This window comes from Leptotrichia sp. HSP-342 (assembly GCF_041199995.1).
Lineage (GTDB): Bacteria > Fusobacteriota > Fusobacteriia > Fusobacteriales > Leptotrichiaceae > Leptotrichia > Leptotrichia mesophila.
Window position 1 is genome coordinate 1,960,833 of the sequence record NZ_CP165646.1, and the last position, 115,343, is coordinate 2,076,175.

Here is a 115,343-nt window from a genome sequence, read left to right on the forward strand (position 1 = left end):
TTCGTAGCCCATCCAAACTCCCTATAATTCACAATATCCAGAAATATCCTTGTAAAATTAAACAAAAACAGCGTATACAAAAAAATCATATACGAATTTAGCCATTCCAAATAAATTTTCGCTGTAAAAAACGTATAAATATAAACACCCATAAGCAGACATTCCAAAAATTTCATCTCCAGCGCCTCATTCTGAAAAGTAACTACATTTTTCAAAAACAGCACAAACGCAATAAAAAATATATGAAATATCAAAAACCCAATTTTATCTTTTTTCATCAATTTACCTCTATTTTTCAAAATTTTTTCTTATATTATTTTCTTCTAAAATTTTATCATATCGGTATTAAAACTTCAATCAGAAATGTTATATCTTTATTTAATTTTTTCACTTTGAAATAGTTTGATGAATAATAGTTCGTATTTAATAAATAAAAAAAATCAAATTTTTCATAAATTAATTGAAAAACTTGACTTTTTTCTTACACTATTTTATTGTGACTTTAAATATTTTTTTAAAGTTTTATAAAAATTTTCTCTTGTTCCTGCTAATAGTATAATAACTATTTTTTTATCTTCTATCTTAATTGTATACGCTAGTTCATAGTTAATTTTATTGTAAAAAATATCATAACCATATATGCCTGCTAAATCGGATTTTTTCATTTCTCCTATTTCAGGATTTTCCTTAATTTTTTTAATTGCTTCAGCAAATTTTTCTTTTAATTTTTTGTCTTTTAATTTCTTAAAATATTTTGCCGCACCAGTGGATATAATTACTTCCGTTTCCATTATTAATCCTCCCCAAATACATCCTCATAGCTTACTCCATTTTTTTCTGTGTCTGATATTAATTTCTGAATTGCAGGCTTGACATTATTTTTTCTCACTTTAAATTCTTTTAGAAGTTCTTCTCCTGAATATCCTTCCTTTATCAAGTCCTCCAAAATCAAATCTGAAAATTCCATATCTTCATTTTCTTTCACAGGCGTTACAATCAAAGAGCCTTTGCTAACCTTTATTTTTGCCTCTTTTGTAAAACCTAGATATTCCATAACTTTTTTAGGAATTGTAATCTGATTTTTAGAAGAAATCGAGATTGTCTTATTCATTTCCAAAATATTACTTTCCATAAAAAATCTCCTTTTTTTGGTTTCTTTGTTTCTTGGTAAAATTATAAACCTAATTTCAAGTTTTGTCAATTACATTTTAGAGCAAAAAATGGAGTGCAACATTACAGTTCTACTCCATTTTATTTTTTAAAAATTAATAAGATTTAGCTAATTCATAAAGTTTTTCATATTCTCTTGCTGATCTATCCCAAGAAAAATCAAGATCCATATTTCTTTTTACCAATTTTTCCCAAATGTCAGGTCTGTCATAATAAATTCCTTCTGCCACTTTTATTGTAAAAAGCATATCATCTGCATTAAAGTTTGTAAATGAAAATCCGTTTCCTTCATCTGTAAAAACGTTGTAAGGCTGTACAGTATCTTTTAGTCCTCCAGTTTCCCTTACAATCGGTATAGTTCCAAATCTCATTGCTATCATTTGGCTAAGTCCACAAGGCTCATATCTTGATGGCATGAGGAACATATCACTTCCAGCGTAGATTTCATTTGCAAGCTGTCCGTTGTACCCAAGATAAACTTTGAATTTGTCAGGATATTTCCATGCTAAGTGGTTGTAGTAGTCTTCATAGAATTTATCCCCACTTCCTAAAATTACTATTTGAACAGCGTCATACTGTAATAAGTTTTCAAGCGCCGCTGATACCAAGTCTAGCCCTTTTCCTTCTACAAGTCTTGAAATTATCGAAATTAAAGCAACATCTGATTTTGGCAACCCTAATTTTTCTTGTAGTAAATATTTATTTTCTTTCTTTTTATCTAAAGAATCTTTATTAAAAGGAATTATTCCTTTTGTTGTTTCAGGATTGAATTCTTCAACGTCTATTCCGTTTAAAATACCGTGAATATATTTTCTATTTGTAATCCATTCCAGCCCTTCACCAAAGTAAGCGTATTTTATTTCTTCCGCATAAGTTGGACTCACTGTATTTACAACATCTCCATATCCAATTCCAATTTCCATAAAGTTCAAGTCATGTCTGTCATCCATATAATATCCCATTCTTTCAAATGAATATTTAGAGAATTTACCTTGATACATTAAGTTGTGAATTGAGTAAACTGTTCTCATATCCCAGTAAAATGGATCATAATTATATCTAACATTCAAAAAATATGGAACTGGACCAGTTTGCCAATCGTTACAATGCAAGATATCCGCCTGCAAATTAATTTCCTTTAAAAATCTAAGTGCTAATTCTGAAAACATCGCATATTGAACATCTTCATCAGAATCTCCATACACACGTCCTCGTTCATATAATGCTTTATTTTCAATAAAGTAATAATTTATTTTATCATCAGGATATCTTACTAAATTAAACACATCTCCGTGACTTTCAAGCCTTGCTACCCATTCCAGTTTTTCAAGATACTTTAACGGTATTATATCGTATTTAGGCATTATTATAGAAACTTCATGTCCTAATTCCTGCATTTTTTTAGGCAATGCCCCCAAAACGTCAGCTAGTCCACCAGATTTATAAAACGGAGCCACTTCAGATGCCAAATATACTATTTTCAAATTAATCACTCCTATTCTTAAAATATTTTTAGTACAATCATTTTAAAACCGAACTGCAAAATTATGATTATTCTATTATTCTGCTATTTTGCCGAAACCTTTTCTATTCTATCAGTTTGATTTTAGAAGATTTTAGGCATATTCTAAAATATTCAAGCTACCAAGAACCACCATTTAAAATAGTGTAAAAATCTTAATAACTTGAATTTTTTTAAATATTAATTTTAGATAGTTCAAACTACCATTTTACAGTTTCCCCTGTTTCAATTAATCTGTTATGCTCATCAATTTTTACTCCAGAAAAAATTCTTACATTTTTACCAATAATTGAACCATCAGGAATAACTACACCTTTACCAATTACTGTTATTCCTGAAGATAATAAATCTGGACGTTCCTTGTTAGGAATATTTGCATTTCCATTCCCTATAAATGAATTTTTACCAATGTATGTTTTTTTATCAGCAATAATTGTATCTAAGTGAGAATTTGCATCTACATATGTTCCAGAGAAAATAATACAGTTTCTAATAGTTGCACCTTTTCTAACAGTAACTCCAGGTCCTAATACTGAATTTTCCACACTTCCTTCAATTTTACATCCATTACAGATTAATGAATTTTGAACACTTCCTGTAACTCCGATTCTTACAGGTGCTAAGTCTTCACTTCTTGTGTAAATTTTCCATCCTTGGTCATACAAGTTAATTCCAACTTCTTCAGATTTTTTGATTAAATCCAGATTTGCTTCCAAGTATGAATCATAAGTTCCTACATCTTTCCAGTAGCTATCATAAGTGTGAACATAAACTTTTCTGTCTTCCTGTATCATTGCAGGAATAACGTGATTTCCAAAATCTAAATCGTGATTTTCCAATTTTTCAAGGTATTCTAATAATGAATCTGTGTTAAAAATATAAATTCCCATTGAAGCTAGGTTACTTTTTGGTTCAGCAGGCTTTTCTTCAAAGCTTAAGATTTTTTTATTTTGATCAACTTCAAAAATACCGAATCTGCTTGCCTCTTCAATAGGTACTGGCTGTACAGCAATTGTTAATTCAGCGTCATTTTCTTCGTGTTCTTTTAACATCCATCTGTAATCCATTTTGTAAATATGATCTCCAGATAAAATCAATACATATTTAGGGTTCTTACTTTTAATAAAATCAATATTTTGTCTAATTGCATCGGCAGTTCCTTGATACCAAGAATTTCCGCCAAGTTTTTCATGTGGCTGCAACATTGTGATTGCAGTGTCTCTTCTGTCAAAATCCCATGGTTTTCCAGATCCGATATGTTCATTTAGTGATAATGGCAAATATTGTGTAAGTAATGCAACATCATAAATACCAGAATTTGAACAGTTACTTAGCGCAAAATCAATAATTCTGAATTTTCCAGCAAAAGGAACACTTGGTTTAACTCTTTTTTCTGATAGAATGTCAAGTCTTGAACCTCTTCCACCAGCTAAAATCATAGCTAAAACTTTCATATAAATACCTCCATTTTTGTTCTTTACACTAAAAGTATACCCCTATTTTTCAAAAAATCAAATTATTTTTATAAAAATTTTGCTGCATAATAAAATCCCTTTAAAATCAGGCTAATAAGTTCTTACTATTTTATTTAGCCTTCAGTGTTATTTAATTTGCCAAATTTTTGTTAACTAAAAAACCACCTTTTATTATATTTAAGATGGCTTTTTTAGTAAAACAGTATTGATTTTATTCTTTTGCATGAGTAATAACTTTATAAATTGAGCTTTTTTATTATTTTCTTTTTCCTTGAAGAACTGCATGATGTCTGTTAGGCGATTTTACATTTCTGCTCTTTTTCTTAGCAACCTTTTTATTTGACTGAATAATTTCAGCTCCAGGCTTCCTTGAAGGCAACTCTTTAGGCGGTATCGCGAAAGATACAATTGATATTCCTGCTATTCCTAGAATTGCAACTATTTTCTTAAAAGTATTTTTCATATTCATATTAATCATCTCCATTTCAATTTTTATTTTTATGCTCCTATCTTTTGAACAAATACATAATACCATTTAATTTTGACAAAAATATGTAAATTTTATGTCTTTTTTGTGAAATTTAAAATTAAAAATATTAATTATAAATTAAAAATATATTGACAAAAATATAATAATATAGTATTATTTAATTAAAATTAAAGAAAAATTAATAAAGAAGGAAGAGGAATGGATTATTATAAAATACTGGAAGTACCTGAGAATGCAGATATTTCTGAAATAAAAAAGAAATATAGAAAAATGGCAATGAAATATCATCCTGACAGAAACGCAGGAGATGAAAAAGCTGTAAAAAAATTTCGAGAAATAACAGAGGCGTATGAAGTTCTTTCAAATGATAAAAGACGGAAAGAGTATGATTACAAAAGAAAAAATGCGAGCAATCATCTAAAAAATAAAAATAATAAGGAAAATTTTAAAGATAGATCTTTTCAAAATAATTTTACTTTTGGAAAAGAGTTTTTTAAAAGTGCAACCGAAATGAAAGGAATGTTTGAAAACAGTTTTGGGCTAGATAAAATGAGGAAGAATAAAGCAAAAGCTGAAAAAGAAAGTGTGAAAAGCAGGTTTGAGAATTTTTTTGATATGAAAGAGAAAAAGTAAGAAGGGGAAATTAGAAATGTTGTGGGGAATCAGAAGAAGTTTTACAAATTGGGGAAATATTTTTAGGCGTCCATTTGGGCGTGGGAGTATTTACAGGCTGGAAAGACTTAGAAGTGTGGCACGGCTTGGAAAAAATAGAGAAAATGGAAAAATTAACGATGAAATGAGTAAAATTAGTGTAGAAAAGGGAATTAAAAAATATGAAAAACGGAAATTGAATGCAAAAAATCAAAAAAGTTATAAATTTTTAAATATAAAAAATATTTTAATAATGACAGTTTTAATATTTACATTCATTTTTGTACATCTTTCAGGATATTCTACAAAAAGTCTTTATTTTTCAATTTTTATTTATATTGGAGTTACACTTTACCTGCTTATTGTAGAAAGATTTTTTGAAAAGGTGGAAGTTGAGGAGGAAATCAAAAATATAAAGCATGAGAGAGAAAGAGAGCATAATGTATTTTTAGAAAGAGTGAAGGAAATAGAGGATTTGGAGAAAAAGCAGATTGAGCATATATTTTTGAAGGATTCAGAAGATTATGATATGAAAATTTGGAAAATTGGGAGGGCAACATCGCTTCTTATTGGGAAACAATCGTCAAGAAACAGGGTGGATATAGATGTAAGTGAAGGAATTTACTCAAATTTAGTCAGCAGGGCTCATGGAATCTTAAATCGTGTCAATGGAATCTGGTATTATGAGGATTTAGGCTCACAAAATGGAAGCGGAATTGAAAGAAGTTTAGATAAAAGGAAAATAAAACTGAAAAAAAATATACCAGTAAAAGTGGAATCAGGAGACATAATTTATTTAGCAACTACAAAAATATTATTAAAATAAACCTATAAATTCATAACATGAAAAAAGAAAGGAAAATTTTAAAATGAAATTGGATAGATGTAAAAATGGGCATATATATGATGTTTCAAGATACAGCTTATGTCCTTACTGCAAATCAGAAGGGCTGGAAACAGAAAATCTGGATGATAAAATTAATCTAGTTGAAGAAATGAAAGATGAAGACAGAACAACAGCCTACTGGTCTAAAGACAGCACAGTAGATCCAGTCGTGGGTTGGCTTACGTGTATTGAAGGGCATGATAAGGGAAAAGACTACAGAATTGTGAGTGAACGCAACTTTGTTGGGCGTGGAGAAAATATGGATATACAAATTTTAGGAGATACTATGATTTCTAGAAAAAACCATTGTTCAATAAGCTATAATCCCAAACAGCGAAAATTTATGCTAACTCCTGGAGATTCCAACGGACTTATTTATCTAAATGGAGAAGCAGTCTACAACACAGTAGAACTAAGAGCTTATTCAGTAGTGGAAATGGGGGAAAGTAAGTTTGTATTTGTGAATTTGTGCGGAGATTATTTTGACTGGGAAAAGGAAAAATCAAGAGAGGAAAGCGTGAAAAGAAAATATGAAAATTTAAACGATGAAAAAATTGTGAAAAATACGAATTTTCAGGATAAAAATAATGATTTAGAAGTAAAAATCGAAGATTACGAACAGATTTAATAAATTTATACTAAACCCAATATTTTCAAATGATTTAAGATATAATTTTTATTTTTTAAATAGGATTGAGTATAAATTAATCCGTCGGAGCATTTTTATGTGCTGGCAAAACTGTCTGAGCATAGTGAGTTTTTTGTCAGTGCAGAAAAATGTCGTAGACTAGCTATAGGTTATTGCGTAGCAATCTTGCCAAACATTTTGATTATTAGGATAAACCTTTACTGCAAGATAAGGATTTGCGGCGATGAGCAATCCTACGAAAATAAAAGAAAAAATATAATATAAAATAGGAAAAACTGTTATTAAACAAAATAATCTAATACTAAATCTTATTAGAAAATAGAATACAATTCAAAATTTATTAGATATTAACCTTTTTAATGGGGAATAGTATAAAAATATATTTTATAAAGTTGAATTAATAAAAAATAGAGGGAGAAATTGAGAAATGAGGAAAGATGAGGCAAAATTTATTACGGAATTTTTGAGTGAGGCTGGGACGAAGGTTGAAAATAACGATTATTTTGGGTATGTTTTGCTGGATAATTATGCGATTTGGGCTGTGGCAGATGGATTTGATGAGGAAGAAGGGGCAAAAGTTGCGGCAAGGATTGCTGTGGAATCTGCTATTGAATATTTTATGCTACGTCCACGATTTAACTATGATGTAATAAAGGAAATGATGGATTATGCCAATCTGAAAGTTAAGGAAAAACAGGAAGAAACTCAGAAATATTCTCTTATGCACACTTCTCTTTTAATCATTATAAGTAATTATAATTCAATTTTATATGGAAATATCGGAAATACAAGGTTTTATCATATTAGAGGCGGATATATCATTTCTCAAAGCAGAGATGACACGATAGCACAGCTTTTGGTGGACGAAGAGGCATTGAATATATCGGATATGAGATTTCACAGGCAAAGAAATGATTTGCTGCAGGCAATTGGGGATTTTGGGAAAATTAAGCCAAATATTATAAAAAAACCTGTAGAACTTATGGAAAAGGATGTTTTTTGCTTGACGACTGTAGGATTTTGGGAAAATATTGATGAGCATGATATGGAAAATGATTTATCCAGATTTGAGGATAAGAAGCAATGGTTAAATTCATTGGAAAAACGGATACTTGCTTCGCTTAGGGATAATATCGAAAATTATACGATTGCACAGGTAGAAGTAGGTGCTGTAGCAAGTCCAGAGCCGATGGAAAAGAATAAAAGGAAACTTATTAAAAAAATAATACTTGTAATGCTAATTATTGTTGTAATTATTTTGTTTGTTATAATTTGGAATGTAAAAAGGCGAAATGGTATTCTGCAGGCGGCAACACAGTATGAAAAATTGGCGGATGAGGAGATCTTAAAGAAAAATTTTAATAATTCAATTGATAATTTGAAACTTGAAATTGGAGAATACGAAAAATTAAAGCCAAAAAGCAGGGGAATAATAGGATTTCTTACAAATGCTGAGAAAAAAAGAGCTGATGCAAGTAAGAAAATTGATGAGATAAATAAGAAAATTGGAGAAACTGAGAAGATTAAAAAGGCATTTTCGGATATTAGTGAGGGAAATGAGATGTTTAACAGCGGGAATTATGACGAGGCGAACGTAAAATATCAGCAGGCTAAGTATAACCTGAATGACAATAGCTATAAACGGGATGAGCTGAACACGGAAGAGATTTTAACTACATTGGATTCACGGATAAATTCAACTGTGAAATTAAAGGAAGCTAAGGCTTTAGAGGTCGCTGGAGATACGGCGGTTAATGAAGGAAGCTACAATTTAGCAAAGGTTAGCTATAAAAATGCGGCTGATATGTATTTGGCAAATGGAAGGGCAGATTATGTTTCGCAAGTTGAGAAAAAGCTGGAGGAAATAACAGATAAGGAAAAAACAGCGTATAATGGGGCAATGCTTGCTGAAAATAAAGGGGATTCGCTGGCACAAAGCAATATTAATTCTTCAAAAGAGGCGTATTATCAGGCACGACAGATGTACCAGGCGCTTGGAGATACTGTGAAAGTGGGAGAAATTGACAATAAGATACAGGAACTCAATTCCCAGCAAAATGCTGATTTACAGACTGCCAACAATCTCGTTCAGGAAGGACTTTCGCAAATAACTGCTAATAATCCAGCACAAGCAATAAATATTCTAACGCAGGCTAAAAATATTTACCAGAAGATGAAAGATACAAATAATGCAAATACCGTGGACAAATACATAAGCCAGGCACAGGAATTTATTAAATTTGAGAGCCAGAATGCTGAAAAGTTGAAAACACAGGAAATGGAATATTCGGAAAGGTTAAGGCAGCAGGAAATTCAAATGCAGCAGCAACTGCAGATAAAAGAAGCTGAAATCAAGGCACAGCATGAAGAAATGGAGCGGGAGCGTCAAAAACGTCAAGAAATAACAAGAAAAATGGAAAATGCGTCAAATCTGGAAACGCAGGCTGATCAGCTGGCTATAAATGAAAGATTTGAAGAAAGTATTTCAAAATATGAGGAAACAAAGAAACTTCTGGAAGAGGTGAATGCAGATGGAAATTTTGGAAATCAGATGTCTAAAATTGAGGATTTGAATAAAAAAATTGAAAAAAATGAGGGATATTTATTAAAGAGAAAAGCAGAAGAGGATTTTAAGAATAAAAAATGGAAGGAAGCTGTGGAAAAATTTACGCAGGCAAAGGAAAAGCTGGAAAAAAGCGGTACAAAACAAAATGAAATAGCTGAAATTGAGAAAAAGCTGAAAAAGGCTGAGAAAAAGGCAAATAAAAAATGGTGGCAGTTTTGGAAGATTTTTTAAAAGAAAGGAGGGAAAATGATAAAAAATATAAAATTAAATACTTTCTTTTTTAAGGAATATGCACAAATTGCTGAAAAAAACACTTATTCGGCATATATTCCAAATGGAAGCAAGGGAATATGGTGTATTGCTGATCTTGATGAAAAGACAAATGAAAAATGGCAGGAAAAGCCAGAAATATCTCAAAAAATTGGAAATAGTAATATTGAAAATAAGAAAATTGATAAGATAAATTTAGCAAAAATTGGAGTTCATAAAATTATTGAAAAATATTTGGAAAATAATGAATTTTCTCTAGAAAATATAAAACAGATTATACAATCTTCCGTTGATAAAGTGATTTTTGAGAAAACAAAATTATATAAATTTCATAAAGCTGAAAAAGATTTTGATTTAAAAAATTTTTATTCACAAATTGTTATTATTATTGAAAAAAATAATATGATTGTTGGAAATATGGGAAAAACTGAACTTGTTTTGTATAGGGAAAATAGAATTGTGGAAAAGATAGGTGGTGAGCAAGTCAAAAAAATAAGACTGAAAAAACATGATTATTTGCTGGCTGGAAGTCCTGAATTTTGGAAAGTTGTTAATGAGAGTGAAATTGAGGAGATTTATGTTGATAGGAAAAGTAAATTAAATGTCGAGCAGAATTTAAGTGAACAGATAAAGGCTAGTGAGAAAAAATTGGGAAAAGTGATACCATTTTTGTCGATTTTTGTTGAAGATATTGAAATGGAAAAAAATTATGAATCGTTAGAAAAAGAAATTAATGAAAAAAATCAAAAACAAGAAATGGCTGTAAAATACATGTTTTTAGTTGCAATGTTTATATTTTTATTTGTTTCTGTGGGGAAAAATATTCAAAAGGGTAACTTGAAAGGCGAAAGAAAAGAAAAAGTAAAAAATATAATGGCTGAGAAAATTATAGAGAAAGCGAATTTGATGAGAAATAATTTAAACAAACAATCAGAGATAGAAAGAAATAAAGTTAGACAGAAAAATATTGAAGATGAAGTTGAAAAAACTTTGAAGAGTAGTGATCTGATTGAAAATAAGGAAGTAAGAAATAAAAAAATAGAAAATGAAGAAATAGAAAAAAACTATGCAAAAAATTTGGAAATTACTCAAAATATTACAGAAAGCAAGGAGAAAAGTACTAAAAAGTTAAATAATTCAAGAATAAAAAAGAAAGTTTCTAAAAATAAAAAATATAATAGAAAAAATTTGAATGCAGATAATAGAAATTTTAAGAAAAATTATAAGGTAAAAAGTAATGGAATCTCACAACTTGAAAAGGAAATTGAGAAAAACTGGGAAGTTCTTGGGCGTGATAGGAATGGGAATAATTTTGTGAAAAATAGAGAATTTAAAAGGGAAAAGAAGAATGGATTTTTTATTAAAGGGAACAATATTGAATGGGAAGTATAAAATTTTAAATTATGTAGCTAAAAGTGATTTTTCCAATATTTATATGTGCGAAGATAGACAAGGGGAAAAAGTAATTATTAAAGAATGTTATCCTTCGGAAATTGTTATGAGAAATGGCAAAGAGGTTTTTACGGAAAAGTATAAGAAAGATTTTGAAAATCTGAAAGGATGTTTTTGGAAAGAAAAATGTATTTTGGAGAAATTTTTGAAAAAATCTAAAAGGAGGAAACAGAGATTTGTGAATGATGTTGTTAAACTTGTGGATTTTTTTAGTGAAAATGGGACAAATTATATTGTTACTGAATATTTTCGTGAAGTTACCTTGAAAAAATATATTTTGGAAAATCGGATAAAAAATGGAAAAGTGAGGATAAATCATATTTTGGAAATATTTTTTAAAATTGCCGAAGTAGTTTGTAAAATTCATAAAAAGGGAATTATTCATTGTGATTTGAAGCCTTCTAATATTTTGATTGATATTAGGGGAAATATCAGGATTATCGATTTTGGAGCGAGCTTGAAAAAGAAGGAAAAGGTTGAGTTTGTTAAGGTTTCAGATGGGTATTCGCCGATTGAAATTTATTCAGAGAAAGTTGAGATTGATGAAAGAACTGATGTTTATTCGCTTGGGGCACTTTTATATTTTATGCTTTGTGGAGTGAAAGTGGATGGGGCGATTAAGAGGTTTTATAAGGCTGAACTGGAGTTTGGAAGGGAAGTTATTTTAGGATTTGAGAAGGTTGGGAAATTTAAGGAAGTGGAAGAAGTTATAAAAAAGGGGTTGGAATTTGACAGACAGAAAAGGTTTGGAAATGTTAGGGAAATGATTGAAAAATTGAGAAAAATTTTTGCTTAAAATAAAAACTTTTTAATAGATTTAATTTTATAATGATGAACTGAAATAGTTTCAATAAAATCTATGTTTATAGCTTTTTATTTGGATTTTAAATTAATAAAACTAAACCAAAACTTGAATTTAAATAAAGTATTTATTATTGATAACTAAAGGGGAAAAGGTAAAAATGAGATTATTTTATGAAGAGGAATTGCGAAGAAAATCTTATTATGAGATGTATCAGATTGCAATCGAGGAACATTTGGTAAATGTGCATGTGGAAACGCCTACTAGAGAAGAGCTTATCTCACTTTTGATGAAATATAGAGGGGTCAAGGGAAATTACTGTATTGACAAGTTTAATAAAAACGGGCTTGTGAATGTTCAGGAACTTTTTGATAATAAACTTGGTGAGAGGATTCATCATGAGAATAAAATACGGGTGCCACACAAGATTATTTTATACAAGGAGCTTGATTTGATGAGGGAAGACAATTATAAAATTGAGATTCCTGAAAATGTGAGTAGTGCAAATGTTTTTCTTATAAATGCAAATAATTACTTGTGTGGGGTTTTTCAGCTGGAAAAGGATTTGAATAGCAGAAATAAGTATTTTCTGATTAGTAAAAAGGAATTTTTTAGAGTTGAAACGCTGAGAAATAATAAATTTTCATTTTTGTTCTTTAAAGAAAATGACTTGAAATTTATTCATAAATTTTATAATTTGAAGGAAGATGAAATGATGCCGCTTTATCCATATCAGATGGACTATTATAAAGTTGAAATTGAAAATTTTGTTGTGAAAAATCTGGAAACTACGAATACGCCACTTTGTATTGATTTTGGAACAGTAAATACGGCTCTTGGGGCATATCTGGATAAAAATTATGTGAAGGATTTGCCCACTAATGATATTTTGAATGGAAATGTTGTAATAGATGCGATAAATTATGTGAAATTTGATGACGGAGAGAGACATTACCGTGAGATTTTTCCAACGTTAGTTTATATTGATAATTGCAGTGATGCTAATAATATTAAGTATTCATTTGGGTATGATGTGATAAGAAAGCTAGAGAGAAATGACTATATTGTCAATGGCTCGATTTTTTACAGCTTGAAAAGGTGGGTGCATGAACATAATAAACTTGAGAAAATTAATGATGAGTTTGGAAATATTCTGTATGTAAAAAGAAAGGATATAATAAAGGCGTACTTAAAATATGTTGTGAATCGTGCAGAATATATGTTTAAATGCAAATTTAAAAAAATTCACGCTTCAAGCCCTGTAAAATTAAAGGAGCAGTTTTTGACGATGTTTCAAGAAATTTTTATGGTGGAAAATAAATTTAATAAAAATCAGAATTCTGAAATTTCTGAAAAAAATATAATTTCAAGCGAGAAAAATTATGAATATGAGATTATTCGTGAAAATGCGATGGATGAAGCGATTGCGGTGCTGTATAACACAATTGAGATACAGATAAGGAAGAGGAAATATAAGGAGAATGAAGAATATAGTGCATTAATTATTGACTGTGGTGGTGGGACGACGGATTTGGCGGCTTGTAAATATGTGATTAGTAAGGACAAAATTTCATATTATCTGGATATAAGAACAAGCTTTGAAAATGGGGACGAGAATTTTGGTGGAAATGACTTGACTTACAGAATTATGCAGTTTCTGAAAATTGTACTTGGGGCAAAATATTCTGAAAATAGGGTTGTTTCTATTAATGATTTGATAAAATATGACAATGATATGATTTACAAGGTAATTGATGACAGCGGTGTTGAGAAAATCTTTGAAAATCTGAATTTGGAATATGAAAAGTATGAAAATGTGATTCCTACAAAATATTCGCAGTTTGAGAATAAAATGAGTGAAGAATATCAGAAAATACGGAACAACTTTTATATGCTATGGGAAGCGGCTGAAAATCTTAAAAAGGAATTTTTTACATCCGATGGAAGACTGCGGACACGTTTTGATGTGCCTAGAAATTATGAAAAACGGAATGATATTCATATAACGCAGTTGAAAAGCTGGAAAATTCATACTTATGAAAATGGAATATTTACCACAATAACAGATTACCCAAGACATATTTTTACGATAAAGGAAATTGAAAAAATCGTAAAAGCTGATATTTACGGAATGCTCAGAAAATTTTTGAATACATATTACAAGGAAGGGCTACTTTTTGAATATTCATTAATAAAATTAAGCGGACAGTCAACGAAAATCAGTACATTTCAGGAAGTCCTAAAGGAATTTGTTCCAGGAAAGATGATTGAATACAAGGAACTGAGCCATCGTGATGATTACGAGCTAAAATTGAACTGTCTGGATGGAGCTATAAAATATCTGGATTATAAGCGTTTTGGACATATAGATGTGGAAATTGTGAATGAAGTTCCGCTTGTGCCGTATTCTGTGTGGGTGGAAAAATACGATGGGGAAAAAGTGGAAATGATACAGACTTCACGAAAGGCTGATATTCTGATTGGACAAATTGACAAAAAGATTTCTGCTGAAGAACTAAAAATTTATGTTTATACTGCAGAAGGTGAATTGAAGAAAGAAATGATTTATAAAAATGAGGATAACTACGAAGAAATGGACGCACAGGAAATTTTGCCTGAATTTATAAATATAATTTCTCAAAATGATACCGATACAATTCAAAATAACACAGTAAGATTTTTTATTTATACTGATTTGAACAACTGGGGATTTTTTGTAGTTCCAATCCAAAGGAAATCAGACCAGCTTTATCTTGGACGAAAGGAATATTTCCCTTATGAAGATAATTTAAGTGAAAATTCCTATTTTGACGGAAATCACTAAAAAGGAAGAAAATATTGAGAAAAAAAGATGAAATAATTTGGATAATGCCCACAATTTTTATTTTTATTATTCTTTTTATGATAAAATTCTGTACTCCAAAAGTTAATCAGAAATATGTTATTGAAAAAATAACACGTGAAAATCTTGAACTTTTTGTGGATATGAAAGGAACTGTTGTTGCACATAATATTACTAAAATTGGACTGGATGTGAATTTATCCGTTGATGATGTTTATTACAAGGCTGGAGATTTTGTAAAAAAGGGCGATGTAATAGTGAAGTTTAGTGATTATCAGAAAAATGGATTGAATGAAAAACGTATGTTATTAGTGATTAAAAATCGGGAATTACGAAATTTGGAAAAACAAAAGGAATTGGGAGCTGATGTTAGTCAGAAAATTCAGGAATTACGCGGAGAAATATCAGGATTGGAAATTGAAATTAAAGATGAAATGAGAAATACAAGATTGGTTCAGAGAAGTGTAAGAAGTCCATTTGATGCTTACATTGTGAAAATTAATGCAGTGAAAGGTGGAATTACAAACAAAAATGAGCCTATTTTGATTCTTGCCAAAAGGGAAAATTTAAAAATAGTTAGTGAAAATGTGAAAAGTGGTAAAGTTAAAAATCTGAATATTGGAAATGTTGCCAAAATTAGTATTTTTAGGAGAGAAAATAAAAAGATTGGGGGAGAAAAAACACTTGAAGAATTAATTGAAATGAAAAATGATAAGAATAAGGAAATTTTGCAAGATAAGAATAAAATAAAAGAGAATTCAGATTTATTTTCTGAAAAAAAGGTTATTGAAGCAGAATTATTTAAGACTAATAAAATTGGGGATATGAATGTGTTTGAATTTTTGCCAACATTATTTAAGGATTTGTTTTTAAATGAGCAAGTAAATATTCGTGTGATTTATAAGAAAAAAGAGAATATTCTGGCTGTTCCAAAAAAGGCTGTTATTTTTAAAAATCAAAAAAGTTATATTTATTTGATTGATAAGAATAATTTGGTTAAAGAAAAAGAAGTGTTTATTGGGATGGATAACGGAGAGAAGATTGAAATTTTTGGAATGGATATTGGAGAGGGAATCGAAATCATTGGGAATCCTGATGATAAAATTGGGAATAATGTGATTGTGGAGCGACGAAATGTTAAGGATGAGGAAATTGAAAAGAGGAAAAAATTGGAAAGGTTAGAGAGGGAAAATGAAAAGCTGGGGAATAGAATAGATGAGAATGAGAGGGAGATTATCAGACTGAAGAGAAAATAAAATCAGGATGTTTTTATCCTGATTTCCAGCTATATTTTTTAAATTTGTGAAAAATAAAAGAAAAAGTTTTTAATTTATACTCAAACCTATTTTAAATTAAACTGCTAAAATTATATAAATTTATGGTTTGAGTAAAATAGTCATAGCTTTTGAGTTTAGTTTTAAATAAGTTTTACTATAGATTATTAGTCTTAGTAATTTTTCCCTCTTCGCTGATAGAAAGTCCATTTCCATTTGGAAAATCAGATTTATTCAAGGAAATTATCTTCTTTATTGCTAATTTTTCTGAATCTATAAAAGGACCGAAACTTTTGTAAGTTTGTCTTACTGGAATAATTTCTCCAGAAATAAAGTCTCCTTTATTATTTATTTTGATTTTAAAAATAGGTGCAATTCCCATTGAACCAGAAATGTTTATTTTTCCAAAAGTTGCAAAATTTCCTCCACTATACGAAATAAATTTATTTTTGTACAGCTCAACTGCTCTTGTAACATGAGGGCCTTGCCCAAAGATTATATCAGCTCCATTGTCTATGGCAAAATGGGCAAACTCATAAACATTTCCTCTATCTTCGCCATGAAAAATTTCATGTCTTTTAGTAATGTGTTCAGCATTAGCACCTTCGGCTCCACCGTGAAACATAACAATTATAATATCAACTTTTGATTTTAATTCAGAAATAAGTTTTTTTGCATAATTATAATCATTTAGTTTTACAGTAGCTGAATTTGGAGAAAATGAAATAAATCCAAATTTTTTTCCATCTTTTTCTAAAACAGTACTTTCAGCAATATCTTTAATTCCAGAGTATTTTATTCCTAAATTATCGAGATTTTTAATAGTTTCCTTAATTCCAATTCCTCCAAAATCATTGCTATGGTTATTTGCAATGCTCAAATAATCAAATCCAGCCTGTTTTAGATATGTCCCGTACTTTGAAGGCATACGAAAGACATAGCATACATTTGGATTATTACAGCTTTTAGGAGTTCCATCATTATCAAATAGAGTTCCTTCTAGATTTCCTGCAGTTATGTCAGCATTTTTCAGTATATTTTGTGTATTTTCAAGAATATTGGCATCATTTTTAGGAAGCAGATATTCAAAAGGATAATTTGAGCCAAGCATTATATCTCCAACGCCAATTATTGTGAATTCTGTCTTTTCATCAGATTTATCATTTTTTTGAGTATTTGATTTTTTTATGTCGGTTGTTTTTTCAAAATTAATAAATTTATTCCTAAAATTTTTAAAATTGGGATTTATTATGATTATTGCAAGTATAGAAACTAAAATAATAAATAAAATTAATAATGTATTTTTTTTCATAAATCCTCTCATAAATGTTTTTTGTATATTTTACCTGTATTTTCTATAAAAAGCAATAGATTTAGATAAAATTATAAATATAAAAAATAATATAAATTATTTGACTAATAAAAAAATATATGATTAAATCTATATGTTAAAATTTATAAATTGGAGGACAATATGAAAAAACCTATCATTGGAATCTCAAGTAATATACTTGGACTGGAAAAAGGGCTTTTTGCTGGATATAAGCGTGCTTATGTTGATGTTTCCTATATCAATGCTGTTATAAATGCTGGTGGTGTACCACACCTTCTGCCTTTAAATGAACATGAAGATATTATTGAGGAATTTGTAAAAAATGTGGATGGAATAATTTTAACTGGAGGAAATGATGTTTTTCCACTTCTTTATGGAGAAGAACCAAAGGAGAAGTTGGGAGAAATATTTCCAGAGCGTGATAAATTTGACTCACTTCTTGTTCGTTATGCAGTAACTTATAAAAAGCCAATTTTTGGAATTTGTCGTGGAATGCAAATTGCTAATGTTGAATTTGGAGGCTCTCTTTATCAAGATCTTTCCTACAATAAAAACGTTTCAATAAAGCACTTTCAAAAAGCTAGAGCTCACACTCCAACTCACTCTATCACTGTGGCAAGTAATTGTTTTTTAAGCGATATTTATCCTGAAGGAATCGGATTTATAAACAGTTATCATCATCAAATAATAAATGAACTGGCACAAGGGTTCACTGTAACTGCAAAAAGTGCGGATGGAGTAATTGAAGCGATCGAAAATATTTCAGATGAAATTTTTATCGTTGGGGTTCAATGGCATCCAGAAATGATGGCAATTAATGACGAAACTGCACAAAAATTATTTAAAAAATTTGTAAATGAAGTAAATTCAAGGAAAAAAAATTAATTTAAAGAAAAAAATCATAGCCTAGTTAACTATGATTTTCTTTTTTTATAAACATTTTTTCTAATTAGCAAAGTGTTTCTTCTACTTTTTTACTTAATTCTGCTACATATTTATCAACAATTTTTTGGCTTTCTGCTTCAACCATTACTCTTATAAGTGATTCTGTTCCAGAAGCTCTTACTAAAATTCTACCTTTTCCAGCAATTTCTTTTTCCTTTGCCTTTATGAAATCAATTAATTCCTTATTTGTTTCCCAAGTTGCTTTTTTCTCTTTTGCAACAAAGATATTTTTAGAATCTTGAGGCCATAATTTTATTCCTTTTACAAGTTCATGTAATGTTTTTCCGCTTTCTAAAATAGCTGCAACAAGTTGAATTGATGATAAAACTCCATCTCCAGTTGTGTTGTAGTCAAGCATTAAAATATGTCCAGACTGCTCTCCACCAATATTTAGTCCATATTCTTTCATTTTCTCAAGAACATATCTATCTCCAACATTTGCACGAATTAATCCAATTCCTTTTTCATCCAGATATTTTTCAAATCCCATGTTGCTAAGAACAGTTGTTACGACCTTATTATCGTTCAAAAGTCCTCTCTTTTGCATATATTCAGCAATAATCGCAATAATCAAATCTCCATTTATAATTTCACCTGTATTGTCAACAGCAATCAATCTGTCAGCATCACCATCATAAGCAAGACCTAAATCAGCCTTATAAACTTTTACTACATCTTGGAGAAGTTCTGGATGAGTAGATCCGCAATTGACATTAATATTTTTCCCATTTGGAATATTATTAATTACAACAACATCTGCTCCCAAGGCTTGAAAAACTTTTGGAGCAATTCTATACGCTGCACCATTTCCTGTATCAATTACAATTCGTAATTTTGAAAAATTAGTTTTTACAGTAGAAGTTAAATAATCTAAATAAATTCTCATGTCATCTTCCACGTATTTAAATGTTCCTAAATCATCTCCTGGCACTTGATGTTTTAAAAGTTCATCCTTTTTTTCCATTAATTTTTCTAATTCCTCTTCAACTGAATCAGGTAATTTATAACCATTTTGACTAAATATTTTTATTCCGTTATCCTTTACAGGATTATGTGAAGCAGAAATCATAATTCCCGCATCAGCCTTTAATTTTCTAGTTAGATAGCAAACTCCTGGAGTAGGCAATACTCCTACAAAATCAATATTTACTCCCATAGAATTTAGTCCAGCTGTAAGAGCTGAACGAATCATATAACCTGAAATTCTTGTATCAGTTCCAAGAATAATTTTTGGCTTTCCAGCTTTTTTTCTATGCTTTTTCAAATAATATCCAAGAGCCAGCCCTAGACGTGTTACTAAGTCGATTGTTAAGTCTTTATTGGCTTCTCCTCTCATTCCATCAGTTCCAAAATATTTTCTAGCCATTATTTTCCCTTTCTATTTTTTCTTTTTTTATGTTTATGTTCTCTTTCCTTTTTTAAGAAACTAAATACTGCTTTTCTTCTTTCAGACTTTTCTTTCTTAACGTTTTTTATATTTTCTTCCTCTGTTTTTTCAAGAGTTTCTCCAATAGGTAATACAATTGAAATTTCCGTTCCTTTATCCATTTTAGAGTTTATCTTTATTCTTCCATTATGTATTTCCACAATTCTTTTCACTATCGCAAGTCCAAGTCCTGTTCCACCAGTTGCCTTCGTTCTTGATAAATCAACTCTGTAAAATCTATCAAATATTCTTTTTGCATCCTCATCAGAAATTCCAATTCCTTCATCTCGAATCGAAATCTGTCCGAATCCATCTTTAATAGCTGATTTGATATAGATATTTGTATGTGGCTCTGAATATTTTGCAGCATTTTCAATTAAGGCTCTAATTGCCTGCTGAAGCAATGTTTCATCTCCTTTAATTTTATAATTTTCTCCCATTTCCAAATGGAAACTATGAGTTTTAGTAGAAACTACCGTGTCAGAATGAATTTGATGTACCATTTCATTTGCATCAATATCTATAAATTTTGTATTAATTTTTGTAATTTCACCTTTAGCTAAAAATAGTAGTTTCTGTATCAAATTACGCATATTATCCGTTTCACTAATTATTGAATCTATTGATTCCACAAAAATATCAATGTCTGCTGTTCCACGTTTTCTTATAATTTCTGCATAACCTTTTATAATTGCAAGTGGTGTTCGCAGTTCATGTGAAGCATCTGATACAAATTTTGTCTGATTCTCAAATGAAGTCTCCAACCTATCTAACATTTCATTTATAATAAGTATTAAGTTTTGCAGCTCGTCTTCCCCTTTTGGTACTTCTATTCTCTTGCTTAGGTCATCCGTTGAAATGCTTTTTGCCGTTCTTATTACATTATTGATTGGCTTTAAAATTCTTCGGCTCATTACTTTTGAAACAATGATCGTTATAACAACTCCAATTATAGTAAACAGGATAACAAGATATTCCAACCTTTTATAAATTTTATTTTCCTGTGTTATATTTTTTAGTGTATAAATATTAAATTTATAATTTTTTATTTCACGGCTTACCTTAAAGACAAAATATTTATTTTTTTCAATATTTATTATTTTTCCGTCTGAAATATTGTCTTTTACATTGTAGCTTTCAAGCAAGTCAGCCATCTTTTCATTAGTCATAGAGGCTTCTTCTGTATCTGTATCTCCAACTGTATTAATTGGAATTACTGTATCCTTATTTTGCTTTATTTCAAGAACATATAAATAATTCTCTTCGCCCGGATTAAATGGTTTCACATGAATAACTTTTTTTCCTTCCACAATTTCAGGATTAAAATCAAGTGTAAGCACATTTGTTTTTTCAGAAAAAACTCCAACCTTATCCAAAAAACTGTTTATTTCTTCTATTTTATCTCTCGCAGAAATTTCAAGCACTTTGTTTGACTGCCTTTGCAGTGAATAAACAAGAATAATATTAGAAACTAATATTAATACCAAAAATAGAAGAGCGTAATTTGCTGAAATACGATCTTCTAATTTTAAATTTTTCATTCTTTACTCCTTATTTAAAAATAAATCCAATTCCTCTTACAGTCTGAATAAATTTTCTCTCATAAGGTCTGTCAATTTTATCTCTTAAATATTTAATATACAAATCAAGAATATTATCATTTCCGATATAATCAAATCCCCAAACTTCTTCCAAGATTTTATCTCTTGATAAAACAATTCCTTTATTTAATACTAAAAAGTCAAGAAGTTCAAATTCTCTTTTTGATAATTGAATCAAATTTTTTCCATAATCTCTGAACACTTCGTAAGTTGAATAGTTAATTGTCAAATCTTCAAATTCAAATACACCTTTGTGAACAACAGATTTTTTAGTTCTTCTAAGAAGAGCTTTTATTCTTGCAAGCAATTCTTCATTTGAGAATGGTTTTGTCATATAGTCATCTGCTCCGTAGTCAAATCCAACTACTTTGTCACTAATTTCATCTTTTGCAGTAAGCATAATGATAGGTACTTGTGAAGTTTCCCTTATCCTTTTACATACTTCCATTCCACTCATCTTAGGAAGCATAACATCTAGCAAGATGATGTCATATGAACCATATTTTGCCATATTTAGCCCTTCTTTACCATCGTATGCAAAAAATACATCAAATCCTTCAAATTTTAATTCAATTTCTAATAATCTTGAAATTTTAGGATCATCTTCAATTACTAATATTTTTTCTCTCATAATTATCTCCACTTCTATTTTTCTTTAAAATTTTTATTTCTCCAAGAATTTTTATTTCTAAAAATAAAAAGTTATTTGGATATAGATAATTATAACTCATTTTTTTTGATTTGTATAGTTTTTTATCTTTTTTTTTAAACAATTTTCGATGAATAAATAGTTTAGTAAAGATTAAAAAATACTACCTTTTATTCTCAACGCTTTTTATTTGTTAAAATTTAAATTAAATTATAATTTATTTAAATTAAAAATCTTCGGTATCCATATCGCTATCTGATTGTCCTTCAGGCAGTTTAATTCTAATTAAATCCATCGGTCCCATTTCCACATCAGTCTCAATAATAGCGATTGTATTTGGATTTACATATTCTTGAAATTCGTTATTTTTTGTGTTTAAAAAGTTTTCTACTTTGAATTTAACAGCGTCTCCAATTGGACGTACCAATTCCAAAGTTTCAGTTGCATAAACTTTATTTCTTATCTGAATTTTATATTTATTTGTATCAACTTTTTCAAGTACATTTGCAACAAGTCTATATGTTTGGCTATAAGAAAGTCCTGTTTCATAATTTTGATCCTTTTCAGAAGTCGGTCCTAAATAAAATCCATTTGAATATTGTCTATGGCTGATTGTTTTAAGTTCCTTCAGCCAGTCTGGATCATATTTGTAATTTCCTGAATAATAATTATCCAATGCTCTTTTATATTGTTTTACTACTGTTGAATTGTAGTAGATACTTTTCATTCTTCCTTCAATTTTTAATGAATCTACGCCTGTTTCAATTACTTTATCAATAAACTCGATAGAACATAAATCTTTAGCATTGAACATATATGTTCCTTCTTCATTTTCAACAATGTCATGAGCTCCAGTTTCTTCATGACCTTCTGCAATCACTTTATAGTTCCAACGGCAGTCCTGTGCACAAATTCCACGATTTGCATCACGGTTTGTAAAATAGTTACTTAGTAAGCATCTTCCCGAGTAAGCCATACACATTGCTCCGTGAATAAATACTTCTATTTCCACATCTGGTACTTTTTCACGAATTGTTTTTATTTCTTTTAGAGACATTTCTCTAGCTAGAATAACTCTTTTTGCTCCTAAATCCTTCCAAGTTTTCACACTCATCCAGTTTGTATTGTTTGCCTGTGTACTTACATGAATTTTAAGATTTGGAGCGTGTTCTCTTACTGTCTGGAAAACTCCAAGATCAGCTACAATTACAGCGTCTACGCCAAATTCATCCAATTTTTTTATAAATCTTGGTAAATAGTCAATTTCTGTATTGTGTGCAAAAATATTTAATGTAACATATATTTTTTTACCTAAACTATGAACATAATCTACAGCTTCCTTTAATTCCTTATTTTTAAAGTTTGAAGACATTCCTCTCAAATTAAATGAACTTCCTCCAACAAAACATGCATCAGCTCCAAAGTGAAATGCTGTCTTTAATTTTTCCATATTTCCTGCTGGTGCTAGTAATTCTACCCTTTTTCTGTTTTCCATTTTTTGCTTTCTCTCCTTTAAATTTATTTTTGCTTAAAATTATTATTGTGGCAATGGTGCAAATTCATCATCTACCACGTTTACAAATTGTTGATAGCTTGGTCTAAAGCCAAGTTCTATTGTTCCAGTCGGTCCACTTCTATGTTTTCCTATTATTAATTCGACTTTTTCCAGTTTACTGTCGTCATCTTTTGATTGCGGCTTCGCCTTATCCACATATTGCTGCGGAATATCAAGATTATTTACTTCCTGGGCTGTATCCTTGTGATAATATTCTTCACGGTATAAAAACATTACCATATCCGCATCCTGCTCAATTGCCCCTGATTCTCTTAAATCTGATAAAATCGGTCTTTTGTCAACTCTCTGCTCTACCCCACGTGATAATTGCGACAACGTTACAATCGGTATATTCAGTTCTTTTGCAAGTATTTTTAACGACCGTGAAATCTCTGATATTTCCTGTTCCCTGCTTTTTCTCGAATTTTCAGAAGGACTGATTAACTGCAGATAGTCAATTAACATAAAGTCCAATTTACCTTCGGACTTAAGCCTTCTTGCAGTTGCCTTTATTTCCAGCATTGTTACACTTGAAGAATCCGAAATATAAATTGGCATTTCAGAAAGCCGTCCAAGTCCATTTCCTAAATTTATCATTTCCTCTGAAGACAAAGTACTGTCTTTTAAGGCTTTTAACCTTACTTTTGCCTCACTTGCTACAAGCCTGTCAAACAATTGCTCATTTCCCATTTCTAAACTGTATATAAGCACACCTTTACCTTGTCTTGCAACATTTATTGCAAGATTTAATGCAAATGCAGTTTTTCCCATTGCAGGACGTGCTGCAAGAATCAAAAGATCCGAGCCATGAAAGCCACTTGTTATACTGTCATATCTATTAAATCCCGAAGAAATACCAGTTATTTTACCTTTATTATCTGTATAATTATCCATTTGGGTTATCTTACCTTGAACTAATTCATACAGAGGTACAATATCTTTTTTCTGCTTAGATTCTGCAACTTTAAAAATCATGCTTTCTGACTTATCAAGCATCGTGTCAACTTCATCATATCCTCGCATAGCCATTTTTACAATTTTTTCACCAATATCTATTAACTGACGCTGTACAGACTTATCTTTTATAATCTGAGCATAATTAACAGCATTCGCAGCAGTAGGCACAACTTCCGTCAAGTCGTAAATAATATCTTCTCCACCAATTTCATCTATCAGCTCCTGTTTTTTTAGAGATTCTATTATTAGAAGCACATCAATTATTTTACCCATATTATAAGCTTTTATCATCTCAGAAAAAATCAGCTTATAGTTATTTTTATAAAAATCTTCCACCGTTACAATATCAACAATGTCACCTATAACATTGGGATTTATAAAGACAGAGCCAAGAAGTGCCTCTTCAGCTTCTATACTGTAAGGTTTGCTATTTTCCTCATCTTCCAGATCATATAATCCCATTTTTAAAATTTCTCACTTTCTATTTTCTATAATAATATAATTTAAAAATCAAAATTAAAACATACAGCACTTTAATATATTTGATAATCTCATATCTTTTTTAAAATTATTTTGCTTCAACTCTAACTTTTAAATTTGCCTTAACTTCAGAATGAAGTTTTAATTCTACATTGTGTAATCCAATTTCTTTAACTTTTGAGCTGGCAGATACTTTCTTTTTATCAATTTCAACATTCAGCTGCTCTTTCAAAGCCTCTACAATTTCTTTTGCCCCAATTGATCCAAATACTTTGTTATTTTCTCCAGCCTTCACTTTTAAGACAATTTCTTTTTCTGCCAAAAATTCTTTTAGTTCATTTGCGTTTTTTACGTCTTTATCATGATTTTTCTGAATTTTTTCATTTTTTGCCTTCAATTTATTAATATTTTCAGGCGTTGCAAGTATTGCTTTGTTTTGATTTAACAAAAAATTATTTGCATACCCATCCTTAACTTCTACTATTTCATCTTTTTTCCCAACACCTTTTATATTTTCTTTCAAAATAACTTTAATTTTCATATTTATCATTCCTTTCTTTGCTAATAGCTTTATTGATATGTTAAAATTTTTCTTATGTTTTAAAATATACTCAAACCTACTTAAAATTAAACTACTAAAAATTATATAATTTTAGGGTTTGAGTAAAATAGTCATAACTTTTGAGTTTTGTTTTAAAGCAGTTTTACTATATTTAAAATTATTTTTTTTCTAAAATCTCTCCACCAAAAAATTTAACTGCATTTTGCATAAACTTATCTTCTTCATTTTGTGAATTTTCACTTTCGAGAAAAGTATGAACTGTAATATCTGAATTACAAATATGATTAATAACTTTTTCAATTTTGGCCTTTTTCTCTGGCAGTAAAATTTGTTCACTATGAAATTTCTGCTCCTTGGGAAATCTTATATGTAATACACCATTTTCCACTCTATCTGGAAAACTTTCAATTACTAATGCTCCAAGCATTACACTTTCTTTTCTTATCCCCAGCAACACTTTTTCCCAATTTTTAGAAAAAATTAAAATATCATAATCTTTTGTAGTACTTTCTGATTTTTGAGTTTTTTCCATATTTTCTTTTTCTTGGGTTTCAGCTGTAGAAGCCAAACTTGCTATTTTTGGATTTTTTGAAATTTGGCTTATAACTTTTTCACAAATATTGCTAGACACTTCTTTTATGTAATTTTTGTCAAAAGAATAGATAGTTTCACTAGAATTTATATTTTGTGAATTATTTTTCTGACTTTTATAAAGTTCGTGAATCAGAACATAGCCAAGCAATCTTTTATCTTCTTCATATTTAAACTCATTTAAAGTAAAAAAAATCGCACTTATTGTATCCAGCAGAAAATTTACTGGTAAATCAGTCTTTTTCTTAAACTGCTCTTTCAGATAATATGAAAAATCTTTCAAAAAAGTTTCGATTATAAGCCCGTCTTCCCAAATTTTATCAATAAAATCTACAAGTTTTTCTTTATCACTTTCTCGTATCAGATTTAAAAATTCTTCCAAAATTACATCAGGCACAACTCCCAAAGCATTTTGCGTCTTTGTGATATCAATTTCTTCGTTGTTAAAATTTGATACAACTTGCTCAAAAATAGAAAAACTGTCTCTTGCACTTCCTTCGGACTTACGATAAATCAAATCAAGACTTGCATCGTCAATTGTAATATTTTCTTTTTCAGCCACATTTTTTAGCAATTTTTTTATATCTTCCTTGTTAATCGGCAAAAAATCATACCGCTGACATCTAGAAATAACTGTATCTGGTATTTTATCAATCTCTGTTGTCGCAAGAATAAATATAACATGTGACGGTGGTTCTTCTAATGTCTTCAAAAGTGCGTTAAATGCCTCTTTTGTAAGCATATGAACTTCATCAATTATATATATTTTTTTTCTTCCTTTAACAGGCTGATAATTTATTTTTTCCTTCAGTTCCCTAATTTCATCAATCCCACGATTAGAAGCTGCATCAATTTCAATCATATCCATAGAAATCCCTTGAGAAATCTCACGGCAATTTTCACATTTCCCACAAGGATTATCTGTCACATCCTCACTATTTAAGCAATTCACACCTTTTGCAATAAGCCTTGCAATAGTCGTTTTTCCCACACCACGTGGCCCTGTAAATAAATACGCATGTGACAACTTATTTTCTCTTAGGGAATTTTTTATCGCCCGCAACACAAATTCCTGTCCTGCAATTTCATCAAAATTTTGGGGCCGATATTTTCTATATAAAGTAATATTCAATGTTCTCACCCTTTTTTATTGCTATTTGATATTATAACATTTTTAATATAATTTGTGAACTACCAGAAAAAATCAAAATTTTTCTTGAAATCAAAAAACAAAAATGATAATATAAAACATAACATATTCAAAATATTTTGTAAACAAATTATTTTGATACAAAAATACTAAATAGAGAAGGTTAAAAATGAAAATAGAAGATTTATCACTTTTTTTAACAAAAGTTTCCTTATTCAAAGGATTAAATCCTAAAGAAATTGCAAATTGTCTAACAAAAATTGATTTTAAGATAAAAAACTATAAAAAAAATGAAACTGTATTCTTTCGGGGAGATACATTAAAACAAGTAATAATTATTATTAAAGGAATGGCACATGGAGAAATGCAGAAATTTAACGGAGACACAATCATTATCAATCAGATGAAATCTGGAGAAGTTCTCGCATCAGCATTTTTGTTTGGAAAAAACAATATTTTTCCAGTTGATCTTATAACTCTTGAAAACTCCGAATTTTTATTTTTCAGTAAAGATAAATATTTGGATCTAATTCAGGCAGATAAAAGACTTTTACTTAACTTCATAAATGAGATTTCAAATAGAAGCCAGCATCTTTCGAAAAGAATCTGGTTTAATTTTACCCATAAAACAATTGAAGAAAAAATACTTAGCTATGTAAAAGAAAATTCTGAAAATGGTAAAATTAAATTTCTTCCTAGTATTTCAGCATTAGCAAAACGTTTTGAAGTAACACGACCTGCATTATCAAGGGAAATTTCCAATTTATGCAAAAGAGATATTTTAACAAAAAAAGAAAATGGCATTTATCTAATAAATTTACCTAATTTTGTTGAAAAGAATATTTGACATTTTTTTAGATAACAGTTATAATAAACACATAATTAAAATTAATAAAAACAATTAAATAATAAATTCTAATTTCTGGTCTATTCGCCACTAACATCGAATTTTTGGGCTTTACTCTATTTTAATGGGGTTATCCCTTTATATTCTGTCTCAGGAAAATCACGACTACGCTATGTTTTGTACGGATTCTGTACAGTTTATAAATATGACTACCACCTGTAACATTTTACAGGCAACCAAAAATTAAGTTAGAACGGTAGATCGGATTTTTTATTTCCAAATTTTCTCTAATAACAAAAATATTCTGAATTTTAAATTAATTTTCAGAACATAAAAATGATTAAAGATAGGATTCTAGCTGTTAAAATTGAAAAAATACAAGATATTGGAACTATTTTATGAATGAAATAAAAAAGAATTCCCGATATTATTTTAATTTCAGGAATCCTTTATTTAAAATTTATTTATGTTTTTTATAAGCTCTAATCCTGTTTGGGAGTGAGAATAATTTTATAAATCCTTCCGCATCCTTATGACTATACAGCTCACTTGCCCCAAATGATGAAATTTCCTCATCGTATAATGCAAAATCAGTAAATCTACCAGCTATTTTTATACTTCCTTTGTATAATTTCAGTTTTATTGTACCATTTACATTTTTAGAAGTCTCATCAACAAAAGCATCAAGTCCTTCACGAAGTGGTGTAAACCATTGGCCTGAATAAGCCAATCCTGCATATTTTTGAGATACCAGCTTTTTAAATTCAAATGTATCCTTGTCAAAAATTAATGTTTCCAATTCTTTTAGTGCTTCCATCAGCAATGTTCCACCTGGAGTTTCATAAATTCCTCTCGACTTCATTCCAACAAGTCTATTTTCTACAATGTCAATTACTCCAACACCATTTTCTCCAGCAATTTTATTTAACTTTTTAAGTAATGCGACAGGATCTAAATTTTCCCCATCTACTTTTACTGGCCATCCTTGTTCAAATGTAATATCCACATATGTTGGATTATCTGGTGCTTTTTCAGGAGGAGTTGTCATCATATAGACAATATCTTCCTTATGCTCATTTTCAAGCCCTTCAATGTCTCCACCTTCGTGTGAGATATGCCATAAATTCTGATCTCTCGAGTAAATTTTTTCTTTCGTTACAGTTATTTTTATATCATTTTTTTGTGCATAATCAATCGCATCTTCTCTTGAAGAAATGTCCCAAAGTCTCCAAGGAGCTATTATTTTTAATGTTGGATCTAATGAAAATACTCCAGTTTCAAATCTAACCTGATCATTTCCTTTACCAGTGCATCCATGGCAAATATACGAAGCTCCTTCCTTATGAGCCACATCTACCAATACTTTTGAAATTAAAGGCCTTGCAAATGAAGTACCTAACAGATATTTATTTTCATAAACTGCTCCCGCTCTTAAGGCACGAAAAGCATAATCTTTTACAAATTCTTCTTTTTTATCTTCTACATAAACTTTAGAAGCCCCAGATTCGATAGCTTTAACTTTTACAGCTTCCATATCTTCATCTTGTCCAACATCAACACAGCACGCAATCACTTCTAAATCATAATTTTCTTTTAGCCAAGGTATGATAATCGATGTATCAAGTCCACCTGAATATGCTAAAACTACTTTTTCTTTTGCCATATTTATTTCCCCCTTTAATTAAAATTTATTTGGAAAATTTTGCTTTAAAGTTTTATTCCAGCTGTCAACTCTATTTTTTTGAGTTTTTAGGAAAGCATCAATGTCTCCTTCAACTACAACTTTTGTCATTACATCTCCATTAGATAATTTTTTTACAACATCTAAATCAGCTTCTGACGCAACTTCTCCAAATATTGTGTGATTACCATTTAACCATTCTGTTGGAACTGTTGTTATAAAAAATTGACTTCCATTTGTTCCTGGCCCTGCATTTGCCATAGCTAGTTTACCAGCTTTCGAGAAATTCAGTCCATTATTAACTTCGTCTTCAAATTGATATCCTGGTCCTCCCATTCCTGTTCCAGTTGGATCTCCACCTTGTGCCATAAAGTTGTCAATAACCCTATGGAATTTTAATCCATCATAATATCCTTTTTTTGCTAAGTTTACAAAATTAGCAACAGTTACAGGCGATTTATCAGATAACAAATTAATATTAACATCACCTTTTGCAGTAATAATCTTTACTTTCATTTTATACTCTTTACTGTATGATTGCACAGCAACAGTCATCATCATTAAAATTGATAACATTAGTAATGATACTCTTTTAATCATACATCTCCTTTCATTTCAATATATATTTTATATTTTAAAGAAAGATTAACTTTAAATCTAGCTTTAAAAATCTAAATACATTTTATCATATTGTAGAGGATTTTTGAATAAGATTTTAAAATAATTCTCTTTTCACAGCTGTTTTTGTTATCTAAAAATTATTACAAGAATCATTGGTTCGTGTCTCCCGTGTGGTACAATGAATTGTAGTAGTTAAATTAAAACGATCAAAACTTTTATAGTTCCAATTTAATCCCTTTTTTTCGCAAGTTTTCGATACACTCAACTAAATATTCATTATCATGTTCTTTGTAAATTGGGCTATCTATAATTTTTTCTTCAAGATTATTATAATTTTCTGCTTTCTTTCCTCTATAATTCTTATCTCTCCATTCTTTAGAAACTTTATACCCTCTTTTTTCCATTTCATCCATAACCAATGAATGATAAACAAATAAATAATATGGAGAATATAAAAATACATAGTCTACTGTTTTATGTTTCTTTTTCCATCCATTTCCTCTAAGTGCACAACATTCTCTATGTTGACCAAGAAGCTGGTTTTTAGGCAATAGATGAATAATTTGTTCATGCCATAGTCTCATCTTTTTCTCCTGTTAATAAAGTGGATTCTTGTAAATATTTATTTGGATATTTCTTTAGTAAAGTATTGATATATTCAATTAGCGATTTCTGATTACTTCTTCCTCCCATGTATTCTTCCAGTATGTTAAATAATCCTTGTTTTTCAATCTTTGTTGCCTTTTTTTTGAAATATCCCCATAAATGAAGAATTGCATTACTAAAATCTTTTTTACTTTCTTTTATATCCCTTACTTTTTGTATTCTTTCATTAATAAATACAATATCAATTTCTTTTTCTTTCAAATACTTTCTTATTTCTAAGTACACTTTATGGGATTTGCTTAATACATAATATTTATTTTTTGCCCATAGCTCTTCACATTCTTTTTTTTTATTCATGTAGTTCACACCAGCCCTTCTTTAAAGATATTCAAACCATATATGAAAATTAACTTCATCTATGTTATCCTTTGAATTTTTCGTTAGTTGATTTTTATTTTTTCTATGTTTGCGAGTATTAAAAATTTAATCTAATCTTCATGCATTTGTTATGAAAATAATTTATTAAGTATATTCCAACCCATTTAAAATTGAACTACTAAAAATTATGGTAAATTTAGGGTTTGAGTAAAATAGTCATAGCTTTTGAGTTTGATTTTAAAGAAGTTTTGCTACAAAATCTAACCTCAAAAATTATAAAAACGGCAATTTAATAAAACTGCCGTCCTAAATTTATTTATAAATTATTTACCATCAAATACTGTTGGATAAGCTTTATCATTATTAAATGCCCAAGAACCATTGTAATAGTAGCTGTTGTCATTTGAATTATAAACTAGGTTTTTACCTGCTTTTAAATGCATGTATTTGTATTTTTTCAAATATTTTTCAGTTTTTTCAACATTTTGAATTAAGACTCCAACTTTTACATTTTCATAAGTTTCTCCATCAAATACACATTTTTCAAAATCTACATCAACTCTGTAGTCTTTATCGTTTATCTTTTTAAATTCTCCATAAGAACCAGGTTTGTTACAGTATGAATCCTTTTCCAGTTTTGCTGTCTTCTCATGAACTTTTTTCACATCGTTCCCTCCAGCCGCAAATAATGTCATTGAAATTGCAAATACTGCCAATATACTTTTTTTCATAATAAATTTCCTCCTTGGTTTTATTTCCATTATAATTTGTTTATAATAGTATATCATATTTTCTTTGATTTTTCTATTTTTTTTAAGCTAAAAATGAGGACAATCATTAAATTGAAAAAGTAAACATCGCTTTTGTGGCTGTTTTGTCAAAATTTATTTAGCTATGTCCCAAAACAAAAAAAGAAGCAGAATCCCCAAAATCCTGCTTCCACACACATTAATCAACTAGATTCCCATATTTATCCTTGCAGTAATAATATCCACTAGAATCTTTAAAACATCTTCTACCTTCTTCTCTTTCAGACTTCTCTACCCTATCCCAGTAACTCTTGCTAAACAGTTCACAACTTACCGTAGACATCGCAAGTATCAAAATTAAAAGTAATTTTTTCATAAAATCCACTCCTATACGATATTCTATTTATTTATAATTTTCAAATTTCAATCGGTTGTTTTGTTTTTTTGATTATAGTTTTATTATATCATAAATTATTTTAATTTCCATGCTGTTGGGGAAAATAATATTAACATTGGGAAAATTTCCAGCCTTCCTGCCAGCATTCCAAAACTAAGAATTACTTTTGAGAAATTGTTTAATTCAGCAAAGCTGAATGTAGGGCCTACTTTTGCTAATCCCGGACCGATATTATTAAATGTGGCGGCAACAGCACTAAAAGCAGTCATAAAGTCATCTGTTGAGTAGGAAATCATTAGAAGAATTCCTCCAAAAACTAGTGAATAGACTAAAAAATATACTGCAATACTTTTTTGCATAGCTGAATTTACTGGCTTATCATCATATTTTACTGTAACTACACGATTTGGACTTATCATTTGGACAATTTCAGCAAAATAGATTTTTACCATTAATACAACTCTTGATATTTTCAGTCCTCCAGCTGTAGAGCCTGCACATGCTCCAAAAAACATTAGGATAAGCAAGATAACTTGTGAAAATAACGGCCATTTTCCAAAATCAGCTGTAGAATATCCAGTTGTTGTTATGACTGAGGAAACTGAGAAAAATACATCTCTTATACAGTTCCATATGGAGCCGTATGTCTGATATATATTGAAAACTATTAGTGTAATTGCTCCAAAAACTATTAGTAAATAATATTTTAATTCTTCATTTTTAAAGATGTCTTTTATTTTTCCAATTAAAATAAAATAATAAATATTAAAGTTTACTCCAAATACTATCATTCCAATTCCAAGTATTATTTCGACATAAGGGTTATTGTATGGTAAAATGCTACCATTTCTTACTCCAAATCCTCCTGTTCCTGCGGTACCAAATGCAAGAAGAGTAGACTCAAATAGATTAAGTCCGCCAAACATTAATAAAATTATAAGAACGATTGTCATAACAATATAAATTTTATAAAGCATTCTGGCTGTTGTTGATAGTTTTGAAACTAATTTTCCAAATGTTGGACCAGGCACTTCAGCTTTCATTACATGAACTGATGTTGCAGAACTTGGAAAAATTGCAAGCGCTAGAACTAGAACTCCCATTCCACCGACAAAATGGGTAAAACTTCGCCAAAATAAATTAGAATGGCTAATTTTGCTAAGATCTGGTATTATGCTAGATCCAGTTGTTGTAAAGCCGCTTACAATTTCAAAAAACGCATCTATAAAAGAAGGGATTTCCTTTGTAAATACAAATGGCAATGCACCAAAAATAGACATCAAAATCCAAGATAAAGAAACTATTATATAGCCTTCCCTACCTTGAATCCGTTCATCTTCAGGAAGCTTCATAGAGAGAAGAAAACCTATTGCTAGAAGAAGAAGTATTACAGAACCATAAGCAATTTTATATTTTGCATTTTCATTGTATAAAAAACTTATAATTAAAGGTAATACCATTAATCCAGCTTCAAGTATAAGTATTTTTCCAGTTATAAAACCTATCATTCTTTTATTCATTTTTACTCCTTAAATTAATATAATCGTTTTTTTTATTTAAGTGAATTTGGACTTAAATTTTAGATGCGAATATATTTAAATTTTACAGTTTTATTCTAAAATATCGTCAAAATCTTCGATAGAAGATGCTATTGCTACAATCATTACGCTGTCATTGTTTTTGATAGCATCATTTCCTCCCGGAAAAATCATTTTATTATCCCGCAATATACTTACAATCAATATTCCTTTTTTTAATTTTAAATCTTTTAGCGGAACATTAACAGCGGCACTATTTTCATTGATTTCGAAAGTAATAAATTCCACCTGGTTTTCTAGCCTGTATAAAAAACTCATTGTGGATCCTCGCATATCTGTTTTTGATCTTATAACTCTTATTATCATGTCAGAAATAACTTTTTTGGGCACAACCGTCGATGTTCTAGTATTGTTTTCAAGTATAGGAAGTAGCAATGTTCTGTTCATTTTTGTAATTAACTTAGAATTTGTTATGGAGTTTACAAACATTGAAATAACAACATTTTCTTCATCGCTATCTGTAAGAATTACAGTTGCATCATAGTTATTTATTCCTTCCTGTACTAAGAATTCCTGATCGGCTTCATCTCCTTTTATTACAATTGCTTTTGGATAAGCTTCACTCAGTTTTTCTGCACGTGTTCTATCATTTTCTATGACTTTTACCTTGTTTTTGTTTTCAATAAGTTTTCCAATTAAATAATGAGAAATTGTTCCTCCACCGATAAGCAGTGTAGATCCGATTTTTAAGTTGCTTTGTTCAATTCTGTCATAAAATTTATGAACTGCTTCTATAGAACCTGCAACATAGACAACATCTCCTTCCAGGATAGTAAAATCTCCAGTTGGAATAAAGACATTTTCATCTCTTCTGACAGTGCAGATAATAACTTTGTCTTTTGTGCTAAATTCAAGGTTTTTTAACTGTGTCCCATTCAGAAAACTATTTTTTTCAACTTTTATTGAAATAAAGCTGGCTTTTTGTCCAAAAAAGTTTTCTACACTTAAGGCAACTGGGAACATTAGTTTATTTGCAATGCTTTTGGCAGTTTCCATTTCGGGATTTATCATAAGGGAAATTCCAAGTCCTTCCCTTACAAATTGCATATTTGAACTGTATTCAGGATTTCTTACTCTTGCTATAGTAAATTTTGAACCAATTTTTTTTGCTATTATTGAAGAGATTATGTTTAGCTCATCTGATTCTGTTGCAGCAATAAAAATATCGGCACTGTCTGCACCAGCTTCAAGTAAAGTCTCATAAGACTCTCCATTTCCTACAAGCCCAGTTATATCGTAAGTTTCTACAAGCTTATTTAATACTTTTTCTTCTTTCTCAATTAAAATGACATCGTTACCTTCAGCTGAAAGTTCGCTACAAAGCGATTCACCAACGACACCAGCTCCTGCTATAACTATTTTCATATTTTTTCTCTTTCTTGTTATTTTTTATTTATTTTCTAAATATTTTGCAATTTCCTTTGCATAATAAGTAATGATAGCGTTTGCTCCAGCTCTTTTCATCGCATACATCTGTTCCATGACAATTTTCATTTCATCAATCCATCCATTTTCAGCTGCAGCTTTTACCATTGAATATTCTCCCGAAACGCTGTAAGCTACGATTGGGATTTCAAATTTATCACTTACCTTTTTTATAACATCAAGATATGCCATTGCAGGCTTCACAATTATAATATCTGCTCCTTGACGTAAATCTTCAGCAACTTCGTCTATCGCATCTTTTGAATATTGAAAATTCATCTGGTAAGACTTTCTATCTCCAAATTGAGGAGCTGAATCTGCTGCATCTCTAAAAGGTCCATAAAATGCTGATGAATATTTTACTGAATAAGCCATTACTGGAATATTTTCAAAATTATTTTGAGCTAAAACATTGGAAATTTTTTCCACACGTCCATCCATCATGTCTGAAGGTGCTACAATATCTGCTCCAGCCTTTGCGTAGGAGAGTGCTGTTTTTCCAAGAACTTCTAAAGTTTCATCATTTTTTACATAACCATTTTCATCAAGAATACCACAATGGCCATGACTTGTATATTCACAGCAGCAAATATCACAGATTACAAGAAAATTGTCATATTTTTCTTTTATAAATCGAACTGCATTCTGAATAATACCATTTTCATTGTAGGCTTCTGTTGCACAGGCATCTTTATTTTTAGGAATTCCGAAAAGTAAAATCGAATTTATTCCCAATTTTACCAGTTCATCCAGTTCTTCAGAAAGCCTGTCAATAGAGTATCTAAAAATTCCTGGCATTGAAGGGATTTCGTTCTTGATATTTTCTCCCTCTTCAATAAAAATTGGATAAATCAAATCTTCCTTTGAGACATAAACATCTTTTACAAGATTTCTTATCACTTCATTTTTTCGTAATTTTCTATGTCTTTTAAACATTTTTGTTTCACCTTTTTTCATTTCGTTATTTAAAGTTTGAACATTTATTTTTCTATTTTGTCAAGAACTTTTTGAATTTCACTTTTCATAGCACGTGAACGTTTGCAGTTTTTACCGCTCGTAGAAATTGCAATTTGAAATTCGCTGTTTTTTACAATTCCTCCAAACATTGCGTTCATTTTAGTTTTTGAAGATGCATTGTTAATTAATATTTCTTTAGAATCACAAACTTGTGCTATATTTTCATTCAGCTGTTCATCATCTGTAGCTGAAATAACTAGAAAGAAATCTTTTACAAGTTTTTCAATTTCATCTTTATTGTTTTCGATTTTCTTGTTATCTTCTATTTTTAAATTTTTTAGTTCTAATATACTTTGCTCTTTAATGTTATCAGTAACAACAGTAACATCAGCTCCATACTCTAAAACTTTTTTGATTTTTTTTAGTGCAACTTTTCCACCTCCAATAACAAGAACTTTTTTATTTTCCAAGTTTATAAATAATGGAAACCACATATTTTAATGCTCCTTTCACTTTTTTCTGATGACAATAGGATAACATATTATAAGTAGAAAAACAAGCGATTTATAACATAATATTTTTTTCACTAAAAATATAGAAATAACGTGATTTTTTTTTACAAAAATGATAAAATATAGAAAAATTTCTAAAAATAAAATACGGGGAGCTTTGTTATGAAATATATAAAAAATTTTTTTGAACAATTCATTATCTTAATTCAATTTATGACACGTATTCCGATACCAATAAAAGTAGAGTATAGTGAGAAAAAATTAGGAAAGTCAATTAAATTTTTTCCATTAGTCGGCTTAATCATTGGCTTAATTTTATATTTTTCAAATTTTTTAATTACAGTCTATCTAAAAAATATTTTTTATAATAAAGTGATAATTGCTGTACTTATTATAATTATAGAAATTTTAGCTGTTGGAATAATCCATATTGATGGACTTGCTGATACTTTTGATGGACTTTTTAGTTATGCTAAGAAAGAAAAAATGCTGGAAATTATGAAAGATTCAAGAATTGGTACAAATGGAACAGTTGTATTAATTTTATATTTTATTACAAAAATTACTATAATTTCTGAAATTATCACAATAAACCCGAAATACCTAATAATTTTTCCAATCGTTGCAAGACTTTCAACATCAGTAAATGCTGGTCTTTCTGACTATGCTAGAAAATCTGGAATGAGTAATGCCATAATTTCTGAAAATGGTATTTTTGAAGTGATTTTTTCACTTATTTTGACAAATGCTCTAGTATTTCTTATAATTGGAACAAAAGGCGGTATTGCTTTATTTATCGCACTTTTATTTATAATTCTGTTTATGCTTAATGTACGAAAAAAGATTGGCGGGATAACGGGCGATACAATGGGAGCTTCTCTTGAATTAACATCAATATTAGTCCTATTTTTAGGGATTGTTTTACGGTAACTAAATAAAATGCAGTAAAAATAAAGATAATCAAAGAGGAGAATAAGATGACAGAAATATTATTTATAAGACATGGTGAAACAGACCATAATAAAAAACATCTGTATTACGGACATCTAAATCCAAGCTTGAATACAACAGGAATAAATCAGTTAAAAAATACGAAAAAAAAACTTGAAGAACTGAATGAAAAAATAGATATAGTATTTTCAAGCGACTTAAATCGATGTAGAGAAAGTTTAGAACTTTTGGAAATTGACAAAAATATAAAAAAGAATTTTTCTGAAAATTTGAGAGAACTGAATTTTGGGATACTTGAAGGGAAAACTTACAAAGACATTGAAAAAGAGTTCCCACATTATATCGATGAAATGAAAAATAACTGGAGAAATTTTAAGGCAGAAGGTGGAGAAAGCCTTTCTGATTTGCAAAAACGAATTGTAAAAAAAATTGAGAAAATAAAGAAGGATTATGAAAACAAAAGAATACTTATTATAGCTCATGCGGGAGTTATCCAATCCTTAATTAGCTATTATCTATTCTGCAACTTGGATGGATACTGGAAATTTAAGATAGATAACGGAAGTATTACAAAAATGACTGTTGTGGATGATGGATTTATTTATTTTAATTATATTAATAAATAAAATATCAATTTTTTATAGTTTTATTTTTAATACTCATCTAAATTTATTAAAAAATAATTTTAAATTGAATAAAATTTATGTGATAATAGATTAACTCCGAATGTTAGGAGGTGAATAAAGATGAGAGTAAAAGAAACTATCAAAATTCTTTTACTAATTTTACTGGAAGTATTGAGATACTTAATTGAAAAATTCCTGTAAAAGGAAAAGAGAGTGATGCGACACTCTCTTTTTTATCTCCAAATGTTAGTTAGTTTTACAAAATAATTATATCACATAAGTTATTTTAAATCAACTAAATTATTTTTAAAATTTTATAAATCTGTAAATTAATTAAATGTAACAAAAAGTAAAAATAATATAAAAATAAACTCTTCAAATTTTATTAAAATTGTTATATAATATTCAAGTAAATATTTTTTAATAAAAGGATTATGCGTTATCCTAAAATTAACGTAAATCTATGAAAGGAAGGGAAAAAAGTTTTTAAGATAATGGAATTGTTGACAATAAAATTAAAAAAATTATTTTCAGAAAATATAAATAATATTTTTGGTGCTGATTATACAGAAAAAGTCGATATTCAAAATTCCACAAAAAGAGAATTTGGAGATTTTCAGACAAATTTTGCGATGGTTAGTTCAAAATTAATTGGTAAAAATCCACGAGAGATTGCAAGTACACTTGTAGATAATTTTAAAGAAAATGATATTATTGAAAAGTTGGAAATTGCAGGGCCAGGATTTATTAATATTTATTTGAAAAATAACTTTTTGAATGAAGAATTAAAAAAAGTGGAAAATGAAAAATATGATTTTTCTTTTTTAAATACAGATAAAACTATAATAATTGATTATTCTTCACCTAATATTGCTAAGAGAATGCACATTGGACATTTGAGAAGTACAATTATCGGGGATTCCATCAAGAGAACTTTGCAATTTTTAGGTTTTCATACACTTGCTGACAATCATATTGGTGATTGGGGAACACAATTTGGAAAACTCATTGTAGCTTATAAGAATTGGCTGAATAAGAAGTCCTATGAAGAAGATCCGATTGGTGAACTGGAAAGAATTTATGTGCAGTTTTCTGATGAAGCTAAAAAAAATCCTGCTTTGGAGGATGAGGCTCGTGAAGAACTGAAAAAATTACAGCTTGGAGATGAAGAAAATCAAAAATTGTGGAAGGAATTTATAGATATTTCACTAAAAGAATACAATAAAATTTATGATAGGCTTGGTGTAAATTTCGACTATTATTATGGTGAATCATTTTACAATGGTATGATGCCAGCTGTACTGGAAGAATTGAAGGAAAAAGGTATTGCACGTGAAGATCAGGGAGCATTGGTCGTGTTTTTTGAAAATGACAAGCTGCCACCTGCAATTGTGCAGAAAAAAGATGGAAGCTTCCTGTATACAACTTCTGACCTGGCTACAATGAAATTTAGAAAAGATGAATTAAATGTAGACGAAGCTGTTTACCTAACTGACGATAGGCAGCAAAATCACTTTAAGCAGGTTTTTGAAATTGGAGAGATGCTTGGAGAACCTTATAATTACAAAAAGACTCATGTTGTATTTGGAATTATGAGATTTGGTGATGGAATGATTTTTTCTTCCAGAAGCGGAAATATAATAAGACTTGTTGATTTGCTAGATGAGGCAAAAACTCAAGTTAAAAAGGTAATTGATGAAAAAAATCCGAATATTCCAGAAGAAGAAAAAGAAAAAATTGCTGAAATTGTGGGAAGCGGAGCTATAAAATACTTTGATTTGAGCCAGAACAGGACTTCGGATATAACATTTACTTGGGACAAGGTACTTAGTTTTGAAGGAAATACGGGTCCTTATTTGCAATATACTTATGTTCGGATTATGTCGATTTTTAGAAAATTGAAGGAAGAAAATATTAATGTGGAAAATAAAGATATTATTTTAGACGATATGACTGGCATTGAACGAGAACTAGCTACAGAGCTTTTAAGATTTCCACAGGCAGTAGTAAAATCGTATGAAAGCTATCGTCCAAACATAATAGCTGATTATTTATTTGACATGGCAAAATTATTTAATAATTTCTATAATTCAAGTTCTATTCTGAAGGAAGAAAATAAAAAAATTATGGATGCACGAATTTTATTATCAGAAAAAACTGCATTTGTTTTAAAAGAAGGACTTAGCCTTCTTGGAATTACGACTGTAGATAGAATGTAAATTTATAAAAATTTTAGTTAGAAGACTTCTAAAAACAGAAATAATACAACTTTTACTAAAAAAGAGAAATAAATTAATCAAAAAACAATTTTGATTTAATCGGGATTTAATGATTATGGTGTATACTATATTCAGATCGATTAAAAGATCTGAAACCTCAATTAACCCCCCCTTTTATGGCCCTCTTTTTTAAGAGGGCTTTTTACTTTTTATACATCTGACAACTTTAACATAATAATCAACTGATTTATTAAATTAAAAAATTAAATTATAGAAAAGAGGAGAAAAATGGCAAAACAACAACAACAATTTCTTTATGATTACAGAAGTGATCATGATGAAAGCGGAAAAGGCTTAGGAAAAATCGCATTTATTTTACTTATTTTTTCAATCCTTCTAGTCTTACTTTCACATTTTGTATTAATTGAAAAGAAGGAAAAATTTGAAAAGGAGATTCCTGTTTTAAAAGAAAACAAGCAGACACTTGAAAAAGAAGTGGAAGTCCTTAATGGACGTATAAAACATAGTGAAGAAAGCTATAAAAAAGTTGAAGCGCTAGTAAATAAATATAAATAAAAAGGAGTAGAGAAATGAAAAAAATACTATCAATTATCGGTTTAACACTTGCTATAGCAGGATTTTTATATTCAAGTTTCCATATCTTTGGAACAACTGCAAAATTTATAGAACAACATAACCTAAAATCAAACGTTAAAAAATTAACTGCCGATAAAAATAAGAAAACTGAGGAGCTTACAGTACTTACTAAAAAAAATGCAGAAATAAAGGGACAATACGAACAACTGAAGGCTGACAAAAAGATTAAGACTGTATACTTGACTTTTGATGACGGACCTTCACCACACACTGATCAAATACTTGACATTTTGAAAAAAAATAATATAAAGGCAACATTCTTTGTAATTGGAATTGGAAAAAATTACAATGATTATAAGAAAATAATTGACCATGGACATGTACTCGGATTACATACTTATTCGCATGAATATAAAGAAGTTTATGCAAATGAAGAAAGTTTCTTTAAAGATCTTTATAAAATAAGAGATGCTGTAAAATCAACAACTGGATTAGATGTGAAAATTACAAGATTTCCTGGTGGATCAAGCAATGCGATAGCGTCTAAAGCTCTAAAAACAGCTATAATTAACAGAATGACAAAAGAAGGGTATGTATATTTTGACTGGAATTGTGATTCAACAGATGCTTCTGGAAATAATGTTCCTGTAGAAAAATTGGTTAAATATGGTGTCTGCACAACTCACTCTGATATAAATGTCCTAATGCACGATACACATGCTAAGAAAACTACTGTTCAAGCGCTGCAGCAAATTATTGACGGATATAAAAAGGCTGGATATACATTTGAAACTTTAGATGTAAATAGTCCAAAAATTCAGCATGTAAAACAACCTGAACTGAAATAACTAAGTAAAAAATAAGTAATTAAACATTAAAAATATGATATAATATAGAAGTTGTTCAAATTATTTTTTAAATATTTGGATATTGTAGCAAATACTTTTAATCTTCAATGCTATAAAATCTTTTATTATTAAGGAGAATATTAATGAAAAAAATAGTTACTATATTTGCAGGATTAACAATATCGCTGTTGTTAATTTCAAAAACAAATACAGACAATAATATAGTCTACGTAAAAAATGAAATAACGAGATCTACTGAGAACGAAGCTGACTTATATGCTTCTAAAAAATCAGGTTCAAAAAAATCACAAAGTGGAATAGCTTCATATTACGGAAAAGGACTGCATGGAAGTAGAACAGCTAGTGGAGAAAGACATAATAGACATGAAATGGTCGCAGCTCATAGATCTCTTCCATTCGGAACAAAAGTAAAAGTTACAAACTTAAGTAATGGAAAGGAAGTTATCGTAAAAATCAATGATAGAGGTCCTTTTGCAAAAGGACGTGTAATTGATTTAAGCTATGGGGCTTTTTCAAAAATAGAAAATCCGGGAAAAGGACTAACAAGAGTAAAACTTGAAGTTTTAAATTCTTTAAAATAGTTCATATTTGGAACAGTAAAATTATTATTTTAAAAGAAAGGTGGAAAATATAGTGTTAAATGGTAAAATTGCATTAATTACAGGTGGTTCAAGAGGAATTGGAAAGGAAATAGCACTAAAATTTGCTGAAAATGGAGCAACTGTTATTTCTGGAGATTTAATTGATCCTGATTACAGCCATGAAAATGTTTCGCACGTTAAATTAAATGTTACTGATAGAGAAAATATAAAAGAGATTGCAAATGAAATCAAAGAAAAATATGGAAGATTGGATATTCTTGTAAATAATGCAGGAATTACAAGAGATTCATTACTTCAAAGAATGAAGGAAGCAGACTGGGATTTAGTAATTGATATTAACTTAAAAGGTGTCTACAATGTGATGCAAGGTTTTGTTTCTTTATTATTAAAGAGTAAAGCCTCAAGTGTAATAAATATGGCTTCTGTTGTAGGAGTTGATGGAAATGCCGGACAAACTAACTACGCAGCTACAAAAGGTGGAGTAATCGCTATGGCAAAAACTTGGGCAAAAGAATTCGGTAGAAAAAATCTTAGATCAAATGCAATTGCACCAGGATTTATCGAAACAAATATGACTCACGTATTACCTGAAAAAGTTGTAGAAACTGTACTTGCAAATACTCCGCTTAGAAAAATGGGAGATGCTGAAGATGTTGCAAATGCTGCATTATACTTGGCAAGTGATATGTCTAAATTTGTTACAGGACAAGTTTTAAGAGTTGATGGAGGATTGAATTTATAATTCAATAAATTTATTCAAAAATGGCAAAAAATAAAAAATTCTATGCCTATTTCATTACAGATACAAATGAAAATGGAATACTTGAAAGCTGGATAGATTGTCAAAAAAAAGTAAGTGGTAAAAAAGCCCGTTATAAATCATTTAAAAATTTTTCTGAAGCACAAGAATGGTTAAATTCTGGAGCAAATTATGAAAAAAAAGAGAAAAGTGATTTGACTAAACTGTATTCTGAACTAGAGCGTGATGCAATTTATTTTGATGCAGGAACAGGACGGGGCAACGGTGTGGAAGTCAGATTGACTGATTTTGACGGTAATTCACTACTTTATAAAATTATGAACGAAAAAAATATCAATGAATTTGGAAATTATTATGTCGCTGACACCAGAACAAATAACTTTGGTGAATTAGTTGGTATTTACACAGCTTTTGTTTATGCTAAAAAATATGATACAAAGATAATTTGTGGAGACAGTTCTCTCGTTATTGAATATTGGTCAAAAGGACGATACAATAATTCCAGTTTGAAAAATGATACAATTGAACTCATAAAAAAAGTTGCTTTAATGAGAAATGAATTTGAAAAAAAAGGTGGAATCGTAAAAAAAATCTCAGGAGATGTTAATCCCGCTGATTTAGGATTCCACAAATAATGCTAAATAAAGGAGGCTTTTCATGAAAAAAATATTATTAATGGTAATGATGCTAATGATGTCTGTTATTGGGATCGCTGCAAAAACAAAAGTTGCAAATAAATCTTTTAAAGGAGATTATTCAAGAACAACAAATACATTTGTCTACATAAAGGATAATTTGGTATTTCCAAATAAAACTCTTAACTACACAGTGAAAGATTCTACTGGTCTACTTGACCGTATTTATGATTTTATTGGTCAAAAATACGGTGTAACTGATGAAGATATAGTTAATCTAGATGTTAATGGAGTTGTATCTAAAGATGGTGTACTAACTATACAAAAAATAAATAATTATAGAATACCTGAATATAAGTTACATCCTGAACTTGGCTATACTGCTCCGTCAAGTTCTGATGTAGCTCCTGTTACTGCACCACAAGAAGATTCTTTAGATAATTCGAATCTAAATAATGATACTGGATCTTTTTTCAATCAAGAAACTGGAAATTAGTTATCAAGTTAAATTATAAAAAGCAAGGGGTTAATTTACTCCTTGCCTATTTTTTTATAAGATATTCTATAACTGTTTCTTAATTTCCTTTTTTCGTTATATACCGTAAAAGTTCTCATTGTATAAAAATCCAATTCCACAGCCATTAAGTCTGTAAGAAAAATATAACTTTTCATCGTCATTATTGTATTTAATAAATCTTTTTAAAATTTACCAAATTCTCATAATCTTTACTGTAGCAAATACAATAAAACCAATAACAAACATTATAAATATTAATACCTTTGGTTACATTTTTTCTTCTCCATTTTCATAAACTGTCTTTTTTAAAAGTTTTCTATCTTCTGAATGCTTAATTTTTTTCATGAACAATACCATTTCTATATGGAGTTTCCCCTTTATTGATAATCTTTAAATTCAAACTCAGATTCTAAATTCTTATCATAAAACGCTTTAACAATTCTATCTAACAGTTCTAATTGAAACTGCTAGAAGCACACTGAAAATAAAAAGAATAAAAAATTAAACAAATAAATTTTTTTATACATGAAACTCTCTTAAACAAAATAATTATTTTTACAATTCTCTTTTTTTACTTTCCAAAACTCTATCTAAGATCACAATCGCCGTAGCTGCCTCCAATACTGGCACTACCCTCGGTACTATTATTGGGTCATGTCTTCCTCGCACTTCTAAAATATCATTTTGCTTTGTTTCAAGATTTACAGTTTTTTGTGCTCTTTCTATTGAAGCTGTGGGTTTTATTGCCACCTTAAATGATATTGGCATTCCAGTCGTTATTCCACCTATGATTCCACCGTTATTATTTGTAAATGATTTTATATTACCTTTTTCATCATAAAACATTTCATCATTTGCTTCGTACCCTGTCATTTCTGTAATTCCAAAGCCTGCTCCAAATTCTATTCCCTTTGTAGCTGGTACTGAAAAAATCATTCTTGAAAGCTCGCTTTCCATGGATTCAAAATATGGGTCTCCTATTCCCGCAGGAAGTCCTGTAACCATAAGTTCTACAATTCCACCAAGCGAATTCTTTTCTTCCCTTGTTTTTTCCACAGCCTTTTCAATTTTTTCAACAATTTCCTCATTTAAGACAGGTAAAGTCATATTTCTGAGTTTATCAATATTTTCTTCTGTAATATCGCTTTCCACAAAATCTCTATCTTCAATATCTTTCACTGATTTAATGTGAGCTGCAATTAAAATCCCACGCTCCCTCAAAATCTGTTTTGCAATCGCTCCAGCAAATACCAATGAAGCCGTTATTCTCCCAGAAAAATGTCCACTTCCACGAATATCATTAAATCCGTTATATCTGTTAAATCCGCTCCAGTCTGCATGTCCTGGTCTTGGCTTTCTTTTTAATTCACTGTAATCCTTTGAACGCTGATTTGAATTTCTAATAATCATCGCAAGTGGCGTTCCTGTAGTTTTTCCATCAAAAAATCCGCTCAAAATCTCAAATTCGTCCTTTTCCACTCTAGGTGTTGTCAATTCCGATCTTCCTGGTGCTCTTCTTCTCATTTCCTGCGAGATAAATTCTAAATCCAGTTCTGTCCCAGCTGGAATTCCATCAATATTTACTCCTAATGCACTACCATGTGATTCACCAAAAATTGATATTTTATAATTTTTTCCAAAATTTGCTGCCATTTTTTTCCTTTCTATTTTCCCACATTTTTATTTATCATCATTTTTTACAACAAAATCTTTTCCATTTACAAAAACTGCCTCATTATTGCTTATTGGAAGCAAATTTAATTTATTTTCATAAATTTTTATAGTTTCTTTTGTACTTTCGACAAATGGAAATTCATTATTATGTGGCAAAATATAAAAATCTGTGATATTCATTGCTTCATAATTATCTAAATCAGGAGCAATGTCCTTATTATCCATTATCTGATTATATTCTATATTTTTAGAAGTAATAATCGCTCCAGCCGATTCTCCTATATAAAGCATTCCATTTGAAATTTTATCTTTAATAGTATCTATAATTTTTTTACGTTTTAGTTCCTGCAATAAATAAAATGTATTTCCACCTGATACATACAAAATTTTTGTATCCTTCAATATATTTTCTATTTTTTGTTTTTCTGTTTTTGAAATATCTAAAATATTTATTGAAAATCCCAATTCCAAAAATGCCTGCTTAGCTTCGTCTACATATCCTTTATAATCTTCAGTATTTGAAGCAGTAGGAACAAACGTAATTTCTTTTTCTGGTACATCTTTTAAAAACTCTTTCACTAAATTTTTTGTTCCTGCTAAATATGATGTCAAAAATAATTTACTCATATAAATTCCCTTTCCTAACAGTTTTAATTAAATTTTACATTCGCATATTCAATTAATTCTCTATTTCTATTTTAAAAAATTTCATTTTAAATTTTACCATTTTTAACTTATTTTTCTATTACAAATAATCTTTATCTTTCTAGAAAATTTTTTTAACAATCTTTCTCTATTTCTCCACCCATTTTCACAAAATCATCCCAGAAATGGGGATAAGATTTTCTAACACTTTCAGCCTCTTCCAAAATTATTTCCTTTTCACATCTTGTTGAAGCAATCGCAAGCGACATTGCAATTCTATGATCATTCCATGCATTTACTGTAACTCCACCTTTAAATCCTTCTACACCTTGAATAATCAAGCTATCCCCTTCCTCAGCTACATTCGCTCCAAGTTTATTCAGTTCAGTCTTTATTGAAGTTATTCTATCTGATTCTTTTATTCTCAATCTTTCCCCATTAATAATTCGAGTTTCTCCCTCACTAAGCGCCCCTAACACAGTCAAAATTGGTCCAATATCAGGACATTGCGAAATATCAATTAGTGTTCCTTTAGTTTTAGAAGGTTTCACAAGTACATAATCATCGAAAATCTTAAGATTTGCTCCCATTCTAGTCACAATCTCAATAATTTCCCTGTCACCTTGCAACGAATTTTTATTCACATGTAGACATTTTATTTCGTTATCCTTATTAGCCGAAATTATTCCAGCTACAATCCAAAACGCCACTTGTGAATAATCCCCCTCAACAGTATAATCAAACGGCTTATAAATCTGATTTCCCTTTATATCGAAACTCTTATAGTTATTGTTCACAATCTGAATTCCTGCCAGTTTCAATATTTCCAATGTCAAATCAATATATCCCTTAGACTCCAAATTCTTATTAATAGTCAGCTTTGAATCTCCGTCCAAGAGTGGCAAGGCATACAAAAGTCCAGTAATAAACTGTGAACTTATATTCCCGTCAATTTCATAATTTCCTGCCTTCAATTTTCCATTCACTGTAAGTGGCAATTTCCTATTCTCATTTTTATAAAAAATTCCCTGCTTATCAAAAATCCTATAATACGAGTCAAGCGGTCTATCCACCAGTTTCCCTTTTCCGTCGAAAATCAGTTCATTTTCATCTGTAATCCCAATCGGTATCAAAAACCTGATTGTAGACCCCGACTCATTACATTGTACATACTTATCCTTTGGAACGACTTTTCCACCATTTCCAATAATTTCAAGAGAACTTTCCTCTCGATTGATTTTCGCTCCCCAGTTTTGCATAATATCCGTTGTTGTTGTAATATCTACAGAAAACTTCAAATTATCAATTTTAGACTTCCGATTATCCTTATTTTCAGCTAATGCCGCAGCAATCACTGCCCTGTGTGAATAACTTTTAGATGACGGGATTTCTATTTTTCCATTTAATATGCTTGGTTTTATTTTTATTTTCATGGATTATTTTCTCCTTTTAAAATAGAACAATTATTTTATTATAGTTTAATTTTCATTGAACTTCATAAATAACTTGGTTTTTTCTAGCTGACTTAATGTTTCTCTTCTTTGAATATTATATTTTTTAATCAATTCTGTTACTTTTTCTAATTTTTTTTCTTCTATATGATATATGTATTTACATATTATGTATATAAAATCCAAAGGATACAATATCTGAGATAAAGGCATTCTTATATCTTTTCTTGGTGTATTTTCATCATCTTCTGATATTCTATAATGAAAATGATTTTTAGTATGCAGTATTTCTTTATAACCTTTTTCTTCTAAATCTATTCTTATGTAATCTTTATAACTACTTTCTAACAATTCTTTTACATCATTGTAATCATATTCCTCTATCGCTATCTCTTCATGGATTCCAGGAATATAAGATAAACTATACGATACTATCTGATTATTATTGTCAAATTCATAAAAAAATGAAATTACAGATTCATCTCTAAATATTAATTGATAATTTTTATTCTCTATAATAGTATTTTTATAACTATCTATATAATTCTTTTTCGTAAATTTAGAAGTTTTTTTGCCAAATGTATTTGAATTTTTTTTAAAATTATTAATAAATTTTTTTATTTGGCTAATATTATGCCATATTTTCAAGAATTCTATCATATTTTTTTCTATAATTTCTTTCTCATTTATCATTTCATTTTCTCCAAAGTCTTTTTCAATAATAATTCTATCGTACTCTTATCTAATCCACTAGAATTTATTATTTTAGCTATTTCTTCTACATTACTTTTATCTTTTTCTTCTTTATCTCCAAGTTGTTTTATTTTTTTTCTTTGTTCTTTTGTTGGATATATGAATTCTAATTTATAATCACTTTCCTTCACTTTTTCTATTTCATATGAATATTCATTCATTTCTTTACCATACAGCCATACTTTCCATTTGGCTCTTGTCATAGCTGTAAAAATTTTATTTCTCGCAACACTATTTCTACTTGACAAAGAAATACTATCACAATTCAAAACAAATACTAAATTAGCTTCATTTCCTTTTGCTCTATAAATTGTTGTATAAGTTATACAGTTTTCTATCTTTACACGATTAGGATTATTCTTATCAACTAAATTTAATGAAATATTTTTTAACTTCTCTTTTTCACTAATTTTTTCATAGAATATTTTAGAAAATTCTTCATAGTCACGCTGAAGATAATGTTGATCTAAATCAATTATCATTATATCTTGTGTTTTCACATCTTGATTTTCAAGTAATTCTAATATATTCTCAACTACTGCAGTATACTCATCATTTTCAGTTTCAAAAGATAGTGGTTTATCTATCTCTATTCCTTTTTTTTCTTCTATTCTTTTTAATTTTACTTTTTCTCCTTCATTAATTTCACCATTTTCATTAATATATCCCATGTCTACAAGAGTTTTTTTATCTACAAAATTTACAAGTGAAATTTCTTCATTATTTTCTATTTTTCTATACACTCCAAGTCCAATAGCATGTGCAGACACTAATATTTCTACAGGAGTCCTATAAGATATTGATAAATTTATATCCTCACATTCTATATTTTTTCCAAATATTTGATTTTTTGTTGGTATTGTAACATCTTCTCTCAATGATTGTAGTTCATCATACGCATAAATTAAGAATCCAGTTTTTATTCTATTTTTTATCTCAGCTACTTCTTTTTTTAAAACTTTAAGACATAATTTAAAAAAAGATAAACTAAAATCTTGTGCTTCATCAATAAATATCATATCAAAAAAATTATTGTTTTCATTTTCATCTAATTTCATCAATAATTCTTTACATGCAAAATCAAAAGGATCTGTTTGATTCTTTAAATCTCCATATGTCAATGGAGAACAATTTATTAATTCACATATTTCTGAATAAAATCCTTTATTTCCTTTTCCACCCCAAGCATGATAAATCTTAACTTTTTGCATATTAGGTTCATTAAATCTATCATAATCTTTATAAAATCTTTTGAATTTTTTTATTACATCTTCTTTTAAAGACTTTGTATAAAATATAAATGCTAAATCTAACTTAGGGTACATATAATGTGTTCGTGCTATTTTTTTTAACATTAATATTGTTTTTCCACTTCCTGCTAATCCTCTAATTCTTTGATGAGTTTTTATATCTGATTCTACCATATTAAACTGTGTTGAATCATAATTTCCTATATATGTATTTCTTTCCTTTAATTTATATCCTAATGTATCTTTCGAACTTACTTCTCTATCATCATCACTACTTAAATTATACGCTTTTTGAATTGCTCTATTTATTTTCCTTATTTCATCAATTTCAAATTTTATTTTTTTATCTTTTATCACTTTATTTAAATACTCTTCATTAAACTCAAACAAGTCAATCTCCTCTACATATTTATCATAATTTCTAGTAATTTTAAATAAAGAATTGTCTAATGTTAAATAATTCATTAGACATGAACCATATACTTCTTTTTCTTCTTGATTCTCATAAAGTAATATTATTTTATTTTCTAATATTATTATTCCTTTTACATATGATTTTTTATCATTCTCATCTATAATTGGATATCCATAATAAATATTATACTGTATTTCTTTTTTTTTCAACAATACTATAATGTTTGATATTTTTTCTTTTACTTCACTATTAAAGTAATCAAAATTTCCAAATTCATTTTTATTAGTAATCATTTTCACTCTCCTTTTTTAATTTATATTTAATTTTAACATATTATTTTGTCATTTTCAACATTCTAAATTTCTATTTAAAATAAAAAATTATCATAATACATTACTTATCTCCATATTAATTTACTTTTTTAATTTTTCTATTTTTTATATAATATACGATTCTATTATAATCTAAAATTCTACTTAATTTTTGCAATGCAATCAACTTCAATTTGAATTGGTCAGACATTATCTAATCTTTGTAATAAAACCCAATTACAATCTCAAATATAAAGTATATCTTTAAAATTTAAATCTTAACTATTCATAAAAAATATCAGACATTGTATAATCCGTTTGTATATTTATACAAAATAATCTAATTTTTTACATTTTTAAAAAAGAAAATTTGTGTTTCCCTACTCAAAAATCTCCTTTTCCCCAATCTTTATAATCTCGACTTCCCCAATTTCCTTCAGAATTACAAAATTAATTCCGTCATTCGTACTTTTCTTATCCCTTTTCATAATTTCAGAAATCCTGTCTTTCGGATATTCAATCTCAGTCGGTAAATTCAATGCCCTCAATAGTTTCTCAATTTTTACAGATTCATCCTTTTTTGTAAACCCTTTTTCCTCTCCAATTTTTGTAATGTCTACCATTCCAGCAGAGATTGCTTCTCCATGGGAGTATTTCTCATAATTTGTAAACTGCTCTATTGCATGTCCGATAGTATGTCCAAAATTCAATATCATTCTCAAATTACTTTCCTTCTCATCTTTTTCCACAACTTCCTTTTTTATCTCACATGAACGGTAAACAAGCTCATTCACATACTTCATCAAATGTTCACGCAATTTTTTTATATAATTTTCATCATCTTGCGAAACCACAACTTTTTCCACAATTTCCACAAGTCTGTCAAAAAACTTCTTATCATAAATACATCCATATTTCACAATTTCAGCAAATCCGTCGTAAAAATATCTGTCTGTCAATGTATTCAAAAAATAATTGTCAATTAAAACAAGTTTCGGCTGATGAAACGCCCCAACAAGATTTTTCCCCTCAGGCAAGTCAACACCGACTTTTCCTCCAACACTGCTGTCAACTTGTGAAACAATTGTCGTCGGTATCTGTATAAATCCAATCCCACGCATATAACTGGCTGCCGCAAATCCAGCAATATCTCCAACAACTCCGCCACCAAATGCAACAACCATATCTTTTCTTGTAAGCCCTGCATTTACCATTGCAGAATAAATTCCTGGCATTATACCAATATGCTTATTTTTTTCTCCTGCTTCCAGCACATAAATTGTATAATCAAAGCCTTTAAACATCTTCTTATATTGATTCCTATAAATTTTATCTACATTAGAATCAGTAATCACAAATAATTTTTTGCCATTATAAATCTTTTCAATATATTCAGGAAATTTATCAAAAAAATTCTTTCCAATTACAATATCATAAGAATTTTCCCCTAATCCAACATTCAATATTTCCATAATTTTCTCCATTTTCTATTCTTTATGTGTATATTAAAATATAGCAAAACCATTAAATTCTGTCATTTAAAATGATTTTACTATATAAATTTTTATTTCAAATTATATCTTTTTTCAAGTTCCCTTTTTATATAAACCGACTGAAATTCTTCTTTTAACATATCCATTATAATCACATCATAAGTTTTTCCCATAATTTCTAAGGCTTTTCGCAATCGCCCAACTTCCTTAAAACCAACTTTTTTGTATAGATTGTAAGCTGGTTGATTATATTCAAATACACTTAGCGATATATTTCTCAGATTTAAAAATGAAAAACCATAATCAAGTATTAACTTTAGAGCTTCAGTTCCGTAACCTTTTCTCTGATATTTGGGATTTCCAATGAGAACTCCCAACGCACCATTTCTGTTTATAATATCTAACGAATTAAATCCAATATTTCCCAAAAGCTCATCATTTTCAAGTAGTCTAACAGCAAACATTTTTTCTTTTTTTACTGAAATTAAAAATTCCTTTTCACTTTCAAAATCTATAATATTTGTATAGGAAAGATAACCCAAACCAACCGAAACTTTTATATCATTAACCATTTCAGCATATTCCTCAACATCATCAACAGAAATTGGAGAAAGATAAATGTTATCTCCTATCAATTTTTTCAAATACTTTTTCTCAGAATTATTTTCCATTTTATTCCTCCCAAATTAATCTCTCTTAATCAATTTTTTCCCGCCGTTTTGTTGAAATTATAAATTTTTCCTTTAAAGTTCCTAAATCATTGCTGTTTAAGGCTTCTTTTATTATATCTAGTTCCCGTTCAAACTGCTGTATCATTTTTAAAAGATTCTTTTTATTTCCCATAAAAAGTTCTGCCCACAAATCCTCGTTTATTTTCGCAATCCTTGTTAAATCCCGATAAGAATCCCCAATAAATCGATTTGTATCGTACTTTTCACTATCACTGTTTACAAGCGAAACTGCAATTGCGTGGGTAAGCTGGCTCGTAAACGCAATAATTTCATCGTGTTCCTGTGCTGTAAGAAAACTGACTTTCTTAAAGCCCATGCATTTCACAATTTCTGAGAGCAATTCTAGATTTTCTTTTTTATTTTTTTCATCCTTAATAATTATATAATTTGCATCTTTAAACACCCTATTATCTGCAAAATCAATCCCACGTTTCTCACGTCCCGCCATAGGATGTCCAAAAATAAAGTCAATATTTCTTCCACTCTTCTCAATAATTGGATCAATATCCTTAATAATTTTCTCTTTAATTCCAACAACATCAGTAATTATCGCATTTTCCCTGAAATAATTAATATTATTTACAAAAAACGACTTCATCAAATTCGGATAAAGAGTAATTACCACAAAATCCGATTTTTCCAAAGGCTCTCTTGTTTCCAAAAAACCTTTATTTATAATATTTTTCTCTTCTGCCTTCTTTATCGTTTCCTCATCAATATCAATCCCATAAACAGTTTTAATACCAATCTCTTTAAAACTCTGTGCAAAAGCTGCTCCAATCACTCCAAGTCCAACTATTGTTACTATTAAATTTTCTATTTTTTTCAAAATTTCAAGCCCCTTTTTAACAAATTATAAAAAGTTTAAATAATTTTTTTTAATTCATCTTTTATTTTCTCAATTACACTATCCCATTCATAATTTTCATTTTGTCTAAATAATTTGACACTATCATACCATGGACTGTCTTCTCTATCTAATAACCATCTGAAATCAGGATGATAAGCAAGCATAATCCATGTAGGTTTTCCTAAAGCACCTGCAAGATGGGCAATTGATGTATCCACTGTGATAATCATATCCATTTGATCAATTAGAGCTGCTGTATCAGAAAAATCTTCTAATTCTGTATCCCAGAAGTATAAATTTTTAACTTTCTCTCCAGCTTGTCTATCTTCTTCTGATATGTTTTTTTGTAAACAATGAAATTTTGCATCAAGTGGAAATAATTTTTTTATTTTTTCGAATGGAACATTTCTAAATCTACTTTTTTTATGTTCTGAATCACTTGTCCAAAATATTCCGATTTTCTTTTTCTTAGTATATCTTAATTTTTTTTCCCACTTTTCTTTAAACTGAGGTGGTGTATCTAAATATTTCGAAGTATATGGTATTTTTTCAAGACTATCTATTTTCATGCAATATGGTAAACTCATTGAAAATACAAAGTATCTAATATCACCTGTTAATTTAGCACCATTTTCAAATATTTCTATACCATTTTTTTCTAGATTATATCGTAGTAATGTATCCAATTCAACTTTATTTAGAACTGAAAGATGTTCTCCTTTTTTCTTTGCTTCTAAAATAAATCTGAAAAATTGAATATTATCTCCCATTCCTTGTTCTGCATAAACAAACAACTTTTGATTTTCTGTAGTTTTTTCTCCGCTCCAGTATGGCAATCCTATTTCTGCAGTTTTTTGAGGAAAGTCATTATTATCAATTACCATTCCTCGTCGCCATTCATAATACTGCCATCCTTCCTTAAGTCTGCCCAATCTAAGCATCACTAATCCTTTATTTAGCCATCCTCTGTGCAAAGTTGGAGCCATATCAGTAACTCTATTTAAATCATTAAGTGCCAACTGATACAACCCTAGAGCTTCTTCAACTACCGAACGATTTCCATAGCCACTTAATTCTTCTGGATATTCCAGTATATACTTGTCATATTTTTTTAACAGTTCTAGCATTTCTTCTCTTGTTGTCATCTGTTCTGTTCCTAATTTTAATTCCTTACCAATTTCTACTTTTAACTTTTCTCTCTTTTTCATTGTTCCCAAAATTATAAACTATCCTTTCTATTTTAATTTATATTTTATTTAAAACTCTTTCTCAATACATTTGCAATCTTCTCCACATCCTGCATCAAATCATCAAACACTTCAAATTTCAATGATTGAGGCCCATCTGACAATGCCTTGTCTGGCTCAGGATGGACTTCTACCATAAGTCCGTCTGCTCCAGCAGCAATTCCTGCCATTGCAAGAGGTTTTACCATCCAATATTTTCCAGTTGCGTGAGCTGAATCTACGATTATCGGCAAGTGTGTCAATTTTTTAATCATCGGCACTGCATTCAAGTCTAATACATTTCTGTATGCTGTTTCATAAGTTCTGATTCCTCTTTCACAAAGAACTACATTTTCATTTCCACCGGCCAAAATGTATTCTGCCGACATTAACCATTCTTCGATTGTTGCACTCAATCCTCTTTTTAACAGTACTGGAATATTTGTTTTCCCAACTTCTTTCAGCAAATCAAAATTTTGCATATTTCTCGCACCTAACTGAATCATATCAAGATGTGGACCAAATTCGTGCAATTGAGCGATTGACATAACTTCACATATTATTGGAAGCCCTGTTTCTTCTTTTGCTTTTTTCATCAATTCAATACCTTCCATCCCTAATCCTTGGAAGGCATAAGGCGATGTTCTAGGTTTAACAACTCCACCTCTTAAGATATTTGCTCCAGCAGCTTTTACAGCTTTTGCTGTATCAATAATTTGTTTTTCATTTTCCACAGAACAAGGTCCTGCCATCATCACAAGACTATTTCCCCCAATTTCTACATTTCCCACTTTTACAATAGTGTCCTCTGGTTTAAATTTTCTACTTGCTCTCTTATAAGGCTCTTGTACTCTTTGCACATCCAGCACATAATCTAGCGACTGGATATGTTTTATATCGATTGTGCTGATATCTCCAACTAATCCTAAAATCGAATATTCTTTGCCAGCAATTAATTTAACGCTTACATTATTTTCCGTTTCCAATCTATTTATCAATTTTTCCAAGATTTTTTCACTTATTCCACCATCTACTTTAATAATCATCATTTTTTCTCCTATTCCATTTTCATTACGTAAATTATAAAACGATTTCACTGCACAATATTAAATTAACCTACAACTACAGCTGTTCCGCTGCAAGTTACCATAAGCATTCCATTATCTGCTCCTAATACTTCGTAATCCATTTTTACACCAATAATGGCATTTGCACCAAGATTTGCAGCCCTAGTTTTCATTTCCTCCAGAGCATTCTCTCTTGCCGCCAAAAGCTCATCTTCATAGCCTTTAGATCTTCCTCCAAAAATATTTCTCAAACTTGCCCCCATATCCTTAAACATATTAATTCCTGAAATAACCTCTCCAAAGACAATCCCTTTATATTCCACAACTTTCTTGTCCTGAATTTCATTTGTAGTTGTAATAACCATTTTCCCTGCCTTTCTTGTTTTATATTAATTTATAATATTTTCTTTTAAATTCCTAATTAACTAATCTAAATATATTTCTAAAGAATTTGATACAAAATAAAAAACTCTCTTAAAAACAATTTTAGGAGAGGATAAAATCTAAATATTTATAAATATATTAACATTCATTTCTACTTTACAACATTTAATAGTTTATTTTTACAATCAAAAATTTTATAAACTAACTACTATGTAAATCTAAACAAAATATTTAATATCACAAGTAATTAGCATACTAAACCTCTACATCCAGTTTCAAATTATATATAAATCAATTTCAAAATTTCTATAATCTATTATTTTGGAAATCGATTTACCATAAAATTTTTTATTCTATTTTGTAAAATTCTTTCAAATCCTCAACACTACTAAATTTCTAAACTACTAAATTACTTTCTGTTTTATTTAAACAATAAATTCCTTCTACCCTACTATCCTACAATTATTTTTACTAAAAATACAATTAAATTCGCTTAAAATCAAACTAAAAAATTATAACTATTTCATCTAATCACTGAATTTACTCAATTTTAACAGTTTGATATTAAATAGATTTGAATATATAATAACAAATATTAAATATATTGTCAACTGTTAAAATTTTTTAAATTATGATAAAATGTAACAATAATAATAAAATGTGATACAGAAGAACAAAGAAAGGAGAAAAATTTGGAAAGCTTTATTTTCTTAGGACTTATTTGGCTAGTTGGAAGAGTTACTCACAACAAGTCAATCATTTATGCTACAAATTTTGTGCTAATTTTAAAATGTTTATTCAGCATTACTGAAATTTATAAGATAAAAGGTATCAATATTGAAAACTTGATGACTAGATTTAGGGAAAATGGAATTAACTGGGGTGTCTTAGTAATTACAATTGCTATTTTAATTCCGATTGCCACAGGCGAAATTGGCTTTTCCCATTTATTAAATGCATTTAGGTCTCCGGTTGGATGGGTTGCGATTATTAGCGGGATTACAGTCTCCATATTATCTTCAAAAGGTGTAGTACTGCTTTCAGGACAGCCTGAAATTACAGTCGCCCTAGTAATTGGAACAATAGTGGGAGTTGTATTTTTCAAAGGAATTGCAGCAGGTCCCGTTATAGCCAGTGGAATTACCTTCTGTATTTTAAAAATTATTGAATTATTTTTTAAGAAATAATTTAAAAAATTAAAAAGTATAATCCAATACTTTTATACTATTTCCCATTTAAAAAGTGAAATAAATTGACAGAGCTTTTATTTGTTTAACTACAACTATCTGGTTAAGGAGGTGTTTTGGAGTTGGGCAAATAAAAGTCGTAATTCGTAACGATCTTACCACGGGCAATCCTTCGAAAAAAAAATATTCTAATCAACTAAGACTAGAATATTTTTATATTTATTATTTTTTCAAAATTTTTAATTTTCAAATTTACTAAAAAATCTTTTTATTTTATCTTTAAATGAATGTGCTTTTTTGTAATTTTTCTTATTGTCAAGTGAGCCGTCAAATTCACGTAAAATCTCTTTTTGCTTGTCTGTAAGATTTGTTGGTGTTTCCACTTTTATTTCTACAATTTCGTCTCCCCTATTTTCACCTCGACCATATTTAATTCCTTCATTTCTCAATCTGAACGTTTTTCCATTTTGAGTTCCTTCAGGAATTACTATCTTTTTCTTACCATTAAGTGTAGGAACTTCCACTTCCCCACCTAAAATAGCCGTTGTCATTTTTAAAGGCACTTCACAACGAATATCATACTCACTTATTCTTTCAAAAATATCATGTTTTGCAACAGTTATATACACATATAAATCTCCAAAGATTCCACCATTTGCTCCAGCATTTCCACCTTCTCTTACAACTAATCTTTGCCCTGTTTCTACTCCTGCTGGAAATCTTACTTTTCTTGTATGTGTTTCTCTTTCCAATCCTGTTCCATGACAAGTATGGCATTCTTTTTCAGGAATTTTTCCTGTTCCATGACATTTGTCACATTCCTGTATTCCGCTTGTCATACCAAACAATGTTCTCTGTTGCACTCTTACGTGTCCTGAACCATTACATTTATCACATGTTTTCATATTGTGTCCTGGCTCAGCTCCACTTCCATGACAAGTTTTACATTGTCCATCTCTTTTATATTTTAATTCTTTTTCTGTACCAAAAGCAACTTCTTCAAGAGTTAATGTTAAGTTGTATCTCAAATCATCCCCTTGATGAACTCTTGGTCCTTGACTTCGACTTCTTCCACCAAAAAAACTTCCAAAAATATCTCCTAAATCCTCAAAATCAAATCCGCCAGCACTACCGCTAAAGCCTCCAAAACCTTGTCCACCAAAGCCACCTGCTCCAGCTCCCCCATTTTCAAATGCTGTATGTCCATATTGATCATAAGCTGCCCTTTTTTGTGGATCACTTAATATTTCATTTGCTTCCTGTACTTCCTTAAATTTGGCTTCAGCTTCAGGATTATCCTTATTTCTATCTGGATGATATTTTTTTGCCATACTTCTATACGCTTTTTTTATATCCTGTTCCGAAGCGTTTTTGGGTACGCCAAGCACTTCATAATAATCTCTTTTTGCCATTTTCTATCTTTTATCCTTTCCACTTCTGCAAATTTTTATTTCACTAATTTTTCTTATTTTCATAAATTACTATATTTTAAAACTCAAATACTTCCAATCAAGCTTATTAAAGTAAATAATAACAACATTTCATTACTCAGGTTTTCCATACCTCTAAAATACATTATAGAACCTGGAAACCTATAAAGTATAAGTGCTACCGTAAGAGCAATTAATAAATATAACCCTCCCATTACAGGCTCTTTAATTTTTCCAACTTCCTTTATTTTATTAAAAACTGAACTAATCGAAATATAAATAAACACTCCGTATAGAAAAGACTTAAAACTTGTATCCAATGGAAGCATATAAATCGCAACTACCAACACAGTTTCTATAATTGCACTCTCAAATCCTACCTTCAATGTTTTTCCGACAAAACAATATACAATTAATGCAATTAAAAAATATACAAATAAATACAATACATGTGAAAAATTAAAATTAAAATTATAACCTAACATTCCAAACGATACTGAACCTACAAAAATTGCAAATTTTTTTAAATCATTTTTTAGCAAATCTAACATTTTCACTTCCTTCTATTATAATTCCATAAAAATATTTTCTAATTGCTGGAACTTATAATTTTTTAATTTATATGATTTATATTAAACCTTAAATACCTCTAAAAATTATAATCATTTAATAATTGGTTTTAAAGCTAATTAGACATATTATAACCTAATTTCCCAAGAAATCCAACACTAAATTTGAATTTTTTCAATTTTTCGTTATTTTTTACCTTTTACAATTAGTTTTGCAAAAAATTCACAATCTTTTTCCAATTTTAAAATTCCTGTCTTTTCTTCCAATTTTCCGCTTGCATTCTCAAAATCCGAAATTCCATACCAAGGCTCTATACACACATAAGGAGCTTTTGGCTTACTCCAAAATGCAATATAAGGAAATCCTTTATACTCAACACTAAGCTCTTTAGAATTTTTACTATTTTTTATCGTAACCTTTTCGGATTTCAAATCATCAAATACTATCGCATCATCATCAAACACAGTTTCAGTTATCTGCAATTTATTCTCATTATTCAAGCAATCAGCTTTTTCATCAAAAACTAACCCATTATCAGTAAGTTTATATTTCTGCGAAGTTTCATTTTTTTCAAATTCCAAATAATAATCACTCAATTTTATATCATCATTTACATCAAGTGCAAATGCAGGATGTGTCCCAAGTGAAAAATACATATCAGAATCATTCTTATTCACAACATTATACCCAATTTCCAGAGTATTTCCAGCAATTGTATAAGTTATAAACAGTTCAAACTCAAACGGATACTTCTCCAGAGTTTCCTTATTTGAAGAAAACCTAAACTTCAAAGAATTTTCAGTTTTCTCAACCAGTTCAAAATCCTCAGTCCGAGCAAACCCATGCCGTGTAGAAATTTTATACTCTTTTCCGTTGTAACTATAAGCCCCATTTTTTATACTTCCAACAAATGGAAACAGCACAGGCGAACTGGCAGCCCAAAACTCAGGCTTCCTGTCCCACATAAACTCTTCTCCATCCACTTTATAACTTCGTAATTCCGCTCCTCTATCCGCAACTGAAATTTCAACATTCCCATATTTTAGAGTGTTTATTGTATTTTCCATCTTTAACACATCCTTTTTTAAAGATTTTTATTTATTTTGATTTTTCAATATTGCTTAGTTCTTTTTCTTCTGATTTCTTTGTTTCTGATTCTAAATTTTTTATCATAACAATTTCTTCTTAATTCAAATATTTTCTTTTTTCAAATTTTCTATTGAAAACTTTTCTAAAAGTAAGTTAGGAAATTTTAAACTCTCGTCATAATTGTATATTTCTCGAATTTTTTTAAAAACTTCCTTTTTATCATCAGGATTTTCTGTTTTTCTATAAAAATCCGATGTTTTATAAACTAATTCTTTTAATTGATCTAAAGTATTTTTAGAAATTAATGGTGATAAAAAATATTCTTCTGTATAAGAAAACAATATATAATTTACTATGGATAATTGTTTTTCTAAATCTAGTTTTTTAAAGTCATTAAAAAATTCACTATACCTTTTGTTCTTTTTATTTGTGAAAATGATAATAACACTGCTATTCTCTAATGGAAATACACATAACGAAATATTTTTTATTTTATATTTTTTGTCATTACTATAAACATTATTTATGATATTTCCTCTCAAATCGTTAATTAATGCTACTGTTCCTTGATAAGCAACTGGAACTATATAATTTAACTTTTTAAAATATAAAATATTATAATCATTAAAAGGTTTTTGTGATACTTTTTTTGCATAATCATATGCTTCTTTATATTCTGATAAATCAATTTCAAATTTTTCTTTCCTTTTTGAAACTTCATTAAATATTGATAGTCCCTCTTCTAATACTTTATATAATTCTAAATTTTTAATACATTTATCTATATTTTTTAGATTATTTTTCATATCAATTTGAGCTAACATTTTAACATTAGGTTTTGAATTATAATTATCAATATTCTCATAAGATTTAAAAATTTCTCTGTCACATTTTCGACAAATTAATTTGAATGTCCCTGCATTATTAAGACCGTTATTTTTACTATTAAACTCACTTTGATATATACTATTAAAAAAATTTACATTACCATTTTCAGATATATTATCTAAAAAACTTTTAGGTACTGTATGAGAATTACAACAACCGTTTTCTTTTTTTTTAGTTTCAATAAAACTATTCCCGCAATAAAAACAACAATCCAAATGTAAATTACTTATACTATCTTTTTTTAATTTATGTATTTTTATTTTAGCTTGCTTTTTTTCTTCATTAGGTAATTTATTTTCTATTTCAATATAATCACCTAAATTTAATGAATAAATTTCTTCCAATTATTTTTTACTCCTATTTCAAAATTATGAAAAGAATAGAGAATAAACCTCTATTCTTAGTTATTATAATTATTTTAATTTTTTTTAATCCACAACTTCTGCATCTTCCACATCATTAGCACCAGAATTGTTACTTTCTCCAGCTGTTTCTCCGCCTTGTGCCGCTTGTTGTGCTTGAGCTGCTTCTTGATACATTCTTGTTGCAAAACCTTGAGAAACTTTTGATAATTCTTCAATTGATTTTCTGATTGCTTCTACATCGTCGCCATCTTTTACTTTTTTCAATTCTTCGATTGCTTTTTCGATGTCTTCTTTTTCAGTTCCTTGAAGTTTATCTTCATTTTCTTTTATAGTTTTTTCTGTTGCGATTACTAATTGGTCAGCTTGGTTTCTTGCTTCTACTAATTCTTGGAATTTCTTATCTTCAGCTTCGTGCGCTTCGGCATCTTTTTTCATTTTTTCGATGTCGTCTTTAGATAAGTTAGAACTTCCAGAAATTGTTACTGTGTTTTCTTTTCCAGTCCCCAAGTCTTTCGCTGAAACGTGTACAATTCCGTTTGCGTCAATGTCGAATGTTACTTCGATTTGAGGCACTCCTCTTGGTGCAGGTGGAATATCGTTTAAGTTAAATTCTCCTAATTTATGGTTGTCAGCCGCTCTTGCTCTTTCCCCTTGTAATACAACTATTGATACTGCTGGCTGATTATCTGCCGCTGTTGAGAATACTTGCGATTTTTTAACAGGAACTGTAGTATTTCTTTCGATAATTTTAGTAAATACTCCTCCCATTGTTTCAATTCCTAATGATAATGGTGTTACGTCTAATAATAATACGTCTTTAACGTCTCCCATTAACACTCCACCTTGAATTGCCGCTCCTGCCGCAACTACTTCATCAGGGTTAATTGATTTGTTAGGTTCTTTTCCTAAGAAAGATTTTACCCATTCTTGAACCGCTGGAATTCTTGTAGAACCTCCAACTAATAACACTTCATCAATATCACTAGGACTTAAATCTGCATCTTCCAACGCTTGTTTTACTGGCCCTTTAGTTGCTTCAACCAAGTCTTTTGTCAACTCATCAAATGCCGCACGAGTCAATTTTTTCTCCAAATGTTTAGGTCCTGTTGCGTCCATTGTGATAAATGGCAATGAAATTTGTGTTTCTAGTGTAGTTGATAATTTTTTCTTAGCATCTTCTGCTGCGTCTTTCAATCTTTGAATTGCCATTTTATCATTTCTCAAGTCAATTCCAGTTTCTTTTTTAAATTCGTCAGCTAACCAGTCAATAATTTTTTGGTCAAAATTATCTCCACCTAAGTGGTTATTTCCAGAAGTTGAAATAACTTCCACAACTCCATCTCCAATTTCAAGCACAGATACGTCAAATGTACCTCCACCCAAGTCAAATACTAATACTTTTTCTTCTTTTTTCTTATCTAATCCATAAGATAATGCAGCCGCCGTTGGCTCATTTATAATTCTTTGAACTTTAAGTCCTGCAATTTCCCCAGCATCTTTTGTTGCTTGTCTTTGTGCATCTGTAAAGTATGCAGGCACTGTAATTACAGCTTCTGTTACTTCTTCACCTAAGTAAGCCTCAGCATCTTTTTTCAATTTTTTAAGAATCATTGCTGAAATTTCTTGTGGTGTATAGCTTTTTCCGTTAATATCAACTTTATAGTCACTTCCCATGTGAGTTTTAATCGAAATTACAGTTGAATCAGGATTTGTAATAGCCTGTCTTTTTGCAATTTCTCCTACAATAATTTCTCCATTATCTTTAATGTTTACTACTGAAGGTGTAGTTCTTCCTCCATCACTATTTGGTATTATAGCAAAGTTTCCACCTTCCATAACTGCCACGCAGCTGTTTGTTGTCCCTAAATCTATTCCTATTATTTTACTCATATCTATCATTCTCCTTTATTGTCGATTTTTTATAAATTTAATTTATTTGTTTATTTCTTTCAATTTTTATTGTTTCTTATTAACCGTAACCATCGCAGGCCTTACAACTTTCCCTTTCATTTTGTACCCTTTTTGGAAAACTTGCACAACCACGTTGTCATCCAGTTCCTCTTTATTTTCAGTAATCATTGCTTTATGTTCGTAAGGATCGTACTCTTTTCCTGCTGCTTCAATTTCTTCTACGCCTTCTTCTGTCAACAGATTTTTTAGATTATTCAAAATCATATTAACTCCTTCGATTAATGAATCAAAGTTTTGACTTTCCTTCGAGGCATCAACCGCTCTTTCCAGATTATCTATATTGTCAAGCAATTTTACGATAATCCCTTCAGAAGCGTATTTTCTCATTTCAGCAACTTCGTTTTCTTTTCTTTTTGTGAAGTTTTGAAATTCAGCCAACTTTCTTGTATATGAATTTTTCCATTCTTCAAGTTCAGCTTCTAATTTCTTTACCTTATCATCACAATTATCAGAAGTTTCTTCTGTACTTTTTTCAGCTTCTTGATTTTCTACATTTTCATTTTGCTCTTCAACCGCCTCATTCTGTACAGCTTCACCTTCCAAATTTTCCTTTTCCAAATCTTTTTCCGCCATTTAAAAAACCCACTCTCCTTCTTATTATTTATTTTTTTGATTTAATAACTGATTCACTTCTTCTGCTACATATTCAACGAGTCCAACCGTCTTTGAATATTCCATCCGTTTTGGTCCAATCACACCGATAATCCCCTTCGCATTATTAAGCGTATAAACCGAAAATACAAATGAGAAATCTTCAAGCCCTGCAATGTTCAAATCTTCTCCGAAAATTACATTAACTTCTCTATCTTTAAATTCCTCCATCTGTAAAAACTGGGCAAATACATTCCGTAAATCATTTGGATTATTAAACAGTTTTACCCGATTTATAAGGTTCATTACATCAGATGCGTTATTTTCAATGAGATTCGTTCCACCTTCAAAAAATAATTTTCCTTCATCGGAAATCATATTATCCTGAAAATCGCTTTGCATAAATAAATTCGTATTTGTGAAAAAATCCTTCAAGTCAGACAATGTAAAATACTCACTATTTGCAATCTTCTCATTCAAAAAATTATTTATTGTTTCAACTTCATTTTCAGTTACAGGATTTTCCAGAAAGATATTTAAATTTTTTGTAAGGGAAGAATTCATTATAACTACGGCAAGTATAGTCGTTTCATCAATATGTACCAATTTTACCTTTTTTACACCTTCCTGCGTAAACGCCGGCTCCAATACAACCCCGGCATATTGACTAATTTTTGACAATAATCTGGATGTTTCCTCAAATATCGTATCAATTTGATTCATCCTCTTATTGTACGCCTGCATGACCTTCGCCTTTTCCTCCTGAGAAATATCTCTAATTTTCAAAAGCTCATCGACATACAGCTTATATCCTTCACTTGTCGGAATACGTCCAGAAGATGTATGTGTTTTTACAATTAGGCCCTTATCTTCCAAATCTGCCATTGTATTTCGAATAGTGGCCGAAGACACTCCAATATTATATTTTTTCTCAAGTGTCCGTGATCCCACACTCTCACCAAATTCCAGATAGTGCTTGATAATAGCCTTTAAAATCAATTGCTCCCTATCATTCATCTCGGCACCTTCCTTTTTATTGTTAGCACTCTCTGAGTTAGGTTGCTAACTACAAATATATAATATTACATTTTTTTAATTTTGTCAACACTTTTTTTAAAAATTTTTTCATTTTTTCAGAAAATTTTTATAATATTGAGATGAGTATTATAAATACTAGATTCTATCAAATTTATATTCTTAAATTATTGTTACCAAAAAAATAAGGCTGTCAAAAAACAACCTTTTTTAGATTTTATTATAAAAAAAAATTATTTTGGAATACATCCATAATCATCATATTTACTTTTATATTTATCCAAAAAACTATTATAATCAGTAATAACAATATCTTTTCTTTGTACTTCCATATATGATACTTTATAAAAATCCGTATATCCTCTTATACCATATTTTAACATCAAAACTCCATTATTCTCATTAAGATATTTTTTTAATTCAAATATATTATTCACTCTTATCCCCATAGTCAACGAACCCGAAAAATCATTATTAAAATAACTAGATCGATCAAAACTACAACTATTTAAACTTACACGTAAAATTCCTTTTTCGTATTGATTTTCAGAAGGTTCTAACGAAGTACACATTGTATATCCAAAATTATCAAGTGGTTCTGACAATTTATGTTGGTATGAATAAGAAATTACTGATAAAAATACAAATAATGCAATAAAATTTTTATTTATTTTAATTTTCATAAAATTCACCTCATAACATTAATTAAGTACTAATATGTAATTTCTTTCCACCATGGCACAACATCATCTACCATCCATTTACCATTTGATTTAATAACCTTTATTTTATATGACTCATTACTAAATGATTGTATTGGCTTTACTGTAACATAACCAGTTGATGGATTATAATTCGTAGCTTTAAATTTTCCTGTATACAAATCTCCACCTTGATCTCTTATAGGAAATGAACATTCATCTATAGTTCCGTCAGGAGAACAATTTTCATTTGCAAGTACTTCATTTCTATATTCCTTTCTATATCTTTGGGTTATCGAACTATTATCGTATACCCATTGGTCTATATCTATTTCTCCTGATGTATATGCCTTAAAATAATTATTTATAAAATTCACTGCCATACTTTGTGGACTTTGTTGTTGTACTTTTCCTGTAGCTCTTTTTTTAGTTGCTGAAAAATTGTTGATACTAATTGACATCATAACTCCTATTATTATTAAAAAAATTTTTTTCATTTTCTTTACCTCTCTTCTTATTTTATATTTAAATTTTATAAATATTTATTTAGAAATTTCCATCTCTAAAAATAATTTTTTAATTACTGCTTAATTAATTCCATATTCTCAAATAAAGAATTCTCCTATCATAATCTACCGTAGTTGGACTATTAACTATTTCAATATAGTTTTTCAATTCCGAATTTTGAAACACATCTCTTCCTTCTAATTCAGCAATAATATTTCTATATCTCAATTCATTTAATCTACAAATTTCATACTTCACTCTTGCTTTCGTTATAGGTGAAGTATACTTTCTTTCAATTTTCCATTTTTTTAAAATTATGCCCTTCTGGCAGTATCCATTTGTTTCCCCAATATATTTTTTTCCAACTTCTCCAGGACGAGCAAATGCCAGTATGCCTAACAAAAACACTCCTAATCCTAATTTTTTCATAAATAATCCTCCTTTAAAAATTTTATTAATTTTTTTAATTAAAACATTAAATAATCTTATTTTTATCAAATATTAAAATTTTCAATATCCGAAAGCTAAGCCACTAACATTATACCCCCCCATTTGGTTTTACTTTTATAAAAATTAAATAAAAATTAAGTTTAAAATCAAAAATTAATTTTTAAACACAGTTTCAAACTTTATTGACCAATTATATTAAATAAACACATGGTTTATACTAATTATTTATTTTTTATAAAAAAAATACAAAAATCAAATTTATTTCCTGCCAGAAATTTTAGCAATCTATAAAATATAACTCTTGTATTCTTTGTTTTATTATTCTAACTCTTATTTTTAAAATAGAAAGAAGATTTTTTAATTCACATTAAATTCTAAAAAAAATAATTTTAACTAATCTATATTATTTAAAAATCAAATATATTTAGCAACTTAACATCTTTTATTTATAACAAATTGTCTTCCCGTATTTTCAAAATATTATTTTAGCATATCTTCAGTTAACAGATAAATCTATTATTTTACCAAATATCTCATCAAGTATCTTTCAACATTATCCCCATACTCGTTATCTAAAGTTTCTACTATTTTAAATCCCAGTTCTTCATAAATTTTTTTCGCAGTAAAATTATCCATATCTACAGTAAGTTCTATTTTCTTTATTCCCATCTTCTTCAAAGTTTCCATTACATACTGAAGCAACTTTCTAGCATATCCATTTCTCTCAAATTTCGGCACAGTCGAAACCCCATAAACATAAGCCACTTCTCTATCAAAACTGCTCAAAACTTCAATAACTGACATCAATTCTTCATTTTCATCGTTACTTAGCATCGCAAAAACTTTTCCATATTTAGTAAATGGCTTAATGTTCCAGTTTCCAACTGTTGCTTCTCCAAACACTTCATTTTCATGTTTAACAATCTTAAATAACAATTCTGAATCTTTTTTTGCATCCAATATTCTAAACTTATAATTTTTTCCCATGTAAATCATCCTTTCTCATAAATTTCTCATATGATTTATTTTAACACAAAACTAGATTGATTAATTTGTAATATTTTTATTACAAAACATCTTCCTTATTAAATTGATCATTCTAAGTAATATTAGAATCTAAATAAAATTTATTAAATTAATAAAGCTATACAATATCAAATTTAATTAAAATAACTATAATCTCTTTAGTCAGTTTTAGATTTTTACAAACAATTTAATAACTTACCTTATATAAATATAGCCCTTCTGAAGCTGCCAAAATTTTTTTACCATCAACATCAGGTTTCTCCAATCTTTTCCTGATGTAATCTTTTTCTTCTTTACCAAAATAAACTGCAAGTGCTGAACCAATCATAATTCTGACCATTGTTTTCAAAAATCCGTTACCACAAATTTCCACATTTACTTGTTTTTCTCCAAATTTTTCATCATAATAACATTTCACATAAAAAATCTCTCTCACAGGATTTCTGTAAGCCTTGTCTTTTTTCATAAAACTGCTAAAATCATACTTTCCTACAAAATCATTCATTATTTCCTGAAATCTTTCCACATCTACACTTTTTCTCAATCCAGTCACATAATTCGACTCAAACGGTGTAATATTCTCCTCATCCCTCATAATATACAAATAAGTTCGACTTTTTGCATTAAATCTCGCATTAAATTTTTTATCTGCTTTCTCAATACTTAATACTTTAACTTCTCTTCTCAGACATTTATTAATTTGTCTTTTTATCGCCTCAAGCGGAATTTTACTATCAATCACAAAATTAGAAACCTGTTCCATTGCATGAACTCCTTTATCAGTTCTCCCAGATGAAATCATATTTATCTTTTGTGAAAATGTCCTGAAAATAATTTTTTCAATTTCCCCTTGTACAGTTTTTATTGTATTTTGCCTCTGAAACCCACAAAATTTACTTCCATCATACTGATAAACCATCTTTACATTTGTTTTTTCCATTTTTCTCTCTTATTTCTCCAGTTAATAGGATTATTTTAAAATATATATATTTTACAACCTAACACTATTTTCCATTTATAACAATTCTATTATAATTTTAGAATAAAAAAATTTAAGAAATATCAAAATTACTTATTATTATAGTCAATTTACTTAAAATTTAGAATAAAAATATGTAAAAATCAATAAATTTTCTATAGTATACCCTAACTTTCTAACTTTTTTAACTAAAATTTTTAAAATATAATTTCTATTTTTTATGGAGTTTAGCATAAATTATAAAAAAAAGAGCAATTTATGCTCTTATATCTATCTGTAATTTTAATTTTTAAATGGTGCGAAAGGTGGGACTCGAACCCACATGTCGAAGACGCTAGATCCTAAGTCTAGTGCGTATACCAATTTCGCCACTCTCGCAAATCTATTATTTAATTATTATAGTGGTGAGCCATACTGGGATCGAACCAGTGACACCTTGATTAAAAGTCAAGTGCTCTACCGACTGAGCTAATGGCTCGCAGTTATGGGGTGACCGACGGGACTTGAACCCGCGACAACCAGTGCCACAAACTGGCGCTCTACCAACTGAACTACGGTCACCATAATATTTATAACTAAATTGTTCTTATAAATAAAATGGAGCGGGAGACGAGGGTCGAACTCGCGACATTCAGCTTGGAAGGCTGACGCTCTACCAACTGAGCTACTCCCGCAAAATCTATAAATGGTCGGTGTAGTAGGATTTGAACCTACGACCCCCTGCTCCCAAGGCAGGTGCGCTACCGAGCTGCGCTATACACCGCTCTAAAGAATAACTTTTACTAATTACTCTCAGACAAGAAATATAATATCATAAATCAGAATGAATGTCAACACTTTTTTTCTGATAATTTCAATTTTTCTTAATTTTTTTGCTAAAATACCATTTTCCCCATTATTTTTAGTATATTTCAACTAAATAAGGGCATAAAAAATTATACCCTCATTACATAATTATTTTTTTATCAATGTTACACTAACTTCAGAATCTTCCAAAGCGCTTCCATTAATAAAGTTTACTCCATCAAAATGTAAAATATCTCCTGGTACTAAAACATGTTTTTCAGTTTCATTCAGGTACATTTCCATTTTCCCTTTTAGAACGGTAAAAACAATTTCCTCATCTTCATGATTGTGCTTAGCAATTTTTTCATCTTTTTTCAAAATTTTCTTTACCAATTTAAAATTTCCTTTGTTAAATAGCAATCCTGCTTCATTTTTTACATTTCCAAACATCTTTTTTCTCCTTAATATTTATTTTTATTTTGTTTTTTTAGCTTTATATAAATCTTCCAGTAATTCATCATTATTTTTATATTTTTTTATAAGTTCTATCAGATTTTTCATTCCTTCAACTTCTGACATTTCATTCAATTCTCTTCTTAATTTCCAAATTTTTTCCAAATTTTCTCTTGGAATCAGAAGCTCTTCACGTCTTGTCCCACTTTTTAGTACATCAATTGCAGGAAATATTCTTAACTGTTCCAGCGTTCTGCTTAAAATGATTTCCATATTTCCTGTACCTTTAAATTCTTCAAAAATTACTTCGTCCATTCTACTTCCAGTCTCAACAAGAGCTGTTGCAATAATTGTAAGGCTTCCACCATTTTTTATATTTCTTGCGGCACCTAAAAATCTTTTTGGATAATAAAGTGCATTTGGGTCAATTCCTCCCGAAATTAATTTTCCACTTGATGGAATAGTGATGTTATACGAACGTGCAAGCCTTGTTAAACTATCCATAAGAATCAAAATATCTTTCCCACGTTCCACTTGTCTTTTTGCCATCTGAAGCACATTTTCTGTAACTTCTGTATGTACTCTTGGGTCTTCATCAAAAGTTGCTGAATATACTTCCGCATCTTTTACGTTTTCTTTAATATCCGTAACTTCTTCAGGACGTTCATCAATTAACAGTATCCATACATCAATTTCAGGATTGTATTTTATAATGTCATTTGCAAGCGTTGAAAGCAATACTGTTTTTCCAGCTTTTGGAGGTGCAACTATAAGACCTCTCTGTCCTTTTCCAATTGGCGAAATCAAATCAATAATTCTTGAAGAAATTTCTCCGCTTCCTAAATTTAACTTTTCTTCTGGATAAGACGGTACTAAATCATCAAAATACGGACGTTCTAGTGATTTTTCAGGTAAATCTCCATTTACAAGCAATACTTTTAAAATCCCATAATTTTTTTCTGTCCCAATAGGAATTCTAAGTTCTCCAAATACAATATCCTCATTTCTCAGAAAAAATCTTTTTATTTGTGAAATTGAAACATAAACATCTGGACCAATCGAAGTATTTCGCAAAAACCCATAATTTCCCTCGCCAATTACATCCAACTTACCAAATCCGTAAGTTTTTCCTCTTTCCTTCCCTTTTTCAATCAGAATCGCATTTATAAGTTCAAGTTTTGACATTCCAGAAAAACTTTCTATTTTATATTCCTTTGCCATTTTCTTTAGTTTAGTTACATTTTGAGAAAGGATTTCTCTTATCATTTCTTCTTCAGAATCTGAATTTTCAGAAACATTTTTCTTATCTAATTCCACTTGCTCATCTAATATTCTTTCCGATTCTATTTCATTATCTTTTTTCGTCATTTACTCCTCCACCAACTCTCCGTATAATGTCCATGTTTTCGCATCATAAATTTTTGTATTTACAAATTGCCCTTTTAAATCTTTTCTATCACTTTTAAATAAAACTATTTTATGCGTAGAACTTCTTCCTACCAGCATTTCAGGATTTTTTCTGCTTGGTCCTTCAACAAGTACTTTTACAATTTTCCCTAAATATTTTTGGCTTTCTTCCTTTGCCTTCATATTCTGCAGTCTCATAAGCTGTTGCAATCTCTCATTTTTTACCTGCTCATCAACTTGATTTTCCATTGTAGCTGCAGGAGTTCCTGTTCTCTTTGAATACATAAACATAAATGCATTCTCAAATCCAACTTCATTCACTACATCCATTGTATCCTGAAAGTCTTCATCTGTTTCCCCAGGAAATCCAACAATAATATCAGTAGTAAGTCCAATATCAGGTATTTTTTCTTTAATTTTCTTAGCAAGAGCTATAAACTCTTCCTTTGTGTATCCTCTATTCATTGAATCTAAAATTTTTGTAGAACCTGACTGTAATGGCAAGTGTAGCATTCTAGCGATTTTAGGATTTCTTGCAATTGTATCAATTACTTCATCACTAAAATCCTTTGGATGTGGAGATACATATTTTATCCAGAAATCTCCTTCTACATTTGCACTTTGCTCCAGCAGCTTTGCAAAATTATCTTCTCCATTCGCAAAGTCGCTTCCATACGAATTTACATTCTGTCCTAAAAATAATATTTCCCTGTATCCTTTTTTTGTATATTGCTCAACATCCCTGACAACTTCGTTAAGAGGTACAGAACGCTCCATTCCACGTACATAAGGAACTATGCAAAATGTACAATAATTATTACATCCATAAGTTATTGAAATAGAAGCAACAATATCATCTCCAAAATCTGCATCTACCCTTGTTGGCAATTCGTCCTCATCATCCACCATAACAATATGTGTTTCTTCTCCCGCTTCGATTCTTTCCAAAATATCAGGAATTCTTCCAATATTCTGATTTCCAAGCACCAAATCGACATAAGGGGTCTTTTTAATAAATTCATCTCTTACCTCTTGAGCAAGACATCCTGTAACACCAATAATCATTTTTCCATCTTTTTCTTCCTTAATTCTTTTCAAATCCCCTAGTTTTCCATATACTTTAACAGCTGCACCTTCTCTTACCGTGCAAGTATTTAAAAATACCAAATCTGTATTTTCAATATCTTCAGTCATGCTATACCCCATTGTTTGCAGCATCTGCTTCATTTTTGCACTTTCATTTACATTCATTTGACAACCGTATGTTATTATAGTTGCTCTCTTTTCCACTTTTTTCCCTCCAAATTTTGTTCTTTTTTAAAAATTTTTGATTTTTACTGAATAGTTTCTGAATTGACTAAATTGATAATTTTTTCAACACTTAAATAGTTCTAACTATCCAAGTATAAACCATTATTTTTCAAGTTTTATTTCTCCTATTGTAATGGTATCATTTTTATTTTGGAATTTCAAGAATTTTTTATTCTTTTTTTTAATTAATACTTACTTGATAACCTAATCTTTTTTATTTTGTTAAAAATAAAACAAATTTATCTAAAAAGAGAGATGATTTAAATAACCATCTCTCTTCCCAAATTTTTACATTACTATTTAATTTCCCAAGAATCTTCAATTCTATTCTCATTTTTATGTATCTTTCAATAATTCCCAATTACTTTTTTCTCTTATATTTTACTCCTAATCTATCTTAAATACAAGTTTTTTTCAAAATAATAAAAAAATTATTTTAACAATATAAAAAGTACACCTTCAATGCTCTTTTAAAACACTTCCAGTGTACTTACCTTTATTCTACAATAAACAACCATTCAGAAGACAATTCGTGTTCTCCATTAATTACTTTTTCATATTCTGATTTTAACAATTTATGAAATTTACCTGCTTGTGGTTTTGCATTAAAGTCTAACTGCCCAATAGGACGTTTGTCCAGTGATTCTGCATAAGTAATTTTCATTGCTGTTCCTGTTACTAGCAGTTCGTCTGCTGTGAATACCATCGATCTGTCAATTTTTCCACGATTTATTTTATATCCATTGTGTTCTAATAATTCCAATGCTGATCTTACTGTAATTCCTTCAAGAGCTGCGTTTCCAGTGTCAGGGATTATTATTTGTCCTCTATAAACTAATATTATATTCGCAACTGACACTTCTACCACATTTCCAGCATCATCAAACATTAATGCATCGTCGTAACCATTTCTTTGTGCATCACTTGTTGCAAGGAACGAGTTAATATATGAACCTCCCGCTTTTGCCTTTGTAGGAATTGCCGAATCATTGTATTTTCTATAAGTTGAACTCATTAAGTTTAGTCCGCCTTCTGTACTTACATAATCTGCAAGCGGCAACATGTAAATTGCTAAATCAAAGTCTAATCCTGCCTTTTTAGGTGACAATCTAGGCTCTTTACAAAAAACAAATGGTCGCATGTAAAAGTCTTCTTTTACATCATTTTTCTTAACTAATTCTGTAACAATATCTTTAAATTCATCCCAAGTTATAAAATATTCAAATCCTAACATTTTTGACGCATTCATTAATCTAATATAGTGATCTTTCAGTCTAAAAATCGCTACTTTCCCATTTCTATAATATCCTCTGATACCACCAAAACAAGTTGTCCCATATTGTAAACTATGTGTAGCGATACTAACTGTCGCTTTTTCAAATTCCACTATTTCTTTATCGAAATATGCAAATTTCATAAATTCTGCCTTTGCCATCTAATTTTACCTCCATATTTTCAGTATTCTAATGTTTACTTTTATATTTTAACACTTTTTTTTAATTATGTAAAATTTATTTTTTTTACTCAATCATATATATTATATATGTTTAAATGTTAAAATTATAACTCTTTCTTAATTTTATTATATTTTGAATTTGTAAAATTAGACTCCATAAACTTTCATAAGCTCATCAAGTTCTTTTTTCTCTTCCATTTCCTGAACTTTTTTTACAGATAATGCAATTGATTTTCTTTTTTCATTAATATCTGTAATTACAGCCTCAACTTTATCTCCAACTGAGAATTTTTCAGAAATATCCTTCAAAAATTCCTCTGTTAACTCACGCTTTGGTATAATTCCGTTAAATCTGTCTGTTAATTTAACAAGCACAAAATTTTCCTGAATTTCAACAATCTCAGTATTTACAATATTTCCTTTCTTATATTGTTCAATTGCTTCCTTCCAAGGTGATTTTTCTAATTGCTTGATACTTCCAGACAGTTTTTTATCAAGTTTATCAACTACAATTACTTTAAATTCGACTTCATCGCCAACTTTATATTCTTTATGTTCTTTTTTATTCCATGAAAATTCGTTTTTATGGATAAAAACTTCTATTCCTTTTTCTAATTCCACAAAAATTCCATAATCCTGAACATTCATAACCTTTCCTTTAAATGTATTATCAAAGTCATAAGTTTCCTCAAGAATTTCCCATCTATCATCAAGCAACGCTTTAGCACTTAGAGTAATTCTATTTTTTTCGTCATTAAAGTCAACTATTTTAAATTTGATTACATCTCCTGCTTTATATTTTGAAGTTAAATTGGCTTCTCTCTTATACGACAAGTCAGACACATGTAAAAGTCCGTCAATATCTTTTTCCAGTGAAATTAATAATCCAAAGTCAAATACTTCTGTTATTGGTTTTTCAATAATATCTCCAATATGGTATTTTTCCTTGACTGTATCCCAAGGGTTTTCTGACAATTGTTTTACACTTAACTTAACATTTTTCTTTTCATCTTCAATTTGAATAATTTTTGCAGAAAATTTGTCCTCTTCCTTGTAGTTTTTAAGCTCTTTAGCCCCATTATGCCAAGCCAGCTCTGAAACATGTACAAATCCAGAATTACCATCAACAGTCACAACTATCCCAAAATCAAGCACATCCTTTACGACTGCTTCGACTACATCTCCTACATTATGGCTTGCTGCAAATGCAACCCAAGGATCTTCTGACAATTGTTTTATACTTAATTTTAATCTATTTTTCTCAGCGTCCTTTTCAATAATTTTAGCACTTATTTCATCATCAATTTTATATTTTTCAGTCAAATTATCCACTTGATCCCAAGAAATTTCAGATATATGAATAAATCCACTAGTTGCTCCCAAGTCCAAGATAATTCCAAAGTCAAATATCTCTTTAATTTTACCAGTAACAACATCTCCAATGTTTACCTTTTCTAAATATTTTTCTTCTTCAATTTTTATTAAATCACTTCTTGAAATAGTTATGTTGCTCTTATTTTTTTCCTTTATTAAAAATTTAAATTTTTGTCCTGTATAATCTTTGTTTTTGTCAAATCTGGCAAGTGAAAATGGTAGAAATGCTTCATTTTTTCCTATTCTTACAGTGTACCCACCCTTAATTTTCTTAATAATTTCTCCTGTTACAATGTCATCTACATTAAATGATGCTAGTTCTTTTGCCTTATCCAATACAAATTTTGAAACAATGATGTTCTCATCGTCTTCTCTTAAAACTTTTACTTCAATTTTATCTCCTATTTCAAAATCTTTAACCTCGCTTGCATAAATTCTTCCTTCTTTCTTTGCATTCAAATCAAGAAAACCATAATCCAGTTCTTTTCTAGTAATAACTCCTTCTACTACATCTCCAGATTTTTTTTCTTCTGGTAAATAATCTTCCAATAATAATTCAAATTCTTTTTCGTTCATTTTGCACTCTAGAACTGCTATTAAAAGCCAGTTCTTCTCCCTTCTTTTTTATTTATAAAAATTATTCTTCAAAAAATTTATCAACTTCAATCATTTCTCTTAATTCTTCTAATAATTTCTTTTCATCTTCTATATTTTCTTCATTTTTTGAAATTGCTCTAAGTTTTAATTTTTCTCCCTTAGCTGCTCCAAGCATCATTACTCCAAATACATTCTTCGCATCTACAATTTCATTTTCTCCAACTTTTTCTATTTCCAAAGTCAAATCATATTTCTTTGCGATATTGACAATCTGCCCAGATGGTCTTGCATGAAGCCCTTGCTCATTTTTTATTTCCACAATAATTTCTTTCATATATCCTTCTTTCAAGTTAGAACTCTATGGATTTTATACAAAACTTTGACTATATAAATTAATCTTATATAAATAATATCATTTATTAGGTTAAAAATCAATGTTTATATAGATTTTTTATGAATTTTTTAATAAGAATAAACTAAAAACCTTTTAAAATTATATAAAAAGAGAGATATTCAAAATATCTCCCTAATTTACAAAAATTTAAATTTCAATTATCTATTGATAAATCTTACGTTACTAAAATCAACATTTTGGAAGAATAATTCAACTCTTCTATTATTGTATCTTCCGTCAACAGTATCATTAGTATCTGCTGGATTACTTTCTCCTTGCCCAGAAATTGTTCCGTAAGAAATTGAATTTTTCAATCCATATTCTCTCAATAATTTAGCAACATTTTGTGCTCTAGCTACTGATAGTTTTTGGTTATATGCAGCTGATCCAGTTGAATCTGTATGTCCAACAAAATCAATTGATCCGCCATCAGCAAATTGATTAATTACACCTGCGATAGTTCTCAAGTCAGCAGCTTCACCTTCATTAGGTACTCTTCCGTCTACTTTAAATCCTCTAATTACACATTTTTTATCGTCAACAGAACAGCTAAATGGTAATGTAGCTGTATTTGGTTGATCAATGTCTCTAGATGGAGTTGGTGCTGGTGTAGGTACTGGAGTTGGCACAGGCACTGTAACTGTTTGAGTTATGATTTTAGGTGATCTGTCATTTTTCAATTGTCCAAATCTATATCCTAATCTTACTCCTACTGAATCAGAATAATCTCTACTTCTATCTCCTGCTACAATATCTCTAGTTTTGAAGTTAGATCTTTCATATATAGCTTCTAATGAAACTGGTCCGAACTCTGTTCCTAATCCAGCTGCTACATATGGTCCACCTGATACTTTCAAGTCATCTCTTCTAGCTTCTTTTGCTTCTTTAGCAAAATTATATCCTGCTCTTCCTAACACATATAATGCATCATTTCCATTGTTATTTGTAATTAAGTTAAATTTACCTAAAGCATACACAGGTACACTTCTTGCAATTTTTGTATTTTCTTTTTTATCTCTTAATTTTCCTGAGTTAGCAGAGAATTTATATTCTGAACCTACTCCCCATTCAAATTCACCTTGATTGTCAATAATGTACTCTATTCCAGCTACTGGACCTGGTTTTAATCTAAAATCTGTTCCAGTAGCATCTGAACCAGATTTGTATTTTCTGTAGAAATCATATCCACCTTTAATTTGGACTTCAGATGCTACAGCGTTTAAAGCTAATAAAGCTGTTCCTAAAATTACTAATTTTTTCATTTCAATTCCTCCTGAATGTCATTTTGTTTTTTCTCTAACTTAGTTAGTACTGTTTTCTCCTAATCCTCTTCTAAGATTATACACTATTTTAAGAAAAAAATCAATACTTTAACTTTATAATTAAAAAATATTCTTTAGCCAAAACTTCACGTTTACAAATATATGATACCATTGTTTTAATAAAAAGTCAATAAAAAAATTCAACTATTTAGATTGTTTTATCCGTTGTATTCAGTACATTTTCAACAAAACAGCTATTTAGGATGACTCTCGAGTCATTCATTTTATTTTTTTCCTTTTAAAATAAATTTCAAAAATTATTCACAAATTTACTGCCAATTGGAAAAAAATAGATAAAAATTAGATATTTATCATTTTATCAATAGAAATTTCTAATTTTTTCAATAATGTAATACGATTTTCTTTCAATTTTTTGTTATCAACATTAATTATTACATTATCAAAAAATTGATTAATTGTAGAGGCATTATTTAGCAATGTTTCAATATAATTTGAAAATTCTGTATTTTCAATACTTTCCAATTGATTTGCTAAATTATACAATGTCTTTTCTTCTTCCAATTCAAATAAAGTACTGTCAATATTTAGATTTTCATTTTTTTCATCTTTCACAATATTTTTTACACGTTTTAAAAGATTTATCAAAATTTCAAAGTTTTCAGTTTGCGATAATTTCAGAAGTTCAGATAATTTTTTATCAAGTTCCACAACATTGCTTTCAAGATTTATCTCATAGTTTATAAGATCTTTTTTATATTTTTCAGAAAGTACGTTAATTATTCTTTGTTTAAAGAACTCGGTCACATCTTTTACAACATCTTTTTCCAGCACTTTTTTATCATTTGAAAAAATTTCATAAGCCTTTTCAATTAATTCTTTGTAGTCAAAGGATAATTTTGAATTTAATACAACTTGGATAATTCCTTGTGTCGCACGTCTTAATGCGTAAGGGTCTTTAGAGCTTGTCGGTTTTAATCCAACTGAAAAACATCCGATTATTGTATCCATTTTGTCAGCTATTCCAGCAATGGCACCTTCTACAGTTGTAGGTAGTTCATCTCCTTGATAACGAGGCAAGTAATGTTCAAAAATTCCAAGCGCCACATCTTTATCTTCTCCCTGCTTTTCAGCATAAACTGAACCCATAAACCCTTGCAATTTTGTAAATTCCTTTTCTCCAATTACATTTGAAACAAGATCGGCTTTTGCTAAATCCACAGTTTTTATAATATTTTCCTTCTTGTCATTCAAGTTCAATTCCGAAATCAGATATTCAGCGATTTTCTCACTTCTTTTAACTTTTTCAAAAATTGTTCCCATATCCTTTTGGAAAGTAACTTCCTTCAGTTTTTCCACATTATCTGCAAATTTATTTTTTAAATCCTCGTCAAAGAAGAATTTCGCATCAGCAAGTCTTGGCTCTACAACCTTTTCATTCCCTTTTTTCACAGTTTCAGAATATTCAGGCGCATTTCTTATAACAATAAATTTATTAGATAATTTACCGTCCTTATCTTTTACTGGAAAATATCTTTGATGAGTTTCCAATGTAATCGTTATAATATCTTCAGGAAGCTGTAAATAATCCTTACTAAATTCACCTTTTATTGCATAAGGATATTCTACCACATTAACCACTTCATCCAATAAATATTTATTGATTATAGCAGTATCTCCATCCTTTTCACTATTTTCCCTTATACTTTTCAAAATTTCTTCTCTTCTTTTTTCACCATTTACAATAACAAAGTTTTCAAGCAATATTTTTTCATAGTCAAGCGGATTATTAATCTCAATGTCCTGAGAAGCAAAATATCTCATTCCACGAGTTTTATTCTCACCTTTTAGCCCTTCAAACTCAAAAGGTAAAATTTCTCCATTATCAAACAAAGTTACAAACCATTTAATCGGTCTCACAAATCTAAATGTTCTGTCCGCCCATTTCATTGACTTTTCAAACTCTATTTTCTTTATCGCATTTTTCAATATTTCAGGTAAAATCTCCTTAGTATTTTTTCCTGCAATAAATTTTTCAATCGAAATATATTTTCCTTTTTCATTTTCAATAATCTTTATATCATCAGCCGTAGCACCTTGCGACTTTACAAATCCTTCTCCAGCTTTCGTAAGTTGCCCATCCTTATAAGCAATTTCTACCGAAGGCCCTACGCTTTTTTTATCCAAATCATCTTGTTTTTCAGCCAAATCCTTTATAATCGCTGTAACCCTTCTAGGTGTACTAAACGATTCAATCCCTGAAAACTTGATTCTTTCAGCCTTTAATTCATTTTCTATTATTTTTTTCAGATCTTTTTCCGCCTTATCCACATATTGTGCAGGCAATTCTTCCAATCCTATTTCAAAAAGAAAATTCATAGTTGCTCTCCTTTACAAATTTACATTTTTTTTAACTATTTTTCTAAACAATATTTTTAATTTTCCATCTTTTTTACAAATTTTTCCTCAAATTCTTCTTTTGAGTAAGTGTGTACATTTTTGAAGCAATAATCTTTAAAATTTCTTAGCCCAGCTCTCAGCCTTTCCTCAATTTTTACAGTTTTTAACAAGTTATCTAACAATTTTTTATCATTTCTTTCAGAATTTGAAAAATTAGCAACTAAAATATAATCCAATTCTTTTCTAGCATCTTTCAACGTTTTATCAAAAATATCACAAAATATAAGTACACTGTCATATATCTTCTTATGAAGTTCAAATTCTTTAATATTTTTCATTTCTCCGTTTTTAAATTCAATAAAAACATAATTTTTACCTTTGATAAACAAAGCATCATTTGATTTAACACCTAATCCATTAAATTCGATCTTCCCTATATATTTATCTTTTAAACAATCAAAATCAATTACCTGCAAATCAGAATTCGTCATATAATTATTGCTATCATCCTTTGAAGTTTTCTTCAAAGTTGACTTACATTCTATTCTCAAATCACTAATCTTCATACAATTCTTCCTCATTCATCAAATTTTCAAAAGAAATAGCTAACTTATAAAACAAATCATCTGTTTTGCTAGTCTTGTCAACTAAAATTGCTTGTTCTCCATCTAATTCACTCATATAATATTTACACTTGTCTGATATTTCATATTTTTTTGAATAAACTTGTATAGCTTTGAGAAAGTAAGGACTGTGTGTTGTCAGTAAAATGTGCATTCCAAATTCTTTTTGTAACAATACGATTAATTCTGCAAATTTTATTTGCCACTCAGGATGTAAATGAATTTCAGGTTCGTCAAGAATTATTGTTCCATTTTCTTCTAAAGTTCCATTTTGTAATAACATTTTTATAATCGCAAAAGTTTTAAGCCCTGTTGATAAATTTTTTAAGTCAATATCACCACTATTTGTTCTATAAACAAAATTAAAATTTTTGTCTTCCAGAATTTCTCCATTTAAAATATTATTTAACTTTTTGTAAATATTATTCAATTTTTTCTTCACTTTTATTTCTGAAATAGCACCATTTTCATTTTCTGAAAAAACATTATTCCCCAAATGCGTTTGATGGTTCTCATCTTCATAATCATAACTATCTAAAATAAATGGATTATCAATGTACACAGTTTCTTTATTTATCAAAAAATAATTTTGAATATCTGAAATTTCATTATTTTCAATTTTTAAGTGTATATTTTTTCCTTTTATTTCAAGATTTATTTTTCCAACATCCATTTTTTCTGAAGAAAAAACTGTATTAATCTGATTATGAAATTCTTTATTCATAACTCGTGAGACAATAGTTTTTATAATTTCTTTGTTCAAAATTTTTAAAGTATCGTTTATTTATTTCATCAACAAAATTTGATATATCTCCAATTTCTAAATTTTCTTTATATTTATTAACTATAGATTTTATCTCATTTTCTGAATAATCTTTATCATTTTTTAAAAGCTCAATAGCAATCTTCTCGTTAGTTCTGTCAAAAATTCCAAAAAAATCTTTAAAATTATCCTTAATTCTATCATAACCATTTTCTTTCAAGAGATTATCAACAATTTTTTTCAACTCAGAAACTTTTTCATTATAAACTTTTTCATCAATTTTATAAAATCCATTGAAAACACTCCACAAAACTTTCCCAACGGTACTTTTTCCTGTATTATTCTCTCCCGCAATAACAGTTATCCCATTTATCTCAACATCAGCTTCCTTTAGCTTTCCAACATTTTTTATCGACAATTTCATTCCACAGTCCTCCTTTCAAAAGAAGAATTCCCCCTCTTCTATATTTTTACTTATTCAACAACGGGAATCCCAATCTCTCCCTTGCCTCCACAAATTTCTCTGCACACTTCTTAGCCAAATCCCTGATTCTTAAAATGTAGGACATTCTTTCTGTTGTACTGATTGCACCTCTTGCGTCAAGGTTGTTGAATGTGTGTGAGCATTTTAGAACGTATTCGTAGGCTGGGAATACTAAATCGTTGTTTAGGCAATTTTGAGCTTCTTTTTCGTACATATCAAAAAGTTGGAAGTGCATTGGAACGTCTGCCACTTCAAAGCTGTATTTTGATAATTCATACTCAAACTGGAATCTTCTTTCTCCATATTTTACGCCTTTTGTCCATTCTAAATCTTTTACATCGTCCTTATTTTGCAAATAAAGTGCAATTCTTTCAAGTCCGTAAGTTATTTCAGATGGAACTATGTCAACTTCCAGTCCTCCAACTTGCTGAAAGTATGTAAACTGTGTTATTTCCATTCCATCCAGCCAAACTTCCCATCCTAACCCCCATGCTCCAAGCGTAGGACTTTCCCAGTTGTCTTCCACAAATCTTATATCATGTTCCTTAGGATTAATTCCTAATGCCACTAAACTTTCTAAGTAAAGTTCCTGAATATTTTCTGGCGATGGTTTCATAATTACCTGAAACTGATGATGCTGGTACACTCTGTTGGGATTTTCACCATATCTCCCGTCTTTTGGACGACGTGACGGCTCAACATACGCAACATTCCAAGGCTCAGGACCTAACGACATTAAAAAAGTGTCTGGATTAAACGTTCCCGCACCTGTTTCAATATCGTACGGATTTGATATTATACACCCTTTATCTCCCCAGAACTTTTGAAGAGTTAATATAATTTCCTGAAAAGTCATTTTTCTTTATCCTTTCTCTCTTTTTGTATCTAAAATATCTTTACTAAATTAAATCTGCCCATAATACATTAATCTTAGCTAGATTTTCATTTTAGATTATTTAATTAATAATTATTACTCTTATTTTTTATTTATATTAGTTTTTTGACGCAGAGGTATCAAACGCCATACCTCTGCACTCCCGCTTTACGCAAAACTTTCTTATAAAAGAAAAATAGAACTCGCTTTTGAATAAAATTTATTTTAATCTAAATAACTTTGTTTAATTTAAAATGTTTTCCAAAAGCTCAAACAACTATTTTTCTTCTAACGAAATTTTGCTTGGAAATTCATTTAACCAAATTGCCTTTGTATAATTAAATAAAAATTGTCGTGATTTTTTGGAAATGAAAACGATTGTTTAAGCGAAGTTTTACGTAGCGAGTTTCGTTTTTGTTTTGAAAAAATGCTTAAACAAGCCAGGGTTCCAAGGGAAATGGCGATTGATTTCCCTTGCTTTCAAAAAAATAAAAAATACAGGAATAACATTTATTAACAAAATTCATTTTATAAAATTACTTTTTATTTTTTAAAATATTTTCTCGCTAAATAATCAATTACAATAATATAAATACCAATATGCACATACATATCTGCCACATTGAATACGAAAGCCCAGATGCCTCGAAAATCTATCATGTCAATTACATATCCACGAAGAATTCTGTCAATCATATTTCCTGCAGCTCCAGCGGCAATTACTGCTACTCCTATTTTTGTCCATTTGCTGTAATTCTTAAAGTTTTTGTACTCTACAGCGATTACATATATAATTAGAACTGCACTTGCTATTGTAAATAAATTGATTTTTCCTTGCAATAGACCGAAAACTCCGCCGTGATTTTCAACATAAGTCAAGTGAAAGAATTTATCTATTATTGGTATAGAAAAACCTTGTACTCCACCTGATACGTTGTACATTAACTGCTTTGTAATCTGATCTAATGCAGCTAAAACCAAAATAATAATTATATAAGGCATTCTTTTCTCCTCACATTTTTTATTAACACATATTTGTAAAAAACGAACTAAATAAGTTATTTTTATTTAGCTGTATTTAGTCCTATTTTACAAAATAAATTTTATGTTACATTTTTTCCAAAACGCTTGCACATCTTGGGCATACATCTGGATGATTGTGGTTATGTCCAACTTCCTCATCGTATTTCCAGCATCTTTCACATTTTTCTCCAGACGCTTTTTCCACAGCGATGTTAATTCCTTCGATTTCGCTTTCTGCTAAATTATCATTTACAAATTTAACTTGAGATACGATGAATAAGTCAGAAACTTCATTTTCTGTATAATCTTTTATAAATGAATATTCATCATTGGCAATATTTAAAAGAACTCTTGCATCAAGAGAATGTCCTATTAATCCAGTCTGTCTTTCTGCTTCCAGTTTTTTGTTCACTTCTCTTCTTAGACGTGCGATTTTATCCCATTTTTGTGCTAATTCTTTATTTAAGTATTCAGGTCTTGCTTCAATCCATTTTGATAAATGTACACTTTCTTCTTCTTTTAGCGTTTCTGGAATTCTTTCCCAAATTTCATCAGCTGTGAATGACAATACTGGAGAAATTATTCTTACTAGCACTTTCAGAACTTCTGTCAATACAGTCTGTGTGCTTCTTCTTTCAATTGAAGTTGTCCCTTCGCAGTAAAGTCTGTCTTTTACGATGTCCAGATAGAATGAAGACATTTCCATTGAACAGAAATATGTAATTTCCTGGAATAGACTGTAAAATTCGTATTTATCGTAAAATTCTGTTGTTTTAGCCTTTAATTCTTCCAGTTTGTGCATTGCCCACTTGTCAATTTCAAACATATCATTGTAGTCAACTTTATCATTTGCATAATCAAAATCATTTAAGTTACCCATTAAGAATCTTGCTGTATTTCTGATTCTTCTATATGCGTCAGACATTTGCTGTAGTATATTTTCCGAAATTCTTACATCTTCTCTATAGTCTACTGAAGATACCCATAATCTTAAAATATCCGCTCCGTATTTTTCTGTAATATCTTTTGGAAGTATTGTGTTTCCAAGTGATTTAGACATTTTTCTTCCTTGACCGTCCATTGTGAATCCGTGAGTCAGGATTCTCTTGTAAGGTGCATCTTTTGTACTTGCGATTGATGTCAATAATGAAGACTGGAACCAACCTCTATGCTGATCACTTCCTTCAAGGTACAAGTCTGCTGGTCTTGGCAAGTTTCTTGGCACTAGCACACTTCTATGTGAAACTCCTGAGTCAAACCAGACGTCCATTATACTTCTTTCTTTTCTAATATCCACATCTTTCAAGTTATATTTTTCCAAAAGTTCATCTCCGATAATTTCTTTGGCTTCATATTTCCACCAAATGTCAGTTCCTTCTTTTTTTACCATTTCAATTACTCTGTCCATAATTTCTGGCTCATAGATAACTTCATCAGTCGCTCTGTTGTAAAACAATGGTATTGGTACTCCCCATACTCTTTGTCTTGAAATAGTCCAGTCTGGACGAGTTTCTAACATTGAACCAATTCTATTTTTACCCCAAGATGGTACAAATTCCACATCGTCTAGTGCTTTTATCGCATTTTCCCTAATATCGCTTTCATCAACACTAATGAACCATTGCTCAGTCGCTCTGAAAATTACAGGTTTCTTACTTCTCCAGTCATGCGGATACGAGTGAACAAATTTGCTGTGATGCAGTAAATGTCCACTTTCTGTCAAGTCCTGCACAATTACATTGCTTGCTTTTGCATAAAACATTCCTTCGTATTTCCCAGCTTCCTTTGTCATATGTCCTCTGTCATCAACTGGCGACAATACTCCAAGTTCGTATTTTCGTGAATAATTGTAATCGTCCACCCCATGTCCAGGCGCCGAATGTACCGCTCCAGTCCCTGCATCAGCCGTAACATAATCTCCAAGCATTACTAGCCCTTCTCTATTCAAGAACGGATGTCTATAATGAGTTTTCTCAAGTTCAGTCCCTTTAAATTCCTTCAATAATTCATAAGAAATTCCAAGCGTATTAAATACAGTTTCAGCCAGTTCTTTTGCTAAAACTAAATTCCCTTTTTCTGTTTTGTATAATCCGTAGTCAAATTCAGGATGTAAAAATACTCCCAAGTTTGCAGGCAATGTCCAAGGCGTTGTTGTCCAAATAAGAATACTTGCCTCTTCCACTCCTAATTTATCCAATAAATCCTGAGTTCCTTCAAATTTCACATAAATTGAATGAGATTCTACATCTTTATACTCAATTTCCGCTTCAGCCAAAGCTGTTTCAGTAGTAGGCGACCAGTAAACTGGTTTTAGCCCTTTATAAACATAACCATTTTCGTAAATTTCCTTAAATACTTTTAACTGTTCCGCTTCATATTCAGGCATTAAAGTAATATAAGGATTATCCCAGTTTCCTAAAATTCCGAGCCTTTTAAATCCTTCTTTTTGTTTTTCTACCCATTTTAAAGCATATTTTTTACATTCCTGCCTAATTTGCAGTGGAGTCATATTTTTTGCCTTTTCTCCAAGTTCTTCCATTATTTTCCACTCGATAGGAAGACCATGTGTATCCCATCCTGGAATATATGGTGCATTATAACCTCTTAATCTTTTGTATTTTAAGATAATATCCTTCAATATTTTATTTAATGCATGCCCAATGTGAATATCTCCATTTGCATATGGAGGCCCATCATGTAACACAAAAAATGGTGCCCCTTCGTTTAATGATTTTTCATAAATTTCAGCTTTTTTCCAGTCCCTTAATGTTAAAGGTTCTTTTTGTGCCAAATTAGCTTTCATTTTAAAGCTCGTCTTTGGTAAATTTAGCGTTTTTGCATAATCTACCTTGTCTTCCACATTATTATTTTCCGACATTTTTCCTCCTATATTTTTCTTTTAAATTATTCTCTTTATTTATATTTTTTATTATATCATAATTTTATACATTTTAAAATAACTCGCTTTATATATTATTTTTCTCTTAGTTATTATCCTTAAATATACAAATAAGGAGATACCAAATTTTTAGTATTCTCCTTTTTCTTTAATTATTATATCTAAATTTTTAAATTTTATTCAAATTTTCAGTTACTAATGTATCATTCCTGCTCCAACAAATGTCAAAATACCTAAAACAAGTCCATACAGTACAGAATATTTAATAGTTTTTCCTAAAAGTTCTCCGTCTTTTCCATTTAATGCTGCAGAAACTGATGTTACAATGGCGATATTTTGTGGTGAAATCATTTTACCACCTGTAGCTCCAGCGGTATTAGCTGCAATTAACAGTGATTGCAGTGCTGGATTTTGTGATAATCCTTTCGCTACTCCTACTTGAATTCCACCAAATAACAAGTTAGATGATAAATCACTTCCTGTAACAAATGTTCCAATTGTACCTAAGAATGGTGCAATGAATGGGAATCCTGATCCAGTCAATGTTTTAAGACCATCTGCAATGCTTGCTGTCATTCCACTGTGCTTCATAACTACTGAAAGTGCTACAATTCCCATGATTACTAACATTTTATCTAATTTATGATAAATTGTATGACCTAGTACTTCAACCATGTCTTTCACTTTTACTTTTTGAATAAATCCTGCGATAACTGTTGCTGCAAATAAAGGCGCGGCTGGTGCCAAAATCCATTTAAACGCAACTCCAGCTTCTTTTGCGCTTTTTGCATCTCTAAACCAAGTTGCCCAATGCCCAAACGAAAAATCAATTGTTGAAATTGTATGGTCGTGTAAAGGTTCATTTATAACTTTAACAACCGGACTTGTCCCTACGATTAAAACTACCATTAAAATATAGGGAAGCCAAGCTAAAATTGCATCTTTAGTAGAAACTGCCACAGTTTCAAATCCTTCTTCCGCCTTAACAAACATTTTTGTCGCTATAATCATTAAAATCATTGCTATTAAACTTGAAATAATTGTAGGAAGTTCAGCTCCAGTCGTCATAGCTATTAACGGTTGTATCATGTATCCAACAATTGATGCGATAACTACTGGTAAAATTCCTTTTCCAAAAGCTGGATTTTTTCCACCATCTATTTCTTTATTTGCAAAAACTACTAAAACAAAAGGAATAATACAAGTTAATATTAACAATAGCAATGATGTGAATAACGCTGTCTGTTGAGGATTTAATCCAAAGTTTGAAATCATTGTTGTAACTGGAAGTCCTACTGTTCCAAATGCTGTCGGTGTCGAATTTGCAATTAAACAAATCATTGCCGCTGTCATAGGAGAAAATCCTAAAGAAATCATAATTGCCGCTGGAATTGCAACCGCTGTCCCATATCCTGCAATACCTTCTATAAATCCACCAAATCCCCAGGCAAGTATTAAAGCTTGTGCACGTCTATCTGATGTAATGTTTCCTAACATTGTTTTAATGATTTCAATTTTACCATTTTTTACTGATAAGTCATAAGCAAAAATAGCTGCTATTATTACAAATCCAATTGGCATCCAAGCCACTGCGAATCCCTCAAAAAGTGAAGCAATAATCCCTTGAACTGGAATTCGCCAACTTGACATGACAAAATTCAAAATAATTGCTACAATCAAACTCGCATAAGTACTAAACAACGCAGATTTTTTTAAAACTGCTAACAAAATTAAAAATAAAATTATTGGTATTAAACCTACTAAAAATTCCATTTTTTCTAAACCTTCTTTCTATAATTTTGTTAAAATAATTAACATTTTATACTATATCTTATCAAATTTTTTTAAAAAGTACAAATTTTTTTCTAAATTAAATTTTAGCCTATTCCAAAACTAAACAAATAAAATTAAACAATTCTAAATTTGAGCAAATTAAATCTAATTTTCAAACTCTATTTAAAGCCCTTTTCTTGTAAGTCCAACTCTTCCTCTTTCCTTATCCAGCGACAATATTTTAACTTTTATAATTTGTCCCACAGAAAGTTCCTTTGTAGCGTCTGAAACAAATTTTTCTGCTATTTCAGAAATATGAATCAAAGCATCATTTTTTAACCCTATATCAACAAATGCCCCAAATTTTGCCACATTTCTTACAGTCCCTTCCAGAACCATCCCTTCTGTCAAGTCATCCATGTTCAAAATATCCGAACGTAAAAGCGGTTTTTCAAATTCATCACGGGGATCACGTCTGTCCTTTAACAGCGCCTCGTATACATCCTTTGCCGTTTCTCTTCCAAAATCATTTTCCTTAATAATTTTTTCCAAATCTATTTTCTGCAATTTTTGTCTTACAACATCCAAATCTTCTTTTAAGTCCTCAACTTTACAGCCAGCTTCCTTCAAGATAATTTCTGCAATATGATATGATTCTGGATGGATAATCGTATTATCAAGCGGATTTTCACTATCAGGCACAACAACAAATCCTGCCATCTGCTCAAATGCCTTATCTCCCAAACCTTTTACCTTTTTAAGCTGTTTTCTGTCTTTAAAATCACCATTTTCATGTCTATAGTCCACAAGATTTTTTGCCACATTCTTCTTGATTCCAGAAACAAAACTTAATAATGCCCACGAAGCTGTATTAATATTTACTCCTACGTTATTTACCACATGCTCAATTGTTTGTTCCAAAGTTTCATTTAGCTTTTTCTGATTTACATCATGCTGATACATTCCCACTCCAATTGATTTTGGATCAATTTTTACAAGTTCTGCCATCGGATCCTGAATCCTTCTCGCAATAGAAATCGCACCTCTTGCCGTAACATCCAAATCAGGAAACTCCTCAATAGCAATTTTGGAAGCAGAATAAATTGAAGCCCCAGCCTCATTTGCAATCAGATACGAAACCTTTTTCTTAGCCTCCTTTATCACATCCGCAACAAATGCCTCTGTTTCCCTCGAAGCTGTTCCATTTCCAATTGCAATAATATCAATGTCATATTTTGCGATATAGTCCAATATTTTTTTCTTTGCAGTCGCAAGCTGTCTTTCATTATGCACTCCATCTACAAGGAAAAGTACATCATTTGTTTCATAAAATCCGTCTTTATTAATAATTACCATCTTGCAGCCTGTTCTATATCCTGGATCCAGTCCCATAAGCGTTTTTTTCGATAAAGGCGGTTGTAACAGCAGTTTTTCGAGATTTTCAGAAAAAATATTGATTGCTTCTTCTTCTGCTTTTTCTGTATAAATATTTCTCACTTCATTCTTTATGGATGGATAAGCCAGTCTGTCCATCGAATCTTTTATAACTTCCTTAAAAAATTCAGTCAAATTTTTATTTTCAAAAGTATTCAGAATAAAGTTTGTTATAACTTCTTCTGTTTTTTCGTCAATATCAATGTCGACTTTCAATATTTTTTCCTTTTCTCCACGATTTAACGCAAGAATCCTATTTGAAGCACTTCTACCAATCTGCTCCGAATATTCATAATAATCTTGATAAACACCTTTTTCATCATTTTCTTTATTTTTCTCAATAACTTTAGAAGTCAAAATCCCAAATTTTGCAATTCTATCCCTTAAAAACTCTCTGATTTTAATATTTTCCGAAATATCCTGAGCAATTATCAAATGTACTCCTTCAATTGCAGCCTTAACATCCGCCACTTCTTCCGTAACATATTTCTTGGCTTCTTTTTCCAGCTGCTCCATTGTAGTCCCTTTGGCTAATGCAAACTCTGAAAGAGGCTCCAACCCTTGATCTTTTGCAATATCCGCCTTTGTTTTTTTCTTTTTCTTATAAGGCAGGTACAGATCTTCCACTTCCTGCAGTTTCATCGCATTTACAATGCTTTTATGCAATTCCTCAGTCAGTTTCCCCTGCTCCTCAATCAGCCTTATAACTTCCTCTTTTCTCTTTTCTAAATTTCTATAATACGCAATTTTCTCAATTACATCCCTAATCTGCTCCTCATCCAGATTTCCTGTAACTTCCTTCCGATACCTAGCAATAAACGGCACAGTTGCCCCTTCATCAAAAAGTTTTATCGTATTTTCCACTTGCGGCACTTTAAAATTTAGTTCTTTTGCCACACTAGTTACAATATCCAATGTCTTTCCTCCATTTATAGTTTGATTTTTTTATTTAAATTTACTAACATCTATTTTAACATAATTTATAAAAAATAACCAGTTGAATAATTTTACAAATTAAAAAGCAAGTTTATATTTTGTATAAGACTCTTTTTTTATCTAAAAAATTTAAAAATATGTATTGACTTACGGTAAATTATATTATATAATTATTTTGATTAAAAAACAGTATAAAAAATTGTTTTTCTAAAAAATAAATAAAAAGGAGAATTTACCATGAAGAAAAATTTAAAAAAATTATGTCTGCTAATGGGAATATTAGCAATGGGAGCAGCAGCTTATGCAAATGGAAGTGTTGTTGCTGAAAATAATACGCAAAGCATTCAGCAAGACGAAGAATTTCCAGGTGGATTAGCAAAAGGAATAGATCAGAAATTTTCTACAGATGGAAAATTACACGAAGAAAAATTTTTGAATAAGTTATTTAATTATACAGATACATCAGACAATTTCAAAATTCAAAAAGATAGTAAAGGATACTTTTTAATACAATATATCGATGAATCAGAAGAAAAAGATGGTTCTGGACCAACAAAAGAGGAAAAAGTTAGACTAAAATTAGTAAAAAATGTTTTTCTGACAGAAGTAGATGGTGATGGTTTAACTTATGCTTATGATACAAAACTTAAAAAGGTAGTACTTATAAATCCAGCCAACAACTATAGAATAATGTTCATAGTTGATTAAAAATCTGATTTTGAGATTTTATTCAGAACTTTATAACTTATATTTATTAAAAATAGTGAGAAAATTAATCTTTTCGCAAATTTATTTGTCTATTGCGGTTAGTTTTCTCTTTTTTTATTCCTTTGATTATCTATAAATTTTAGAGTTATTTAAAATATATTTTTAACAGTATGAATTTTACCGTTATTAAAAATGATGAAAAAATTACTTGACATTTCAAAAAAATGATATATAATTATATTGTAATAAAACAGAAACTTATTTACTTGAAAAAACAAAAAAATAAAAAGGAGAATTTATCATGAAAAAGAATTTAAAAAAATTATGCGTTCTAATGGCAATGTTGGCAATAAGTGCTGTATCTTATGCAAATGAAAGTGTTATTGCTGAAAATAATACACAAAGCATTCAGCAAGACGAAGAATCTCTAGGCGGATTAGCAAAAGGATTCGATCAGCAATTTACTACAGATGGAAAATTGCATCCAGAAAAGCTTTTGAACAAGAGATTTGGCTATCCAGATTCATCAGACGGTTTTAAAATTCAGAAAGACAGCAAGGGATATTTTTTAATACACTATGTTACTGAAGGTCTCTATTCTGACAATTTCAATACTCAGAAAGACTACAAATATTCTGATAAACCTGACGGTAAAACGATAGTAAAAGAGGAAAAAATCAGATTAAAATTGGAAAAGAATGTATTTCTTAGAGCCCTTGGCGATAATAATAATGATTACGCCTATGCCTACGATACAAAACTAAAAAAAGTGGTAATTATAAATCCATACAACAATTATAAAATAGTATATCCTGTTAATTAATTACAATTTAACTTTTTTGAATTTTTCAATTTTAAAAATAACGAGAAAATTAACTTTAGTAAACAAATTTACACCTAAATTACAGTTAGTTTTCTCTTTTTTATTGTGTTAATTATCCATAAATTTTAGAATTATTCAAAACATATTTTCAACATCATATATTTTACTGTTAATAAAAATATTAAAAACATAGTTGACATCCTGAAAAAAATATTATATAATTATATCAAAATTAAACGGAAATCAATTTACTTTAAAAAAGTTAGTTTTGGAGGAATTATATATGAAAAAAATATTTCTACTTATAGCAATAATAGTCATTGGTCTACTGTCTTGCGGAAAGGACGAAACATCAAGCACTGAAACCTCTGTTTCTCAAAGCAATACATCAAACAGCCCTCAGTAATCACAGGAAAATAATAACAGCAAAATTTCAAATTCTGCTGATTTCCCTGATGAAAGTAATGAAGAGTATCCAGGAGGAATGGCAAAAGGAGAAAATGAGCAATTTACAACAGATGGAAACTTGCATGAAGAACAGTTTTTAAATAAAACATTTAGTTATACAGATACAGCAGATTCTTTTAAAATACAAAAAGACAGCAAAGGATATTTTTTAACAAAATATATTGACGAATCAGCTCAAGAAGGAAAAGAAGTACCTGTAAAAGAAGAAACAGTAAGATTAAAACTAACAAATGGCACATTTCTTGTAGAAGATGTTAGTAAAGACGACGGAAATTTAGCTTATGCTTATGATACAAAATTGAAAAAAGTCGTATTTATAAATCCATATAATAAATTCAAAATAATGCTTATAGCTAACTAAATTAGTATTCTCCCAATATATTTTTTTTAAAAACTTAATTTTTAAAAATTTGACAAAACAAAAATAATATCTTATAATAATATGTTTAAAAGATTTTTTGATAAAAAATTTTTAGGTATAAAAATAAAAAGGGAGAAAAAGATTATGAAAAAATTTTTATTTGTTTTAGTAATATTAGTTTTTGGCTCTGGAATTATCATTGCCAAAGAGGTGTTTAGCGGAAAAGTGCCTGAAGATATTGTTTTTGTAGGGGATTCTATAATGAACAGCAGCAAGCAGTACATCGGTCCTAATTTTAAAAATCCGTATTTTGATACAAAAATATCACGTCAATTTTCAACACTTCCAGGAATTGTGACAAAATTAGTTGAAGACAACAAGTTAAAGACTGTATTAGTTGTTCATCTTGGAACAAATGGAAAATTTACAGACAAGGACTTTGATTATGTCATGGAAATGGCAAATGGAAAAGATGTATTCTTTATGAATACTGCTCACAAAGATCCGTGGGAACAAGAAGTAAACAGAAAACTTAAAGAAAAAGTAGCTCAGTATCCAAATGCTTATTTAATAGACTGGTATTCTTATGCAAAAGGTAAAAATCAGTATTTCTACAAAGATAGAACTCATCTGAATGATAAAGGGCAAAGATACTATGCAGACTTCTTGACTAACGAAATTAAAAAACACTATCTTGGAGAAAATGATAAAACTAACACTCCAAAAGATAATTCCTCAAGTACACAAAACACAGACATAAAATAAACAAAACAATAATTTCATAAAACTACTTTAATTTCAAACTAAGAAAGTTAAGTTATATCATAAAACATAGTATTCTATGTAATTTAAGCCGTTTGTTTTAAAGTAGTTTTTTTATTAAATTTTTATCTCAAATATACTCAAATTTTTTTTAAATCGGACTAACAAAATTAGATAATCTTTAAATTTTAAATAAAAAACAAATTATATAGTTAAATTGTTATAAAAATATATTTTTGAAAGAAAGGAATTTTTTTATTTTATGAAAAAGGAAAGAATACAGAGTCTTGACATATTAAGAACTATTGCGCTTGTTCTTATATGTGTTTATCACTGGTTTTCCTATAAAGGAACTTATATCGGTGTTGTTATATTTTTTGCATTAAGTGGTTATTTAGTTACAAGCGGACTACTTTCGAAAGATTTTTCAATCTTTACAGTAATTAACAAAAGATTAAGAAAAGTTTATCCAAGTCTTCTGATTGTAATTTTAGCCTCAACTATTGCATTATATTTTGTAAACAATGGACTTGAAATGAAATATAAATATAGTGCTTTATTTTCAGTACTTGGACTAAATAATATTTATCAAATTTTTTCAAAAATGTCGTATTTTGATAATTTTGGGATTATTTTGCCATTAACACACATCTGGGCATTGTCTTTTTTGATACAGATGTACGTATTTTTCCCTATTTTAATACAAGGTCTTAAAAAACTTAAATTGAAAAATAACACAATTGGTATGATTTTTTTAGGACTGGGAACAATTTCTGCTTTAATGATGGCTTATGTATTTTATATAACCTCAAAATCTCCAGAAGGAGCTGATTTTTCAAGAATATATTATGGAACTGACACAAGAGCTTTTGCTTTCTTTATTCCAGCAGGGATAGCATGTTTTTATACAAATAGAGATATAAAAAAAGATATTGAGAAAAAAATCATATTTATTTTAGGTATTCTAGGATTAATTGTACTAGTTTTCTTTTGCTTCGGTATAGACTATAGAAGCGCCTACAATTATTATGGATTAATGTTCTTATCAAGTATTTTAATTGGATTTACAATTGTTTTATTTTCAAAGCCTGAATTGAGAAAGTTCAATCTTTCAAAATATCCTAAAATATTTAATCCTATTATAAGATTAGGACAGCATCAATATCAATACTATTTATGGCAATACCCAGTTATGATATTTGCACGTGAATATTTTAAATGGACAAAACTTTCAAATACACAGCAATTTTTTATGCAAATTATTGTTTTAGTAGCTATTTCGGAGCTAAGTTACCTTTTATTCGAGAAAAAAAGTATAAAATATGTAAGTTATCCCCTTTTAATTTCTATTTTTGCAATTTTAATATATTCTCCAGTCTATGAAAACAAAGACTTGGAAGAAATGAAAGCAGCACAAGCAGCAGCTACTGTAGAAGAGCCTGAACCTGCCCAATCTACAACACCAGCACCAACGGCAAATACACAAAATGGCAATCTTACAATGGACGAACTTCTTAATGCTATAAATGCTCCAGCAAAAGGTATCGAAGAGGAATCAAAAATACAAAATGAAATTTTGAAAAAGTATCCAAATGACGAGAGAGATATATTGTTTATCGGAGATTCTGTACTAGATATGACAAAAATTGATTTAAGAAAAAAATATCCAAATGCAATTATCGAAACAAAAGTTGGACGTCAATTTTATGAATTGCCAAATATGTTAAAAAACTATGCTCAAAATGGTAAATTGAGAAAAATAATTGTAATTGCACTTGGAACAAATGGTACAATTTACGAAAAGGATATGAAATCTGTTTTAGAAACATTGAAGGGACATAACCTTTACTTTATAAACACAGTTATGCCTGACCCATGGCAAGACAGCGTTAATGCGGAAATTAAGAAAGCAAGCGCCGAGAATCCAAATATAAAGGTAATTGACTGGTATTCATACTCAAAAGGTAAACAGGAGTACTTCTACAAAGATGGAACACATCCAAAACCTCACGCAGCGAAAAGATATATTAATCTCTTGTATTCTGTTTTAAGCAAAGATATTTTAAATTTGAGTTCAAATACAAATACATATAAATAGCTTATTACAATAGATATTTGAAAAAACAAAAGAGAATAGGCAAGCAACAAAATATATAAAAGAACTGAAAGAATTTGTAAGGAAAAGGACATTAGGCAATATAAAATTAGGATGTAAGATTTCGAAAAGGGACATTGAACAAAAATGCAGAAAGGAACTTAAACGTTTTAAGGAAATTAGCAAAGGAACTGCCGCTCAGAAAGAAATTTAGCAGAAGGATAAAGAGATATATCCTATCATTAGATATAAGAAGATATTTAAAATTATTTTTTGATATATGGAAATGCTGTTGTTAAAAAAATGGATAGATGTAAAGAAATAATGGCTCTTTGTCAAGATTGGAGCTAAAAAAAGTTTGATAACCTTACGAGATTCTAAGCTTAATTTTTTCAGGCTGTCGAATTTTTTTATCCCATAAGATAGCCTTTTTCTTACTTTTATCTTGTTATTTTCGCCCTCAATAAATCCATTATCTATATTATATTTGTATATTACTTATTTCTTTTTCTGTGTTTTATAATGTTTCTACCAACTTAATGCATTCCTTTATCTCTAATTTCTTCAGTTCTCCTATAAGTTTTCTTAGTTCATTACTGAATATAGCAACATCTTTTATTTCAAATATACTGAAAAACTTTGTCCTAAGATCATAAGCTCTTGAAAATATTGCTGAAAGGTTTTTAAGTTTCTTGAGTCTCTCTTCTTTGAAAGACTGAATACACTGTTTGGATTCTTTACTATCAGTTTCCAGTATTTCTTGTATTCCCTGTATTTTATATCTAAATTGAATAATCTTATCTTCACATCCCTTATTATCTAGTTCGCCTACTTTATGACATGATACTTGTCTGCCACAATATCTGCATAAGAAAGACAGGAGTATACTGTTGATGATTTCCGGTTCAATCAGGACATGGTTTGTATCATATCTTGTTCCGTATACATGATAGGTGTTACAGACAAGTACAACTTTTTCTTTTTTCATCCCTATATATATTATAGAACCTTTATTTTTATAAATTATTCATGCATTTATCAAAGTCTAAAAATAAATTACAGTTGTAAAAATCAAAAAAAAATGCTAAAATATAAAAATATAATGATAAAAAAATCATAAGATGTAAAAATAAAACTGGAGGAGTAGAATGACCGAATTGGAAAAATCAAAGGCGATTATTCAATATATTGCTGATGCCAAGAAGACAACACCTGTGGAACTTTATACAGATGAAGACATAAAAAATGCTTATTCTTGTAAAGTAATAGGAAAAGAAGGATTAAAGGTACTTTTTGGAGATTGGGAAGAAATTGAAAAAATTATTAGTGAAAATAATCTTACTAATTATTATCTGAAAAATGATAGAAGAAATTCTGGTGTTCCTATGCTTGATATTAAAAATATTAATGCAAGAATTGAGCCAGGAGTCTTTATTCGTGATAAAGTAAGCATTGGAGACAGAGCTGTTATAATGATGGGAGCTGTTATAAATATAGGTGCTGAAATTGGTGAGGGAACAATGATTGATATGAATGTTGTACTTGGTGGACGTGCAAAAGTAGGTAAAAATTGCCACATTGGTGCAGGAGCTGTACTTGCAGGAGTTATTGAGCCGCCTTCAGCTGATCCAGTAATTATTGAAGATGATGTAGTTATTGGAGCGAATGCTGTTGTATTGGAAGGTGTAAGAGTAGGAAAGGGTTCTGTTGTTGCGGCTGGGGCCATTGTTACGGAAAATGTGCCTGAAGGTGTAGTTGTAGCTGGAACACCTGCGAAAATTATAAAAGGTGTAGATGCAAAAACTGCTTCAAAAACAGAATTAGTTGATGCATTGAGAAATATTTAGCACTTTTTTAGAAAAAAATATATAAAAAAGAATATATTAAATTATTTTTACATCACTTTATAAGTTAAATCAAATTTATAAGTGGTACAATAACAAATAAATGGCAAATATCCAATTTTTAAAGCAAAAATATAATTAGGAGGAACAATGAAAAAATTATTACTAATAGGAGCAATCTTAGTAACAGGAGCAATTTCATTTGCTGATGCAAAAGCAGATTATGAAAATGCAGTTAAATTAGCAGGACAAAAAAAAGTAAATGAAGCTGTAAAAGTCTTGGAAGGAATTACAAAGGGAACTGATGCAACATATGCACAAAAGGCAAATTTAGAATTAGGAGCATATTATTTACAAAATAATAATATAGCTAAAGCAAAACCTTACTTACAAGCAGCATGGGAAAATGGACAGTCGACTACTCCTGAAGCTGTTGAAGCAGCAAGATTCTTATATTTAGTAGGAATTCAGCAAAAAAACAAAGCTGAAGCTGAAAAATATATTTTATGGACAGATGAAAAATCAGGAGGAACAAATGCTGATGTTACATCAAGCTTAATTATCTTCTATTTTGATAACAATGAGCAATCAAAAGGTACTGCAAGATATAACAAAGCTATACAATCTACAAACAGAGACTTTGTTGCTGAAGTAAATTACAATATTGGGCAATATTACTTGACAAAAAATAACAGTGCGCAAGCTAAGACATATTTACAAAAAGCATACACAGGAGCAAGTGACCGTGTGAATGGTGCTGGAATCCTATTGGCAGAAATTGCAATCAATGAAAAAAATCCTTCACAGGCTGAAAAATATCTTTTAGAAATGAATACAGCTGCAAAAGGTAAAAATGGACAAATCTTAGGAATGCTAGGTACTTTCTACCTACAGCAAAATAATCCTGCAAAAGCTGAAGAATATTTAGCAAAAACTGTAGCTGCAGAACCTAAGAATACAAGTGCAAAAATTTTATTGTTAGGAATTTATGAAGTGCAAAACAATACTGCAAAATTAAATTCAATTTATAGTCAACTAAAATCAGCTAAAGTTACAAACAAACAAATTGGAACTTATTTCGGTGGAGTTGGAGCAGGAGCATTATCTGAAAAGTATTTACAAAAAGCCATAACTGAAGATAAGGATAATACTGCAAAAGTTGTTTTAGGACAAGTTTACGCTGGACAAGGAAAAAAAGCTGAAGCAATTAAAATCTTACAAGAAGCTGTAAATAATAAAGTAAACGGAGCTTCAGAAATCTTGAAACAAGTTCAAGCTATGAAATAATAATTAATATAGTAAATTGTGAACTACAGAATTATTTGATATAACTAGGCAAGGCATCCATAGCTCTTTAGCGATGAGATAAATTGCCTATTTTTTTTAAAAAATTAATATAACAGAATTACTTTAAAATCATATATATTTTTAATATTTGATTTTGAGAAATTCTGAAATTAAAAAAGGAAGTGAGAACAATAAAGACAAGTAGAATAATGATAGTACTAGGATTTGTACTGGGCAGCATGACATTAAATGCAGCTACATACAGAACAACAAGAAGTAGTAGCTATCCACCTGTGAGAACAGCGACAACGACAAATTATCAAAATCAGAAAAATAATTCATCAAATGAAATTATTATCCCAAAAGGGCTAAAACCAGGAGATACAATTGGATTAATTGCACCTGCAAATTATTCTAATGAAAATAGCTATGCGGAAGTAGAATATTTAAAAAACAGAGGATTTAATGTTGTTTATGGGCAATCGTTTTCTTCAAGATGGTATGGATTTGGAGGAACTGACAATGTGAGGGCAAAAGATATAAATGACATGTTTGCAAATCCTAATATTAATGCGATTTTTGCAGTACGTGGAGGTTATGGTGGAATTAGGATTGTGGATAAATTGAATTATGATGTGATTAAGAAAAACCCTAAGATTATTTCAGGATTTAGCGATAATACTACTTTATTACTTGCAATCAATGAAAAAACGGGGCTTATAACATTTCATGGTCCTATGTCAGACAATTTGAAAAATATTCCTCTAGTTACAGAAAATGCTTTTAATAAAGCTTTTACAAGTAATGAATCATATAATCTGTTAGATTTTGATAATACTTATACAATTATGAAAAGTGGACGTGGAAGTGGAAAGATTACAGGAGGAAACTTATCTCTTGTAGTTGCAACCCTTGGAACAGATCATGAAATCAATACAGATGGAAAAATATTATTTTTAGAAGAGACAAATGAAGCAAGTTACCGTGTGGATAGAATGTTAAAACAGCTGAAACTGGCTGGAAAATTTGACAAGTTGCAGGGTATTATACTAGGAGACTTTAAAAATCCTAAGCAGTCTGATCCAACAGATATGACAATTGATGAAGTGTTTTATGATAATTTTGGAAGATTAAATGTTCCTATTGTAAAAAATTTTAAATCAGGGCATGTAAGACCATTTATTACTGTTCCAATTGGAGCAAAGGCAATTATGGATACTTCAAAAAGAGAAATTATGATAGAAAAAGCAACAAAATAAATTTAGATTCGACTAATTTTTTTGTATAGTAAAACTTACATAAAAATGATCTAAAAATATGGTATAATAATATTATGGCATATTTTTAGGTCGGTTTTCACTATATTTCAATTCAATATGAGTTCAAACACATTATACAGTTGGATAAAGCTTTATAAGGAGATAGTGAAGATAACACTGAAAGGTTAGGACACACAAGAAAAAACAGACAAAATACAGGGAACAGGATGAAACAAACTTTGATAAATATTACTGTCATGAATATAGCTGAAGTAAAAAAGGAGTATATACTGAAAGAAAAATGGATTAAGATTCAAGAATAAATCTGGTTGCTGGAAAAGTGGGAGATACACTGATAAGAAGCATGATATACAGGGAAACAATGAAAAACGAATTTTTGAAGAATGATTCAGGGAAATATTTTTAAGGGACATTGAAAAATTGAAGAAGAGAATGCTAATAATGATGGATAATACCAAATTTCATAGAAAAAAATATTAGAAAAGACAATTAAGGGAATATGGCATTGTCTATTATTTCTTCCGTCATATTCACCGAACTTAAAAGTATGGGCTGACATCAAGAAAAAATTAAAAGAAATAGCCCATAATTTTAATACGCTTGAAGAAGCTGTTACTTCTATTTTATTTGATAAGATGATTCTATTTTAAATAGACTTTACTATAATTTTTAAAAACTTTCATATTTCTGCCAATCATAATAACTTTGATTCAGACTATAAGCATGAAATCCACTATCATTCAAAAGTTTAGAAGCTAAATTTGCATAGGCACAGTTCCGTCCTCTGCAATAAACAATTATTTCTTTATTTTGGGGCAAATTCTTCATATTTTCTTCCAGATTCTTCATTGGAATATTTATTGCATTTTCTATATGGCTTGAATTAAACTCATCTGTCGGACGTAAATCTATTATTAAAGTTTCTTTATTTTTTGCCATTTCGTAAGCCTGCTCCAAAGTAATTGGACGGATTTTCATGCAGCTGTCATTAAACTCGCTGTGTATTCGCTGAATGTCTGCCAGTTGCTGCTCTCCTACTCCAATCAGAAGGTATACCAAATCTATTATCTGTGTATTTGCAATCTCATAAACTACATAGTTTCCCTTTTTTTCACAGACAACTAGATTACCATCCTTTAAAATCTGCAAATGTCTTGAAGTATTAGCAATGCTCATCCCTGTTTCATTTGAAATATTTTCCACAGTTTTTGCCCCTTGTACAAGTAAATCTAGTATTTCAATTCTTTTTTCACTAGACAGGCATTTTCCTATTTTTGATAATCCTAAATACAGGCTATTTTTGTAATTTTCACATATTTTATCCATTTAATTCATCCCCTTTCTGCTTTCAACATCTATACTAAATCTCGTTAAATCTAAATTCAGAAATTATGATTATTTTAATCCCGAATCTCATTTAATCTTAACTAACTCAGTTTTAAAGCAATTTGAGTGTGCTTCTAAAATTTTATATTAAAAGTATTGACAATTTATTTTAAATATGATACTATTCAATTACTTGATTGAATAGTTGATTTTATAAAAATAGTATAACACAATTTTTTTAAAAAATAAACTATAAATTATAAAACTTAACAAAAATGATTTTAAGAAAGAGGTTGATGTAAAATGGCATTAAGTTTAAATAAAGATAATTTTGAAAAGAGTATTGCAAATGGAGTTGCTCTAGTAGATTTTTGGGCAGAATGGTGTGGACCTTGTAAAATGCAACTTCCTATTATTGAAGAATTTTCAGGGGAAATGGAAGGAAAAGCTACAATAGGAAAAGTAAATGTAGATGAAGAACTAGAATTAGCACAATCTTTTGGAATCCAAAGTATTCCTACATTAATTTTATTCAAGGATGGAAAACCTGTAAAAAAATTAGTTGGATTACATTCAAAAGAAGCACTTTATGAAGAAGTAAACCAAGTCCTATAGAATTTGGGCAAAATATATTATTTAAAGAAATATTTATTTATAAAAAAGTCTAGCGGTTATTTTTCAATTCTGCTAGGCTTTAATATTAAAAAATAAATTTAACTAAGTTATAATTTATAAAACGAAAAATCGTAAAAAAGGAATGGTGAAAAATATGTATGATTCAATAATTATAGGATCAGGACCAGCAGGACTGACAGCCGCAATTTATCTAAGCCGTGCTGGATTAAAAAATATAATAATAAATGGAATGGAACCAGGTGGACAATTGACAACCACAACAGAAGTTGAAAATTTTCCTGGATTTCCACAAGGAATTTCAGGTCCGCAGCTAATAAAAGACATAAAGGCTCAATCTAAAAATTTTGGAACTGAATTCCTACAGGCAGTTGTAAAAGATATTGAAAATGTAGAAAATAATGGTAAGAAAACATTTAAATTACATTTAGATAACGGAAATATCATAGAAGCAAAAACAGTAATTTTATCAACAGGGGCAAGTGCAAAATACCTTGGAATTGAAAATGAAAAAGAAAATATAGGAAAAGGTGTTAGTGCATGTGCAACTTGTGACGGATTTTTCTACCGTGGAAAAGATGTTGTCGTAATTGGTGGTGGAGATACTGCGATGGAAGAAGCTATATTTTTAACAAAATTTGTAAACAAAGTTACTATCATTAACAGAAGAGATGTATTACGTGCCTCTGCAATTATGCAACAAAGAGCAAGAGATAATGAAAAAATTGAGTGGAAATTAGACTATACTCCAAAAAAAGTGCTAGCTGATGAAAAAGTTACAGGAATAGAGCTTTTAAATAACAAAACAGGCGAAATCGAAACTTTAGCAGCAGATGGAATTTTTGTGGCAATTGGAAGAACTCCAAATACAAAATTCCTTGAAGGAAAAGTCGAAATTGACGATAGAGGCTACATTATAACAAAAGGAAAATCCTCTAAAACAAGTACTGCCGGAATCTTTGCAGCAGGAGATGTCCAAGATAGCAAATATCAACAAGCAATAATTGCAGCTGGAAGTGGTGCCATTGCAGGACTTGATGTAGAAGAATATTTAAGAGAAAATAACTTATAATTCTAAAATAAAATATAATTTTAATTATCAGTATAGATCTTTACTACAAGATAAGAATTTATGATTGTAAAAATAAATAATGATAATAAAAACTGTTGTTAAACGAAATAACCTAATACTAAATCCTATTAAAAAATAATATGTAATTCAAAAACATTCACTATTTAAATAGGAAATAATATAAAAAAATAAACATTTACATCAAAACAAAAAAGGAATTATCTCTTTTAGCTTAGAAGAAATAATTCCTTATTTTATTTAATTTTTTATACACCTGCAATTTATTTTAAACCTTCACAAGAAATACTATTTCCGTTTCGTGTAAGTATCGCCTCATTCCTCTTTATATGAATCTCAGTATTCTTTCCATCGCTGTATCTAGATCTGCTGGCATCCACCACAACCTGATCCATTATAAGTTTAGCGTTGGTTGACTCTTCTACCAATTGAATCTTATCATTCGTAATATAATTTACAGTATATTCTTTTTTGTTGCATTTGAATTTCTGAGAATTAATAGCCTTACGTCTGATCTTTATTATTGGATATTTTCTTTTAGTTATTTTATGTTTACTTGCTGAAATACCATTCAACGAGAATCCAAATAGTAATGCTCCTATTAAAAGCATCTCTAATTTTCCAGTTAATTTCATAAACTTTCACTTCCTTATTTATGCATTATGAGCTCTTACTCCGTACTTAAAATATTTTCTCCAATAAGGACTTTTTAATGAAGACATTACAACTCCTTTTGAAGATGAAGCATTTATGAACAATGAATTTCCAACATAAACTGCTGTATGGCTCGTTCTATTACCTGGTCTGAAATAGACAATATCTCCTGATTTCAAGTTTTTCGCAGATACTCTTGCCCCTTTTTTTATTTGTTGTTGTGAAACTCTAGGAAGTTCTTTATTAAAGGCTTCACGGTAAACTCTACGTGTTAAAGCCGAACAGTCAATCCCCTCTTTAGAATCTCCACCCCATGCATATTTTGTACCTCTCCATTTTTTATAAGATGTCAAAAGTTTTCTTTCAACAGCTGCTTTTTTTCTTTCCTGAGTAGAACCCGAAGCCATTGCTTTAGCATGTCTTTGTCTTAATTCTGTCATTTTTGTCTCAATAAGAGCATTTTTATTATTTGAAGAAATGCCATAAATTCCTGTATTTCCTGCACTATGACTTTTTCTATTATTTGCAGGTTTGTGAGAAGTTTTCGCTTTATCAATTTTTTTAGTTTTTGAGGTTTTTGCATGTAAATTTGAGCCTACAAAAGCTGATAACATGCAGACTGCCGTTAAAAACTTATTTTTTCTCATATATTTTTTATTCCTTTCAAATTTAATTTTTAATTGTACTATTATTATACACATTAATTGTATCATTTATTTTAAAAAAAGTAAATTAGTAAAAAATAAAAAATAATTTAATTTTGAAAAAACAAGCAATTTTCACAAATTATATTTTTTCGAATATCAATGTTTTTCCGCTATCTGTTGTAAATATTAAAGTTGTCTTGTTGTTAGTTAAGCTAATTTTTTTAGCATTTTGTAAAATTTCCAAATATTGTCTTTCAAGTTTCATTAAATTATCAGGACCAGCTATTTTCGTAGATCCAATAGTTCCAACTGTAATATTTCCTGCTGTCACTATATAATCACAAAAATAATTATTAACTCCTGAATTACCACTTATTCTATTTCCTGAAAATGAAATTGTAATACCATCATCATTTGGCGAAAATATATCTTTCATTTCTTTTCTGTCTATTTTAACAAGTTCCCATTTTGTATCAGATAATTCTTTAGTTAGATTTGACAAAGAATTTGAATCTGATTGATTATTATTTGAATTTTTTCTAAAAGTTAAAGTATTACCATTTCTATTTTTCAAAGTCAAAGTGTTTGCATTGTAACTTATTCTTGGTGAAGATTGTAAAATATCCAAAAATGCCATTTCAAAGTTCATTAATTCTTCAGATCCACCCATTAATGTCGTATTTAAAGTAGTTGATAAAACAAAATCTCTAATTCGATAAGTTCCATTAAATTTATTTATTCCTGAAAATCCATTTATTTTATTTCCAGAAAAACTAACGGTAATTTTAGTATTGCTTGGAATCTGTAAATTTAAACCATTTTGCTTAATTTCCGATAATTCCCACGAAGTACCATTCAAATTAACAGTTTTAGCTGCACTTAAAACAAAACAATTAACAATAAACATCAAAACAATCCCGATTAAAATAAATACTCTTTTCATTTTAAATACCTCTTTTCGTCTTTCTTAATTGAATAATATCATATTTTTATTAAAGAAAAATGAGAAATTTAAAAAATTATAGATAATTTTTCCAAATTTTGATAAAATCAATGTATACAACTTGAAAGGAAAAAATATTATGAAACAATATATAATTGACGCTTTTACCGATACGCTTTTTTCAGGCAACCAGGCCGCGGTATGTATTTTGGATGAGTGGCTTTCTGATGAAACTATGCTTTTAATTGCAAAAGAAAACAATTTATCTGAAACAGCTTTTTTAGTAAAACAAAAAATTAAAAATGTATACAAACTCCGTTGGTTTACGCCAGGCGGAGAAATTGACTTATGTGGACATGCTACACTTGCCTGTGCTTTTGTAGTTATGAATTATTACGAGAAAAATTTAAAAACTCTGATTTTTGATACACTAAGTGGTGAATTGACTGTAAATAGAAAAAATAAAAATTTATATGAACTTGATTTTCCAGTTTATGATTTGAAAAAAATCGAAATAACTGATGAAATAGTAGAATTAATTGGAAAAAAACCAATTGAAGCATATCTGGGACGAGATTTAATGTGTGTCTTTGATGATGAGGAATTTATTTTAAATGCAAATTTAGATTCTGAAAAAATAAAAAAACTTGATGGTTTATTACTTCATATTACTGCTCAGCATAGTAATAGCAATTTGGATTGTAAAATAAAAAACAAAATTGACAAAATTGACTGTATTTCTCGTTCTTTTGCTCCTAAATTAAATATTTACGAAGACCCTGTCTGCGGCTCTGGACACTGCCATATTGCTCCCTACTGGATGAAAAAACTGCAAAAGGAAAATTTAATCACTTATCAGGCTTCAGAACGAAGTGGAACACTTTACTGCAGCCTAGCAGATGATGGAAGAATGAAAATGAATGGAAAAGCAACTTTATTTGCAATTTCAGAAATTTTTATATAGCAAAATATTTTTAAACCTGTATCCACAAATTACGATAAATTACCAAACCTTAAATTTTGCAATTTTTTACTACTTTTTTTAATTGGATTTTACTTATAAATAAAAGAGGGGAATTTTCCCCTCAAAGCAATTCTTATACTAATATTTTTAAAATTTCTACAATCTCTTTTCCAAAACAAATATAGAAACAAAAACTAGTAAAAAACCAATTAACTCAATAAAAGAAAATTTTAAGCCAAAAATAGCAACCGATAATATTGCTGCCAGTACAGGCTCAAAAGCTGTTAAAATTCCTGCAAGAGAAGAAGAAATATAGTTTAGGCTTGCTATATAAATTAAATAGGCTATAGAAGTTCCTAAAATTACAACAATCATTACTTGAATGATTGATTGTATATTTACATCTCCTTCAATTTTCCAAATAACATTTAATACTAAAGCCCATTTAACTAACGGAATAAGTCCATTGACGAAGAGTTATGCTTTTTACCAGTTCATCTGTAAGTAAATTTATAGATCACATAACTTGTCAACTATAGCATTTAATGTCTTGAATATCCTGTTGCCGGACTTCTCCCCCAGATTATTCAATGAGGTGGCTGTATATGTATTATTATAATGTTTCTGGGCGTCTTTAAATCTTTTGATTTATGCCGTGCCACTCTATCACAGACATCTTCACTGCAACTTTTAAATAGTTAATTCAGAAAAATACTAATGTTACCTGTATTACAGTTGGACATAACTAAAATATGTCTGTTCTTAATATAATGGCAAGAAATGCTGAGTCTGGACTTGTCGCTTTACCAGCAGCACCTGGATTCTTCAAAAACTCGCTTCATCTTCAAATGTCATATTTTTATGATTTTCACCTTTTGGCCTGTTCACAAGTCCTTGCATTCTCTGATTTAAAAATATGCTTATCCATCTGTTCACAACTTTATAATGGACGTCTAAAATTTCAGCTATTTCCTTATTGTTTTTGGTCAGACCTCTTAATTTTACTGTATGCATCCTTAAATCTTCATTTTTGTTTTTTATCGTTTTTCTCGTTATTCTTATTTTGTCTGAAATTTTTTTGTTATTTCATATGCTTTTGCTATTTTTATCACCTATTATATTATACCTCATTATTTTCAGTTAGTTTAATGGGGTTTGGTATCAATATTAATCTTAATGTTAATACAAGAATATATAGGTAAACAAGATATGGAATAGCTCCTATTTTATGAATTGCAGTAAATATTACTGCAAGTAAGATAATTCCAAAACTAAGAAGCATTACTTTTCCAGACTGTTTTGTAATCCCTTCCTTCAATACAGCTGGATGGAATACCTTATCTATAGCTCTTGCAAATGGATTCAATATTATCAGTACATATGACAATGTCTCATTTTTTACTCCGAATGCTGTTAATAAAGCTATTATAATTCCCAGCATTATTCCATAATAAATTTTTCCACCATTAAATGATGGACTAGTTGACATATCAGTTGCCATAAAAATTCCTATTAGCAGAAGACCACTTGTAGAAACAGAAATTCCGTCCTTTAAGAATATTGTGGCTATAAATGATGTAACAAAAAGAGTTACCGGAATATGCCATGAAATACGATTTTTTAACAGAAGATATAATCCTCCCAGAATCAACGCAAATGCAGAATATGAACCAAGCGAGCCTGAAGAAGTCAAAATTAATCCATCAAGATAGCTCATAAACGATGTATTCTGAAACTTCACAAATAAATCTACTTTCGATAATTTCAAGGCTTCCTGACTAAACCAAATTGTTCCTGAAGACATTGTTACAGGAAAAAATACTGTCATGAATTCGCGTCCAATTGCTGCAGGATTAAAAATATTTCTTCCAATTCCACCATACATAAGCTTTCCAAAAATTATCGCCATACTTCCTCCAAAAGCTACGACTGGCAACGAAGTAAGTGGCGCTAATATAAATGCCATTAGAATCCCTGTTATAATCGCTGATAAATTGTGAACAGAATTTCCATCATTCAGAAAGATTTTTGAAAATAGTTTCTCTGTTACTACTGCCGAGAAAACTGAAGTTACTATTACTAGAAGAGCTTTTGTCCCGTATACTAAAGTTGCTGCAATAATAGCAGGAATAAGAGATATAATCACATCTTTCATAATATTTCTTATATCAGTTTCGGAATTAATATGAGATGTAAATAATATATCTTTATTCTTTTGATTTTTTAAGTCTTCTTTTATTATTTTATTCGTTTTCTCGTTCAACTTCTCTTTTTTGGCTGTATTTACCATTTCTGTAGCTTTTATAGCTGTTTTCACTGATTTATCAGAATTTTTGATTAAATCTACTTTTTCATTTTGATTAGTTGGTTTTACTGTCTTTTCTTGTATTTTTTCAACTTTTTTCAATTTTTCAGCCTTTTGATTATTCTCATTTATATTTTCTGATTTTTTTGGCTGTATAAAGTCTTTTTCAAGTCTTTTTCTTTTAGCTCTCTGTTCTCTTACCTTTTCCAGTTTTATTATTTTTCCGCTATTAGTTTTTGTTATTTCATTATTTTCATTTACTTTTTTATTTTTTAAATCCATATACTTATCATCCATGTCTATTTTATTTTTATTTTTACTCACAAAATTATTTTTAGAATTTTGTGAATCATTATTATCAAAAAGTGCATCTTTAAATCTTCTTTTTCTCACATCCAGTATATCCTCAAGTAAAGATTTATCGTCTGCCATTACCTACTTCTCCTCCATTTCCACAAGAACTGCCTTTTTATACTTATATTTCTGGTCATTTTTCTCTGTATTCTCTGTTTTTTAATTTTGTTTTATGACTGTCTGTACCGCCATATTTCAATCTTCCAGTAAAAAATAAAGCAGATTCAATAATCACAAGTTTTTCTGCAAAACTCAAATATAGTAGAACCATAGTAAAAATTTTTAAAAATAAAACTTAAAATCTATGACTACTGTTTATAATAAAATTTAAGTAGAAAACAAGGGGATTTCTCTATATTTGCCCCTTGTTCCTGATTTTTACTATGCCTTTAATCAATTTCTGTCATAAGCTCATCTATCAGATCTTTTACATGTACTATTTCCTTCAATCTCCATCCGTTAGCACCTGAAAAGAATAATCCGCTTTGAAGTCTACCTAAATAAGCATCACCTAAGCTGTCAGCAATACAGTATCCAACTCTGTTTGCACCTTTTCCACGCTCACAAGGAAATACGCAGTTGCTTATACATTTAATCTTTTTGGTATTAGGCTCCAATGTTTCTATTAAATTTGTTTTTATTGCACGTCCTGGATAACCTACTGGAGATCCGACAATTACAATATCCTCTTCCTTTGCGTCAAGAAGTACCTGTTTTAGTACGTCACTTGCATCACATTCATAAGTACCGATAAATCTTGTTCCCATTTGAACGGCATCTGCTCCAAGAGCCATAATGTTTTTTATATCGTTATTGTCCCATATTCCACCTGCTGCAATGATTGGGAAATCTCCCCATTTGTCACGTTCCTCTTTTATAGGTGGCAAGATTGCTTCTAGCTGATGTTCAGGTGCGAATAATTCTTCATATTTTGCACCTTGATGTCCACCACTTTTTGGACCTTCCACAATTACTGCTCCCGGCATTTTACCAGCTGCTTTCCATTTTCTGCAAATTATTTTCAATGCTCTAGCTGATGAAACTATTGGCACAATTTCCACATCTGGAAAATCTTTTACCAATCTTGGAAGCTCTAGTGGAAGCCCAGCTCCTGTAACAATGATATTTGCTCCTGCATCAAGAGCATCCCTTACAACTCTTTCATAATCATTTATTGCATGAAGAACATTGCAGGCAAGTGGTTTATCTCCACAAATTTTTCTTGCATTTTTAAAAATTTCAAAAAGTGCTTCACGGTTATAGGCATTTTCTGTTCCAAGAGGACGTCCATTTACTGCTTTTTTAACAAATCTCATATTTTGATAGTATCCAGTACAGATGGCACTTATTGTTCCAAGACATCCATTTTTAGCAACGTTTCCAGCAAGCTGATCCCAGCTGATTCCAACACCCATTCCACCTTGAACTATTGGTTTTTCAATAAAATACTTTCCTATTTTTATTCCTTTCAGTTCTATTTTCTTTTTTCCATTCGAGTTTTCAACATTTTCCTTTTTAATTTCTGTCATTTCATTCAATTTGATTTCCTCCAATTTATAATTTTTTATAAATAATTACTATATGATTACTTGTAAAAATTATATGGTGGAGCTCTACTAATCTTGATATTTTTACTTATCGAAGTATAATTTAATATAATACTGCAAAAATGTATCTTTGGTAAAATATCTATTAATTTTGTAATTTTTTCAATTATTTTTTTTCTTATATCATTTTCAATAAAATTTATATATCCATTGGCACAAAGTCGTTCAAAATTTTCTATGAGCTTCTTTAAATCAACGTTTTCTAAAAAGGATAAGTCTATACCTGAATGTGAAATATATTTATCTAGCAACTTAAGAAATTCATCACTTTTTCCTATTATAATATTTTTATTTTTTTTGTATAATAAAGCGACATTTTCAATATTTAAAAAATTTATTTTAGAAAAAGTGTCAAAACGGCCTTTTTTTCCAAGCTGTTCAAAAAGATTCGATATAACCGACTGTACAACTTTTGATAACTTTTTCAGCCGAAATTTTTCAAACATAAAACCTCCCTTATTATTTATTTTTATTTAATTATATAATGTTTTTCCACTTTTTACAATTAAATATTTTTATTTTGATTATCAAAATATTTTTATTGATAAAAAATTTTTCTATCTTTCTTAATTTTACCATTATAATTATACCTTGCCAAGCAATAAAAATCAATTTTTTCTGATAAAAAAATAAAATTGCACAAATTGATTAAAATTGGTATAATAACGGAAAATATAACTTTATAAAAATATGAGGTGAAAATATGAGTAAAATCATTAATTATGCTGGTGAAAACTTTGATAATGAAACAATTTCTCAAACTGGGCTTACACTTGTTGATTTTTATGCTATCTGGTGTGGACCTTGTCAAATGCTTGAAAAAGTTCTTACTGAAGTAGCTGATAGTTCAGAGTGTAAGATTGTAAGAGTTGACATTGACGATTATCCTGAGTTTGGAGCTAAATTTAAGATAAGAGGACTTCCTATGCTTATACTTTTTAAAAATGGAAAAATTCTAGAAACTTTAAACGGATTTCAAACTTTTGATGAAATTATGGGAAAAATTAATTTACATAATTAATTTAATAATTTTAAAATTTGTTTAAATATGGAAATAAAAAATTTTAGGAGGAAGTGATATTTTTATGAAAACAATTTTGGTTCCAGGAGGAGCTGGATATATAGGTTCTCACACAGTTTTAGATTTAATAAAGAAAGGATTTAATCCAATAATAGTAGATGATTTTAGCAACTCAAACAAAAAAGTTATTACAATTTTAGAAGACCTTTCTGGAACAAAAATATCTTTTTATGAACTCGATGTGAAAAATAAAGAAGGTTTACGAAAAATATTCAGTGAAAATAAAATTGATGCTGTAATTAATTTTGCTGGATTCAAGGCTGTTGGAGAATCTGTGGAAAAACCACTTATGTACTATGAAAATAATTTATTTGGTATGATTACTTTGCTTGAAATGATGAAAGAATTTAATGTAAAAAATATTGTATTCAGTTCTTCGGCTACGGTTTACGGAATTTCTGATAAAGTTCCTTTCGTGGAAACAGATCCAATGGGAGAAGTTACAAATCCTTATGGACGTACAAAAGTAATTATCGAGAATATTTTAATGGATTTAGCAAAATCTGATAAGACTTGGAACATTATTGCACTTAGATATTTTAATCCATTAGGGGCTCACGAAAGCGGAAGAATTGGAGAAGACCCAAATGGAATTCCAAATAATCTTTCCCCTTATATAACTCAAGTTGCAGTTGGAAAATTGGAAAAATTACATATTTTTGGAAATGATTACAACACTACTGACGGAACTTGTATAAGAGATTTCATTCATGTAAACGATTTGGCAGCAGGACATTCAGCAGCATTAAATTATTTATTTAATAACAAAAATCTTGGTTTTGAGGCGATAAATTTAGGAAGTGAAAAAGGGTATAGCGTCCTTGAAATCTTACATAATTTTGAAAAAGCTGTTGGAAAAGAAATTCCTTATATAATTGATGCACGGAGAGCAGGAGATATTGCTGTTTGTTATGCTGATGCCTCAAAAGCCAAAAAATTATTAAACTGGGAAGCAAAATACACTATCGAAGATATGTGTAGAGATTCTTGGAACTGGCAGAAAAAAAATCCAAATGGATTTAAGAATTAATTTTTTATAAAGGGCTAAAAAATTAAAAAATAATAATTCTAATTTCAAGTTAACTATTTTTAAAAGTAAAAAATATAATGATTTACAGTTTTATAACGATAATAAATAAAAAATATTATACAAGGAGGATTTTTTATGAAAAAATTATTTTTAATGTTTATGCTATCAACGCCACTTGCAATGGCGACATATGGATATAGATCTGAAATTGTTGTAAGTCCAACTTATGTTACTCAAAGAAAGGAAAATGGCTCTAAAGTTGGAAAATATGCACTTGGAAGCGGTGTTAAACTTTCAAAAGAAACAATAGCTTCATTTGGTGATGGAAGTGAAGCTGTAGTAGGGGCAGGAATAGGAGTTTCATATAATTCTTTGAAAGTTAAAGGAAATGGTGTAAAAAGTAATTCAGGAAATTTAGTTTCAATCCCACTTTATTTGATATTTGGAACAGGAACAGATAATGGAATATATACAAAACTTTCAGCTGGCTTTGCAGTTAGAAACGGAAGTGTAAAATGGACTGATAATAACGGAGGTTCTGGAAAAATAAAGGCTAGACCATTAACTGGATATGCTGCTTTCGGTATTGGAGTCAGAAAAGACAGATTTTCAATAGGAGTAAGTGCCAGCACATCAACAAAAGCAAAAAGAACATACTCCAGCCCTACTAAACATTACAGAGATAACATTATATTAAGTGGAGCTTCAATATCACTAGATTTTGGATATGCTCTTAAATACGAATAATAAAAAAGTTTTTAATAAAATTACAAAAGTAAAAATTTTCAAAAATTAAATATTTATACAATAAGGAGAATTTAACATGAAAAAATTATTTTTAATGTTTATGTTATTAACGCCGCTTGCAATAGCAGATGAAAGAGCAGAAATTTTTATAAGTCCTAGTTATGGGAGTTATAGAGGACAGAA

At 29.5% G+C, this 115,343-nt stretch carries 108 protein-coding genes, 5 tRNA genes, 1 other RNA gene and 1 pseudogene (2 of these 115 cut by a window edge); 37 read left to right on the forward strand and 78 right to left on the reverse strand.

Going from position 1 to position 115,343, the window contains the following annotated elements:
- From wzy to AB8B23_RS09810, 6 genes are all read right to left on the reverse strand, one after another.
- A protein-coding gene (gene wzy / locus AB8B23_RS09785) for an O-antigen polysaccharide polymerase Wzy (RefSeq protein ID WP_369712595.1) crosses the window boundary here: on the reverse strand, window positions 1-278 show its start. 1,117 nt of this gene lie to the left of the window's left edge; 278 of the gene's 1,395 nt are visible here — the first part of the coding sequence; the start codon lies at window positions 276-278; its stop codon lies beyond the left edge, outside the window.
- Between the two features lie 213 nt (window positions 279-491).
- A complete protein-coding gene (locus AB8B23_RS09790) occupies window positions 492-791 on the reverse strand; it encodes a type II toxin-antitoxin system RelE/ParE family toxin (protein ID WP_021744724.1) in 300 nt (99 codons plus the stop codon).
- Window positions 792-793: 2 nt separating this feature from the next.
- Window positions 794-1,132: an AbrB family transcriptional regulator gene (locus tag AB8B23_RS09795; protein ID WP_026746802.1), complete on the reverse strand. Its 339-nt coding sequence runs from the start codon at window positions 1,130-1,132 to the stop codon at window positions 794-796.
- A gap of 133 nt (window positions 1,133-1,265) precedes the next feature.
- The gene (locus tag AB8B23_RS09800) at window positions 1,266-2,654 is read right to left on the reverse strand and encodes a glycogen synthase (RefSeq protein WP_369712596.1); all 1,389 of its coding nucleotides are present in this window, start codon (window positions 2,652-2,654) and stop codon (window positions 1,266-1,268) included.
- A gap of 238 nt (window positions 2,655-2,892) precedes the next feature.
- Window positions 2,893-4,146, reverse strand: coding sequence for a glucose-1-phosphate adenylyltransferase (locus AB8B23_RS09805; protein WP_021744727.1), 1,254 nt, complete (start codon window positions 4,144-4,146; stop codon window positions 2,893-2,895).
- A 277-nt stretch (window positions 4,147-4,423) separates the two neighbouring features.
- Window positions 4,424-4,636 carry a hypothetical protein gene (locus AB8B23_RS09810; protein ID WP_369712597.1) on the reverse strand — a complete coding sequence of 71 codons (213 nt, stop codon included), beginning with the start codon at window positions 4,634-4,636 and terminating at the stop codon, window positions 4,424-4,426.
- A 219-nt stretch (window positions 4,637-4,855) separates the two neighbouring features.
- On the opposite strand from AB8B23_RS09810, the gene AB8B23_RS09815 reads away from it, so the two are divergent.
- The 9 genes from AB8B23_RS09815 to AB8B23_RS09855 all read left to right on the forward strand — a co-directional run bounded on the left by AB8B23_RS09815 (window position 4,856) and on the right by AB8B23_RS09855 (window position 16,031).
- A complete protein-coding gene (locus AB8B23_RS09815; protein ID WP_369712598.1) occupies window positions 4,856-5,290 on the forward strand; it encodes a DnaJ domain-containing protein in 435 nt (144 codons plus the stop codon).
- A 16-nt stretch (window positions 5,291-5,306) separates the two neighbouring features.
- On the forward strand, window positions 5,307-6,134 hold the full coding sequence (locus tag AB8B23_RS09820) for an FHA domain-containing protein (protein ID WP_369712599.1): 828 nt from the start codon (window positions 5,307-5,309) through the stop codon (window positions 6,132-6,134).
- 43 nt (window positions 6,135-6,177) lie between these two features.
- Entirely contained in the window at window positions 6,178-6,822 is a 645-nt protein-coding gene (locus tag AB8B23_RS09825; protein WP_369712600.1) for an FHA domain-containing protein, read from the forward strand.
- Between the two features lie 99 nt (window positions 6,823-6,921).
- Window positions 6,922-7,107, forward strand: a complete 186-nt coding sequence (locus tag AB8B23_RS09830; protein WP_369712601.1) for a hypothetical protein — start codon at window positions 6,922-6,924, stop codon at window positions 7,105-7,107.
- 163 nt (window positions 7,108-7,270) lie between these two features.
- Window positions 7,271-9,640: a PP2C family protein-serine/threonine phosphatase gene (locus AB8B23_RS09835; RefSeq protein WP_369712602.1), complete on the forward strand. Its 2,370-nt coding sequence runs from the start codon at window positions 7,271-7,273 to the stop codon at window positions 9,638-9,640.
- Window positions 9,641-9,655: 15 nt separating this feature from the next.
- Entirely contained in the window at window positions 9,656-11,071 is a 1,416-nt protein-coding gene (locus AB8B23_RS09840; RefSeq protein WP_369712603.1) for a hypothetical protein, read from the forward strand.
- A complete protein-coding gene (locus AB8B23_RS09845) occupies window positions 11,028-11,927 on the forward strand; it encodes a serine/threonine-protein kinase (RefSeq protein ID WP_369712604.1) in 900 nt (299 codons plus the stop codon). The genes AB8B23_RS09840 and AB8B23_RS09845 overlap by 44 nt, the downstream gene beginning before the upstream one ends.
- Window positions 11,928-12,093: 166 nt before the next feature.
- Window positions 12,094-14,757 (forward strand): molecular chaperone, encoded by a 2,664-nt coding sequence (locus AB8B23_RS09850; RefSeq protein WP_369712605.1) that lies wholly within the window; start codon window positions 12,094-12,096, stop codon window positions 14,755-14,757.
- Between the two features lie 14 nt (window positions 14,758-14,771).
- On the forward strand, window positions 14,772-16,031 hold the full coding sequence (locus tag AB8B23_RS09855; protein ID WP_369712606.1) for an efflux RND transporter periplasmic adaptor subunit: 1,260 nt from the start codon (window positions 14,772-14,774) through the stop codon (window positions 16,029-16,031).
- A 175-nt stretch (window positions 16,032-16,206) separates the two neighbouring features.
- Here AB8B23_RS09855 and AB8B23_RS09860 read toward each other — a convergent pair whose 3' ends face one another.
- Window positions 16,207-17,361 carry a CapA family protein gene (locus AB8B23_RS09860; protein WP_369712607.1) on the reverse strand — a complete coding sequence of 385 codons (1,155 nt, stop codon included), beginning with the start codon at window positions 17,359-17,361 and terminating at the stop codon, window positions 16,207-16,209.
- Window positions 17,362-17,523: 162 nt separating this feature from the next.
- Between AB8B23_RS09860 and AB8B23_RS09865 the strand changes: the two genes are divergently transcribed.
- Window positions 17,524-18,267: a gamma-glutamyl-gamma-aminobutyrate hydrolase family protein gene (locus AB8B23_RS09865; RefSeq protein WP_369712608.1), complete on the forward strand. Its 744-nt coding sequence runs from the start codon at window positions 17,524-17,526 to the stop codon at window positions 18,265-18,267.
- Window positions 18,268-18,331: 64 nt separating this feature from the next.
- On the opposite strand, the gene glmM is transcribed toward AB8B23_RS09865, so the two are convergent.
- The 7 genes from glmM to dnaX form a co-directional block, all read right to left on the reverse strand.
- Window positions 18,332-19,693, reverse strand: coding sequence for a phosphoglucosamine mutase (glmM, locus tag AB8B23_RS09870; RefSeq protein ID WP_369712609.1), 1,362 nt, complete (start codon window positions 19,691-19,693; stop codon window positions 18,332-18,334).
- On the reverse strand, window positions 19,693-21,294 hold the full coding sequence (locus AB8B23_RS09875; RefSeq protein WP_021744741.1) for a sensor histidine kinase: 1,602 nt from the start codon (window positions 21,292-21,294) through the stop codon (window positions 19,693-19,695). The genes glmM and AB8B23_RS09875 overlap by 1 nt, the downstream gene beginning before the upstream one ends.
- A gap of 10 nt (window positions 21,295-21,304) precedes the next feature.
- Window positions 21,305-21,985 carry a response regulator transcription factor gene (locus AB8B23_RS09880; protein WP_021744742.1) on the reverse strand — a complete coding sequence of 227 codons (681 nt, stop codon included), beginning with the start codon at window positions 21,983-21,985 and terminating at the stop codon, window positions 21,305-21,307.
- 244 nt (window positions 21,986-22,229) lie between these two features.
- A complete protein-coding gene (locus AB8B23_RS09885) occupies window positions 22,230-23,498 on the reverse strand; it encodes a peptidase U32 family protein (RefSeq protein ID WP_147005957.1) in 1,269 nt (422 codons plus the stop codon).
- Between the two features lie 42 nt (window positions 23,499-23,540).
- On the reverse strand, window positions 23,541-24,977 hold the full coding sequence (gene dnaB / locus AB8B23_RS09890) for a replicative DNA helicase (protein ID WP_369712610.1): 1,437 nt from the start codon (window positions 24,975-24,977) through the stop codon (window positions 23,541-23,543).
- 106 nt (window positions 24,978-25,083) lie between these two features.
- Window positions 25,084-25,536 (reverse strand): 50S ribosomal protein L9, encoded by a 453-nt coding sequence (gene rplI, locus AB8B23_RS09895; RefSeq protein ID WP_039901469.1) that lies wholly within the window; start codon window positions 25,534-25,536, stop codon window positions 25,084-25,086.
- Between the two features lie 178 nt (window positions 25,537-25,714).
- On the reverse strand, window positions 25,715-27,280 hold the full coding sequence (gene dnaX / locus AB8B23_RS09900; RefSeq protein WP_369712611.1) for a DNA polymerase III subunit gamma/tau: 1,566 nt from the start codon (window positions 27,278-27,280) through the stop codon (window positions 25,715-25,717).
- Between the two features lie 187 nt (window positions 27,281-27,467).
- Here dnaX and AB8B23_RS09905 point away from each other — a divergent pair, with 187 nt between their 5' ends.
- Both AB8B23_RS09905 and ssrS read left to right on the forward strand, forming a co-directional pair.
- Window positions 27,468-28,145: a Crp/Fnr family transcriptional regulator gene (locus AB8B23_RS09905; protein WP_021744748.1), complete on the forward strand. Its 678-nt coding sequence runs from the start codon at window positions 27,468-27,470 to the stop codon at window positions 28,143-28,145.
- Window positions 28,146-28,214: 69 nt separating this feature from the next.
- A non-coding RNA gene (ssrS, locus tag AB8B23_RS09910) (6S RNA) lies at window positions 28,215-28,417 on the forward strand.
- Between the two features lie 188 nt (window positions 28,418-28,605).
- Here ssrS and AB8B23_RS09915 read toward each other — a convergent pair.
- The 10 genes from AB8B23_RS09915 to AB8B23_RS09960 all read right to left on the reverse strand — a co-directional run bounded on the left by AB8B23_RS09915 (window position 28,606) and on the right by AB8B23_RS09960 (window position 37,051).
- Window positions 28,606-29,808 (reverse strand): argininosuccinate synthase, encoded by a 1,203-nt coding sequence (locus AB8B23_RS09915; RefSeq protein WP_369712612.1) that lies wholly within the window; start codon window positions 29,806-29,808, stop codon window positions 28,606-28,608.
- Between the two features lie 18 nt (window positions 29,809-29,826).
- Window positions 29,827-30,381 carry a peptidylprolyl isomerase gene (locus tag AB8B23_RS09920; RefSeq protein WP_369713930.1) on the reverse strand — a complete coding sequence of 185 codons (555 nt, stop codon included), beginning with the start codon at window positions 30,379-30,381 and terminating at the stop codon, window positions 29,827-29,829.
- Window positions 30,382-30,662: 281 nt separating this feature from the next.
- Window positions 30,663-31,031 (reverse strand): TIGR02328 family protein, encoded by a 369-nt coding sequence (locus AB8B23_RS09925; RefSeq protein WP_018449823.1) that lies wholly within the window; start codon window positions 31,029-31,031, stop codon window positions 30,663-30,665.
- Window positions 31,015-31,410, reverse strand: coding sequence for a YbgA family protein (locus AB8B23_RS09930; RefSeq protein ID WP_369713931.1), 396 nt, complete (start codon window positions 31,408-31,410; stop codon window positions 31,015-31,017). Before AB8B23_RS09930 ends, AB8B23_RS09925 begins: the two co-directional genes overlap by 17 nt.
- Before the next feature lie 344 nt (window positions 31,411-31,754).
- Complete coding sequence (locus tag AB8B23_RS09935) at window positions 31,755-32,162, reverse strand: hypothetical protein (RefSeq protein ID WP_026745347.1); 408 nt, start codon at window positions 32,160-32,162, stop codon at window positions 31,755-31,757.
- Window positions 32,163-32,379: 217 nt separating this feature from the next.
- Window positions 32,380-32,556, reverse strand: coding sequence for a hypothetical protein (locus tag AB8B23_RS09940; RefSeq protein ID WP_369712613.1), 177 nt, complete (start codon window positions 32,554-32,556; stop codon window positions 32,380-32,382).
- A 95-nt stretch (window positions 32,557-32,651) separates the two neighbouring features.
- Complete coding sequence (locus tag AB8B23_RS09945) at window positions 32,652-34,097, reverse strand: TrkH family potassium uptake protein (protein ID WP_369712614.1); 1,446 nt, start codon at window positions 34,095-34,097, stop codon at window positions 32,652-32,654.
- 90 nt (window positions 34,098-34,187) lie between these two features.
- Window positions 34,188-35,540 carry a Trk system potassium transporter TrkA gene (gene trkA, locus AB8B23_RS09950; protein WP_369712615.1) on the reverse strand — a complete coding sequence of 451 codons (1,353 nt, stop codon included), beginning with the start codon at window positions 35,538-35,540 and terminating at the stop codon, window positions 34,188-34,190.
- A gap of 24 nt (window positions 35,541-35,564) precedes the next feature.
- Window positions 35,565-36,536: a porphobilinogen synthase gene (gene hemB, locus AB8B23_RS09955; protein ID WP_039901476.1), complete on the reverse strand. Its 972-nt coding sequence runs from the start codon at window positions 36,534-36,536 to the stop codon at window positions 35,565-35,567.
- Window positions 36,537-36,580: 44 nt separating this feature from the next.
- Window positions 36,581-37,051, reverse strand: coding sequence for a precorrin-2 dehydrogenase/sirohydrochlorin ferrochelatase family protein (locus tag AB8B23_RS09960; RefSeq protein WP_021744757.1), 471 nt, complete (start codon window positions 37,049-37,051; stop codon window positions 36,581-36,583).
- 180 nt (window positions 37,052-37,231) lie between these two features.
- Here AB8B23_RS09960 and cobS point away from each other — a divergent pair, with 180 nt between their 5' ends.
- The 9 genes from cobS (at window position 37,232) to AB8B23_RS10005 (ending at window position 44,824) form a co-directional block, all read left to right on the forward strand.
- Window positions 37,232-37,999 carry an adenosylcobinamide-GDP ribazoletransferase gene (gene cobS / locus AB8B23_RS09965; RefSeq protein ID WP_369712616.1) on the forward strand — a complete coding sequence of 256 codons (768 nt, stop codon included), beginning with the start codon at window positions 37,232-37,234 and terminating at the stop codon, window positions 37,997-37,999.
- A 47-nt stretch (window positions 38,000-38,046) separates the two neighbouring features.
- The gene (locus tag AB8B23_RS09970) at window positions 38,047-38,646 is read left to right on the forward strand and encodes a histidine phosphatase family protein (RefSeq protein WP_369712617.1); all 600 of its coding nucleotides are present in this window, start codon (window positions 38,047-38,049) and stop codon (window positions 38,644-38,646) included.
- 494 nt (window positions 38,647-39,140) lie between these two features.
- Window positions 39,141-40,865 carry an arginine--tRNA ligase gene (argS, locus tag AB8B23_RS09975; RefSeq protein WP_369712618.1) on the forward strand — a complete coding sequence of 575 codons (1,725 nt, stop codon included), beginning with the start codon at window positions 39,141-39,143 and terminating at the stop codon, window positions 40,863-40,865.
- 288 nt (window positions 40,866-41,153) lie between these two features.
- Window positions 41,154-41,441, forward strand: a complete 288-nt coding sequence (locus tag AB8B23_RS09980; protein ID WP_021744761.1) for a hypothetical protein — start codon at window positions 41,154-41,156, stop codon at window positions 41,439-41,441.
- Window positions 41,442-41,455: 14 nt separating this feature from the next.
- A complete protein-coding gene (locus AB8B23_RS09985; protein ID WP_369712619.1) occupies window positions 41,456-42,310 on the forward strand; it encodes a polysaccharide deacetylase family protein in 855 nt (284 codons plus the stop codon).
- A gap of 143 nt (window positions 42,311-42,453) precedes the next feature.
- Window positions 42,454-42,912 carry a septal ring lytic transglycosylase RlpA family protein gene (locus AB8B23_RS09990; RefSeq protein WP_369712620.1) on the forward strand — a complete coding sequence of 153 codons (459 nt, stop codon included), beginning with the start codon at window positions 42,454-42,456 and terminating at the stop codon, window positions 42,910-42,912.
- Window positions 42,913-42,964: 52 nt separating this feature from the next.
- Complete coding sequence (gene fabG / locus AB8B23_RS09995; protein ID WP_039901480.1) at window positions 42,965-43,675, forward strand: 3-oxoacyl-ACP reductase FabG; 711 nt, start codon at window positions 42,965-42,967, stop codon at window positions 43,673-43,675.
- Between the two features lie 20 nt (window positions 43,676-43,695).
- Window positions 43,696-44,328: an RNase H1/viroplasmin domain-containing protein gene (locus tag AB8B23_RS10000; protein ID WP_369712621.1), complete on the forward strand. Its 633-nt coding sequence runs from the start codon at window positions 43,696-43,698 to the stop codon at window positions 44,326-44,328.
- Between the two features lie 40 nt (window positions 44,329-44,368).
- Window positions 44,369-44,824 carry a hypothetical protein gene (locus tag AB8B23_RS10005; RefSeq protein WP_369712622.1) on the forward strand — a complete coding sequence of 152 codons (456 nt, stop codon included), beginning with the start codon at window positions 44,369-44,371 and terminating at the stop codon, window positions 44,822-44,824.
- 576 nt (window positions 44,825-45,400) lie between these two features.
- Here AB8B23_RS10005 and aroC read toward each other — a convergent pair.
- The 11 genes from aroC to AB8B23_RS10060 all read right to left on the reverse strand — a co-directional run bounded on the left by aroC (window position 45,401) and on the right by AB8B23_RS10060 (window position 57,076).
- On the reverse strand, window positions 45,401-46,498 hold the full coding sequence (gene aroC / locus AB8B23_RS10010) for a chorismate synthase (RefSeq protein WP_369712623.1): 1,098 nt from the start codon (window positions 46,496-46,498) through the stop codon (window positions 45,401-45,403).
- A 27-nt stretch (window positions 46,499-46,525) separates the two neighbouring features.
- A complete protein-coding gene (locus AB8B23_RS10015; RefSeq protein ID WP_369712624.1) occupies window positions 46,526-47,146 on the reverse strand; it encodes a Type 1 glutamine amidotransferase-like domain-containing protein in 621 nt (206 codons plus the stop codon).
- A gap of 152 nt (window positions 47,147-47,298) precedes the next feature.
- Window positions 47,299-48,597, reverse strand: a complete 1,299-nt coding sequence (gene aroA, locus AB8B23_RS10020; RefSeq protein WP_369712625.1) for a 3-phosphoshikimate 1-carboxyvinyltransferase — start codon at window positions 48,595-48,597, stop codon at window positions 47,299-47,301.
- 45 nt (window positions 48,598-48,642) lie between these two features.
- Window positions 48,643-49,308 (reverse strand): hypothetical protein, encoded by a 666-nt coding sequence (locus AB8B23_RS10025; RefSeq protein WP_369712626.1) that lies wholly within the window; start codon window positions 49,306-49,308, stop codon window positions 48,643-48,645.
- On the reverse strand, window positions 49,305-51,326 hold the full coding sequence (locus tag AB8B23_RS10030; RefSeq protein WP_369712627.1) for a DEAD/DEAH box helicase: 2,022 nt from the start codon (window positions 51,324-51,326) through the stop codon (window positions 49,305-49,307). The genes AB8B23_RS10025 and AB8B23_RS10030 overlap by 4 nt, the downstream gene beginning before the upstream one ends.
- Window positions 51,327-51,724: 398 nt before the next feature.
- Complete coding sequence (gene aroB, locus AB8B23_RS10035; RefSeq protein WP_369712628.1) at window positions 51,725-52,816, reverse strand: 3-dehydroquinate synthase; 1,092 nt, start codon at window positions 52,814-52,816, stop codon at window positions 51,725-51,727.
- A 92-nt stretch (window positions 52,817-52,908) separates the two neighbouring features.
- On the reverse strand, window positions 52,909-53,508 hold the full coding sequence (locus tag AB8B23_RS10040; RefSeq protein ID WP_369712629.1) for a GNAT family N-acetyltransferase: 600 nt from the start codon (window positions 53,506-53,508) through the stop codon (window positions 52,909-52,911).
- 25 nt (window positions 53,509-53,533) lie between these two features.
- Window positions 53,534-54,397, reverse strand: coding sequence for a prephenate dehydrogenase (locus AB8B23_RS10045; RefSeq protein ID WP_369712630.1), 864 nt, complete (start codon window positions 54,395-54,397; stop codon window positions 53,534-53,536).
- 35 nt (window positions 54,398-54,432) lie between these two features.
- Entirely contained in the window at window positions 54,433-55,626 is a 1,194-nt protein-coding gene (locus AB8B23_RS10050; protein WP_369712631.1) for a glycosyltransferase family 9 protein, read from the reverse strand.
- 44 nt (window positions 55,627-55,670) lie between these two features.
- Window positions 55,671-56,690 (reverse strand): 3-deoxy-7-phosphoheptulonate synthase, encoded by a 1,020-nt coding sequence (gene aroF / locus AB8B23_RS10055; RefSeq protein ID WP_369713932.1) that lies wholly within the window; start codon window positions 56,688-56,690, stop codon window positions 55,671-55,673.
- 65 nt (window positions 56,691-56,755) lie between these two features.
- Window positions 56,756-57,076, reverse strand: a complete 321-nt coding sequence (locus tag AB8B23_RS10060) for a putative heavy metal-binding protein (RefSeq protein WP_369712632.1) — start codon at window positions 57,074-57,076, stop codon at window positions 56,756-56,758.
- A gap of 711 nt (window positions 57,077-57,787) precedes the next feature.
- Here AB8B23_RS10060 and AB8B23_RS10065 point away from each other — a divergent pair.
- Window positions 57,788-58,282, forward strand: coding sequence for a DUF441 domain-containing protein (locus AB8B23_RS10065; protein ID WP_021744782.1), 495 nt, complete (start codon window positions 57,788-57,790; stop codon window positions 58,280-58,282).
- Between the two features lie 239 nt (window positions 58,283-58,521).
- Here the strand turns inward: AB8B23_RS10065 and dnaJ are convergent, their stop codons facing one another.
- From dnaJ to AB8B23_RS10225, 32 genes and pseudogenes are all read right to left on the reverse strand, one after another.
- Complete coding sequence (gene dnaJ, locus AB8B23_RS10070; protein WP_369712633.1) at window positions 58,522-59,694, reverse strand: molecular chaperone DnaJ; 1,173 nt, start codon at window positions 59,692-59,694, stop codon at window positions 58,522-58,524.
- 83 nt (window positions 59,695-59,777) lie between these two features.
- Entirely contained in the window at window positions 59,778-60,263 is a 486-nt protein-coding gene (locus AB8B23_RS10075; protein ID WP_369712634.1) for a phosphatidate cytidylyltransferase, read from the reverse strand.
- A gap of 204 nt (window positions 60,264-60,467) precedes the next feature.
- Window positions 60,468-61,349: an aldose 1-epimerase family protein gene (locus tag AB8B23_RS10080; protein WP_369712635.1), complete on the reverse strand. Its 882-nt coding sequence runs from the start codon at window positions 61,347-61,349 to the stop codon at window positions 60,468-60,470.
- A 123-nt stretch (window positions 61,350-61,472) separates the two neighbouring features.
- The gene (locus tag AB8B23_RS10085; protein WP_369712636.1) at window positions 61,473-62,603 is read right to left on the reverse strand and encodes a hypothetical protein; all 1,131 of its coding nucleotides are present in this window, start codon (window positions 62,601-62,603) and stop codon (window positions 61,473-61,475) included.
- Between the two features lie 84 nt (window positions 62,604-62,687).
- Window positions 62,688-64,514 carry a molecular chaperone DnaK gene (gene dnaK / locus AB8B23_RS10090; protein ID WP_369712637.1) on the reverse strand — a complete coding sequence of 609 codons (1,827 nt, stop codon included), beginning with the start codon at window positions 64,512-64,514 and terminating at the stop codon, window positions 62,688-62,690.
- Between the two features lie 66 nt (window positions 64,515-64,580).
- Entirely contained in the window at window positions 64,581-65,168 is a 588-nt protein-coding gene (gene grpE, locus AB8B23_RS10095) for a nucleotide exchange factor GrpE (RefSeq protein WP_369712638.1), read from the reverse strand.
- Between the two features lie 24 nt (window positions 65,169-65,192).
- On the reverse strand, window positions 65,193-66,203 hold the full coding sequence (gene hrcA / locus AB8B23_RS10100) for a heat-inducible transcriptional repressor HrcA (protein ID WP_369712639.1): 1,011 nt from the start codon (window positions 66,201-66,203) through the stop codon (window positions 65,193-65,195).
- A 251-nt stretch (window positions 66,204-66,454) separates the two neighbouring features.
- Window positions 66,455-66,904 (reverse strand): hypothetical protein, encoded by a 450-nt coding sequence (locus AB8B23_RS10105; protein ID WP_369712640.1) that lies wholly within the window; start codon window positions 66,902-66,904, stop codon window positions 66,455-66,457.
- A gap of 29 nt (window positions 66,905-66,933) precedes the next feature.
- Window positions 66,934-67,419 (reverse strand): hypothetical protein, encoded by a 486-nt coding sequence (locus tag AB8B23_RS10110; protein ID WP_369712641.1) that lies wholly within the window; start codon window positions 67,417-67,419, stop codon window positions 66,934-66,936.
- A 94-nt stretch (window positions 67,420-67,513) separates the two neighbouring features.
- The gene (locus AB8B23_RS10115; protein ID WP_369712642.1) at window positions 67,514-67,858 is read right to left on the reverse strand and encodes a hypothetical protein; all 345 of its coding nucleotides are present in this window, start codon (window positions 67,856-67,858) and stop codon (window positions 67,514-67,516) included.
- Between the two features lie 537 nt (window positions 67,859-68,395).
- Window positions 68,396-68,866, reverse strand: coding sequence for a GNAT family N-acetyltransferase (locus AB8B23_RS10120; RefSeq protein ID WP_369712643.1), 471 nt, complete (start codon window positions 68,864-68,866; stop codon window positions 68,396-68,398).
- A 226-nt stretch (window positions 68,867-69,092) separates the two neighbouring features.
- Window positions 69,093-69,845, reverse strand: coding sequence for a tRNA pseudouridine(38-40) synthase TruA (gene truA / locus AB8B23_RS10125; RefSeq protein WP_369712644.1), 753 nt, complete (start codon window positions 69,843-69,845; stop codon window positions 69,093-69,095).
- A 333-nt stretch (window positions 69,846-70,178) separates the two neighbouring features.
- A tRNA-Leu gene (locus tag AB8B23_RS10130) sits at window positions 70,179-70,262 on the reverse strand.
- 24 nt (window positions 70,263-70,286) lie between these two features.
- Window positions 70,287-70,362 (reverse strand) — tRNA-Lys (locus AB8B23_RS10135).
- A 7-nt stretch (window positions 70,363-70,369) separates the two neighbouring features.
- A tRNA-His gene (locus AB8B23_RS10140) sits at window positions 70,370-70,445 on the reverse strand.
- 37 nt (window positions 70,446-70,482) lie between these two features.
- Window positions 70,483-70,558, reverse strand: a tRNA-Gly gene (locus tag AB8B23_RS10145).
- 12 nt (window positions 70,559-70,570) lie between these two features.
- Window positions 70,571-70,647: transfer RNA gene (locus tag AB8B23_RS10150), tRNA-Pro, on the reverse strand.
- Between the two features lie 191 nt (window positions 70,648-70,838).
- Window positions 70,839-71,120 carry a cupin domain-containing protein gene (locus AB8B23_RS10155; RefSeq protein ID WP_021743624.1) on the reverse strand — a complete coding sequence of 94 codons (282 nt, stop codon included), beginning with the start codon at window positions 71,118-71,120 and terminating at the stop codon, window positions 70,839-70,841.
- A 24-nt stretch (window positions 71,121-71,144) separates the two neighbouring features.
- A complete protein-coding gene (gene rho, locus AB8B23_RS10160) occupies window positions 71,145-72,389 on the reverse strand; it encodes a transcription termination factor Rho (RefSeq protein ID WP_369713933.1) in 1,245 nt (414 codons plus the stop codon).
- Between the two features lie 102 nt (window positions 72,390-72,491).
- Window positions 72,492-73,820, reverse strand: coding sequence for a tRNA (N6-isopentenyl adenosine(37)-C2)-methylthiotransferase MiaB (miaB, locus tag AB8B23_RS10165; protein ID WP_369712645.1), 1,329 nt, complete (start codon window positions 73,818-73,820; stop codon window positions 72,492-72,494).
- A 517-nt stretch (window positions 73,821-74,337) separates the two neighbouring features.
- The gene (locus tag AB8B23_RS10170; protein WP_021743628.1) at window positions 74,338-75,276 is read right to left on the reverse strand and encodes a branched-chain amino acid transaminase; all 939 of its coding nucleotides are present in this window, start codon (window positions 75,274-75,276) and stop codon (window positions 74,338-74,340) included.
- Window positions 75,277-75,444: 168 nt separating this feature from the next.
- A complete protein-coding gene (locus tag AB8B23_RS10175) occupies window positions 75,445-77,247 on the reverse strand; it encodes a S1 RNA-binding domain-containing protein (protein ID WP_369712646.1) in 1,803 nt (600 codons plus the stop codon).
- A gap of 61 nt (window positions 77,248-77,308) precedes the next feature.
- Entirely contained in the window at window positions 77,309-77,602 is a 294-nt protein-coding gene (locus tag AB8B23_RS10180; RefSeq protein WP_369712647.1) for an HPr family phosphocarrier protein, read from the reverse strand.
- 218 nt (window positions 77,603-77,820) lie between these two features.
- The gene (locus AB8B23_RS10185; protein WP_021743631.1) at window positions 77,821-78,924 is read right to left on the reverse strand and encodes an OmpA family protein; all 1,104 of its coding nucleotides are present in this window, start codon (window positions 78,922-78,924) and stop codon (window positions 77,821-77,823) included.
- A 360-nt stretch (window positions 78,925-79,284) separates the two neighbouring features.
- Window positions 79,285-81,321: a glycine--tRNA ligase subunit beta gene (glyS, locus tag AB8B23_RS10190; RefSeq protein WP_369712648.1), complete on the reverse strand. Its 2,037-nt coding sequence runs from the start codon at window positions 81,319-81,321 to the stop codon at window positions 79,285-79,287.
- A gap of 56 nt (window positions 81,322-81,377) precedes the next feature.
- Entirely contained in the window at window positions 81,378-81,908 is a 531-nt protein-coding gene (locus tag AB8B23_RS10195; protein WP_369712649.1) for a hypothetical protein, read from the reverse strand.
- Between the two features lie 143 nt (window positions 81,909-82,051).
- Window positions 82,052-83,152: pseudogene (locus AB8B23_RS10200) on the reverse strand (AAA family ATPase); the annotation flags it as partial.
- 46 nt (window positions 83,153-83,198) lie between these two features.
- The gene (glyQ, locus tag AB8B23_RS10205; RefSeq protein WP_021769413.1) at window positions 83,199-84,068 is read right to left on the reverse strand and encodes a glycine--tRNA ligase subunit alpha; all 870 of its coding nucleotides are present in this window, start codon (window positions 84,066-84,068) and stop codon (window positions 83,199-83,201) included.
- 561 nt (window positions 84,069-84,629) lie between these two features.
- Window positions 84,630-85,121, reverse strand: a complete 492-nt coding sequence (gene lspA / locus AB8B23_RS10210) for a signal peptidase II (RefSeq protein WP_369713934.1) — start codon at window positions 85,119-85,121, stop codon at window positions 84,630-84,632.
- Window positions 85,122-85,194: 73 nt separating this feature from the next.
- Complete coding sequence (gene ileS / locus AB8B23_RS10215) at window positions 85,195-87,987, reverse strand: isoleucine--tRNA ligase (RefSeq protein WP_369712650.1); 2,793 nt, start codon at window positions 87,985-87,987, stop codon at window positions 85,195-85,197.
- A 216-nt stretch (window positions 87,988-88,203) separates the two neighbouring features.
- Window positions 88,204-89,781 (reverse strand): L-lactate permease, encoded by a 1,578-nt coding sequence (locus AB8B23_RS10220; protein ID WP_369712651.1) that lies wholly within the window; start codon window positions 89,779-89,781, stop codon window positions 88,204-88,206.
- Between the two features lie 183 nt (window positions 89,782-89,964).
- Window positions 89,965-92,130 carry a Tex family protein gene (locus AB8B23_RS10225; RefSeq protein WP_369712652.1) on the reverse strand — a complete coding sequence of 722 codons (2,166 nt, stop codon included), beginning with the start codon at window positions 92,128-92,130 and terminating at the stop codon, window positions 89,965-89,967.
- 258 nt (window positions 92,131-92,388) lie between these two features.
- On the opposite strand from AB8B23_RS10225, the gene AB8B23_RS10230 reads away from it, so the two are divergent.
- The 5 genes from AB8B23_RS10230 to AB8B23_RS10250 all read left to right on the forward strand — a co-directional run bounded on the left by AB8B23_RS10230 (window position 92,389) and on the right by AB8B23_RS10250 (window position 97,371).
- A complete protein-coding gene (locus AB8B23_RS10230) occupies window positions 92,389-92,859 on the forward strand; it encodes a pantothenate kinase (RefSeq protein WP_369712653.1) in 471 nt (156 codons plus the stop codon).
- Window positions 92,860-93,160: 301 nt separating this feature from the next.
- On the forward strand, window positions 93,161-93,682 hold the full coding sequence (locus AB8B23_RS10235) for a pantothenate kinase (protein ID WP_369712654.1): 522 nt from the start codon (window positions 93,161-93,163) through the stop codon (window positions 93,680-93,682).
- A 484-nt stretch (window positions 93,683-94,166) separates the two neighbouring features.
- Entirely contained in the window at window positions 94,167-94,511 is a 345-nt protein-coding gene (locus AB8B23_RS10240) for a pantothenate kinase (protein WP_369712655.1), read from the forward strand.
- Window positions 94,512-94,655: 144 nt separating this feature from the next.
- Window positions 94,656-95,276, forward strand: a complete 621-nt coding sequence (locus tag AB8B23_RS10245) for an acetylase (RefSeq protein ID WP_369712656.1) — start codon at window positions 94,656-94,658, stop codon at window positions 95,274-95,276.
- Window positions 95,277-95,535: 259 nt separating this feature from the next.
- Window positions 95,536-97,371 carry an acyltransferase family protein gene (locus AB8B23_RS10250; protein WP_369712657.1) on the forward strand — a complete coding sequence of 612 codons (1,836 nt, stop codon included), beginning with the start codon at window positions 95,536-95,538 and terminating at the stop codon, window positions 97,369-97,371.
- Between the two features lie 207 nt (window positions 97,372-97,578).
- On the opposite strand, the gene AB8B23_RS10255 is transcribed toward AB8B23_RS10250, so the two are convergent.
- Both AB8B23_RS10255 and AB8B23_RS10260 read right to left on the reverse strand, forming a co-directional pair.
- Window positions 97,579-97,863, reverse strand: coding sequence for a transposase (locus tag AB8B23_RS10255; RefSeq protein ID WP_369713935.1), 285 nt, complete (start codon window positions 97,861-97,863; stop codon window positions 97,579-97,581).
- 22 nt (window positions 97,864-97,885) lie between these two features.
- The gene (locus tag AB8B23_RS10260) at window positions 97,886-98,356 is read right to left on the reverse strand and encodes a hypothetical protein (protein WP_369712658.1); all 471 of its coding nucleotides are present in this window, start codon (window positions 98,354-98,356) and stop codon (window positions 97,886-97,888) included.
- 160 nt (window positions 98,357-98,516) lie between these two features.
- Here AB8B23_RS10260 and dapD point away from each other — a divergent pair, with 160 nt between their 5' ends.
- The 3 genes from dapD to AB8B23_RS10275 all read left to right on the forward strand — a co-directional run bounded on the left by dapD (window position 98,517) and on the right by AB8B23_RS10275 (window position 101,758).
- Entirely contained in the window at window positions 98,517-99,215 is a 699-nt protein-coding gene (gene dapD, locus AB8B23_RS10265; protein ID WP_369712659.1) for a 2,3,4,5-tetrahydropyridine-2,6-dicarboxylate N-acetyltransferase, read from the forward strand.
- A 147-nt stretch (window positions 99,216-99,362) separates the two neighbouring features.
- Entirely contained in the window at window positions 99,363-100,499 is a 1,137-nt protein-coding gene (locus AB8B23_RS10270; RefSeq protein WP_369712660.1) for a tetratricopeptide repeat protein, read from the forward strand.
- A gap of 209 nt (window positions 100,500-100,708) precedes the next feature.
- Window positions 100,709-101,758 carry a S66 peptidase family protein gene (locus tag AB8B23_RS10275; protein WP_369712661.1) on the forward strand — a complete coding sequence of 350 codons (1,050 nt, stop codon included), beginning with the start codon at window positions 100,709-100,711 and terminating at the stop codon, window positions 101,756-101,758.
- A 690-nt stretch (window positions 101,759-102,448) separates the two neighbouring features.
- On the opposite strand, the gene AB8B23_RS10280 is transcribed toward AB8B23_RS10275, so the two are convergent.
- On the reverse strand, window positions 102,449-103,105 hold the full coding sequence (locus tag AB8B23_RS10280) for a metalloregulator ArsR/SmtB family transcription factor (RefSeq protein WP_369712662.1): 657 nt from the start codon (window positions 103,103-103,105) through the stop codon (window positions 102,449-102,451).
- A 303-nt stretch (window positions 103,106-103,408) separates the two neighbouring features.
- Between AB8B23_RS10280 and trxA the strand changes: the two genes are divergently transcribed.
- Both trxA and trxB read left to right on the forward strand, forming a co-directional pair.
- On the forward strand, window positions 103,409-103,720 hold the full coding sequence (trxA, locus tag AB8B23_RS10285; protein ID WP_021743652.1) for a thioredoxin: 312 nt from the start codon (window positions 103,409-103,411) through the stop codon (window positions 103,718-103,720).
- 154 nt (window positions 103,721-103,874) lie between these two features.
- On the forward strand, window positions 103,875-104,810 hold the full coding sequence (trxB, locus tag AB8B23_RS10290; RefSeq protein ID WP_369712663.1) for a thioredoxin-disulfide reductase: 936 nt from the start codon (window positions 103,875-103,877) through the stop codon (window positions 104,808-104,810).
- 281 nt (window positions 104,811-105,091) lie between these two features.
- Here the strand turns inward: trxB and AB8B23_RS10295 are convergent, their stop codons facing one another.
- The 3 genes from AB8B23_RS10295 to AB8B23_RS10305 form a co-directional block, all read right to left on the reverse strand.
- A complete protein-coding gene (locus AB8B23_RS10295) occupies window positions 105,092-105,439 on the reverse strand; it encodes a hypothetical protein (RefSeq protein ID WP_155827486.1) in 348 nt (115 codons plus the stop codon).
- Between the two features lie 42 nt (window positions 105,440-105,481).
- Window positions 105,482-106,129, reverse strand: a complete 648-nt coding sequence (locus AB8B23_RS10300; RefSeq protein WP_039901094.1) for a C40 family peptidase — start codon at window positions 106,127-106,129, stop codon at window positions 105,482-105,484.
- 139 nt (window positions 106,130-106,268) lie between these two features.
- Window positions 106,269-107,072 (reverse strand): META domain-containing protein, encoded by an 804-nt coding sequence (locus AB8B23_RS10305; RefSeq protein ID WP_369712664.1) that lies wholly within the window; start codon window positions 107,070-107,072, stop codon window positions 106,269-106,271.
- Window positions 107,073-107,211: 139 nt separating this feature from the next.
- Here AB8B23_RS10305 and AB8B23_RS10310 point away from each other — a divergent pair, with 139 nt between their 5' ends.
- Window positions 107,212-108,036 carry a PhzF family phenazine biosynthesis protein gene (locus AB8B23_RS10310; protein ID WP_369712665.1) on the forward strand — a complete coding sequence of 275 codons (825 nt, stop codon included), beginning with the start codon at window positions 107,212-107,214 and terminating at the stop codon, window positions 108,034-108,036.
- Window positions 108,037-108,192: 156 nt separating this feature from the next.
- Here the strand turns inward: AB8B23_RS10310 and AB8B23_RS10315 are convergent, their stop codons facing one another.
- From AB8B23_RS10315 to AB8B23_RS10335, 5 genes are all read right to left on the reverse strand, one after another.
- Window positions 108,193-108,495, reverse strand: coding sequence for an EamA family transporter (locus AB8B23_RS10315; RefSeq protein WP_369713936.1), 303 nt, complete (start codon window positions 108,493-108,495; stop codon window positions 108,193-108,195).
- Window positions 108,496-108,861: 366 nt separating this feature from the next.
- Window positions 108,862-109,050: a hypothetical protein gene (locus tag AB8B23_RS10320; protein ID WP_369712666.1), complete on the reverse strand. Its 189-nt coding sequence runs from the start codon at window positions 109,048-109,050 to the stop codon at window positions 108,862-108,864.
- Window positions 109,051-109,156: 106 nt separating this feature from the next.
- Window positions 109,157-110,773 (reverse strand): RnfABCDGE type electron transport complex subunit D, encoded by a 1,617-nt coding sequence (locus AB8B23_RS10325; RefSeq protein ID WP_369712667.1) that lies wholly within the window; start codon window positions 110,771-110,773, stop codon window positions 109,157-109,159.
- Between the two features lie 311 nt (window positions 110,774-111,084).
- Complete coding sequence (locus AB8B23_RS10330; RefSeq protein WP_021743662.1) at window positions 111,085-112,224, reverse strand: nitronate monooxygenase; 1,140 nt, start codon at window positions 112,222-112,224, stop codon at window positions 111,085-111,087.
- A gap of 56 nt (window positions 112,225-112,280) precedes the next feature.
- Entirely contained in the window at window positions 112,281-112,748 is a 468-nt protein-coding gene (locus AB8B23_RS10335) for a hypothetical protein (RefSeq protein ID WP_369712668.1), read from the reverse strand.
- Between the two features lie 257 nt (window positions 112,749-113,005).
- On the opposite strand from AB8B23_RS10335, the gene AB8B23_RS10340 reads away from it, so the two are divergent.
- The 4 genes from AB8B23_RS10340 to AB8B23_RS10355 all read left to right on the forward strand — a co-directional run.
- On the forward strand, window positions 113,006-113,323 hold the full coding sequence (locus AB8B23_RS10340; RefSeq protein ID WP_369712670.1) for a thioredoxin family protein: 318 nt from the start codon (window positions 113,006-113,008) through the stop codon (window positions 113,321-113,323).
- 64 nt (window positions 113,324-113,387) lie between these two features.
- Complete coding sequence (galE, locus tag AB8B23_RS10345) at window positions 113,388-114,413, forward strand: UDP-glucose 4-epimerase GalE (protein WP_369712671.1); 1,026 nt, start codon at window positions 113,388-113,390, stop codon at window positions 114,411-114,413.
- 135 nt (window positions 114,414-114,548) lie between these two features.
- Window positions 114,549-115,160: a hypothetical protein gene (locus AB8B23_RS10350; protein WP_369712672.1), complete on the forward strand. Its 612-nt coding sequence runs from the start codon at window positions 114,549-114,551 to the stop codon at window positions 115,158-115,160.
- Between the two features lie 76 nt (window positions 115,161-115,236).
- A protein-coding gene (locus AB8B23_RS10355; RefSeq protein WP_369712673.1) for a hypothetical protein crosses the window boundary here: on the forward strand, window positions 115,237-115,343 show its beginning. The gene runs 496 nt beyond the window's last position; the window shows 107 of its 603 coding nt (coding positions 1-107); the start codon lies at window positions 115,237-115,239; its stop codon lies off the right edge, out of view.

Excerpts from the sequence above, each read along its gene's own strand:
- AB8B23_RS09790 (WP_021744724.1), bottom strand. The coding sequence starts at position 791 with ATGGAAACGGAAGTAATTATATCCACTGGTGCGGCAAAATATTTTAAG.
- AB8B23_RS09795 (WP_026746802.1), bottom strand. The coding sequence starts at position 1,132 with ATGGAAAGTAATATTTTGGAAATGAATAAGACAATCTCGATTTCTTCT.
- AB8B23_RS09805 (WP_021744727.1), bottom strand. The coding sequence starts at position 4,146 with ATGAAAGTTTTAGCTATGATTTTAGCTGGTGGAAGAGGTTCAAGACTT.
- AB8B23_RS09810 (WP_369712597.1), bottom strand. The coding sequence starts at position 4,636 with ATGAATATGAAAAATACTTTTAAGAAAATAGTTGCAATTCTAGGAATA.
- AB8B23_RS09815 (WP_369712598.1), top strand. The coding sequence starts at position 4,856 with ATGGATTATTATAAAATACTGGAAGTACCTGAGAATGCAGATATTTCT.
- AB8B23_RS09820 (WP_369712599.1), top strand. The coding sequence starts at position 5,307 with ATGTTGTGGGGAATCAGAAGAAGTTTTACAAATTGGGGAAATATTTTT.
- AB8B23_RS09825 (WP_369712600.1), top strand. The coding sequence starts at position 6,178 with ATGAAATTGGATAGATGTAAAAATGGGCATATATATGATGTTTCAAGA.
- AB8B23_RS09835 (WP_369712602.1), top strand. The coding sequence starts at position 7,271 with ATGAGGAAAGATGAGGCAAAATTTATTACGGAATTTTTGAGTGAGGCT.
- AB8B23_RS09840 (WP_369712603.1), top strand. The coding sequence starts at position 9,656 with ATGATAAAAAATATAAAATTAAATACTTTCTTTTTTAAGGAATATGCA.
- AB8B23_RS09845 (WP_369712604.1), top strand. The coding sequence starts at position 11,028 with ATGGATTTTTTATTAAAGGGAACAATATTGAATGGGAAGTATAAAATT.
- AB8B23_RS09850 (WP_369712605.1), top strand. The coding sequence starts at position 12,094 with ATGAGATTATTTTATGAAGAGGAATTGCGAAGAAAATCTTATTATGAG.
- AB8B23_RS09860 (WP_369712607.1), bottom strand. The coding sequence starts at position 17,361 with ATGAAAAAAAATACATTATTAATTTTATTTATTATTTTAGTTTCTATA.
- AB8B23_RS09865 (WP_369712608.1), top strand. The coding sequence starts at position 17,524 with ATGAAAAAACCTATCATTGGAATCTCAAGTAATATACTTGGACTGGAA.
- glmM (WP_369712609.1), bottom strand. The coding sequence starts at position 19,693 with ATGGCTAGAAAATATTTTGGAACTGATGGAATGAGAGGAGAAGCCAAT.
- AB8B23_RS09875 (WP_021744741.1), bottom strand. The coding sequence starts at position 21,294 with ATGAAAAATTTAAAATTAGAAGATCGTATTTCAGCAAATTACGCTCTT.
- AB8B23_RS09880 (WP_021744742.1), bottom strand. The coding sequence starts at position 21,985 with ATGAGAGAAAAAATATTAGTAATTGAAGATGATCCTAAAATTTCAAGA.
- AB8B23_RS09885 (WP_147005957.1), bottom strand. The coding sequence starts at position 23,498 with ATGGAAAACAGAAAAAGGGTAGAATTACTAGCACCAGCAGGAAATATG.
- dnaB (WP_369712610.1), bottom strand. The coding sequence starts at position 24,977 with ATGGGATTATATGATCTGGAAGATGAGGAAAATAGCAAACCTTACAGT.
- rplI (WP_039901469.1), bottom strand. The coding sequence starts at position 25,536 with ATGAAAATTAAAGTTATTTTGAAAGAAAATATAAAAGGTGTTGGGAAA.
- AB8B23_RS09905 (WP_021744748.1), top strand. The coding sequence starts at position 27,468 with ATGAAAATAGAAGATTTATCACTTTTTTTAACAAAAGTTTCCTTATTC.
- AB8B23_RS09915 (WP_369712612.1), bottom strand. The coding sequence starts at position 29,808 with ATGGCAAAAGAAAAAGTAGTTTTAGCATATTCAGGTGGACTTGATACA.
- AB8B23_RS09920 (WP_369713930.1), bottom strand. The coding sequence starts at position 30,381 with ATGACTGTTGCTGTGCAATCATACAGTAAAGAGTATAAAATGAAAGTA.
- AB8B23_RS09925 (WP_018449823.1), bottom strand. The coding sequence starts at position 31,031 with ATGAGACTATGGCATGAACAAATTATTCATCTATTGCCTAAAAACCAG.
- AB8B23_RS09930 (WP_369713931.1), bottom strand. The coding sequence starts at position 31,410 with ATGAATAAAAAAAAAGAATGTGAAGAGCTATGGGCAAAAAATAAATAT.
- AB8B23_RS09935 (WP_026745347.1), bottom strand. The coding sequence starts at position 32,162 with ATGAAAAAAAGTATATTGGCAGTATTTGCAATTTCAATGACATTATTT.
- AB8B23_RS09940 (WP_369712613.1), bottom strand. The coding sequence starts at position 32,556 with ATGAAAAAATTACTTTTAATTTTGATACTTGCGATGTCTACGGTAAGT.
- AB8B23_RS09945 (WP_369712614.1), bottom strand. The coding sequence starts at position 34,097 with ATGAATAAAAGAATGATAGGTTTTATAACTGGAAAAATACTTATACTT.
- trkA (WP_369712615.1), bottom strand. The coding sequence starts at position 35,540 with ATGAAAATAGTTATAGCAGGAGCTGGTGTCGTTGGTGAATCGCTTTGT.
- hemB (WP_039901476.1), bottom strand. The coding sequence starts at position 36,536 with ATGTTTAAAAGACATAGAAAATTACGAAAAAATGAAGTGATAAGAAAT.
- AB8B23_RS09960 (WP_021744757.1), bottom strand. The coding sequence starts at position 37,051 with ATGTGGTTTCCATTATTTATAAACTTGGAAAATAAAAAAGTTCTTGTT.
- cobS (WP_369712616.1), top strand. The coding sequence starts at position 37,232 with ATGAAATATATAAAAAATTTTTTTGAACAATTCATTATCTTAATTCAA.
- AB8B23_RS09970 (WP_369712617.1), top strand. The coding sequence starts at position 38,047 with ATGACAGAAATATTATTTATAAGACATGGTGAAACAGACCATAATAAA.
- argS (WP_369712618.1), top strand. The coding sequence starts at position 39,141 with ATGGAATTGTTGACAATAAAATTAAAAAAATTATTTTCAGAAAATATA.
- AB8B23_RS09980 (WP_021744761.1), top strand. The coding sequence starts at position 41,154 with ATGGCAAAACAACAACAACAATTTCTTTATGATTACAGAAGTGATCAT.
- AB8B23_RS09985 (WP_369712619.1), top strand. The coding sequence starts at position 41,456 with ATGAAAAAAATACTATCAATTATCGGTTTAACACTTGCTATAGCAGGA.
- AB8B23_RS09990 (WP_369712620.1), top strand. The coding sequence starts at position 42,454 with ATGAAAAAAATAGTTACTATATTTGCAGGATTAACAATATCGCTGTTG.
- AB8B23_RS10000 (WP_369712621.1), top strand. The coding sequence starts at position 43,696 with ATGGCAAAAAATAAAAAATTCTATGCCTATTTCATTACAGATACAAAT.
- AB8B23_RS10005 (WP_369712622.1), top strand. The coding sequence starts at position 44,369 with ATGGTAATGATGCTAATGATGTCTGTTATTGGGATCGCTGCAAAAACA.
- aroC (WP_369712623.1), bottom strand. The coding sequence starts at position 46,498 with ATGGCAGCAAATTTTGGAAAAAATTATAAAATATCAATTTTTGGTGAA.
- AB8B23_RS10015 (WP_369712624.1), bottom strand. The coding sequence starts at position 47,146 with ATGAGTAAATTATTTTTGACATCATATTTAGCAGGAACAAAAAATTTA.
- aroA (WP_369712625.1), bottom strand. The coding sequence starts at position 48,597 with ATGAAAATAAAAATAAAACCAAGCATATTAAATGGAAAAATAGAAATC.
- AB8B23_RS10025 (WP_369712626.1), bottom strand. The coding sequence starts at position 49,308 with ATGATAAATGAGAAAGAAATTATAGAAAAAAATATGATAGAATTCTTG.
- AB8B23_RS10030 (WP_369712627.1), bottom strand. The coding sequence starts at position 51,326 with ATGATTACTAATAAAAATGAATTTGGAAATTTTGATTACTTTAATAGT.
- aroB (WP_369712628.1), bottom strand. The coding sequence starts at position 52,816 with ATGGAAATATTGAATGTTGGATTAGGGGAAAATTCTTATGATATTGTA.
- AB8B23_RS10040 (WP_369712629.1), bottom strand. The coding sequence starts at position 53,508 with ATGGAAAATAATTCTGAGAAAAAGTATTTGAAAAAATTGATAGGAGAT.
- AB8B23_RS10050 (WP_369712631.1), bottom strand. The coding sequence starts at position 55,626 with ATGAAAAAGAGAGAAAAGTTAAAAGTAGAAATTGGTAAGGAATTAAAA.
- aroF (WP_369713932.1), bottom strand. The coding sequence starts at position 56,690 with ATGATTATTAAAGTAGATGGTGGAATAAGTGAAAAAATCTTGGAAAAA.
- AB8B23_RS10060 (WP_369712632.1), bottom strand. The coding sequence starts at position 57,076 with ATGGTTATTACAACTACAAATGAAATTCAGGACAAGAAAGTTGTGGAA.
- dnaJ (WP_369712633.1), bottom strand. The coding sequence starts at position 59,694 with ATGGCAAAAAGAGATTATTATGAAGTGCTTGGCGTACCCAAAAACGCT.
- AB8B23_RS10075 (WP_369712634.1), bottom strand. The coding sequence starts at position 60,263 with ATGTTAGATTTGCTAAAAAATGATTTAAAAAAATTTGCAATTTTTGTA.
- AB8B23_RS10080 (WP_369712635.1), bottom strand. The coding sequence starts at position 61,349 with ATGGAAAATACAATAAACACTCTAAAATATGGGAATGTTGAAATTTCA.
- dnaK (WP_369712637.1), bottom strand. The coding sequence starts at position 64,514 with ATGAGTAAAATAATAGGAATAGATTTAGGGACAACAAACAGCTGCGTG.
- grpE (WP_369712638.1), bottom strand. The coding sequence starts at position 65,168 with ATGGCGGAAAAAGATTTGGAAAAGGAAAATTTGGAAGGTGAAGCTGTA.
- hrcA (WP_369712639.1), bottom strand. The coding sequence starts at position 66,203 with ATGAATGATAGGGAGCAATTGATTTTAAAGGCTATTATCAAGCACTAT.
- AB8B23_RS10105 (WP_369712640.1), bottom strand. The coding sequence starts at position 66,904 with ATGAAAATTAAAATAAATAAAAATTTTATTGCATTATTTGTATTTTTA.
- AB8B23_RS10110 (WP_369712641.1), bottom strand. The coding sequence starts at position 67,419 with ATGAAAAAAATTTTTTTAATAATAATAGGAGTTATGATGTCAATTAGT.
- AB8B23_RS10115 (WP_369712642.1), bottom strand. The coding sequence starts at position 67,858 with ATGAAAAAATTAGGATTAGGAGTGTTTTTGTTAGGCATACTGGCATTT.
- AB8B23_RS10120 (WP_369712643.1), bottom strand. The coding sequence starts at position 68,866 with ATGGGAAAAAATTATAAGTTTAGAATATTGGATGCAAAAAAAGATTCA.
- truA (WP_369712644.1), bottom strand. The coding sequence starts at position 69,845 with ATGGAAAAAACAAATGTAAAGATGGTTTATCAGTATGATGGAAGTAAA.
- AB8B23_RS10155 (WP_021743624.1), bottom strand. The coding sequence starts at position 71,120 with ATGTTTGGAAATGTAAAAAATGAAGCAGGATTGCTATTTAACAAAGGA.
- rho (WP_369713933.1), bottom strand. The coding sequence starts at position 72,389 with ATGATAAGAGAAATCCTTTCTCAAAATGTAACTAAACTAAAGAAAATG.
- AB8B23_RS10170 (WP_021743628.1), bottom strand. The coding sequence starts at position 75,276 with ATGGCAAAGGCAGAATTTATGAAATTTGCATATTTCGATAAAGAAATA.
- AB8B23_RS10175 (WP_369712646.1), bottom strand. The coding sequence starts at position 77,247 with ATGAACGAAAAAGAATTTGAATTATTATTGGAAGATTATTTACCAGAA.
- AB8B23_RS10180 (WP_369712647.1), bottom strand. The coding sequence starts at position 77,602 with ATGAAAGAAATTATTGTGGAAATAAAAAATGAGCAAGGGCTTCATGCA.
- AB8B23_RS10185 (WP_021743631.1), bottom strand. The coding sequence starts at position 78,924 with ATGAAAAAATTAGTAATTTTAGGAACAGCTTTATTAGCTTTAAACGCT.
- glyS (WP_369712648.1), bottom strand. The coding sequence starts at position 81,321 with ATGAATTTTCTTTTTGAAATAGGATTGGAAGAATTGCCTGCACAATAT.
- AB8B23_RS10195 (WP_369712649.1), bottom strand. The coding sequence starts at position 81,908 with ATGAAGATTAGTGATTTGAGAATAGAATGTAAGTCAACTTTGAAGAAA.
- glyQ (WP_021769413.1), bottom strand. The coding sequence starts at position 84,068 with ATGACTTTTCAGGAAATTATATTAACTCTTCAAAAGTTCTGGGGAGAT.
- ileS (WP_369712650.1), bottom strand. The coding sequence starts at position 87,987 with ATGTCGGAAAATAATAATGTGGAAGACAAGGTAGATTATGCAAAAACG.
- AB8B23_RS10220 (WP_369712651.1), bottom strand. The coding sequence starts at position 89,781 with ATGGAATTTTTAGTAGGTTTAATACCAATAATTTTATTTTTAATTTTG.
- AB8B23_RS10230 (WP_369712653.1), top strand. The coding sequence starts at position 92,389 with ATGAAGAAAAATTTAAAAAAATTATGTCTGCTAATGGGAATATTAGCA.
- AB8B23_RS10235 (WP_369712654.1), top strand. The coding sequence starts at position 93,161 with ATGAAAAAGAATTTAAAAAAATTATGCGTTCTAATGGCAATGTTGGCA.
- AB8B23_RS10240 (WP_369712655.1), top strand. The coding sequence starts at position 94,167 with ATGGCAAAAGGAGAAAATGAGCAATTTACAACAGATGGAAACTTGCAT.
- AB8B23_RS10245 (WP_369712656.1), top strand. The coding sequence starts at position 94,656 with ATGAAAAAATTTTTATTTGTTTTAGTAATATTAGTTTTTGGCTCTGGA.
- AB8B23_RS10250 (WP_369712657.1), top strand. The coding sequence starts at position 95,536 with ATGAAAAAGGAAAGAATACAGAGTCTTGACATATTAAGAACTATTGCG.
- AB8B23_RS10260 (WP_369712658.1), bottom strand. The coding sequence starts at position 98,356 with ATGAAAAAAGAAAAAGTTGTACTTGTCTGTAACACCTATCATGTATAC.
- dapD (WP_369712659.1), top strand. The coding sequence starts at position 98,517 with ATGACCGAATTGGAAAAATCAAAGGCGATTATTCAATATATTGCTGAT.
- AB8B23_RS10270 (WP_369712660.1), top strand. The coding sequence starts at position 99,363 with ATGAAAAAATTATTACTAATAGGAGCAATCTTAGTAACAGGAGCAATT.
- AB8B23_RS10275 (WP_369712661.1), top strand. The coding sequence starts at position 100,709 with ATGATAGTACTAGGATTTGTACTGGGCAGCATGACATTAAATGCAGCT.
- AB8B23_RS10280 (WP_369712662.1), bottom strand. The coding sequence starts at position 103,105 with ATGGATAAAATATGTGAAAATTACAAAAATAGCCTGTATTTAGGATTA.
- trxA (WP_021743652.1), top strand. The coding sequence starts at position 103,409 with ATGGCATTAAGTTTAAATAAAGATAATTTTGAAAAGAGTATTGCAAAT.
- trxB (WP_369712663.1), top strand. The coding sequence starts at position 103,875 with ATGTATGATTCAATAATTATAGGATCAGGACCAGCAGGACTGACAGCC.
- AB8B23_RS10295 (WP_155827486.1), bottom strand. The coding sequence starts at position 105,439 with ATGCTTTTAATAGGAGCATTACTATTTGGATTCTCGTTGAATGGTATT.
- AB8B23_RS10300 (WP_039901094.1), bottom strand. The coding sequence starts at position 106,129 with ATGAGAAAAAATAAGTTTTTAACGGCAGTCTGCATGTTATCAGCTTTT.
- AB8B23_RS10305 (WP_369712664.1), bottom strand. The coding sequence starts at position 107,072 with ATGAAAAGAGTATTTATTTTAATCGGGATTGTTTTGATGTTTATTGTT.
- AB8B23_RS10310 (WP_369712665.1), top strand. The coding sequence starts at position 107,212 with ATGAAACAATATATAATTGACGCTTTTACCGATACGCTTTTTTCAGGC.
- AB8B23_RS10320 (WP_369712666.1), bottom strand. The coding sequence starts at position 109,050 with ATGCATACAGTAAAATTAAGAGGTCTGACCAAAAACAATAAGGAAATA.
- AB8B23_RS10325 (WP_369712667.1), bottom strand. The coding sequence starts at position 110,773 with ATGGCAGACGATAAATCTTTACTTGAGGATATACTGGATGTGAGAAAA.
- AB8B23_RS10330 (WP_021743662.1), bottom strand. The coding sequence starts at position 112,224 with ATGACAGAAATTAAAAAGGAAAATGTTGAAAACTCGAATGGAAAAAAG.
- AB8B23_RS10335 (WP_369712668.1), bottom strand. The coding sequence starts at position 112,748 with ATGTTTGAAAAATTTCGGCTGAAAAAGTTATCAAAAGTTGTACAGTCG.
- AB8B23_RS10340 (WP_369712670.1), top strand. The coding sequence starts at position 113,006 with ATGAGTAAAATCATTAATTATGCTGGTGAAAACTTTGATAATGAAACA.
- galE (WP_369712671.1), top strand. The coding sequence starts at position 113,388 with ATGAAAACAATTTTGGTTCCAGGAGGAGCTGGATATATAGGTTCTCAC.
- AB8B23_RS10350 (WP_369712672.1), top strand. The coding sequence starts at position 114,549 with ATGAAAAAATTATTTTTAATGTTTATGCTATCAACGCCACTTGCAATG.